Origin of the sequence: Bradyrhizobium sp. HKCCYLRH2015, from assembly GCF_051168215.1 — a bacterium.
Classification (GTDB): Bacteria; Pseudomonadota; Alphaproteobacteria; order Rhizobiales; family Xanthobacteraceae; genus Bradyrhizobium.
The window spans coordinates 226,308-317,567 of sequence record NZ_JBNPUO010000013.1; the positions used below are offsets into that span (position 1 = coordinate 226,308).

The following is a 91,260-nucleotide window of genomic DNA, read 5'->3' on the forward strand; positions in this document are numbered from 1 at the left end:
GCGCCACCCGGCTGGGCAAGCCGATGGAGCGGCGCATCTTCCCCGAAGGCAAGGATGGCATCGGCAAGGGCGGCGGCGTTCCTTACGAGGAGATGCGTTGGTCGCGGCTGAAGAACAAGGATCCGGCGACGATGTTCGACATCGTCTCGGAGCACGTCTTCCCGTTCCTGCGCAAGATGGCCGACGCGGACACCGCGCACGCCACCCACATGAAGGGCGCGCGCTTCACGATTCCGACGCCCGCGCTGCTGGCCAAGGTGGTCGACCTGCTGGCCGACATCCCGATGGAGGACCGCGACACCAAGGGCGACCTCTATGAATACATGCTGGGCAAGATCGCCAGCGCCGGCCAGAACGGCCAGTTCCGCACCCCGCGCCACATCATCGCGCTGATGGTCGAGATGATGGCGCCGACGCGCAAGGACGTGATCTGCGATCCAGCCTGCGGCACCTGCGGCTTCCTGGTCCAGGCCGGCGAGTATCTGCGCGACAACGACCCAAAGCTGTTCCACGACAAGGAGAGCCGCGACCACTTCAACGAGGAGATGTTCCACGGCTTCGATTTCGACGGCACGATGCTGCGCATCGGCTCGATGAACATGACCCTGCATGGCGTCGACGACCCGGACATCCGCTACAAGGATTCGCTGTCGCAGGACCATGCCGGAGATGCCGACCGCTACAGCCTCGTGCTTGCCAATCCGCCGTTCGCCGGCTCGCTCGACTACGAGACCACGGCCAAGGACCTGCTGTCGATCGTCAAGACCAAGAAGACCGAGCTGCTGTTCCTGGCGCTGTTCCTGCGGTTGCTGAAGCCCGGCGGCCGCGCCGCCGTGATCGTGCCGGACGGCGTGCTGTTCGGCTCCTCCACTGCGCACAAGGCGATCCGCAAGATGCTGGTCGAGGACCACAAGCTCGACGGCATCGTCAAGCTGCCGTCCGGCGTCTTCCGGCCGTATGCGGGTGTTTCGACCGCGATCCTACTGTTCACCAAGACCAATTCCGGCGGCACCGATCATGTCTGGTTCTACGACTGCCAGGCTGATGGCAAGTCCCTAGATGATAAACGCAACGATCTGTTGCCCCTCGACAAGCTCGGACCGCGCGCCACCCTCGATGCCGACGAGCGCAACAAGAACAATCTGCCGGATATCGCTTCGCGCTGGAAGCAGCGAAACGGTGCCGAGCGCGAACGCCCGCGCACGGCGCAGAGCTTTTGCGTGCCGAAGGCGGAGATCGAAGCTGCGGGCTACGATCTTTCGCTCAACCGCTACAAAGAGGTAGTGCACGAGACGACCGAGCACCGGCCGCCGAAGGAGATCATTGAGGAACTGAAGGCGCTGGAGCAAGAGATTGCAAACGGGCTCGACGAGTTGGAGGCGATGCTGTGAGCTGGCCAACGGTTGCGCTGAGCGAACTCACCGAGAAGATAGGAAGTGGTTCAACGCCTCGGGGAGGTGGTGAAACTTATAAGACATCGGGCATACCGCTTGTGCGGAGTATGAACGTTTACGACGGCGAGTTTGTCGACGATGGCTTGGCATACTTGGATGAGGTGCAAGCTTCTGCACTAGACCACGTGACGCTGCAATCGGGCGACGTCTTGCTGAATATCACTGGAGCGTCTGTTGCCCGGGTTTGCCGGTTACCGGATCGCCTCGCGGGCGGTCGTGTCAATCAGCACGTCTCGATCATACGACCAAAAAAGGAGTGGCTTGATGCCGACTTTTTGGCGCATCTGCTGCAGGCTCCAGAAGCGAAGTCGCGACTGCTCCGCGTAGCTGGGGCGGGAGCCACGCGAGAGGCGATAACCAAAGCGCAAATCGAAGAATTCAAAATCCCCATTCCTCCGCTCGATGAGCAGCGACGGATCGCGGTAATCTTGGACAAGGCCGATGCGCTGCGACGGAAGCGGAGGCGGGCGATTGAGTTGCTGGATAGCTTCGCGCGGTCGGTTTTTCTAGAAATGTTTGGTGATCCCGACAAGCCGAACAATTACGAAAAGAGAATCCTAGGGGATTTGGTCAGCGGGATCGAGAGCGGATGGAGTCCGACTTGCTTGGACCGAGTAGCGGTTGTTGGCGAGCCTGGTGTATTGAAGCTGAGCGCCGTAACGAATTCCGAGTTCATACAGGAAGAAAACAAGGCATTGCCGGCAGAACTTCGGCCGAAGGCAGGGACCGAAGTCGTGCGAGGCGATATACTCCTGTGTAGAAAGAACACTCGAGAGCTCGTTGGCTCAAGCGTCTACGTTTGGGAAACCAGACCTGATCTCCATATGTCGGATCTGATATTCCGACTGGTCCCTCGGAAAACTGAGATAGACCCGATCTTCCTCCAGGCTCAGCTTAGCCTTCCTTCATTGCGCAAAAAAATAACTGAAATGTCGGGTGGCGCTGCGGGGTCAATGCCTAACGTCTCGAAGGGGAGGTTGCGCGACTTGGAACTGATCGTACCGACAATGAGTACTCAAATCGAGTTCGCTCGAACAGTGCGGGCTAGTCGCGCCCTGAAGATGAAGCAGATTCAATCCAGTGCAGCATCGGAATCGCTGTTCTCTTCGCTGCAACACAGCGCTTTCTCAGGCCAACTCTGAATATTCAGCTCGCGCATCCTTAGCCTCACGCCGCAGAGTTCAGCGGCTTCGCACGCTCGATCCGCTTGCGCTCGCGCGGGGAATGCATCGCCGCCCACAGGTCGCTGCGCCGCTGCACGTTGAGCCAGAACTCCGGGCTGTTGCCGAAGACGCGTGCGAGGATGAGGGCGGTGGCGGCGGTGACGTTGCGCTTGCCGTTGCAGAGCTCGTTGACGTGCTTGCGCTGTACGCCCATGGCGGCCGCCAGCGCGGTCTGCGTCAGCCCGAGCGGCTGCATGAACTCCTCGGCCAGGATTTCGGCCACGGTCGCCGGTTTGCGTTTGGTCATCAGCATGGATGTGCCTCACTCGTAGCTGTGGTCGTCGAGGTAGAGATCGGTCGCCTCACCGCGGCCGCCGTGCCAGCGGAAGACCAATCGCCAGCGCTTGTTGACGCGGATGCAATGGAAGCCGTCCAAATGGCCGCGAAGCTTCTCGAAATGGTTGCTGGGCGGCGACCGCAAATCCCCGTCCGTGGTTGCGTCGTCGATCAGCTGCAGCTTGCGGAACAGCCGGTCCTCCAGGTCCGCCGGGATCTTCTTCGATCTGACGTCGTCGACGAAGAACCGGTGCAGCCAGTCGTATCGGAAGCTCACGATCATGGGCAGTCCCGTTTGAGGCAGTGTACCACTCTATGACACAGCCGGCAATCTGCATGGGTTTCCCGTGTGACACTGCGGAGCGGCTTGACGGACCAGGGCAATGCATCCGATGGTTGAAGGTGATCCGGTATGGCCGGATCGGTCTGGGCAGACGCGGATGATCCGGCAGGATGGCGGTCACGCGAGGGGAACGCCAGAGGAGCTGAATGTCCAACTTCGCCTTTCTCGCCGCTGAATTTCCGGCCGTGCATGAGGCGGCGGTCGAGGCCGAGCGCCAAGCCGCGGTGTCGCCGACGGCGGCCGCGTTCTTTGCCGGCAAGACGGTCGAGGTCGCGGTGAAATGGGCGTTCCGGTCCGATCCCAATCTGAAGCTGCCCTATCAGGACAACATCGCGGCGCTGCTGCACGAGCCGAGCTTCCGCCGCGCCGCGGGCGAGGCGGTCTTCGCCAAGGCCAAATACATCAACACGCTGCGCAACCGTGCCGTCCACGAGGAGCGCCGGATCAGCGCCGGCGATGCCACCGGCGCGGTCAAGGAGCTGTTCCACGTCTGCTTCTGGTTCGCCCGCACCTATGCCAAGGCCAAGCCGGCCGACGGGCTGACGTTCGACCCGGCCGTGCTGTCGCGCCGCGACGAGGTGTTGAAGAAGGCTTTCGTCCAGCTCAAGACCCAGCAGGCCGAGCTCGATGCCAAGGACGGCGAGCTGACGAGGCTGCTGCTCGACAAGGACAACCTCGACGCTGAACTGAAGAAGTTGCGGGCCGAGGTCGCCGCCGCGCGCAAGGCGGCCGAGGCGAAGCCGGACCAGCACGATTACGACGAGGCCGAAACCCGCGACCGCTTCATCGACCTGCTGCTGAATGAGGCCGGCTGGGCGCTGGACAAGCCTGATGATCGCGAGTTTCGCGTCGAGGGCATGCCGAACAATGAGGGCGTGGGCTTTGTCGACTACGTGCTTTGGGGCGCGGACGGCAAGCCGCTCGGCCTGGTCGAGGCCAAGCGTACGCGCAAGGATGCGCGATCCGGCCAGCAGCAGGCCAAGCTCTATGCCGACCGTCTGGAGGCGCGCTACGGCCAGCGGCCGGTGATCTTCTATTCCAACGGCTACGAGCACTGGATCTGGGACGATACGCGCTATCCGCCGCGGCAGATCGGCGGCTTCTACAAGCGCGACGAGCTGGAGCTCTTGATCCAGCGCCGCATCGGGCGGAAGCAGCTCGGCTCGGAGGCGATCAACCGCAAGATCGTCGAGCGGCCCTATCAGCACCGGGCGATCCGCTCGATCGCCAAGCATTTCGAGGAGGACCGCGAGCGCAAGGCGCTGCTGGTGATGGCGACCGGCTCCGGCAAGACCCGCACCGTGATCGCGCTGGTCGACCTTTTGATGCGCGCCGGCTGGGTCAAGCGGGTGCTGTTCCTGGCCGACCGCGTTGCGCTGGTGAACCAGGCGGCGGGTGCGTTCAAGGCGCATCTGCCGGACGCCGCGCCGGTCAATCTGGTGACCGAGCGGACCGCCGACGGGCGCGTCTTCATCTGCACCTATCCGACCATGATGGGGCTGATCGACGGCCGCCAGGAAGGCAAGCTCAAATTCGGCCCCGGCCATTTCGACCTGATCGTGATCGACGAGGCGCACCGCTCGGTCTACCAGCGCTATCGCGCCATCTTCGAGTATTTCGATTCCTTCCTGGTCGGGCTGACGGCGACGCCGAAGGACGAGATCGACCGCAACACCTATTCGCTGTTCGATCTCGAAGACGGCGTGCCGACCGATGCCTATTCGCTGGAGGAGGCGGTGGCCGAGGGGCACCTGGTGCCGCCGAAGACGATCTCGGTGCCGCTGAAAATCGTCCGCTCCGGCCTCCGCTATGACGACCTCTCGGCGGAGGAAAAAGACCAGTGGGACATGCTGGAATGGGGCGAGGACGACGTCCCCGATACGGTCGAAGCGGCGGAGGTCAACAAGCGGCTGTTCAACGAGGAGACGGTCGATCTCGTCATCGCGCATCTGATGCAGAACGGCATCAAGGTCGAAGGCGGCGACCGGCTCGGCAAGACCATCATCTTCGCCAAGAACGAGGACCACGCCAAATATATCGAGACCCGCTTCAACGTGGCCTATCCGGCGCTGGCCGGGCATTTCGCCCGCGTCATCACCCATAAGACCGGCGCCTATGCGCAGACCTTGATCGACGACTTCTCGATCAAGACCAAGGTGCCGCATATCGCCATTTCCGTCGACATGCTCGACACCGGCATCGACGTGCCGGAGGTGGTCAATCTCGTGTTCTTCAAGCCGGTGCGCTCGAAGACCAAGTTCTGGCAGATGATCGGGCGCGGCACGCGGCTGTGTCCGGACCTGTTCGGTCCTGGGCAGGACAAGGAGGAGTTTTGCGTCTTCGACTATTGCCAGAACATCGAGTTCTTCGGCGCCAACCCGGAGTTGAAGGAAGCCTCCGCGGCGAAGTCGCTGTCCGAGCGGCTGTTCGCCGGCCGGCTCGACCTGGTGCGGGCGCTGGACGAGAAGTTCTCGAAGGCGGCAGCCGCAGGCGGCTTCTCGGCCGGCGGACAGGCGCCTTATGAGGGTGACGAAGGCGAGCCACCGAGCGAGCCGGAGATTCGAGCGTCCGCTGCCGCGACCTTGCAGGCGATCGTCGGCGGGCTCAACACCGACAATTTCATCGTCCGGAAGCATCGCCGCGCGGTCGAGAAGTATCGCGAGCCCAAGGAGTGGGACGCGATCGACGAGCACAAGCGCGAGGAGCTGGTCGAGGAGATCGCGCCGCTGCCGTCGAGCCACATGCTCGGCACCGAGGACGCCAAGCGCTTCGACCTCCTGATGTTCCAGCTCGAGCTGGCGCTGCTCAAGGGCTCCAAGCGCTTCGACAATCTCCGCAAGCAGCTCCTGGAGATCGCGTCAGCCCTGGAGGACCAGACCGGCATTCCGGCGATCGCCCGGCATGCCGAGCTGATCGAGGAGATCCAGACCGATCAATGGTGGGAAGGCGTCACCGTGCCCTTGCTGGAGCTGGTGCGCCTGCGGCTGCGCGACCTGATCCAGCACATCGAGAAGGGACGCAAGACCGTCGTCTATTCGAACTTCGCCGACGAGATCGGCGAGGGGGTCGAGCTGCAATTGCCGCAGGTGGGCGAGGCTGACTTCGCCCGCTTCAAAGCCAAGGCGCGACACTTCCTGCGCGCGCATCAGGACAATCTGGCGCTTGCCAAGCTGCGCCAGGGCAAGCCGTTGACGGCCTACGACCTCACCGAGCTGGAGCGGATGCTGCTCGAAGCCGGCATCGGCGAAGCCGGCGACATCGCCCGGGCGAGAGAGGTCAGCCACGGCTTCGGCCGCTTCGTGCGCTCGCTGGTCGGGCTCGACCGCGCCGCGGTCAGCGCGGCCTTCGGCGAGTTCATCGCCGGCGGCACGGCGTCAGCGGCCCAGATCGAGTTCATCGACATGGTGATCGAGCACCTGACCGATCAGGGCGTGATGGACCCGGCGCTGCTCTACGAGCCGCCGTTCACCGGCATCGCGCCGACAGGGCCGGAGCACTTGTTCGACGAGAACAGGGTGGTCAAGCTGTTCGAGACCATCAAGGCGATCAACGAGAGTGCGGTGGCGTAGTGCTCCCTCAGCAATACCCGTACACGCCGCAGGCATAAGGCAGGCGGAACATGTAGTTGGTGTAGCCTTCGCCGCCGTAATACGCGCCCTGGTAGTCGTAGGAGAAGGCGCGGCCGTAATAGCCGGGCAGCTCCTGGCGGCCGAGCAGCAGCGGCGTGGAGGGCCACATCGGGGAGATCAGCGAGTCCTGGTCCTTGACGACGACGATTGTGGGCGGCGCCTTGACGGCGCGGCGGGCCTTGTAGTGGACGAGCTTGTCGTGGACGGCCGGCAGGTCGGCTGCGAGCACGACGCCATTCGCCGCGATGGCCGCCAGCAGCATCATGATCACCAACGTTCGCATTCTGCTCTCCTTGCAGCTCCGGGACGGCCGGCGTGATGCCATGCGACATCGGTGCTGTTGGCTGCACCGGAGCGATTCCATGGCCGGCAGGATGGGCCCTGTATGGTTAACGAAAACCTTCCAGCGCGCGGAACGGGGCTGCAATCACCCGTAGAAGGACGGGCTTTTTCAGCTTTTGTTAAGTTCTGCGGGTGCAAGGTTACGGGTGCCGGCGATTTTGAAGGCCGGCTGGACGCAAACCAGCACTGTCTGCGTCCGGGATGAAAATCTCTGCTGCATTTCCATCAGAGTGTCAGACCAGAAGGGTTCGCGCATGTCGGTCATCGTGATGTCGGCGTCCGCACGTCTCAGGCTGCTGTCCAGGACTGAAGCGTCGCAACCGCATCTTGCCATCGCCGACGAGGTAGCCGCCTGTCGCCAGGCGCTGACGGCGCGCCGGTCGATCGCGACCGCCGCGCTTCCGCTGACGAGCCCCGCGCAGGCGAGCCTGCTGGTGCTGCTGAGCTAGATCCGGAGTTAACGAGGGCGCGGTCCGAGACGCCGGCAACGGCATGACCGTGGGACGAAAGAGAGCGCGCAAGGCCAGGGGAGGCCTGTCGCGCTCTCTTTGTTTTCGAGGCCCGGATCGCCATCTCGGTCTCAGCCGTTCGTCAAGCCCCGGGCATGACGTCGATGGCGATATGCGTGTGCAACTCGCGTCTGAGATCGCCGCACGTTCAGCGCAGCTGCCGACCCGCCTACGCGCTCAGCGCCTGCTCGAGGTCGGCGATCAGGTCTTCCTTGTCCTCGATGCCGACGGAGATGCGGACGATGTCGGGGCCGGCGCCGGCCTTGATCTTGGCGGCATCGTCGAGCTGGCTGTGGGTGGTCGAGGCCGGGTGGATCACCAGCGAGCGGGTGTCGCCGACATTGGCGAGATGCGAGAACAGCTTCAGGTTCGACACCAGCTTGACCCCGGCATCGTAGCCACCCTTGAGCGAGAAGGTGAACACGGCGCCGGCGCCTTTCGGGCAGTATTTGCGGGCGAGCGTGTGATACTTGTCCTCGGGCAGGCCGGCGTAACTCACCGACGCCACGGCGGGATGCCTGCTGAGATATTCGGCGACCGCCTTGGCGTTGTCGCAGTGCTTCTGCATGCGCAGCGGCAGCGTCTCGATGCCCGTCAGGATCATGAAGGCGTTGAACGGCGACAGCGCGGGGCCGAGATCGCGCAGGCCCAGCACGCGGCAGGCGATCGCGAAGGCGAAATTGCCGAACGTCTCGTGCAGGCGGATGCCGTGATATTCGGGACGCGGCTGCGTCAGCATCGGATATTTGTCGCCACCGCCGGCCCAGTCGAAGGTGCCGGCATCGACGATGACGCCGCCGATCGAGTTGCCGTGGCCGCCGAGGAACTTGGTCAGCGAGTGCAGCACGATGTCGGCGCCGTGATCGATCGGGCGGATCAGGTAGGGCGAGGCCAAGGTGTTGTCGACGATCAGCGGCACGCCCGCCTTGCGCGCGACCTGCGCGACCGCCTCGATGTCGGTGATGGTGCCGCCGGGATTGGCGAGCGACTCGATGAAGATCGCCTTGGTGCGCGGCGAGACCGCGGCCTCGAAGCTCGCGACGTCATCGGTGTCGGCCCACACCACGTTCCAGCCGAAACTCTTGAACGCGTGCGTGAACTGGTTGATCGAGCCGCCATAGAGTTTTCGCGCGGCAATGAATTCGTCGCCCGGGGCCAGCAACTGCTGCAGCGCCACGACCTGCGCGGCATGGCCCGAGGCAACGGCCAGCGCGGCGGTGCCGCCCTCGAGCGCGGCGACGCGCTCCTCCAGCACGGCGTTGGTCGGGTTGCCGATGCGGGTGTAGATGTTGCCGAACGCCTGCAGCCCGAACAGCGAGGCGGCGTGGTCGGCATCGTTGAACACGAAGGACGTGGTCTGGTAGATCGGCGTCGCCCGCGCGCCGGTGGTCGGGTCGGGCTGGGCGCCGGCGTGAATGGCGAGGGTGGCAAATCCCGGGGCACGTTCGGTCATGGTGTTTCCTCTTGGCTTGATCCGTTGCGCGCCGGCGCCGGCTGGCGCAGGGATCGATGATGGGAGACGGTGTCGATAGCGCGCATCGTGCGCCTCCGCGTCATCCCGGCGGAGGACATTTGCCAGCGGCCAGGATGGCGTCAAGGCTGCCGGCGCGGATCGCTCCGATTTGAAATGCGCTGCTGTGTCGCGCCGTCGTCGCGACACGTTCCTTTCGCAGATGCGTCAGGTGGGATCGCTTCTGTCCTTCGCGGCGCGGTCGGCCGCGGCCGTCGCGCCGCCGCCGACGCTGGTGCGGTTCAGCGACAGCCGCATGCCCTGGGTCGGGATTGGCGCGCGCTTGGCGCTGATGGTGCGGGAGTTGACGCCCATCCACGAGATCTCCGACGACAGCCGGCCATACTCGATCTTGGGACAGCGGTTCATCACGACCTTCAGCCCGGCGGCCTCGGCCTTCTCGGCCGCGGCGTCATCGCGCGCGCCGAGCTGCATCCAGATCACCTTCGGCAAAGGTGAGAGCTTCAGCGCCTCGTCGACGACGGGCATGATGTACTGCGAGCTCCGGAAGATGTCGACCATGTCGATCGGGCGGCCGATGTCGGCGAGCGAGGCGACGAAGGGGCGGCCCATCAGGCTCTTGCCGACATGGCCGGGATTCACCGGGATCATGTCGTAGCCGCGTTGCACCAGATATTTGAAGGCGAAGAAGCTCGGCCGGATCTCGGACGGCGAGGCGCCGACCATCGCGATCACCTTCACACCGTTGAGAATGCCGCGGATGTAGTCGTCGGGGTAGGTGTCGTGATTCATGGGCTCGCGCTTCTATTAGTTGCCGTCATTCCAGGGCGCCCGGAGGGCGAACCCGGAATCTCGAGCTGAGTTCGACCAATTCGAGATTCCGGGTTCGATGCTTCGCATCGCCCCGGAATGACGAAGTTGCTGAAACCGTCATTGCGAGGAGCGACAGCGACGAAGCAATCCAGGGGCTCGGGTGGGACTCTGGATCGCGGCGCTGCGCTCGCGATGACGGCGGAGAGAGCGTCGGTGCTCACTCATCCCGCCACGTCGGCGTCCGCTTTTCGATGAAGGCGCCGATGCCTTCCTCCGCGTCGCGGGCGAGCATGTTCTGCGTCATCACCTCTGCCGCATAGCGATAGGCGTCGGCAAGGCTCATCTCGGCCTGGCGGTAGAATGCCTCCTTGCCGAGCTTGATCGTATAGGCCGATTTGCGCGCCACTTGTTGTGCCAGCGCAATCGCGGTGTCGCGCTCCGTGCCGGCCGTGACCACGCGGTTGACGAGGCCCAATTCGCGGGCGCGCGGGGCGGGAACCGGCTCGCCGGTCAGCAGCATCTCCATCGCCTGCTTGCGGGGCACGTTGCGCGACAGCGCCACCATCGGCGTCGAGCAGAACAGGCCGATGTCGACGCCGGGCGTAGCGAACGAGGCGCGCTCGGAGGCGACGGCGAGATCGCAGCTCGCGACTAGTTGGCAGCCGGCGGCGGTGGCGATGCCCTGCACGGACGCGACAACGGGCTTCGGCAGATGCACGATCGCCTGCATCATCGCACTGCAGGCATTCATCAGTTTGGCGAAGAAGGCGCGGCCGCGGTCGGCGTCGCCGCGATGCGCGGTGAGTTCCTTGAGGTCATGGCCGGCGCAGAACGCCGGGCCATCTGCTGCGATCACCACGGCGCGCACGGCCTTGTCGGCGCCGATCTCGGCCAGGGCCTGATGCAGCTCTGCGATCAGCGGCTCCGACAGGCTGTTGCGCTGTGCCGGGCGGTTGAGCGTGAGCACGGCGACGGCGCCCGCCATCTCGCGCAACAAAATCGGCGTATCGGCGGCGTCGGCGAGGGCAGGGGCGGACATTGCGATTTCCATATGGGCGCGTCGATGCAGCTAATGTAACAGATGAGCGACGACGAGAGCAGGGGGAGACATGACGGCGAAGATGACCATCGCGGAGCTGGAAGCGTTCCTGCACGCGGAATTTCCCCAGGCGTTCCGCACCGGCGGCGACATTTCGATCGAGAGCGCCGATGGCAAGAGCTGCCGGATGCGCCAGCGCTTCAACGAGCGCATGTTGCGCCCAGGCGGCACCGTCTCCGGGCCGACACTGATGGCGCTGGCCGATTTCGCGATGTACGTGGTGCTCTTGTCGGCGATCGGCCCGGTCGGGCTCGCCGTGACCACGAATCTCAACATCAACTTCCTGCGCAAGGGCGCGGCCGGCGCCGACGTGCTGGCGGAGGCGCGGCTGCTCAAGCTCGGCAAGCGGCTTGCGGTCGGCGAAGTCACGCTGTTGTCAGGGGAATCGCCTGATCCGATCGCCCATGTCACGGCGACCTATTCCATTCCGAATGCGTAGGGTTTTTGAGGGTATTATTGCACCATATTTGTAAGTCGCTGTTTTTATTATATTAATTTCGCGTGGATGGCGTTGACGAATGCAGGCCGCTTCTCTAGAAGCTGCGACCAGTTCGGCGCGTCACCCGCGCCGCATTCTCCCTGTCACGGATATCTCTCATGAAAACCTTTTCGGCAAAGCCGGCCGAGGTCCAGAAGAAGTGGGTCGTCATCGACGCCAAGGGTCTGGTCGTCGGTCGTCTCGCCACGCTGGTCGCGATGCGGCTGCGCGGCAAGCACCTCCCGATCTATACCCCGCACGTCGATTGCGGCGACAACGTCATCATCGTCAATGCCGCGCATGCCGTGCTGACCGGCCGCAAGCGCGAGCAGAAGACGTACTACAAGCACACCGGCTATGTCGGCCACGTCAAGGAGCGCACCGCGCGCCAGATCCTCGAGGGCCGCTTCCCCGAGCGCGTGATCGAGAAGGCCATCGAGCGCATGATCCCGCGCGGCCCGCTCGGCCGCGTGCAGATGGGCAATCTGCGTGTCTATGGCGGACCTGATCATCCGCACGAGGCGCAGAACCCCGAGAAGATCGACATCGCCAAGTTGAACCGCAAGAACACGAGGGCCGCATAAGATGGCCGAAAGCATCCAGTCTCTCGATCAGCTGTCGCAGCTCAAGGGCGCCGTCACGGCCCCGGACGCTCCGAAGTATGAGAAGAAGGTCGACAAGTTCGGCCGCGCCTATGCCACCGGCAAGCGCAAGGACGCGGTCGCCCGCGTCTGGATCAAGCCGGGCTCCGGCAAGGTCACCGTCAACACCCGCGACATCGAGGTCTACTTCGCCCGTCCGGTGCTGCGCATGATGATCGAGCAGCCGATGGTCGTCGCCGCCCGCAAGGGCCAGTACGACGTGATCTGCACGGTCGCCGGCGGCGGTCTGTCCGGCCAGGCCGGCGCGGTGCGTCACGGCCTGTCCAAGGCTCTGACCAATTTCGAGCCGGAGCTGCGCAGCGTCCTCAAGAAGGGCGGCTTCCTGACCCGCGACTCGCGCGTCGTCGAGCGTAAGAAGTACGGCAAGGCCAAGGCCCGCCGCTCCTTCCAGTTCTCGAAGCGCTGATCTCCTGGGTCCGGCTGCGGCCGGATCCGTCAGCACCCAATACCAACGGGCGCCCTCGCGGGCGCCCGTTTTGCTTGGAGGTTGTGTGATCAGGCGCTGGCGCGGCGCGCGGTCAGCCATTGGCTCGGCGCCAGCGGCTTCGACACCACGCGCACCTCTCCGATGCTGCCGATGAAGCCATCGGACGGCGCGCGGTCCCACCAGCCGCAGCCGAGCGCCCAGGGCTGGGACGCTGCGACGCTCGCGATGCCGTTGCCGCCGATCACGCTGCGCACGACCGGCGCGCCCTCGATGTAGAGCACGGTGGAGTTATCGGTGGGGTCGTTGACGATGGCGAGGTGATACCAGGTGTCGAGCATGATCTCGCCGGACCAGTCGGTCTGCGGCTGCCTGGTCGAGCTCGACGGCACGATCTCCCACTGCACCTCGCGGAGGTTGGAGATCGCGAACAGGATCGGCGGCGATTCCGGGTCGCCGCCGGCATAGCCCGGCAGCCAGCCGCGGTTGCCGAAGCGGGTGAGTATGTTGCACCAGGCATGATCGGCCGCCTTCCAGTTCGGATCGATCTTGATGAAGGCCTCGACCGTGTAGCCGGATGCGAAGGTCGCGGCATTGATCGGCGCGTTGGCCGCCGTCGTGAACCAGCTGAAGCGGCCGGCGCCTTGCTTGGTGGTGTTGAGGAACTGAACGCTCCCCGGCGCTGACGACAGGCGGTGCTTGTCGGCGGTGAAGGCCACATCGGCGACCTCCGCGGCACCGGCGAGCGATGCGCGCTGCATTGGGTTGGCGGCGGTGAGGTCCGACAGCGCGGTGCCGGCGGCCACCGCCTTGCCGATCGCCGACGACGCGATCCGCCAATGCGCTGTTGTCTCGGCGATCAGCGGATAGTCCTGTTCGTTCGCGGGCGGCACCACCACCGGCTCCGGCGCCTCGGTGTAGTTGGCATAGAGATCCTGCTTCACCCGCGGCAGGATCGGCGTGCCGGCGAAGGCCGGCAGATGGCAGAAATTGGTGAAGCGTGAAAAACGCCGGCGGAAGTCGATGGCAATCGAGAACTCGTGGTTGTCCTCCGTCAGCCAGGCGCGGTCGAACTGCTTGAGACTGTCCTTCGGCTTCTCGACCACCCAAGGCGAGAACGAGGCGACGTCGATCTTGTTGGCCGTGAAGTCGAACTCGTAGAGCCGCATCAGGCCGTTGCCGCCCTGATAGGCCATCTGATAGTCGACCACCATCTGGTGCACGGGGTTATGGAAGTCGTTGATCTTCGTCAGCAGCGCGCCGCCATGATAGTGGCCGTTGAGCGTCATGAAGATCTGGTCGTTGCTGCGGATCAGCTTCTCCCAGAGGTATTGACCGTAGGCGACCTCGAACGGGCTCGTGCCGTCATTGGCGATGTTGAGCAACTGGTGGTTGGCGAGGATGACCGGCAGCATCGGGTGCCGCGCGATCATGCTGCGCGCCCAGGCGACGGCGTCGTCCGAGGCACGCCACGACAGCGACAGCACCATGAAGCTGACGCCGCAGGCGTGGAACACATGCGCCTCGTGCCAGCCGCTCGGATGCCGCTCCAGGAAGGTCCGCTGCTTCGCCGCGCGGCTGGCCGGAAACCAGGACAGATACGGCTCCGATGAACCGCGCTGCGCATCGGTGCCCGCGCTCTGGCTCGCCGCGCTCTCGAACTCCAGCGCCGACAGCACGTCGTGATTGCCGGCCAGCACCGAATACGGCCGGCCGGCATTCTCCAGCAGCTTCATTGCGGCGTCGGCGACGGCCCATTGCTGCGGATGCCTGGACTGGTCGACGACGTCGCCGAGATGGATCGTGAATGGGATGTGATATTTCGCGGCGTTGTCGACAATGAACTGGGTCTGCGCCGGATAGGGCGTGCTGCCATATTGCCGCTGATAGGCCTGGCCTTCCTCGGAGGTCGCATAGCGCGAGTAGAACTGCGTATCGGGGAGGACGGCGAGCGCGAAGCTGGTGGTGACGTGGTGATGATGGTGGTGCATGCGCCAATGCGCGTGCGCGGCCTGGCCCGGCAACAGGCTGGCACCGAGGCCGAGCGCCGAGACGCCCATGGCATTGCGCAGCAGCGTGCGGCGATCGACGCCCTGGGTTGCTTGCGGATCGCGCGACGGATGATTTGGTGCGGCCTGGCTGTCGTATGAATCGTCGTCGAAAGACATTCTCGTCCCCATCGCATGCGACCGATCGCGCTGCTGTCGCGCCGTGGTAGGGAGAGATGATCTCAAATTTGAGAAGGTTTCTTATCGTTTCCATGAGTGTTCGGTGCGGAGCGGGAAACGATTGATTCCACATGCTCAGTTCCGCAACTCTCAATAATGAGCTGCATTTCGTGCAATCAAGGCGGGCGCGCATGGTGCCTGGCGCGATCGGTTTTGAATCCTGTTTGCAGCATTTTGCGCAGCAATTTGCCGACGAGTTGTGCCGAGCTTTTCGAGAAAACTTGGTATCCCAGGCAAACCTCTTTCGAACAGACCGCTCGCTAGGTTGATCGCGACAAGGCCGCGCTAACCAAAGTCTCCGCGCCGCCGCAGCAACCGAGGTGACGGATGGCACTCGACAGCATGACGCTCGACATCGTAGCGACCATGGTCGCGGCGCTGCTTGGCGCCATGTTGCTGCACTTCGGACGGCAGGAGAACACGCCGGCGCTGCGCTGGTGGGGCGCGGCCTATGTCCTCGGCGCGGTCGCGATCGCGCTGTGGACGTTGATCGGCGAGCTCTATGGCGAGGTGGTGTCGCTGTTCCTGAGCTCGATCGGCCTGATCGCCACCGCCATGGTGTGGAACGCCGCGCGCGTGTTTCATGGCAAGCCGCCGAGCGTGCCCGGACTCGTGCTCGGCGCCATCGTCTGGATCGCCAGCGGCATGCTGCTCGATCCCTCGGCGCAGGCGCTGCGGCTGACGATCGGCGCCGCGATCGTCGTGATCTATGCCATGCTCACCGCGGCCGAGCTGTGGCAGGAGCGGCGGCGGTCTCTGCACAAGCGCTGGCCGGCGCTGATCGTGCCGGTGATGCACGGCTTCGTCCTGATGCTGCCGATCCTGCTCGGCAACATGCTGCGCGAGTCCGACGGCGCCTTCGCCGGGGCCTGGGTCACGATCTTCTCGATCGAGCTCGTGCTCTATGCTGTCGGCACGGTGTTCGTGATCTTCATGCTGGTGTCGGAGCGCATCGTCAGCGCCCACAAGCGCGCGGCGACCACCGACCCGCTGACGGGCCTGCTCAATCGGCGCGGCTTTGCCGAGTCCTGCGCGCAACTGATCGAGCGCGAGGCGCGCGAGCAGCGGCCGGTCAGCGTGCTGATCTTCGACATCGATCATTTCAAGTCGATCAACGACCGCTTCGGCCACGCCGAGGGCGATGAGGTCCTGAAGATCTTCGCAGACGTCGTGGTCAACAATCTGCGCCTCACCGATCTCTCGGGCCGGATCGGCGGCGAGGAGTTCGCAGCCCTTCTGCCCTGTTCCATCGAAGAGGCCATGGTCGCCGCCGAGCGTGTCCGCGAGGCGTTCGCGGCCTCCGGGGTGGTGCGCGAGGACCAGCCGGTGGACACCACCGTCAGCATCGGCGTCGCCGGCGGGCCGGGCGGGACCGAACTCGACGTGCTGCTCGCGGCCGCCGATACCGCGCTCTACAAGGCCAAGCGCTCCGGTCGCAACCGGGTCGAAGCGTCGGAGGAGCTGCCGCTGTCGCTCGACCGCTACCGCCGCCAGCGCGCCGCCGCTTCTGCCAGCCTGCCGCAGTCGGAACAGGCGGTATTGTCGAGCTGAGGCGCGGCTTTCGCTCTCCCGAGGTCTGGGCTAGACAAGCGGTCCAACGCCAGGGGAGGCCGACAGACCATGATCACGGAAATCGCTCAGATCGACGTCAAGCCGGGCACGGAGAAGGATTTCGAGGCCGCCGTCGCGAAGGCGCGCGCTGCCTTCGGCCGCTCCAAGGGCTTTCACGGCTTCGAGCTGCACAAGTCGATCGAGAAGCCGCAACGCTACCGCCTGATGGTGAAGTGGGAGACGCTCGAGAGCCACACGGTCGATTTCCGTGGCTCGGAGAACTTCACCGAATGGCGCGGCCTGGTCGGGCAGTATTTCGCCAGCCCTCCGGATGTCGAGCACACCGAGACGGTGCTGACCTCGGCCGGCTGAGCAGCGCGTAGCCGCTGCTGCCGACGGAACGCCACCATGACGCATGACGATCTGGTCGAAGCCTACTCCGCGGCGGGACGGCACTACCATGATCTTCGCCACATCCAGGACTGCCTGGCCGAGCTCGCTCGCGTTGCCGACCTCAACGTCCGCGACCGCGAGATCCTGACGCTCGCGATCTGGTGGCACGACGTCGTGTATGATCCGACGCGGTCCGACAATGAGGAGCAGAGCGCCGTCCTTGCCGAGCGTCATGTCGCGGCCGATCTGCGCGACGAGGTCGGACGCCTGATCCGGCTGACCCGCACCCACGATGTCGCGCCCGGCGATCGGCTGGGCGCGCTGCTCGTCTCGATCGATCTCGCCATTCTCGGCAGCGACGAGGCCAGCTACGACGCCTATGCCGATGCGATCCGGCGCGAATATGCTGATGTGCCGGACGACGCCTACCGCGCCGGGCGCGCGGCGGTGCTGGAGCGCTTCGCAAGCCGCCCCGTGATCTATCCGGATGCGGGCTTTGCCGCCGCGCTCGACCGGAAGGCGCGGAGCAATCTCGCCCGCGAGCTGCGCGGCCTTCGATCCTAAGCGGATCAGCTCAGGCGTTTTTGAACGGCCGCATCAGCGCGGCAATGCAGCCTGCGCAGCATCGCATGAGCGAATGTGGCTTGTGTTTTGCCGTCGCGCGACATGCAATGAGATGACACGCGCGTCGCCACGGCGTGCTCTCATTTTCCGGAACTCCGTCATGCCGATCATCAACCGCGCCGCCGAGTTCGCCGAAGACGCCAAGATCTGGCGCCGCGACTTCCACCAGCATCCCGAGCTGCTCTACGAGGTGCATCGGACGGCCGCGCGCGTTGCCGAGCTGCTGAGGTCGTTCGGCGTCGATGAGGTCGTCGCCGGTATCGGCAGGACCGGCGTGGTCGGCGTCATCCGCGGGCGCGAGCCGTCGCAGCGTGTCATCGGCCTGCGCGCCGACATGGATGCGCTGCCGCTGCAGGAGGTCGGCGACCTCCCGCACAAGTCCACCATTCCAGGCCGGATGCACGCCTGCGGCCATGACGGCCACACCGCGATGCTGCTGGGCGCGGCGCGCTATCTCGCCGAGACGCGCAACTTCGCCGGCACCGCCATCGTCATCTTTCAGCCGGCCGAGGAGGGCGGGGCCGGTGGCCGTGCGATGGTCGAGGACGGCCTGATGGAGCGCTTCGGCATCGAGGAGGTCTATGGCCTGCACAACGCGCCGGGTCTTCCGCTCGGGACCGTCGCGACGCGCACCGGCGCCGTGATGGCCGCGGCCGACACCTTCGAGGTGCGTCTGAAGGGCCTCGGCGGCCATGCCGCGCGGCCGAACAAATGCGTCGATCCGATCATCGCTGGCGCGCAGATCGTGACCGCGCTGCAGACGATCGTGGCGCGCAACGTCGATCCGGTCGAGAGCGCGGTGCTGTCGATCACGCGCTTCCACGCGGGGACGACCGCCGACAACATCATTCCGCAGACCGCGATCATCGGCGGCACCGTGCGCACGCTCGACGAGGACATCCGCCGTTTGATGGACGAGCGCTTCAAGGGCCTCGTGACGGCGCTCGCGAGCGGCATGGGCGTCGAGGCGGAGATCGACTACGAATGGGGTTATCCGGTCGTCATCAACCATGCGGAGCAGACCGCGTTCGCCGCCGACGTGGCGCGCAGCGTCGTCGGGCCGGATCAGGTCATCACCGACATGCCGCCCCGGCTCGGCGGCGAGGACTTCGCCTACATGCTGCAGGCGCGGCCCGGCGCGTTCGTCTTCATGGGCATCGGCGATGGCGCCGGCGTGCATCACCCCGAATATGATTTCAACGATGACGTGATCCCGCACGGCATCAGCTATTGGGCCAAGCTGGTCGAGACCGCGATGCCGGCGGGCTGAACCGCCGCAACCGATCTCTCAGATCGCGGCGGCGGCGTCCTCGGTGCGGTGGTCGCTCTTGAAATAGTCGATCATGACCTTGGCGATCGCCATCAGCGGCAGCGCCAGGGTCAGGCCCCAGACGCCGAACACGATGCCGAGCAGGATCTGGAACGCGAACAGCGTGGCCGGCGGGATGTCCAGCGCCTGGCGCTGGATCAGCGGCGTCAGCACATAGCTCTCCATCGCGTGCACGCCGAGGAACAGCACGAAGGCGCTGACCGCAGCGACCCAGCCGGAGGCAAGGCTCGCCAGCACCACGATGACGCCGGCGATGATCGCGCCGACGGTTGGAATGAACGCCAGCAGGCCGGCCTGGATGCCCAGGATGAACGAGCTCTGCACGCCGATGATGGCAAGGCCGATCCAGGTGACCAGGAAGACCGCGAACATCGTCGTGATCTGGGCGATCAGCCAGCGCTCCAGCGTGTAGCTGATGCGGTCGACGATCACGGTGGCCTGGTCGCGGTACTTCGCCGGCGCCAGGAACAGCAATCCGCTGCGGTAGACCGCCGGCTGGGCCGCGAAGGCCAATCCTAAGAACAGCACGATGAAGAAGTTGCCGACGGCGCTGACGGTGCCGAGCAGCAGCTTGAAGGTCTGGCTGACGATGGCGCCGCCGGAGGAGGCCAGCGCGCTTGGCGAGGGCAGGCCGCCCGGAAGGCCATGGGACGGCGTCTGGGTCGGTGTGGTCGAGCCGCCATCAGGCGCGGCAGTGGCCGTGTTCGCAGCGTTGAAGTCGAAGAAGCTGGTGTCGATGCCGTTGCGGTCGAGGAAGCCCTTGATGTTGCCGAGCTGCGACTTGATCGTATCGCTCAGCACCTTGGCCTGCTCCGCGATGGTGGTGCCGCCCAGGAAGACGATGCCGACGAGCACGGCCGCGAGCGCCACGCAGACGATGACGAGCCGCGCCGGGTGCGGCCAGGGCAGCACGCGGCCGAGCAGGCTGGTCATCGCGTTGAGCGCGACACCGAGCAGCATGCCGGAGAACAGCAGGAACAGCGCCGCAGCGTAATACCAGCTGAAGGCGAGCGCGGCCATGAACAGGATCACCCCGATGCCGCCCACGGCGATGGCCCAGGCCAGGTCGCTGCGGGCCTGGAGGCGCGGGTCGGCGGGGGCGGTCATGGGGCGTCCTCTGTGCTGATTGGCCCCCCACATTGGCGAAAACGGCTGGCGGATCAAGCGCAGGCTTGGGATCGGGTGCGGCGGGGCGCTTGCGGGGTTGTCCGGAATTGGCATTGGCGACCCGCGCCGCCATATGTTGATCCGGCTTTGCGACACAGGCATGATTTGTCGAGGCATGATCTGTGCCTCCGGGCTCATTGGAGATCGAGCCTGGGCTCCCAGGGAGAGAAACGAGGGCCATGAAGCGTCCGGTCGTCGGCGTGATCGGCAACAGCCATCGCGTCGAGAACAGGTTCACCGTACAGATGGTGGGCGAACGCAACCTGAGCGCCGTGGCCGAGGTCGCAGGCGCGCTGCCGCTGATGTTTGCCGGCGTTCCCGAGATCACCGACATCGCCGCGCTGCTCGATGTCGTCGATGGCGTGGTCCTGACCGGCGCCCGTGCCAACGTGCACCCGACCCGCTTCAACACCGAGCCCAGTCTCAAGCACGAGCCCTACGACATCCATCGCGACGAGGTCGCCCTGCAGTTGACGGAGGCTTGCGTCTCCCGAGGCATCCCGCTGTTCGGCATCTGCCGCGGCCTCCAGGAGATGAACGTCGCCTTCGGCGGCTCGCTGCATCCGGAGATCCGCGAGATTCCCGGCCGCATGAACCATCGCATGCCCCGGCTGGAGAATGGCGAGATCCATCCCGATCCGACCGTCATCTTCGCCGACCGCCACGAGGTGCGGCTGACCCCGGGCGGCGCCTTCGCTGGCATCCTCGGCTGCGAGAGCATCAAGGTGAATTCGCTGCACGGCCAGGGCATCCTCGAGCCGGGCGATCGCGTCGTCATCGAGGGGATCGCCGAGGACGGCACCATCGAGGCGATCCGTATCGCCGACGCGCCGAGCTTCGCATTGGGCGTGCAATGGCACGCCGAATACGATCCGCAGAAGAACCCGATCAACCGCAAGCTGTTCGAGGCGTTCGGGGATGCCGTGAGGAAGCGGCGGCAGTCGTCGTGACGTCGGCCTGAACCCGAGATGCGGCGAAACAGACCTAACGATGCCGGCCGCGTTGTTTCGCAGTCTCACAAGGGTTCATTGATGCGCCATGTCTTGACCACCGTCCTTGCGCTGGCTGTTGCCAGTCCTGCTTCTGCTCAGACCGCGCCGCCGACCGAAGGGCCGATCACCTGCGCGCTGCCCGTGGCCGCGACCGACACGGCGAAGAGCCTGAAGCAGCGCTATGGCAGTGAAGCCGTGATCGAGGATCTGCCGGGGGCGGAGGGGGAGACCTACAAGGGCCTCGTGCTGTTTCCCCGCGCGATGGACCGCCGCATCGAAGTCGCCTTCATCGAAGACAAGACCGCCACGGTGTCCGGGCTGACCCTTCGCGACACCGCCAAGACCAGCCGCTGGACCGTGGCCGGCATTTCCATCGGCGCGAGCCTCGCCGCGGTCCAGAAGGCCAACGGCAAGCCTTTCGTCGTCGCGGGCTTCGGCTGGGACTATGGCGGCTATGTCACCGACTTCAAGAACGGCGCCCTCGGGCGCATGCTGCCGGGCGGCTGCTCGGTGACGGTGCGGTTCGGCACCGAGAAGGATACGCCACGTGCGCTCTCGGGGGACGGCGTGAAGGTGTCGTCCGACAATCCGGCGCTGCTGAAGCTCGCGCCCGTGGTGACCGAGATCGGAGTCAATTTCGCTGCGAAGTAATCGGAGTCATCCCTCGGCGCCGGCTGAGACCGGTGATCGTCACCACCATTGATCGATCACGATGAGTGTCTGCCTCCGCTCGGCGGAAACCCGTACAGCCGCTGGGCGTTATCGGCGAGGACGCGGTTGCGGGCGGCGGCATCGGGCACCCAGTCGGCCAAGAGGTCGAGCAGCTCGCCGACGTTCATCATGTGGCCGCGGTGCGCGACGTGCGGCCAGTCGGAGCCCCAGACGCAGCGGTCGGGGGCGGCCGCGTGGAGGCGGCGGACGAAGGGGACCGTGTCGGCATAGGGCGGTCCGGCGACCGTGTTGCGGTAGGCGCCGGACAGCTTGACCCAGGCGCCGTCGCGCACCAGCGAGACCAGCGTCTGGAAGCCGGGATCGGCGAGGCCCCGTGACACCGGGAAGTGGCCCCAGTGGTCGATGACGATCGGGACCGCGAGCCCCTCCAGCCGCGGCGCCAGGGCCGGCAGGTCGGCGGCGTCGATCAGGAACTGCAGGTGCCAGCCGAGCTCGCGGGCGAGCGCGGCGTAGTCGTGCAGCTGATCGAAGCCGATGCCGCCGCCGTAGAGAACGTTGAGGCGCAAACCGACCACGCCGGCCTGCTGCAACGCCGCCAGCTCGCGGTCCGGCAGGCCGAGCGGGATCACCGCGATGCCGCGCAGCCGCTCGCGGTTGGCGCCCAGCGTCTCGACCATCAGGCTGTTGTCGGTGCCGTGGACGCTGACCTGGACCAGCACGCCATAGGTCATGCCGGTGGCATCGAGCATCGCCAGATAGAATGCCGCGGTGGCCTCCGGCGGCGTGTAGCTGCGCGCGGCCACGAAGGGATGGCGCGGCGGCAGCCCGATGACATGGGCGTGGGTGTCGACCGCGCCTGGCGGCACGATGAAGCGGGAGGCCCTGCGCGGATGCGGATCGGGCCCCGCGCAGGCGGGAGCCCGATCGGCGTCGGGTGCGATCTCACGCATCGGCGTGCAGCACCTTGCCGCGCGTCTCCGGCAGCGCATAGGCGGCGACGAAGAACAGCGCATAGGCGAACAGAGCGAACAGGCAGATCGCGGTGGCGAGCGAGGTCATCTGCGACAGGTAGCCGACCAGGAACGGAAACAGCGCGCCGATGCCGCGGCCGAAATTGTAGCAGAAGCCCTGGCCGGAGCCGCGCAAGCGCGTGGGATAGAGCTCGGTCAGGAACGCGCCCATGCCGGAGAAATAGCCCGAGGCGAAGAAGCCGAGCGGAAAGCCGAGCAGCCACAGCAGCTCGTTCGACAGCGGCAGCTGGGTGTAGGCGGCGACCACGACCATGGCGCCGAGCGAGAACACCAGGAACAGGTTGCGCCGGCCGAAACGATCCGCATACCAGGCGCCGACGAGATAGCCGATGAACGAGCCGATGATGAGCGCGGCGAGATAGCCGGTCGAGCTCACGATCGAGAGCTTGCGCTCGGTGGTGAGGAAGCGCGGCACCCAGAAGGTGATCGCGTAGTAGCCGCCCTGGCAGCCGGTCGCCACCAGCGAGGCGAGAATGGTGGTCTTCAGGATCGGCCCCTGGAAGATCTCCAGGATCGACGGGCGGTCGCCGGCGGCGGCGACCTTGGCGCGTGCGGCGGCCGCGACCTCCGGCTCCTTTACAAAGGCGCGCAGATACAGCACCAGCAGCGCCGGCAGGGCGCCGATCGCGAACATCCACCGCCAGGCTTGATCGGCTGGCAACAGCGAGAACAGAGCGGCTTGCGCCAGCACGGCCATGCCCCAGCCGACGGCCCAGCCGGACTGCACGCTGCCGACGGCGCGGCCGCGATATTCCGCGCGAATGGTCTCGCCCATCAGCACCGCGCCGGCCGCCCATTCACCGCCGAAGCCGAGTCCGAGCAGGGCTCGCAGCACCAGCAATTGCTCGAAGTTCTGCGCGAACGCGCACAGCAGCGAGAACAGCGAGAACCAGATGATGGTGAACTGCAGCGTCCGGACGCGGCCGATGCGGTCGGCGAGATAGCCCGCCGCCCAGCCGCCGAAGGCCGAGGCGAGCAGCGTCACCGTGCCGGCGAGGCCCGCGGTGCCGGCGTCAACCTTCCACAGCGCGATGATCGTGCCGATCACCAGCGGGTAGATCATGAAGTCCATGCCGTCGAGCGCCCAGCCCGTGGCGCAGGCCCAGAAGGTGCGCCGTTCGGCCGTGGTCATGCCATTGTAGAAGCCGGTGAGGCTCGTATCCTCGATCGGCACCACCGTGTCTGCAGCTGTCGACATCCTCGCCTCCCATGCGCCGCTCTTGTTGAACGGTCGATCCGCGGCAGAGTTCGCTGAAAGATCCGGCGGTGTCTGTCAGAAAATCGTCAGGATCGGCGCTGCTGCGTGCAGCCTTGTCAGGAAATCACCGGCCGCCGCGCTGCATGCGGCGATAGCGGGCCGGACTCTCGCCGGTCACCGCCCGGAACGCGGCGCCGAAATGCGATTGCGAGGAGAAGCCGAGCGACAGCGCGATCTCGACGATCGGCAGATCGGAGGTCGAAAGCAGCCGGCGCGCGGCCAGCACGCGCTGCTCGACGACGAACCGATGCGGCGTCGTTCCGGTCGCCTGCTTGAAGCTGCGGAGGAAGGAGGACGGGCTCATCCCCGCCACCTCCGCCATCGCGGCCAGCGTGACCGGCGCACCGGGATCGGCGCGAACGAACTCCGTGACGCGCGCCCGCATCCGGTCGTCCAAGGGCGGCGTCTGCTCCAGTCCGGGTGGGCGCTGCACTGCGTAGCGGTCCGAGACGTGCAGCGCGAGCGTGTAGGCGAACTGTTCGGCGAGCAGCCGGCTTGGCCTTTCGCCGCCGCCGCAGCTCTCGACCAACCGCGTCGCCGCCGCTTCGAGCATCGGATCTTCGGTGTCCCAGGCCTGGTTCGTCAGGGTGACCGGCGCCGCAGAGCCGCGGGAGGCCGCGACCTCCTTCAGCAGGGCATCGCCGAGATACAGCAGCAACAGCTGGCCCGAACGAACCTCAGGCACGGCATCGACCACCACGCTGCAGCCGGGCTGGCCGATCCGGAAACGCCCCGCGCTGACCGGCGCATCGCGCCGGACCGTGCCATCCTCGATCAGGACGTGACGCCGGACGTCGTACAGCGTGATCGCCACCGTCGGGACCGGCAGCTCGCCATACTCGTAGAGGTGCGGCCCGGTGACCTCGCTGACAGCCGCGGCAAACCCGGCCGTCGACCACAGGTCGATCAGCGCCGATTGCCGTCGTCCCGTGACGCGCTCGGCATGGCGAAGGGGATTGAGCTGCATGGGGGCAAGGTGCGTCTGGCTGAATGGCTGCCATAAATTTTAGCATTGTCTTGCCGGGCTGGCGACTTCCGGCAGGCAGGGCGCGGCGTTCTCCAACCTCGCGGGTCGCAACCGCCTTCATGGCCGCGCTGGTCGTTGGCAAATATTATCCGGGTGATATTTACAAGGCATATTTTATCCGGGTATATATCTTCTGGAACCCCGGAGGATCTGAAGCGATGACCAGCACATTCCACCTCGTTTGCGGCGCGACCGGCGCCGGCAAGACCACTTACGCACGCGACCTCGTCAGGCGCTGCAACGGGGTTCATTTCTCCATCGACGAATGGATGGTGGAGCTGTTCGCCAGCGATCAGCCCGAGCCGATGCGCTTCGACTGGATCGCTGAGCGGGTCGGGCGCTGCGAACATCAGATCGGGCGCATGGCTATCAGCTGCGCGCAAGCCGGCGTCGCGCCGGTGCTCGACCTGTCGTTTCTGCGCGCCAGCAGCCGGGCGAGCTTCGCTGCCCTGGCCCGGCAATCCGGGTTCGACGTCACGCTGCATTTCCTCGACGTTCCGGCCGACGAACGATGGCGGCGCGTCAGCTCCCGCAACGAGACGCGGGACGAAACGTTCTCGCTCACCGTCACACGGCCGATGTTCGACTTCATCGAAAGCATCTGGGAGCCGCCGACATCTGCGGAGATGAGCGCTCATCAGGGCGTGTACGCCTTCCCGCGACAAAGCGCGCCTGGTTGACGATCGGGCCTCATGGTTCGAGACGGCGCGCGAATGGCCGTTACTCGCCCTCATGCGCCGATGGGCGCGCGCCTCCTCACCATGAGGGTCGGGCACCGAAGGTGGCGCTGCACATGGACAATGAACACGCCGACCGGCGTGTTCATGGAGAGTAGAGGCTGTGAGGTTCGCAGAGACGCAGACGTTCCGGGTGAAATCTCCACCCTCATCCTGAGGAGCTTGGCGAAGCCAAGCGTCTCGAAGGACGAGGCCCCGCCGGTCTCGGAACGAGGAGGCCTGAGACGAGGCAAAACAAAAAGGCGCCCCGCGAGGGGCGCCTTCGTGATCCGCCGATCTTATCGGGCGATCAGCCCGAGTAGTACATGTCGAACTCGACCGGGTGCGGGGTCATTTCGAAGCGCTCGACCTCCGTCATCTTCAGCGCGATGTAGCTGTCGATGAAGTCGTCGTCGAACACGCCGCCGGCCTTCAGGAAGGCGCGGTCCTTGTCGAGGTTCTCGAGCGCCTCGCGGAGCGAGCCGCAGACGGTCGGGATCTGCTTCAGCTCTTCCTTCGGCAGGTCGTAGAGATCCTTGTCCATCGCCGGGCCCGGATCGAGCTTGTTCTTCACTCCGTCGAGGCCGGCCATCAGCATCGCGGCGAAGCCGAGATAGGGGTTGGCCATCGGATCGGGGAAGCGGACCTCGACGCGCTTGGCCTTCGGCGAGGAGGTGTAGGGGATGCGGCACGAGGCCGAGCGGTTGCGCGCGGAGTAGGCGAGCAGCACCGGCGCCTCATAGCCCGGGACCAGACGCTTGTAGGAGTTGGTCGACGGGTTGGTGAAGGCGTTGATCGCCTTGGCGTGCTTGATGATGCCGGCGATGTAGGACAGGCAGGTCTCCGACAGGTCGGAATACTTGTTGCCTGCGAACACCGGCTTGCCGTCCTTCCAGATCGACTGGTGGACGTGCATGCCCGAGCCGTTGTCACCATAGACCGGCTTCGGCATGAAGGTGGCGGTCTTGCCGTAGATGTGCGCGACCTGGTGGATGCAATACTTGTAGATCTGCATCTGGTCGGCCATCAGGGTCAGCGTGTCGAACTTCATGCCGAGCTCGTGCTGGGCGGAAGCGACCTCGTGATGGTGCTTCTCGACCTTGACGCCCATGCGCGCCATCGCGCCGAGCATCTCCGAGCGCATGTCCTGCACCGAGTCCTGCGGCGGCACCGGGAAGTAGCCGGCCTTGGTGCGGATGCGATGGCCGAGATTGCCGCCCTCATACTCGGTGTCCGAGTTGATCGGCAGCTCGGAGGAGTCGAGGCGGAAGCCGGTGTTGTAGGGCGAGGAGCTGTAGCGGACGTCGTCGAACACGAAGAACTCGGCCTCGGGACCGACGAACACGCTGTCGCCCACGCCCATCGACTTCACCATCGCCTCGGCCTTCTTGGCGATGCCGCGCGGGTCGCGATTGTACGGCTCGCCGGTGGTCGGTTCGAGCACGTCGCAGGTGATGATCATGGTGGTTTCGGCGAAGAACGGATCGATCGTCGCGGTCACCGGGTCGGGCATCAGGCACATGTCGGATTCATTGATCGCCTTCCAGCCGGCGATCGAGGAGCCGTCGAACATGGTGCCTTCGGCAAAAATGTCTTCGTCGATCATGCTGACGTCGAAGGTGACGTGCTGCCACTTGCCCCGCGGGTCGGTGAAGCGGAGGTCGACATATTTGACGTCGTTGTCCTTGATTGCTTTCAAGACGTCCTTGGCGGTCTTCATGAATACCCCTCTTGGCTTATAACGTCACGGCCCGGCGCGGGACGGCGTCCGCGGGTCATGCTCCATTAGCCTCGCGCGGGGACCAAGACAATATCGGAAACGCCAAAACGGCCGCGTGCAAGCGCCTCGCAGAGGACGCCTGAGCTGCCGTGAGGGCTGCTGGCGCAGCAAACGTTCTGTGCAGGGCCCGGAGCGGACGGTCCGTTCCAGGCCCCGGGTCAGGCTAGATCGCGTCCAGACCGGATTCGCCGGTTCGGATGCGGATCGCTTCCTCGATGTTGGACACGAAGATCTTGCCGTCGCCGATGCGGCCGGTCTGGGCGGCGCGGCGGATCGCCTCGATCGCACGCTCGACCAGGTCGTCGCCGATCACGATCTCGATCTTCACCTTGGGCAGGAAATCGACGATGTATTCGGCGCCCCGGTACAGCTCGGCATGACCCTTCTGCCGGCCAAAACCCTTGGCTTCGGTGACGGTGATGCCCTGAAGTCCCACTTCCTGAAGCGCCTCCTTCACCTCGTCGAGCTTGAACGGCTTGATGATGGCTTCGATCTTCTTCACTGAGCGCCTCCCGGGCATTCCGCTATAAACAACAGGTGGGTCATCGTCAGGCTGCGCCCACGCGCAGGTCGTTCGATCATTTCGCTACCGGGCCCGACACTCTCCGGCGGAGGCCGGGTGATTGACTGCCCGACTTGCCCCGTGCCGAAGTGGCTCCACAAAAGCAGGGTCTATGCCAAGTCGTTAACGGGCCCAAATAGGGCCGATAATCAGGCATTTCACGAGCGCCCTGACGATTCCCTCAAGGAACGTCTAGAATACCGGAGCCTTGAGATTAGGCAAACAGATCAAACGTTGTGCAGACATCGACGATCCAGACGCGCGCTGTCCGAAATGCCCAGGGAAAAGGCGACATGCCGGGTTTCGTCGCGTCTTGCCAGACGCGCAGCGCCCTTGGAAGTTGCGGGCCGGCGCGGCAATAGGAAGCGCGGGATTCGCGCGCGCCGGCTCCTCGGGACGGGGCGCCGACGCCCGCTGAGACGCGATGGGGACGATATCACGCAGCCGGCGCTAGACGGCGGCTGGGGACGAGAGCGGCGATGGAAATCTTGACCACGAGCGAAATGGAGCGCGCCGACCGGCTGACGATCGCAGCCGGCACGCCGGGCTTTTCGCTGATGCTGAGCGCCGGCCAGGCAGTGGCCGAGGCGGCCATGGACCTGGTCGAGACCGGGCCGATCGTGGTGGTCTGCGGGCCGGGCAACAATGGCGGCGACGGCTTCGTTGCCGCGGCCGAACTCGCCGCGCAGGGCAGGGACGTCTCGGTCATCCTGATGTGCGAGCGCGACGCGTTGCACGGCGACGCGGCCTCCGCCGCCAAGGGCTGGAAGTTTCCGGTGCTGCCGTTCACGCCGCAGGCGATCGGCAGGCCGGTGCTGATCATCGACGCGCTGTTCGGCGCCGGCCTCAGCCGGCCCGTCACCGGCGAGCCTCATGACGTCATCGCAGCGATCAACGGCAATGGCGCGCCGGTGCTCGCGGTCGACCTGCCGAGCGGCATCAACGGCACCACGGGCGCGGTGATGGGCATCGCAGTCCGCGCCACCGAGACGGTGACCTTCTTCCGCAAGAAGCCGGCGCATCTGCTGCTGCCGGGCCGCCAGCATTGCGGGCGCGTCCGGCTCGCCGACATCGGCATCGCTCCCCAGGTGCTCGCGGAGATCAGGCCGCAGGCCTTCGAGAACGATCCCGAGCTGTGGCAGGGCCATTTTCCGGTGCCACGCATCGACGGCCACAAATACGCCCGCGGGCACGTGCTGGCGATGTCCGGCGACGTCACCGCCACGGGCGCGGCGCGGATGGCCGCGCGGGCCGCGTTGCGGGCCGGCGCCGGCCTCGTCACGCTGGCCTCGCCGCGGGATGCGCTGGCGGTCAATGCCGCGGCGCTGACGGCGGTGATGGTGCGCGCCGCCGACACCGCGATCGCGTTCGGCGAATTGCTCGGCGACAAGCGCTACAACACCTGCATCATCGGGCCCGGCACCGGCGTCAGCGAGCGCACGCGCGACCTCGTCTACACCGCGCTCACGGCGCAGCGTCACCTCGTGCTCGATGCCGACGCGTTGACGAGCTTCGCCGATGCGCCGGAGCGGCTGTTCGAGCAGCTCAGGGCGATGGCCGAGGCGCAGATCGTGCTGACACCGCACGAGGGCGAGTTCCCCCGGCTGTTCTCCGATCTCAGCAACAAGCATCCCGGCCGCTCCAAGCTGGAGCGCGTCCGCGCGGCAGCGGTGCGCTGCGGCGCCGTGGTGCTGTTGAAGGGCGCCGACACGACGGTGGCCGCGCCCGACGGCCGCGCCGCAATCGCCGCCAACGCACCGCCCTGGCTCGCCACCGCCGGCGCCGGCGACGTACTCGCCGGCATCATCGCCGGCATGCTGGCGCAGGGTGTGCCGGCGTTCGAGGCCGCCTGCATCGGCGTCTGGATGCATGGCGAGGCGGGCAACGAGGCGGGGCCGGGGCTGATTGCCGAGGACCTGACGGAGACGCTGCCCGCGGTGTTCCGGCGGCTCTATGACCGGTTCGGGATCGAGTATTGAGCAGGGCGAGCCGTCGCCCGGCAGACACTGTCATGCCCGCCACCGGGTCTCGCCTTTGGCAAGCCCGATGACAGGCTCCAGCGGGCATCCAGTACGCCGCGGCCCATCGAGTCAATCACGGCCGCCTCGGCGTACGGGATCGCTCGGTCAACCCGGGCAATGACAGTTGTGGTTGCGGTGACGTCGGACCGTCTAGCTAACGCTGGTCGGCTCACGTGACCTGATACTTCGCCACCGCGCTCTCGTTCCACGCGAGCCCGAGGCCCGGGCCCTTCGCCGTCACCTTGCCGTCAATCACCTGCAGCGGCTCGGCGAGAATTGCGCCGGCGAAGTCCAGCACCTCCAGCCAGTGTGCCGTCGGCGTTACCGCCAGGACATGCGCGCTCGCCTCGGGCAGGATGTGGCTCGACATCGGGATCGAGGCGGCATCGGCCTGACCTGCGACGTTGAGCCAGCCGGTGATGCCGCCGACCTTCATCAGGTCGGGCATGATGAAGTCGGACGCGCCGGCTGCGATTGCCTCGGCAAAGCCGCGCGGAAACCACCAGTTCTCGCCGGCCTGGATCGGGATCTCCGACCGCTCGCGCACCCGGGCATGGCCGGAGAGATTCTCCTGCGGCACCGGCTCCTCGATCCAGGTCAGGCCGTAGTCCGCAAGGCGCGTGATTCTGCGCGTGGCTTCCGGGGGATCGAGCGACTGGTTGAAGTCGAGCATCAGCGCCATGTCCGGGCCGAGCAGGGCGCGCAGGCCCTTGATCATCGCTTCGTCGGTGGCGACGTCACCATGACCGCCCTTGGTCTTGATGGCGCGGAAGCCGTGCTCGTCGCGCGCGGCGCGCAAGATGCGCTCGTCGTCCTTTGCATCGAGCACGCCATAGCTGTCATAGGCCGGAATCGGCCGCGCCGTGCCGCCGAGCAGCTCGACGACGGGCTTGCCGGCGAGCTGACCGAGCGCGTCCCAGAACGCCATGTCGAGGCCCGAGACGGCCATGCCGACGAGGCCCTGCCAGCCGAGCAGGCGGAATTTGGCGTCCATGAGTTTCATCAGGTCGAACGGGACCAGGGCCTGGCCATTGAGCTCGCGGCCGATCTCCTCGACCAGATGCAGTAGCGGTTTCAACGCGATCCTGGTGTAAGCGAACAGGTAGGAGTGGCCGGTAACCCCCTGATCGGTGGCGACGTCGATCAGCACCAGCGGTCCGGAGTCGATGATGCCGAATGCGTTGCGCAAGGGGCGCTTCATGGGCGTGATCACGGCGCGCGCCGTGACCCCGGTGATGGCAGCGATGGTCATGGGGACTGTTCCCTCAGGTTCGTTTCCTCACCGGATCTCATACCATCGCAGCAGGCGCGGCGCTGCCCAGCTGGTCGCCATGCTCTCGACCAGGAACCGGCCGGACTGCTCGGCAAGGAACGCAATGCGCTGGGTCTGGCCGGCCTCCAGTGCCAGCGTGTCGAGCCAATAGGGCTTCCAGCCGTCGTCGAGCTGGTCGAGCAGCCGGAACGGCTGGCCGTGCAAATGGACCACACGGGAGGCGGCGGTCTTGTTGGTAAGAGCCAGCACGACCACCCGGCCGGCCTTCGCCTGCAAGGCGGGTTCGGCGGTGGCGCTGAACTGGGCGGGTGGTCGCCACTCGGCGCCGTCGAGCGCGAGTTCGGCCCGAACGGCCGTCTTGAGGTCCAGTCTGTCCGGCAAACCGTTCGACGGCAAAGCCTGCGCCGGCGGCAGTGGGGCGGCACGGAGCGGCGGCTCGCTGGACGCCATCAGCCGGGCGAGGGGACGCGGATTGCTGCCGTCGTGCAGCAGCACGGCCAGCGCCGTCTTGGCGGCGGGCATGTCGATGAAGACGTCGGTCCGGCCGCCGGGCGGCAGCACCACCGCGCCGTTTCGCGCCAGGAAAGGCTCGGCCGGCTGGCCGTCGATGGCCATCACGCGGACGGCGTCGAGGTCGGCGATTTTGATCGCGATCACAGCGCGTTGACAGCCATTGATGAACCGCAGCCTGACCCGCGCATGGGTCCGCAGCGCGATCTCGGGCTGGGTCTGCCCATTGACGGTGTAGAGGAGCTCGGCGTCCGTCGCCTCGGTTCCCGGCGCAACCGCGGTGCCGTCGGCCTTGAGCCTGAAGTCCTCGATCAGGAAAACCTCGTCGCGGTCGACAGTTACCGTCGCGGCCTCATCGACGATGACAGGCAGCGGGCGGATCGCCACGACGTCGGCCAGCAGCCGCAGGTCGAGCAGGCCGGTCCCGGCCCGCGACGCCAGGGCTGGAATGGTGGCCCGGCCGCCGGGGCCGATCTCCGCCTGCGCCAGCAGCGGGGCGGGCAAAGCGAGGCCGCGGCTGGACAGCGCGGCGGGGATCGTAAGGCCATTCGAAAGGTCGAGATCCAGGGCCGTGCCGCGGGCAAGCCGGACCACCGGGGCCGGTGCTGCCAGCCGCCAGAGCGGGCTGGCCGCGCGTCCCTGGGCCAGCACGAGAGATTCGCCGCGAGCGTTCAACGAAACCGAGATTCGGCGAGCGGCCCGCGCCGGGCGGGCAAACGAGGCCGCGCCGGCTGCCGCGAGGCCGCCGAGCAGGGCGCGGCGGCTGAGCCCCTCCGACGATTCCGTCATGCGACAAAACATCGTGCAATGAGGGGGATGCGGATCATGCTGTTTTCCCTTATCTGTGCGTTCGACACGGTCGATCGGCCTGCCGGTGGTGCTTTCGACAGCCCATTTTTTTGCTGCGGACGGTTTCGTGCGTGGTATAAGCCGCGCCGCCCGCGGCACCGCGGCCGGGCTATCGATGCAGTTCACGCGGGCGTGGCGGAACTGGTAGACGCGCTGGATTTAGGTTCCAGTGACGAAAGTTGTGGGGGTTCGAGTCCCTCCGCCCGCACCAAGCGCTTCTCCGGCGTTTGCCCCTAGTTTTACCGGCGAACCCGTTCTCTCGCACAGAGAAGCGGGGCCGCCGATCCCACCGACGCAAGGCCCTTTGCCGCGCGTCGTCCACAATTGAGTCAGATGTGTCCGGATCGCAAGGGTTCGGACCGAAGCGGAAGAAGATTGACGCCATGCAGGTCACAGAAACCTTGTCGGAAGGCTTGAAGCACGAGTTCCAGATCAGCGTTCCGGCGGCGGATCTCGACGCCAAGGCGGATGCCAAGCTGGTCGATCTCAAGGACAAGGTCCGCATCAACGGCTTCCGCCCCGGCAAGGTGCCGGTCGCGCATCTGAAGAAGATCTACGGCAAGTCGGTCATGGCCGAGACCATCGACCAGACCATCCGCGACACCAACACGCAGATCTTCACCGAGCGCGGCTTCCGCCTGGCCACCGAGCCCAAGGTGACGATGCCGACCGAGGAAGCCGAGGTCGAGAAGATCCTCGCTGGCGAGTCCGACCTGACCTACACCGTGGCCGTCGAGGTCGTGCCGGCGATCGCGCTCGCCGACTTCAAGACCTTCTCGGTCGAAAAGCCGGTGGCCGACATCACCGACGCCGACGTCGACGAGGCGATCAAGCGCCTGGCCGATGCCAACCGTAGCTACGCCGCCAAGGCCGATGGCGCGAAGGCCGAGAACGGCGACCGCGTGAAGATCAACTTCAAGGGCACGATCGACGGCGTCGCCTTCGAGGGCGGCACCGGCGAGGGCATCGACGTCGTCATCGGCTCCAACACCTTCATCCCCGGTTTCGAGGACCAACTGGTCGGCATCGGCGTCGGCGAGACCCGTACGCTCAAGGTCACGTTCCCGACCAACTACCTGAACAACGAGCTCGCCGGTAAGGCCGCGGAGTTCGAGACCACGGCGACCGCGATCGAGGCGCCGGAAGACAAGGTGGTGGACGACGAGTTCGCCAAGACGCTCGGCCTGGAATCGCTCGACAAGCTGAAGCAGCTGATGCGCGATCGTCTCGCCGGCGAGTTCAGCCAGGCGACCCGCCAGCGCGTCAAGCGCGCGCTGCTCGACCGTCTCGACGAGACCCATAAGTTCGATGCGCCGCCGTCGTTGATCGACGAGGAGTTCAACCTGATGTGGAACTCGGTCAAGGCCGAGATGGATTCCAGCGGCAAGACCTTCGCCGACGAGAACACCACCGAGGACAAGGCGAAGGAGGAGTACCGCACCATCGCCGACCGCCGCGTGCGCCTCGGCCTCGTGCTCTCCGAGATCGGCGAGAAGAACAAGATCACCGTGACCGACGACGAGGTCAGCCGCGCCGTGATCGAGCGTGCGCGCTCGATGCCGGGCCGCGAGAAGGAGGTCTGGGACTTCTATCGCAGCAACCCGCAGGCGCTCGCGCAGCTGCGCGCGCCGATCTACGAGGACAAGGTCGTCGACTTCATCCTCGAGCTCGCCAATGTGACCGAGAAGAAGGTCTCCAAGGACGAGCTGTTCAAGGACGACGACAGCGACAAGGCTGCCTGAAAAGGCCGCCCATCGTAGGGTTCGCGACATAAGCGCGTGATTAAGGTTGACCGGCGAAAGCGCCGGTCAGCCCGGTTCGGGTGCTGGCCGCCGCCGCGGGAATCAGCTTGAACAGAGCAACGACCTCGCTCGCGGCTGGCCAGGGGCCCGGTCTTGTCACCGGCAAATTGGTCCATATCTGTGGGCTCGGTCTTGAAGTTCTGCATCACGGGACACCTGTCCGTCGCTGCTCGTTGAATGAGCCTCACCTGCGGCGGCCGGTCGTCTCAACTGCTGGTCCAACCCTTGGGTGATTCATGCGCGATCCCGTCGAAACCTATATGAACCTTGTGCCCATGGTGGTCGAACAGACCAACCGCGGTGAGCGCGCCTACGACATCTTCTCGCGCCTCCTGAAGGAGCGCATCATCTTCGTGACCGGTCCGGTCGAGGACGGCATGGCGACCCTGATCGTCGCGCAGCTGCTGTTCCTCGAGGCCGAGAACCCGAAGAAGGAAATCGCGATGTACATCAACTCGCCCGGTGGCGTGGTGACGTCGGGCCTCGCGATCTACGACACGATGCAATTCATCCGTCCGGCGGTGTCGACGCTGTGCACCGGCCAGGCGGCCTCGATGGGCTCGTTGCTGCTCTGTGCCGGCCACAAGGACATGCGCTTCTCGCTGCCGAACTCGCGCATCATGGTGCATCAGCCGTCCGGCGGGTTCCAGGGCCAGGCGACCGATATCATGCTGCACGCCCAGGAGATCCTGAACCTGAAGAAGCGGCTCAACGAGATCTACGTCAAGCACACCGGCCAGCCTTACAAGGCGATCGAGGACGCCCTGGAGCGCGACAAATTCCTCACGGCGGAAGCCGCCCAGGAGTTCGGCCTGATCGACAAGGTTCTCGACAAGCGGCCGGAAGATCCGGCGGCTATGGGCAAGTGAGCCCTCCGTAAACGAGGCGGGGTTCGTTTGACCCGCCTCGGAGCGCACAGCATCACCTTTGTCGGCCCGGGCCGGCAAAGGTACTGAGGTGGGGTCCCAAAAGGGTCGCAACCTTGCCGTGCGGCCGGCAAATAGGCGTGGCAAACACGCAACGCTCCGCTGATTTCGCGTGCTCTTACCGTGTCAAGCCCCAAAATCACGGTAATGTCACGGTCTAGGGTCTGTGCTCCGATTAGCGAATTCTTGATAGTCGGATGACAGCATGATTGGCTAGAGTGTCCAGTTATGGATCGTGGGGGATTCGCGTAGGTCGTGGGCGCACGACAGGTGAAGAACAAGGTGTTAATTTTGGTACGAAATTTGCTCTTTCACCAGTCTGGTCCGGCCCGTGCCGGATCGGAACGAACGAGCGGACAAGAGCGAACCGCGGACGGAGACAGGAATGAGTAAGGTCGGCACGAGCGACTCGAAGAACACGCTATATTGCTCGTTCTGCGGCAAGAGCCAGCACGAAGTCCGCAAACTGATCGCAGGTCCAACCGTCTTCATCTGCGACGAGTGCGTCGAACTCTGCATGGACATCATCCGCGAGGAGAACAAGTCCTCGCTGGTCAAGTCGCGCGACGGGATTCCGACCCCGAAGGAGATCTGCAAGGTCCTGGACGATTACGTCATCGGCCAGAACCACGCGAAGAAGGTGCTCTCGGTCGCCGTCCACAACCACTACAAGCGGCTGAATCACCAGACCAAGCACTCCGACGTCGAGCTCGCGAAGTCGAACATCCTGCTGATCGGTCCGACCGGATCGGGCAAGACGCTGCTCGCGCAGACGCTCGCCCGCATCCTGGACGTGCCGTTCACGATGGCGGATGCGACGACCCTGACCGAGGCCGGCTATGTCGGTGAGGACGTCGAGAACATCATCCTGAAGCTCTTGCAGGCGGCCGACTACAATGTCGAGCGCGCGCAGCGTGGCATTGTCTACATCGACGAGATCGACAAGATCAGTCGCAAGTCGGACAATCCCTCGATCACCCGCGACGTGTCGGGCGAGGGAGTCCAGCAGGCGCTGCTGAAGATCATGGAGGGCACGGTTGCGTCGGTTCCGCCGCAGGGCGGCCGCAAGCATCCGCAGCAGGAGTTCCTGCAGGTCGACACCACCAACATCCTGTTCATCTGCGGTGGTGCGTTTTCCGGTCTCGAGAAGATCATCTCGGCGCGCGGCCGGTCGACCTCGATCGGCTTCGCCGCCCAGGTTCTGGCGCCGGAAGACCGCCGCACCGGCGAGATCTTCCGTCACGTCGAGCCTGAGGATCTCCTGAAGTACGGCCTGATCCCCGAGTTCGTCGGCCGTCTGCCGGTCGTTGCGACGCTCGAGGACCTCGACGAGAACTCGCTCAAGAAGATCCTGACCGAGCCCAAGAACGCGCTGGTGAAGCAGTATCAGCGGCTGTTCGAGATGGAGAACATCGAGCTCACCTTCGCCGACGAGGCGCTGGGCGCGGTGGCGCGCAAGGCCATCGAGCGCAAGACCGGCGCGCGTGGTCTGCGGTCGATCCTCGAGAGCATCCTGCTCGAGACGATGTTCGACCTGCCGGGTCTCGAGGGCGTCGAGGAAGTGGTCATCTCGCGCGAAGTGGTCGAGGGCACCGCCCGTCCGCTCTACATCTACGCCGATCGGTCCGATCGCGCGGTGGAAAGCAGCGCCAGCGCGTGAGGCGCGCTGGTACGAGAGACAGAAGACCTCGATTTATTAGATCGGCGATCGCCGCGGACATCATGTCCGCGGCATCGCAGCGTTTCAGAGTCCCGCCGCGTAAAGCCATTTTTGGCGGGTGTTTACCGATACTTGACACCCCCCGGGTCGATAGCCACCTAATGTCGCGTGGCGATACAAATCTCAATCCCGGGATTCGCCTCAACAACGATCCGAAACAAGCGGGCGATATCGACGCGTCAGTGAAGTCCGGATCAGATCGCACCTTGTGGCGGTTGCGCACGATGGCGGACTGCGTGCAAGGGGGCTAAACAAAAGGAACAGGCCATGACGACCCCCAAACCCCGGCCGACCATCGTTTACGGCGAGAGCCACGCCTATCCGGTTCTGCCGCTCCGCGACATCGTCGTCTTCCCGCACAACATCGTTCCGCTGTTCGTCGGCCGCGAGAAATCCATCCGCGCCCTCGAAGAGGTGATGAAGAACGACGCGCTGGTGATGCTGGCGACGCAGAAGAACGCGTCCGACGACGATCCAGCTCCGGATGCGATCTACGAGACCGGGACGCTCGCCAGCGTGCTGCAACTCCTGAAGCTGCCCGACGGCACCGTGAAGGTGCTGGTCGAAGGACTGGAGCGCGCGCGCGTCGAGAAGTACACCGATCGCGCCGACTACTACGAAGCCACTGCCGTTGCGCTCGAGGACACCGACGCCAAGTCGGTCGAGGCCGAAGCGCTGGGCCGCTCCGTCGTGTCGGACTTCGAGAGCTATGTGAAGCTGAACAAGAAGATCTCGGCCGAGGTCGTCGGCGTCGTTCAGTCGATCACCGATTTCGGCAAGCTGGCCGACACCGTCGCCTCGCATCTCGCCGTCAAGATCGCGGATCGCCAGGGCATCCTGGAGACGCTGTCCGTCACCACGCGCCTGGAGAAGGTGCTGGGCCTGATGGAGAGCGAGATCTCGGTGCTGCAGGTCGAGAAGCGCATCCGCTCGCGTGTGAAGCGCCAGATGGAGAAGACCCAGCGCGAGTACTACCTGAATGAGCAGATGAAGGCCATTCAGAAGGAGCTGGGCGACGAGGACGGCCGTGACGAGCTCGCCGATCTGGAAGAGCGCATCAACAAGACCAAGCTCTCCAAGGAAGCGCGCGAGAAGGCCCAGCACGAGCTGAAGAAGCTGCGCCAGATGTCGCCGATGTCCGCGGAAGCGACCGTCGTGCGCAACTACCTGGATTGGCTGCTGTCGATCCCGTGGAACAAGAAGTCCAAGGTGAAGAAGGATCTGGAGGCCGCTCAGGCGGTTCTGGATGCGGATCACTATGGGCTGGAGAAGGTCAAGGACCGCATCGTCGAGTACCTGGCGGTGCAGTCGCGCGCCAACAAGCTGACCGGCCCGATCCTGTGCCTGGTCGGACCTCCCGGCGTCGGCAAGACCTCGCTCGGCAAGTCGATCGCGAAGGCCACGGGGCGCGAGTTCGTTCGCGTGTCGCTGGGCGGCGTGCGCGACGAGGCGGAGATCCGCGGTCATCGCCGGACCTATATCGGCTCGATGCCCGGCAAGATCATCCAGTCGATGCGCAAGGCCAAGACCTCGAATCCGCTCTTCCTGCTGGACGAGATCGACAAGATGGGCTCGGACTTCCGGGGTGATCCCTCGTCGGCGCTGCTGGAGGTCCTGGACCCCGAGCAGAACACGACGTTCAACGATCACTATCTGGAGGTCGACTACGACCTGTCGAACGTGATGTTCATCACGACCGCGAATACGCTGAATATTCCCGGACCGCTGATGGACCGCATGGAGATCATCCGCATCGCGGGCTACACCGAGACCGAAAAGCTCGAGATCGCCCGCAAGCACCTGATCCCCAGCGCGATCTCGAAGCACGGCCTGGACTCGAAGGAGTGGTCGATCGACGATGACGCGTTGCTGCTCGTGATCCGGCGCTACACCCGCGAAGCGGGCGTGCGTAATCTGGAGCGTGAGATTTCCACACTGGCCCGCAAGGCCGTGAAGGAGCTCATGATGTCCAAGAAGAAGTCGGTGAAGATCACCGAGAAGACCGTCGAGGAATTCTTGGGTGTTCCGAAGTACCGCTTCGGCGAGATCGAGAGCGACGATCAGGTCGGCATCGTGACGGGCTTGGCCTGGACCGATGTCGGTGGCGAGCTGCTGACGATCGAAGGCGTCATGATGCCCGGCAAGGGCAAGATGACGGTGACGGGCAATTTGCGCGACGTCATGAAGGAGTCGATCTCGGCGGCGGCCTCGTTCGTCCGCTCGAGGGCGATCAACTACGGCATCGAGCCGCCGCTGTTCGACCGGCGTGACATCCACGTCCACGTGCCGGAGGGAGCAACCCCGAAGGACGGACCGTCGGCGGGCGTCGCGATGGCGACGACCATCATCTCGGTGATGACCGGCATCCCGGTCCGTCACGACGTCGCGATGACCGGCGAGATCACCCTGCGTGGTCGTGTGCTGCCGATCGGCGGTCTGAAGGAGAAGCTGTTGGCTGCGGCCCGCGGCGGCATCAAGACGGTGCTGATCCCCGAGGACAACGCCAAGGATCTCACGGAGATTTCCGATGCGATCAAGGGCGGCATGGAGATCATCCCGGTCGCCCGTCTGGACGACGTCGTCGCCCGGGCCCTGGTCCGCAAGCCGGTGCCGATCGTCTGGGAAGAGGACACCAAGGTGCCCGTGAAGGCCGATGGCGACGAAGCCGCCGGCGGCCTGACCGCCCACTGACGACCGAACAGAACAAGGAAACGGCGCCCGAAGGGGCGCCGTTTTCGTTTGCGGGATCGAGCCACTGACTTCGAGCGTGCGGAGTCTGCCCCACCGTTCCCGCTGCGGCGGTTTCTCGCTGCCGCTGCGTGGTTCCGGCGTTGATTGCGGATCGGGCAGGGGGTAAAGAAGCGCGACGTGAGGGCGGCTAGCTCAGCTGGTTAGAGCATCTCGTTTACACCGAGAGGGTCGGGAGTTCGAATCTCTCGCCGCCTACCACTCGGATCTGCCGGCAGGCACGCTCGAATTGCGGTGGCTATTGCGGCAGGCGCTGTTTTTCCAGGCTGACCGCGATCCTTTCCAGAAGCGTGTTCGTACGTCTGGTTTCATCGATCTGCTGCTCGTAGAGCTGAACCACCTTCGCGCTGGGACCCAATCCGCCGCGACGGCTGAGCAAGAACCAAACCCCGATCAGGAAGATGAAGGGAAGCCAGGAGACGATCAGCTCCACGACCCATTGTTGCATGACGACCCATTCCCCCATTTGAACCTCTGTCAGAGGTAGCAGGATGGCTATACCGCAGCCTCGTGGTGAAGCGTAGGTGCTGCGGGACGTCGCCGTGGGACAGGGTTTAGAATCCTTTTCGGCGGCCACTACGAAGTGTCAGAACGATTTCGCGTGGTGACCAGCTCTTCTTCGGCTAGCTTCGCGCGGGGTGAAACATCGCGGACGAAACGATGACCGACTTCCTGCGTCACTGCACAGGCGGACACGAACGCATCATCGCGGCTGGCTCCGACCTGCTGGAGGAGGGCCACAGCACCGGGCATCTCTACATCCTGCTGGACGGGCGGCTGGAGGTCGTCAAGGCCGGGGCCACGGTGGCCGTCGTCTCCGAGCCGGGTGCGCTGTTCGGCGAGATGTCGCTGCTGCTGGAGCAGCCGCACACGGCGACCGTGCGGGCGCTTGCCGAGTGCCGGATCTATGAGATCCCCAATGCGCCGCGCTTCCTGACCGAGAATCCCGAGGCGACGCTGGCGATCGCGCGCATGCTGGCGCAGCGGCTCAATGTCGCCAATACCTATCTGGCCGACCTCAAGCGGCAATATGCCGGCCATGGCACGCACCTCGCGATGGTCGGCGACGTCCTGCAGAGCATGGTCAACCTGCCGCCGCAGCAGGTCTCGCCAGGAACGGATCTGGAATCCGATCCACGGCTCTGAGCCAGTCGGGCGCCGCTGTCACCGGCTGGGCCGGGCGCTCCAGCCGTCCGGCGAGGTCGATCCATTCGGCCTGCCCCGCCGACAGCCAGAACGCGCGCTGGGCATCGGTGTCGAGCACCATGTAGGTCGGCGGGCGCCCGGGCTGCCGTCCGGTGTTGAAGACCCAGGTCTCACCGACGCGATCGAACCAGGATCCGTTCGTGATGAAGGGCGACTGGTGGACGTGGCCGGAGATCACCATCGTTGGCCGATGGCGCGCGATGAAGCCTTCGAGCTCGGTATCGCCGAAGAAGCGCTTGCCGCCCCAGCTCACCGGCGAGTTGGCCGGCGGCGCATGATGCACCCAGATCCAGCGGGCCGCGTTGCGCGTCGCGGCGGCACCGAGCTGGCGCGCGATGGCGGCCTTGACGAGGGGACCGTCCCACCACGGGCAGATCGAGAACATGATGTCGCCGATCAGGAGGTTATCGCCGTCGGCCGCGATGCCGAGCTCCCGGACCGTTCCGATCCAGGCCGCGATCTTCTCGCCCTCGGGGCTGCGCTCCTCCAGGTCATGATTGCCGGAGCAGATCATGACCCGTGTCTTGGCCGCCAGGAGCGCGAGATAGGTCTTCACGACCACGATCTGGGCGCGGATGTCGACGATCGAGGCGAGATCGAGCGCATCGCCGGCGAAAACCACTGCGTCGAAATGATCGGCAGCCGCCACCAGCCAGTCGAACTGCGGCAGCGTGTAGTGAAGATCGGCAACGATGAGACAGCGCATGGGACTCCTGACGCGCAGGATCGAAGCAAGAGCGAGACCAGAGACAGCGAGACCAGATACAGTCCCGCCATCATATTTCGAGGAACCGGCCGACGTTCTTCGTCGGGCGCATCGCGGCCTCGTGCCTTGACAGGACGGGCGGCTGCATGCGGCGATGCCGGCTCTCGCAATGACCTCGATCAGACAGGGCACATCATGCAATTGCCGGCAGGGGACGACCGCAACGCCGACCAGATCGCCTATTGGAACGGCCCGGGCGGCCAGCGCTGGTCCGATCGCCAGGAGGCGCAGGACGTCCTGCTCGCGCCGGTGTCGCAGATCCTGATCGACCGCATCGCGGCCAAGCCGGGAGATCGTGTGCTCGACATCGGCTGTGGCTGCGGCGGCCTGTCGATCGCGCTGGCCCGACAGGTCGCGCCGGGCGGGCATGTGCTCGGCGTCGACATTTCCGCCCCGATGCTGGCGCGGGCGCGCGCCGTGGCGCCGGCAGGACCTGCTACCGAGTTCGTGCTGGCCGACGCCACCGTGCATCCGTTCGCGCCGGCGAGCTTTGATCTGCTGGTGTCGCGGTTCGGGGTGATGTTCTTTGCCGATCCGGTGGCGTCGTTCGCCAACATCCGCCGCGCGCTGAAGCCGGGCGGCCGGGTCGTGTTCGCCTGCTGGCGCGAGCCGAAGGCCAATCCGTGGATGATCGCGCCGCTGCAGGCGGTCTATCGTCACGTCCCGAAGCTGCCGGAGATGGCGCCGGAGGATCCGGGCCCGTTCGCGTTCGCATCCGAGGCGCGGGTGACGCGGATCCTCGGCGAAGCTGGCTTCACCGACGTCGCGCTGCAGGCGCACGCGCTGTCGTTCGACATCGCGCGCGGGCAGGGGCTGGACGCTGCGGTGCAATCGGCCTTCGAGATCGGTCCCGCCAGCCGCGCGCTGGAGGGGCACCCGGCGGAGACGCGCGATGCGGCGCGGCTCTCGGTGCGCGAGCTGCTCGCTCAGCATCAGGACGGCGGCAGCGTCACGCTGTCGGGCTCGATCTGGCTGGTGACGGCCCGCGCCTGACGCGGCACCGGACGGCACTCAGGATCGCTCTTCCCAGATCATCGCCAGATGGACGATGGTCTGCGCCGCCTTCTCCATGTCCTTGACGCTGACCCATTCGAGACGCGAGTGGAAGGCATGCTCGCCGGCGAAGATGTTGGGGCAGGGCAGGCCCATGAACGACAGCCGCGAACCGTCGGTGCCGCCGCGGATCGATGTCCGGACAGGCGTCAGTCCGGCGCGGCGGATCGCCTCCTCGGCATAGGTCACGATCTCCGGATGCCGGTCGATGACCTCCTTCATGTTGCGGTATTGCTGCCGGACCTCCATCCGATAGGTCGAGCGCGGATAGTCCTTCAGGACATCCCTGACGATGTCCTCGAGCAGCGCTTCCTTCTGCCGCAGGCCCTGCTCGCTGAAATCGCGCACGATGAAGTCGAGCCGCGCCTGTTCGAGCGCGCCGGAGATCCCGACCGGATGCAGGAAGCCTTCCTTGCCCTCCGTCGTCTCCGGCGAGCAGCCATCCTTCGGGAGCCGATCGACGATTGCGGACGCGATCTTGATCGCATGCTCCATCTTGCCCTTGGCAAAGCCGGGATGGGCGCTGACGCCGTTGATGAGGATGGTGGCGCCGTCGGCGGAGAAGGTCTCGTCCTCGATGTTGCCGGCGGTCTCGCCATCCATCGTATAGCCGAAATCGGCGCCCAGCTTCTTCAGGTCGACCCTGTCGACGCCGCGGCCGATCTCCTCGTCCGGCGTGAACAGGATCTTGATGGTGCCGTGCTTGATCTGTGGATTGCTGATCAGGAATTGCGCCGCGTCCATGATCTCGGCGATGCCGGCCTTGTTGTCGGCGCCCAGCAGGGTCGTGCCGTCGGTGGTGACGATGTCGCTGCCGATCTGGTCCTTCAATGCAGGATGCTCTGCCGCGCGGATGATCTGGCTCGGGTCCGCCGGCAGCACGATGTCGCCGCCCTGGTAGTTGCGCACGATCTGCGGCTTCACGTTGGCCCCGGAGCAGTCGGGCGACGTGTCCATATGCGAGCAGAAGCAGATCACCGGCACGGCCTTGTCGGTGGTGGCGGGGATGGTCGCGTAGACGTAGCCGTTGTCGTCCAGATGGGCGTCCGAAAGCCCCATCGCCTGCAGCTCGGCTGCGAGCATCCGGCCAAGATTTTTCTGCTTGAGCGTCGAAGGACAGGTCGGCGACGTCGGGTCCGACTGGGTGTCGATCACGGCGTAGCGGAGCAGGCGCTCGGTGACGGAGTGGGTATAGCTGCGAAGCGGGTCGGACATGGGCACCACGAGAGAGAGAGAGAGAGAGGTTGCCGGAGGTATCAGTATACTAATATATCAGTTATTGCATGCCAGATACCAGGAGCGGCAGGTTATCAATGGTTTCAGCTCTGATCAAAGAACGTCCGCCAGCTCCCGTGCTGCGGAATACGACGTTTCGCGGCCGGCGTTGATCAGCACCGCTTCGCCGACGGCAGGATTGAGCTCCATCTGCAGGATACCGCCTCCGGCGATTCGAAGCTCAGCTTGCTCGCACAGGTGCCGGGCGATTCGTGGGCGGCGTCCGCGAGGAATCTCCTCTCACTCGCTTCCTGGTCAGCCCGTGCGCCTCGACCGGGACGGCGGCCGGAAATTTCAATATGCCCGGTCGAAAGTATGCCTGGTCGGACTTGGCGCCCATTTTGCCATATCCGGCCTGCGACGTCTTCGCGAAGCGACCGCCACGGCCGCGGGGCAGGGGTGCCGAGGTCCGGAGGGAGAGACGTGGGATGGCCCATCATCGTGCAGCGATTGACGTCGGCTGCTCGGCCCAGACAAGGAGACCGGGCGTGCTGCATGGACCCCTCATCAATGACTTCGCACAGCTCTCGGTTCATTGTCCTTGACTTCGAAACATCGCCCCTTTAAGTCGCACTCCTCCGCGGATTTCGCGATCACGCGGGAGTAGCTCAGTTGGTTAGAGCGCCGGCCTGTCACGCCGGAGGTCGCGGGTTCGAGCCCCGTCTCTCGCGCCATGTTTTCAATGGCTTAGCTTTCGATCTGATCCGTCCGCTGGCGCAAGCGGCACTCCCGCGCGATCTCTTCCCGCCTACGACCTGATGCTCCGCCGACTGCAAGTGCTCCGTCGCCAATTTTCCGACCGGGCATGAAAAAGGCCACCCGGCGGGTGGCCTGCGAATGCTGTCAGATGGCAGCGGACAGTGGCCTCAGCGGACCATCGAGTCGCTGGAACTCGTCATGGTCACCGGCTTGCCGGCCTTCACGACGTGCGATGCCGTCTGGCTGTAGTCGACGTTGGCGCGGGTCGCGATGCCGAAAGCGGTCACGGCGATGCCGGCGATCAGGGCAACGGCGACGATCTTCAGATGGGTCGATCGGTCTGCGGAATGCAGTGAGTGGTTCATGTCAGCCTCCCGGCGTCTCAGAGCGCCACTTTGTTGCCCGGACATGTACCCCTGCTTTGTTTCGATCCGGTTTCTTCGTTTCCTCAAAATGGTTTCATCGGTTGCAGCCGCCGCGGCGGCAATCGGGAGTATGCGGCCGGGGCTGACTGCGCGCGGCGGTGCCGGCATCGACGGCGGCCGCGGATGATCTTGATCCGGCGGCCCTTCGTGACCATCTCCCGCGGTAACGGAAGCCTATCGGGCGACGGTCCAGTCGCCTCGTTTGGATCGCCCGATCGAACGCTGATCCGCATCCGTCTCCGACCAGCCCAGCCTGCGCACAACGCCGTGCGTCCTCGCGATTGCTGATCGCCTCAGCATCCTGCGGTGGACCGTGCGGCACCGTAATGCTGCGGGTCTGCAATGCGGCTCCTGCACGCGTCATCCGCGGCGCCGTTGCTCGGTGTGTCCCGGTTTCCGCAATGTGGGGAGGGATGACGACGGCGAGACGGCTCGTCTTGCGCGGCTTGGTGCGCTGCGCTAAGGCTTCGACCAATTCCAATGCAACGAGTCTGCGGTTTGCACCGAAACCGCAGAGGAAAGTGGCGCCGATGACCGGCATCCTTCAGAACTATCTCCCCCTCGTCGTTTTCATAGGTGTCGCAGCCATCATCGGGGTGGTGCTGCTGATCGCGCCGTTCCTGGTCGCCTACCAGCAGCCCGATCCCGAGAAGCTCTCCGCCTACGAGTGCGGCTTCAATGCGTTCGACGACGCCCGTATGAAGTTCGACGTCCGCTTCTATCTGGTTGCCATCCTTTTCATCATCTTCGACCTCGAAGTCGCCTTCCTGTTCCCCTGGGCAGTCGCATTCGGCAAGCTCGGCGCGGCCGGCTTCTGGTCGATGCTGGTGTTCCTGGCCGTGCTGACGGTCGGGTTTGCCTACGAATGGAAGAAAGGCGCGCTTGAATGGGATTGAGCCCGACCACGTCCTCGACCGGGCCGGCGATCGCTCCGGCCCCGAAGGGCATTCTCGATCCCGCGACCGGCAGGCCGATCGGTGCCAACGACCCGTATTTCCTCGAGGTCAGGTCCGAGCTGTCGGACAAGGGATTCTTCGTTGCCACCGCTGACGATCTCATCACCTGGGCCCGCACCGGCTCCCTGATGTGGATGACGTTCGGCCTGGCCTGCTGCGCCGTCGAGATGATGCAGGTCTCGATGCCGCGCTACGATGTCGAGCGCTTCGGCTTCGCGCCGCGTGCCTCGCCGCGCCAGTCCGACGTGATGATCGTCGCCGGCACGCTGACCAACAAGATGGCGCCGGCGCTGCGCAAGGTCTACGACCAGATGCCGGAGCCGCGCTACGTCATCTCGATGGGGTCGTGCGCCAATGGCGGCGGCTACTATCACTATTCCTATTCGGTGGTCCGCGGCTGCGACCGCATCGTTCCCATTGACATCTATGTGCCCGGCTGTCCGCCGACCGCCGAAGCGCTGCTGTACGGTGTGCTGCTGCTGCAGAAGAAGATCCGGCGCACCGGCACCATCGAACGCTGAAGGTTTTTCGTTATGGACGACGGCAGGCTCGACGCCCTTGGGCAGACGATCGTAAGCGCGCTCCCGGGCGCCGCGATCGGCCATACGGTCGCTTTCAATCAGCTCACGGTGAATGTGGAGCCCGCCCGGATCGTCGAGGTCGTGACACATCTGCGCGACGATCCGGCTCTCCGCTTCGTCAACATCACCGACATCACGGCGGTCGACTATCCCGAGCGCGCCAAGCGTTTCGATGTCGTCTACCACTTCCTGTCACCGACGCTGAACGCGCGCATCCGGCTCAAGGCCGAAGCCGACGAGACCACGCAGGTGCCGTCGCTGATCGATGTCTTTCCGGGCGCCGATTGGTTCGAGCGTGAGGCCTACGACCTCTACGGCGTGATCTTCGTCGGCCACCCCGACATGCGCCGCCTGCTGACGGATTACGGCTTCGATGGCCATCCGCTGCGCAAGGACTTCCCGACGACGGGCTTCGTCGAGGTGCGCTACGACGACCAGGAGAAGCGGGTGATCTACGAGCCGGTCAGGCTCAACCAGGAATTCCGCAAGTTCGATTTCCTGTCGCCCTGGGAAGGCGCGGACTATCCGCTGCCGGGCGACGAGAAAGCGAATAAGTGAGTGGGAGCACGAGCATGAACGAGCAGAGCCCGGCCCTCCGCAACTTCACGATCAATTTCGGCCCGCAGCATCCGGCGGCGCACGGTGTGCTGCGCCTGGTGCTGGAGCTGGACGGCGAGGTGGTCGAGCGCGTCGATCCGCATATCGGCCTGCTGCATCGCGGCACCGAGAAGCTGATCGAGACCAAGACCTACATGCAGGCGATGCCCTATTTCGATCGGCTCGACTACGTCGCGCCGATGAATCAGGAGCATGCGTTCTGCCTCGCGGCCGAGCGCCTGCTCGGAATCGAGGTGCCGCGCCGCGGCCAGCTGATCCGCGTGCTCTACTCCGAGATCGGACGGCTGCTGTCGCACCTGCTCAACGTCACCACCCAGGCGATGGACGTCGGCGCGCTGACCCCGCCGCTGTGGGGCTTCGAGGAGCGCGAGAAGCTGATGGTGTTCTATGAGCGCGCCTCCGGCTCGCGCATGCACGCCAACTACTTCCGCATCGGTGGCGTCCACCAGGACCTGCCGCCGAAGCTGATCGACGACATCGACGCATTCTGCGATCCGTTCCTGAAGGTGGTCGACGATCTCGACCGGCTCCTCACCGGAAACCGCATCTTCAAGCAGCGCAACGTCGACATCGGCGTCGTCACCCTGAAGCAGGCCTGGGAGTGGGGCTTCTCGGGCGTGATGGTGCGCGGCTCGGGCGCGGCCTGGGACCTGCGCAAGTCGCAGCCCTATGACGTCTACGCCGAGATGGAGTTCGACGTTCCGATCGGCAAGAACGGCGACTGCTACGACCGCTATCTGATCCGCATGGAAGAGATGCGCCAGTCGGTGCGTATCATGAAGCAGTGCATCCAGAAGCTGCGTGCACCGGACGGGCAGGGCCCGGTGATGATCACCGACAACAAGATCGCGCCGCCGCGCCGTGGCGAGATGAAGCGCTCGATGGAAGCGCTGATCCACCACTTCAAGCTCTATACCGAGGGCGTGCACGTCCCCGCCGGCGAGATCTATGCGGCGGTCGAGGCGCCGAAGGGCGAGTTCGGCGTCTACCTCGTCGCCGACGGCACCAACAAGCCGTACAAGTGCAAGATCCGCGCGCCGGGTTTCGCGCATCTGCAGGCGATGGACTTCATCTGTCGCGGCCATCTGCTCGCCGACGTCTCGGCCATCCTGGGCTCGCTCGACATCGTGTTCGGAGAGGTGGACCGCTGATGGGCCATGCGCCGATCCAGTTCGATCGTGCGTCCGGAGCGCTCGAAGGAGCGAACCTCTGGGAGCGCACGGCTGCATTGGCGCTGTCGACCGGCTCGAAGATCTCGTCGCATTTCTCGCATCGCGGCTACAACCGCTGCGCCAACCTGTTGCGCCTGGCGCTGCCCGAACGCGATATCGCGGTGAAGCTCAACCCGGACGCCGTGTTCGAGTTTCCCTATGGCGACGGCTACTGGAGCAAGCTGCTCAACCGCGACTATCACTACGAGGACGAGCTCGAGATCCTGTTTCTCGGCACTGTCGATGTCGACTACACCTTCATCGATGGCGGGGCCAATTACGGCTACTGGTCGGTGCTGGTCTCGAGCGCGCCCTACGGTGCGCACAAGGCGATCGCGATCGAGCCGTCCTCGGCCAACTTCGCCAAGCTCGCCAACAACGCCCGGATCAATGCCGGCCGCTTCGAGGTGATGAAGTGCGCGATCGGCGCCAGCCGCGGCACGGCCTATTTGACTGGCACCAAGCACGAGGCCTTCAGCATTGCGGGCGGCGCCGCCGACGGCGAGCGGGTGCCGGTGATGGCGCTCGACGATCTGATCGACGACGGCAAGGTCGCCGCGTCCGGCAAGTACCTCATCAAGCTCGACGTCGAGGGCGTCGAGATCGAGGCGATCAAGGGCGGCGCGCGGCTGCTGGCGACCGACAGCATGATCCTGTGCGAGGAGCACGGCCAGGACCGCAACCATACGGTGTCGCGCTACATCCTCGATCAGACGCCGATGCAGCTGATGGTCTACGACCCCGCGAGCGGCCGCTTCGAGATCGTGACGGAGCTGTCGATCCTCGACCGCATCAAGGCTTCCGCCCACGTCGGCTATAACGTGTTCGGAACTGCAAGTGCCTTCTGGCAGAATCGCGTCGCAGCGCTCAATGCAGACGCCGCGCGCCGCATGCAATGAAAGATTGAAGAGCCATGTCCGTCCGCCGTCTTGCCCCGAAGGAAGTTCAGCCCGCGAGCTTTGCGTTCACGGACGAGAACCTTGCCTTCGCCAAAGCGCAGATCGCGAAATATCCGGAAGGCCGCCAGGCCTCGGCGGTGATTGCGATCTTGTGGCGGGCCCAGGAGCAGCACGACGGCTGGGTGTCGGAGGCTGCGATCCGCGTCGTCGCCGACATGCTCGGGATGCCCTATATCCGCGTGCTCGAGGTCGCGACCTTCTACACCATGTTCCAGCTCCAGCCGGTCGGGAAGAAGGCGCATGTGCAGGTGTGCGGCACCACGCCGTGTCGGCTGCGCGGCGCCGAAGAGCTGATCGAGGTCTGCAAGCATCGTATCCATCATGATCCCTTCCACCTGTCGAAGGACGGCGACTTCAGCTGGGAAGAGGTCGAGTGCCTGGGCGCCTGCGTGAATGCGCCGATGGTGCAGATCTGGAAGGACACCTATGAGGACCTGACGCCGGAGAGCTTCGGCAAGGTGCTGGACGGCTTCGCGACCGGCAATCTGCCGACGCCCGGCCCGCAGAACGGCCGCCAGTTCTCGGCGCCGGCAGGTGGGCCGACCACGCTGAAGGAGAAGACATGAGCCGCGATCGCACCCGCGTTGCGGCCCTGACGGAAGAGGGCGCCGCGATGAAGAACTGGCGCTACGTGGCGCTGCATACGCTTGCCGCCGCCGCTTTCATTTTCGTGCTGCAGCGGTTCGCGCTCAACGCGACGCTGGAGTCCAGTCTGCTGTGGGCCTTGGTGTTCGGCGGCTGTGCCGCCTTCATCGCCACCATGCAGTCGAACCGCTGATTTTCGAGGAAGCCGTCTGATGCTCGACGACAAGGACCGCATCTTCACCAACCTCTACGGCCTGCACGATTGGGGCCTCGAAGGCGCTCGCCGGCGTGGCAGCTGGGACGGCACCAAGGGCCTGATCGAAAAGGGCCGCGATTGGATCATCAACGAGATGAAGGCGTCGGGCCTGCGCGGCCGCGGCGGCGCCGGCTTCCCGACCGGCCTGAAATGGTCGTTCATGCCGAAGGAATCGACCGACGGCCGGCCGAGCTATCTCGTGGTCAACGCCGACGAGTCCGAGCCCGGTACCTGCAAGGATCGCGAGATCATGCGGCACGATCCGCATCATCTCGTCGAGGGCTGCCTGCTCGCCAGCTTCGCGATGAACGCGCATGCCTGCTACATCTATGTGCGCGGCGAGTTCATCCGCGAGCGCGAACGGCTGCAGGCGGCGATCGACCAGGCCTATGAGGCCAACCTGATCGGCAAGAACAACATCCACGGGTGGCCGTTCGATCTCTACGTCGCCCACGGCGCCGGCGCCTATATCTGCGGCGAAGAAACGGCGCTGCTCGAGAGCCTGGAGGGCAAGAAGGGCCAGCCGCGGCTGAAGCCGCCATTCCCGGCCAACGTCGGCCTCTACGGCTGCCCCACCACGGTGAACAATGTCGAGTCGATCGCGGTGGCGCCGACCATCCTGCGCCGCGGCGCCGCGTGGTTCGCCGGCATCGGCCGTCCGAACAATGTCGGCACAAAACTGTTCTGCATCTCCGGTCACGTCGAGCGGCCTTGCAACGTCGAAGAGGCGATGGGCATCCCGTTCCGCGAGCTGATCGAGAAGCATTGCGGCGGCATCCGTGGCGGCTGGGACAATCTGAAGGCGGTCATCCCCGGCGGCTCGTCCGTGCGCATGGTGCCGGCCGAGCAGATCATCGATACGCCGATGGATTTCGACAGCCTGTCGAAGCTGCGCTCCGGCCTCGGCACCGCGGCCGTGATCGTGATGGACAAGTCGACCGACCTGATCCGGGCGATCGCGCGCATCTCCTATTTCTACAAGCATGAGAGCTGTGGCCAGTGCACGCCGTGCCGCGAAGGCACCGGCTGGATGTGGCGCGTGCTGACCCGCATGGCCGAGGGCCGGGCGCACAAGCGCGAGATCGACATGCTGCTGGAGGTCACCAAGCAGATCGAGGGACACACGATCTGCGCGCTCGGTGACGCCGCGGCCTGGCCGATCCAGGGCCTGATCACGCATTTCCGTCACGAGATCGAGGCGCGCATCGATCAGTATTCGCACAAGGCCGATGTCGACGACGTCGGCGTGCGCGATCCCGCGCACATGGTGGCGGCGGAGTAGGCGGTGGCGGTCCGGTCCGCCAGCAAGGTTTTCCCCCGCGCTCGCGCCCTCACGGTGCGCAGCGCGGCGGTCCGTGGTTTGAGAGAGATGTGAGGCTATGACCAAGATCATCATCGATGGCAAAGAGATCGATGTGCCGCCGGAGTACACGCTGTTGCAGGCGTGCGAGGCGGCGGGCGCCGAGATCCCGCGCTTCTGCTATCATGAGCGGCTGTCGATCGCCGGTAACTGCCGGATGTGCCTCGTCGAGGTGAAGGGCGGACCGAAGCCGGTCGCGAGCTGCGCCTGGGGCGTGCGCGACTGCCGGCCGGGCCCGAAGGGCGAGCCGCCGGAGATCTCGACGCGGTCGCCGATGGTCAAGAAGGCGCGCGAAGGCGTGATGGAATTCCTTCTGATCAACCATCCGCTGGACTGTCCGATCTGCGACCAGGGCGGCGAGTGCGACCTGCAGGACCAGGCGATGGGCTATGGTGTCGACACCAGCCGCTTCGCCGAGAACAAGCGCGCCGTCGAGGACAAATATCTCGGCGCATTGGTCAAGACCTCGATGAACCGCTGCATCCAGTGCACGCGCTGCGTCCGCTTCTCGGCGGAAGTCTGCGGCGTGCCGGAAATGGGCGCGATCGGCCGCGGCGAGGACATGGAGATCACGACCTATCTCGAGCAGGCGCTGAGCTCGGAGCTGCAGGGCAATCTGGTCGACATCTGCCCGGTGGGCGCGCTGACCTCCAAGCCCTATGCTTTCGCGGCGCGGCCCTGGGAGCTCGGCAAGACGCAGTCGATCGACGTCATGGACGGCGTGGGCTCAGCGATCCGGGTCGACACCCGCGGCCGCGAGGTGATGCGCATCCTGCCGCGCATCAACGATGCCGTGAACGAGGAGTGGATCTCCGACAAGACCCGCCATGTCGTCGACGGCCTGCGCACGCAGCGGCTCGATCGTCCCTACGTTCGCGAGGATGGCAAGCTGCGCGCCGCCTCCTGGCCTGAGGCATTCAAGGCGATTGCCGCCAAGCTGTCGCGCATCGACGGCAAGCGCATCGGCGCGATCGCCGGCGATCTCGCCGCGGTCGAAGAGATGTTCGCGCTCAAGGATCTGCTTGCCAAGCTCGGCTCGACCAACGTCGCCGTGCAGGGCGGTGACAGCTTAGATGCCAAGCTCGGCCGCGCATCCTATCTGTTCAATCCGACCATCGCCGGCATCGAGCAGGCCGACGCGATCCTGATCGTCGGCGCCAATCCGCGCAAGGAAGCGGCCGTGCTCAACGCCCGCATCCGCAAGCGCTGGCGGTCGGGTCAGCTCAAGGTCGGCGTGGTCGGCCCAAAGGCCGATCTCACCTATGCCTATGAGCACATTGGCGCGGGCACGGACTCCCTGAGCGACGTCGCAGCGGGCAAGCACTCGTTTGCGACCACGTTCCGCAACGCCAAGAATCCGATCGTGCTGGTCGGCGCCGGCGCGGTCGCGCGTCACGATGGCGCGGCGATCCTGTCGCTCGCGGCCAAGATCGCGATGGACGTCAACGCCGTGCGCGACGACTGGAATGGTTTTGCCGTGCTGCACGACACCGCGTCGCGGGTCGGCGCGCTCGACATCGGCTTCAACGGCACCGGCCTGACGGCTGCGCAGATGACGACCTTCGGCACCATGGACGTGATGTTCCTGCTGGGCGCCGACGAGGTCGAGGTGCCCGAGGGCGTGTTCACTGTCTACATCGGCACCCATGGCGACCGTGGCGCGCATCGCGCCGACGTCATCCTGCCGGGCGCCGCATACACCGAGAAGTCGGGTCTCTTCGTCAACACCGAGGGCCGGGTGCAGATGACGGGCCGGGCGTCATTCCCGCCGGGCGAGGCACGCGAGGACTGGGCGATCATCCGGGCGCTGTCCGACGTGCTCGGCAGGAAGCTCGGCTACGACTCGCTGGCCGGCTTGCGCGCTGCGATCATCAAGGCCGTGCCGCATCTCGGCCGGATCGACCAGATCGAGGCGGGCAAGATCGCCGACATCAAGACCCTGGCGGGCAAGGGCGGCAGCCTCGAGAAGGCGCCGTTCAAGCCTGTCATCGATGACTTCTATCTCACCAACCCGATCGCGCGTGCCTCGGCAGTCATGGCGGAATGCTCCCGCCTGGCCTCCGGGCAGATGCTGACGGCAGCGGAGTGAGCGTGACCTGATGGCTGATTTCTTTGCGAGCTCATTCTGGACCGGTTTCCTCTGGCCGCTGATCATCATGATCGCGCAGAGCGTGCTGCTGCTCGTCGTCCTCCTGGTCGCGATCGCCTACATCCTGCTGGCCGACCGCAAGATCTGGGCGGCGGTGCAGATCCGCAGGGGTCCGAACGTGGTCGGGCCCTGGGGCCTGTTCCAGTCGTTCGCCGACCTCTTGAAGTTCGTGCTCAAGGAGCCGATCATTCCGGCCGGCGCCAACAAGGGCGTGTTCCTGCTGGCGCCGCTGGTGTCCTGCGTGCTGGCGCTGGCGGCGTGGGCGGTGATCCCGACCAATCTCGGCTGGGCGATCGCCGACATCAATGTCGGCATCCTCTTCATCTTCGCGATCTCGTCGCTGTCGATCTACGGCATCATCATGGCCGGCTGGTCGTCGAACTCGAAGTATCCGTTCCTGGCGGCGCTGCGCTCGGCGGCGCAGATGGTGTCCTACGAGGTCTCGATCGGCTTCGTGATCATCACCGTGCTGCTCTGCGCCGGCACCCTGAATCTGTCGGCGGTGGTCGAGGCGCAGCACGCCCGCGGGCTTGCGAGCCTGATCGGCCTGCCGCAGCTGACGATCCTGAACTGGTACGTCTGGCCGCTGTTCCCGATGTTCGTGGTGTTCTACGTCTCGGCGCTCGCCGAGACCAACCGCCCGCCCTTCGACCTGGTCGAAGCTGAATCCGAGCTCGTCGCCGGCTTCATGGTCGAATACGGCTCGACGCCGTATCTCTTGTTCATGCTCGGCGAGTATGTCGCGATCACCACGATGTGCGCGCTGGCCACGATCCTGTTCTTGGGCGGTTGGCTGCCGCCGATCGATCTGCCGCCGTTCAACTGGGTGCCGGGCGTCATCTGGTTCTCGCTCAAGCTGTTCTTCATGTTCTTCCTGATCGCGATGGCGAAAGCGATCGTGCCGCGCTACCGCTACGACCAGTTGATGCGCCTTGGCTGGAAAGTGTTCCTGCCGCTGTCGCTGGCCATGGTGGTGATCGTCGCGGGCGTGCTGCAATTCGCCGGCATCGCGCCGAAATGAGGCTGTCATGAACATCTCCGCCACCGCACGGTCGCTGCTGCTGCAGGAGTTCGTCTCCGCGTTCTTCCTCGCGATGCGCTACTTCTTCCAGCCGAAGCCGACCCTGAACTATCCGTTCGAGAAGGGCCCGATCTCGCCGCGCTTTCGCGGTGAGCACGCGCTGCGCCGCTATCCCAATGGCGAGGAGCGCTGCATCGCCTGCAAACTGTGCGAGGCCGTGTGCCCGGCGCAGGCGATCACGATCGAGGCCGGCCCGCGCCGCAACGATGGCACCCGCCGCACCGTGCGCTACGACATCGACATGGTGAAGTGCATCTATTGCGGCCTGTGTCAGGAAGCCTGTCCAGTGGACGCCATCGTCGAGGGACCGAACTTCGAGTTCGCGACCGAGACCCGCGAGGAGCTTTACTATGACAAGGCCAAGCTGCTCGCGAACGGCGACCGCTGGGAGCGCGAGATCTCCAAAGCCATCGCGCTCGACGCGCCGTACCGCTGAGGCCGTCCGATGATCCTTCCTGCGCTCTTCTTCTACCTGTTCGCGGCGGTCTGCGTGGCCTCCGCGGTGATGGTGATCGTCTCGAAGAACCCCGTTCATTCGGTGCTCTATTTGATCCTCGCCTTCGTCAATGCTTCAGGCCTGTTCGTGCTGATGGGCGCCGAGTTCCTGGCGATGATCCTGGTCGTCGTCTATGTCGGCGCGGTCGCCGTGCTGTTCCTGTTCGTGATCATGATGCTCGATGTCGACTTCACCGAGCTGCGCGAGGGCTTCCTGCAGTACATGCCGATCGGCCTCGTCATCGGCGGCATCTTCCTGTTCGAGCTCTTGCTGACCGTGTCCTATTGGGTCATCAACCCGACGACGCCGAAGGCGATCACCGCGGCGATCCCGACCAACGTCACCAACACCGAGGCGCTCGGCCTGGTGCTCTATACGAAGTACATCCATTACTTCCAGCTGTCGGGCATGATCCTGCTGGTGGCGATGATCGGCGCGATCGTGCTGACCCTGCGCCACAAGGCCAGCGTGAAGCGCCAGGACATCAACGTCCAGAACGCGCGCACGCCGGAGATGGCGATGGCGGTGCGCAAGGTCGCGGTCGGGCAGGGGTTGCAGGACACGGATGCCGCGGAGTGGGTGAAATGACCATCGGACTGGGACATTACCTCGCCGTGGCGGCGATGCTGTTCACGCTCGGCATCCTGGGCATCTTCCTGAACCGCAAGAACATCATCGTCATCCTGATGTCGGTCGAGCTGATCCTGCTCGCAGTCAACATCAACCTGGTGGCGTTCTCGACCTTCCTCGGCGACATCGTCGGCCAGGTGTTCGCGCTGCTGGTCCTGACCGTTGCGGCGGCGGAAGCCGCGATCGGCCTTGCCGTGCTGGTGGTCTACTTCCGCAACCGCGGCTCGATTGCGGTTGAAGACGTCAATCTGATGAAGGGCTAAGGACGCATGATCCGCACAGATGGGGGCCGGCTTGCCGGCAAGGTCATGCGTAAGGGGATGGGCGAATGATCCAGGCCATTGTCTTTCTGCCGCTGCTCGGCGCGATCCTGGCCGGCCTGATCGCGCTGCTGGGGGCGCATGGACGCCATCCGAGCGGCGATGTGGTCGAGCATCATCACGACGACGGCCATCACCATGGCGCCGCCGACGCGCACGCACATGACGATCACGGTCATGGGCACGACGACCATCATGTCGCAGAGCCGCCCGCGGCCGGCACCTGGGCCGCGCAGGCGATCACCACCGCGCTGCTGTTCGTCTCGGCCGGCCTGTCCTGGGCGATGCTGATCAGCGTCGGCTTCATGCATCACGAGGCCGGGGTGAAGGAGCTCTTGCCCTGGATCAATTCCGGCGAGTTGCAGGTCTCCTGGGCGCTGCGCGTCGATACGCTGACGGCCGTGATGCTGGTCGTGGTCACCAGCGTGTCCTCGCTCGTGCATCTGTATTCGATCGGCTACATGGACGAGGATCCGAATCGTCCGCGCTTCTTCGCTTATCTCTCGCTGTTCACCTTCGCGATGCTGATGCTGGTGACCGCGAACAACCTCGTGCAGCTGTTCTTCGGCTGGGAGGGCGTCGGTCTCGCCAGCTACCTGCTGATCGGCTTCTGGTTCCAGAAGCCGTCGGCCAATGCCGCCGCGATCAAGGCCTTCGTCGTCAACCGCGTCGGTGACTTCGGCTTCGCGCTAGGCATCTTCGCGATCTTCCTGCTGACGAAGTCGACCGACTTCGAGACGATCTTCGCCGCCGCGCCGAGCTTGGCTGGCAAGGCGACGATCAACTTCCTCGGCTGGCACGCCGACGCGCTGACCTTGACCTGCCTGCTGCTGTTCATGGGCGCGATGGGCAAGTCGGCGCAGTTCCTGCTGCACACCTGGCTGCCGGACGCGATGGAAGGTCCGACCCCGGTCTCTGCGCTGATCCACGCCGCGACCATGGTCACCGCCGGCGTGTTCATGGTGGCGCGCCTGTCGCCGCTGTTCGAGCTCGCGCCGAACGCGCAGGCCGTCGTGATGTTCTTCGGCGCGACCACGGCGTTCTTCGCAGCGACCGTCGGCCTCGTGCAGAACGACATCAAGCGCATCGTCGCCTACTCGACCTGCTCGCAGCTCGGCTACATGTTCGTGGCGATGGGAGCAGGGGCCTACTCGGTCGGCATGTTCCATCTGTTCACGCATGCCTTCTTCAAGGCGCTGCTGTTCTTGGGCTCCGGCTCGGTGATCTACGCGATGCACCACGAGCAGGACATCCGCAACATGGGCGGCCTGTGGCGCAAGATCCCGTACACCTTCGCGGTGATGACGGTCGGTACGCTCGCGCTGACGGGCTTCCCCGGCTTCGCCGGCTTCTTCTCCAAGGATGCGATCATCGAGGCTGCATACGCCGCGCACAATCCGTTCGCGACCTACGCGTATTTCCTCACCATTGTCGCCGCCGGCCTGACCTCGTTCTATTCCTGGCGCCTGGTGTTCAAGACTTTCTTCGGCACGCCGCACGATCAGCATCATTATGATGCCGCGCATGAGAGCCCGATCTGGATGCTGATCCCGATCGGCGTGCTCGCGGCCGGCTCGATCCTGGCCGGGCTCCCGTTCAAGGGCGTGTTCACCGATCCTCATGGCGTCGAGCACTTCTTCGGCGAGTCGCTGAAGATGAACCCGCACATTCTCGAAGACATGGAGCACATGCCGGCCTGGCTCGCTCAGCTTCCCTTCGTCATGATGGTGCTGGGATTTGTGGTCTCCTACTTCTTCTACGTCAGACGTCCGGACATCCCGGAGGAGCTCGCCGCGCAGCAACCGTTGCTCTACAGGTTCCTGCTCAACAAGTGGTACTTCGACGAGCTGTATGACGTGATCTTCGTCCGTCCGGCGAAGTGGCTCGGCCGCTTCCTCTGGAAGAAGGGCGACGGCTTCGTCATCGACGGATTCGGTCCGGACGGTGTCTCGGCGCGGGTGCTCGACATCACGCGCAACGTCGTCAAGATCCAGACCGGGTACCTCTATCATTACGCCTTTGCCATGCTGATCGGCGTCGCCGGCCTGATCACCTGGTTCATGTTCATGGGGGGCCAGCAATGACCACCTGGCCAATTCTCTCCGTCGTTACCTTCCTGCCGATCGTCGGCGCGCTGCTGATCTATCTGGTCCGCGGCGACGACGAGGCGGCCCGGCGCAATGCGCGCTGGATCGCGCTGTGGACCACGCTGATCACCTTTGCGGTGTCGGTGATCCTGGTGCTGCGCTTCGATCCCGGACAGACCGACTTCCAGTTCGTGGAGAAGTCGAACTGGCTGGCGGCCGGCATCAGCTATCACATGGGTGTCGACGGCATCTCGCTGCCGTTCGTGATCCTGACCACCGCCTTGATGCCGTTCTGCATCGTGGCGAGCTGGAAGTCGGTCACCAACCGCCTGCGCGAATACATGATGGCGTTCCTGATCCTGGAAACGCTGATGGTCGGCACGTTCTCGGCCCTCGACCTCGTGCTGTTCTACCTGTTCTTCGAGGGCGGCCTGATCCCGATGTTCCTGATCATCGGCGTCTGGGGTGGTCCGCGTCGGGTCTATGCCTCGTTCAAGTTCTTCCTGTACACGCTGCTCGGCTCGGTGCTGATGCTGCTCGCCATCATGGCGCTGTACTGGAACGCAGGGACCACCGACATCCCGACGCTGATGCACACCGCGGTGCCGCGTAACCTGCAGACCTGGGCATGGCTGGCCTTCTTCGCCTCCTTTGCGGTCAAGATGCCGATGTGGCCGGTTCATACCTGGCTGCCGGACGCGCATGTCGAGGCGCCGACGGCGGGCTCCGTGATCCTGGCCGCGATCCTCCTGAAGATGGGCGGCTACGGCTTCCTGCGCTTCTCGCTGCCGATGTTCCCGCTGGCCTCGCACGACTTCGCGCCGCTGGTGTGGACACTCTCGGCCATCGCGATCATCTACACCTCGCTGGTCGCGCTGATGCAGGAGGACATCAAGAAGCTCATTGCCTACTCGTCGGTGGCGCATATGGGCTTCGTGACGATGGGCATCTTCGCCGGCACCATGCAGGGCGTCGCGGGCGGCGTGTTCCAGATGATCTCGCACGGCATTGTCTCCGGCGCGCTGTTCCTCTGCGTCGGCGTCGTCTACGACCGGATGCACACCCGCGAGATCGCGGCCTATGGTGGCCTCGTCAACCGGATGCCGGTCTACGCGCTGGTGTTCATGGTGTTCACGATGGCCAATGTCGGCCTGCCCGGCACCTCCGGCTTCGTCGGCGAGTTCATGACCCTGCTCGGCACCTTCAAGGTGTCGATCCCGACCGCGTTCTTCGCGACCTTCGGTGTCATCCTGTCGGCAGCCTATGCGCTGTGGCTGTACCGCAAGGTGGTGTTCGGTGCGCTGACCAAGCCGTCGCTCGCCAGCATCAAGGACCTCACGCTGCGTGAAGGCGTGATCCTGTTTCCGCTGGTGGCGCTGACCATCCTGTTCGGTGTCTATCCGAAGCCGATCCTCGACATGTCGGCGGCGTCGGTGCAGCAGCTCGTCGCCAACTACAATACCGCCGTGACGGCCGTGAAGGCCGCCGCGCTGCTCCAATGATGAGACCCTTGGGGTCGGGACAGAGACGATGATCGAGAATCTTGGGCCTCAGCTTTGGGTGGTGCTGCCGGAGCTGCTGTTGGCCGTGGGGGCCATGGCGCTGTTGATGCTGGGCGCGTTTCGCGGGCAGGGGACGACGGGGCTCGTCACCTGGCTGGCGGTTGCTCTGCTGATCGTGGTCGGCATCCTCGTCTTCAGGCAGCCGGGCGGCCAGGCCTTCGGCGGCAGCTTCATCGCTGACAGCTACGCGCGCTTCCTGAAGATCCTGGCGATCATCGGCTCGATCGCGACTTTGGTGATGTCGGCGGAATTCTTGTCCAAGCCGGACCGCCGCATCTTCGAATATGCAATCCTGGTGCTGCTCTCGACCTTGGGCATGCTTGTCCTGATCTCGGCCGGCGACCTGATCTCGCTGTATCTGGGTCTCGAGCTGATGTCGCTCGCGCTCTACGTCGTCGCGGCCAGCCATCGTGACAACGTCAAGTCGACCGAGGCCGGCCTGAAGTACTTCGTGCTCGGTGCGCTGTCGTCGGGCATGCTGCTCTATGGTGCCTCGCTGATCTACGGCTTCACCGGCACGGTGAGCTTTGCCGGGATCGCGGCTGCCACCAAGACCGGCAGCGTCGGCATCATTTTCGGCCTCGTCTTCCTGTTCGCCGGCATGTGCTTCAAGGTCTCGGCGGTGCCGTTCCACATGTGGACGCCGGACGTCTATGAGGGCGCGCCCACCCCGGTGACGGCGTTCTTCGCCTCCGCGCCCAAGGTCGCGGCGATCGCCGTGTTCGCGCGCGTCGCGCTGACGGCGTTCCCGGGCATCACCTTCCAATGGCAGCAGATCATCGTGTTCGTCTCGATCGCCTCGATGGCGCTCGGCTCGTTCGCCGCGATCGGACAGACCAACATCAAGCGCCTGATGGCCTATTCGTCGATCGGCCATATGGGCTTCGCGCTGGTCGGCCTCGCCGCAGGCACGGTCGAGGGCGCGCAGGGCGTGCTGACCTACATCGCGATCTATGTCGCGATGACGCTCGGCTCCTTCGCGGTGATCATGGCGATCAAGCGGAACGGCCAGTCGTTCGAGAAGATCAGCGATTTCTCGGGGCTGTCGCGCACCAATCCGCTGCTCGCCTTCTTCTTCGCGATGCTGCTGTTCTCGCTGGCCGGCGTTCCGCCGCTCGCGGGCTTCTTCGCGAAATGGTACGTGTTCGTCGCCGCCATCAAGGGCGGGCTGTTCACGCTGTCGGTGATCGGCGTGCTGACCAGCGTGGTCGGCGCCTATTATTATCTGCTGATCGTCAAGACGATGTATTTCGACGAGCCGCTGCCGACGCTCGATCCGGTCAGGATCGAGCTGCGCACGGTGCTCGCGATCTCCGGCATCTTCAACATCCTGTTCTTCGCCTATCCCGGCCCGCTGGTCAGCGCGGCTGCGGCCGCGGCGAAGTCGCTGTTCTAGATGGCGTTTGCTCTCGGGTCCCGTGCCGCTGCGGCAGGTTACGGGCTCGTCACGTTCGATCAGGCGGGGTCGACCAACGTCGAGGCGCTGAAGTCGGCCAGAGAGGGCGGCAAGGCGCGGTGCTGGTTCGTCACGTCGGAGCAGACGGCCGGGCGCGGCCGTCGCCAGCGTCCGTGGATCGCTCCGCGCGGCAATCTGGCCTCGAGCGTGCTCGAAGTGCTGAACGTGGCTCCCGCCGTGGCCGCCACCCTCGGCTTCGCCGCGGGCCTGGCCATCGAGGCCGCGTTGCGCCAGGTGAGCCTCGAGGCTGCGCTGCGGTCCGGAGGCGGCGTGGCCTTTGCGTTGAAATGGCCCAACGACGTGTTGGCCGACGGCCGCAAGATCGTCGGCATGCTGCTCGAAGCGGAGCAGGTGGCTGGCGGGCTCGCCGTGGTTGCCGGCATCGGAACCAACGTGGTGGCGGCGCCGCCGGATACCCCGACACCGGCGGTCTCGTTGGCGGACCTCGGCATCCAGGTGGCTGCCGCGGATTTGTTCGCGGCCTTGTCTGACGCCTGGGTCGAATATTTCGGCATCTGGAACGAGGGCCGGGGCTTCGGTGATATTCGCCGGCTCTGGCTGGAGCGGGCGGCCGGCCTCGGGCAGCCCGTCGCCATCAGGTCCGGACATGCTATCATCGAGGGGATTTTCGACACGATCGACGAACAGGGTTGTATGCTGGTGCGGACCGCGGAGGGACGATTGGAGCCGATCACGGCAGGCGATGTTCATTTCGGCTCGGTCGCCTCCCAAGGAGCGGTCTAGATGGCACGTCCCGACGAACTGACTTTTGCACCGCTCGGCGGCGTCGGCGAGATCGGCATGAACCTGTCGATCTACGGCCTCGGCAACCGCCACCAGCGGTCCTGGCTCGCGATCGATCTCGGCGTCTCCTTCGGCGACGAGGAGCATCTGCCGGGCATCGACCTGATCATGCCCGACGTCGCTTTCCTGGAGAAAGAGCGCAACAACCTCGTCGGTCTCGTGCTGACCCATGCGCATGAGGACCATTTCGGCGCGATCATCGACCTGTGGCCGCGGCTGAAATGCCCGATCTACGCGACCAAGTTCAGCGCCGCTTTGTTCGAGGCCAAGTGCGAGGCCGAGCGCCTGCCGGCCAAGATTCCGGTCAAGGTGATTCCTTCCGGCGGCCGCGTCGATATCGGTCCGTTCAACGTCGAGTTCATCCCCGTCGCGCATTCGATTCCGGAATCGCATGCGCTGGCGATCCATACCGAGGTCGGTACCGTCCTGCACACCGGCGACTGGAAGATCGATCCGACGCCGGTGCTGGGTGCGCCGACCGATGAGAAGCGGCTGCGCGAGCTCGGCGACGCCGGGCTGCTGGCGCTGATCGGCGACTCCACCAACGCGGTGCGCGAGGGACGCTCGCCGTCCGAGGCCGAAGTCGCCAAGACGATCGCGGCTTTGGTGAAGGAAGCGAAGGGCCGCGTCGCCGTCACCACCTTTGCCTCCAACGTCGCGCGCATCCGCGCTGTCGCCGAGGCAGCGCGTGAGGCGGAGCGCGAGGTCGTCATCGTCGGCCGCGCCATGGAGCGCGTGGTCCAAGTCGCGCGCGAAACGGGCTATCTCGACGGCGTGCAGAACTTCCGCGGCATGGATCTCTACGGCCACTTCCCCGCGGACAAGGTGCTGGCGCTGTGCACCGGCAGCCAGGGCGAGCCGCGCGCCGCGCTGGCGCGCATCGCCAATGACGACCATCCGTTGGTGACGCTGAACAAGGGCGACACCGTCATCTTCTCGTCGCGCACCATTCCCGGCAACGAGAAGGCGGTCGGTGCCGTCATCAACGGGCTGGTGCAGCAGGGCATCGAGATCATCACCGACCGCAACCATCTGGTTCATGTCTCTGGCCATCCGCGCCGCGACGAGCTGCGCGACATGATCGCGTGGACGCGGCCGCAGCTCCTGATCCCCGTGCATGGCGAAGCGTTGCATCTGCATGAGCATGCGAGGCTGGCGCGCGCCTGCGGCGTGCCCAAGGTGATCACCTGCCGCAACGGCGATCTGGTCAAGCTCGGCCCCGGTGATCCCGGGATCATCGACGAGCTGCCGGCGGGACGGCTCTACAAGGACGGCAGCATCGTCGAGGATTCGAAGTCGCGCGCGGTGGTCGAGCGCCGCAAGATGGCCTTCGCCGGCTGCATCTTCGTCGCGCTCGCCATCACCGAGAAGGGCGAGCTGGCCGACGACCCCGAGGTCGACATGGTCGGCATCCCCGAGAAGAATGCGGCAGGCGAGGCGATGGACGACATCGTGTTCGACGCGGTCGTCTCGACCTTCGAAGGACTGCCACGCACGCGGCGTCGTGATCCCGATGCCGCGGCGGAATCCGTGCGGCGGGCGGTGCGCTCGACGGTGAACGAGCAGTGGGGCAAGAAGCCGATCTGCCTCGTCCATGTCTTGGAAGTCTGACGCGGGCCAACAGAACGGCCGTTCAAAAGAAAAAGTGGAGGATGTCATGCTGGGCCGGCTCAACCACGTCGCCATCGCGGTCAAGGACGCCGAAAAGGCTGCCAGGATTTATGGCGCGGCGTTCGGTGCCGAGATCTCCCCCGCGGTGCCGCTGCCGGAGCATGGCGTGATCACCGTGTTTGTGACCCTGCCCAACACCAAGATCGAGTTCATCCAGCCGCTGGGCGAGGCGTCACCGATCGCCAAATTTCTCGAGCGCAATGCGGATGGCGGCATCCATCACGTCTGCTACGAGGTGGCCGACATCATCGCCTCGCGCGACACGCTGATCAAGGAGGGCGCCCGCGTGCTCGGCGACGGCCAGCCGAAGATCGGCGCCCATGGCAAGCCGGTGCTGTTCCTGCATCCGAAGGATTTTTCCGGCGCGCTCGTCGAGATCGAGCAGGCCTGAGCAGCGGGGGCAATCATGGCCTACATCATCTCAACCTGGCTTGCGATCTACTTCGTGCTGTGGTGGGTCATGCTGTTCGTGACCCTGCCGTTCGGCGTGCGTAGCCAGCACGAGACGGGCGGCGGTTCGCCCGGCACCGATCCCGGCGCGCCGACCATCAGCCTGATGGGGCGCCGCTTGATCTGGACCACGCTGTTGTCGGCGGTCGTGTTCGGCCTGGCGCTCCTGGCCTATCAGGCCGGCTATCTCAGCATCGAGCGGCTGTCACGGCTGATGGGAATTCCGTTCTAGCCGCGCTCGCATCGCACAACGTCCTCTCGAAGCCGATGCGCGGACGCGCGTCGGCTTTTTTGCTATAGGAGGTCAAAACAAGACCGACAGGGAGGTTGCGCGTGATGACATCGGCCGAGGCCCGGAACGGGACGCCATCGGGCTATCGCATTCTGAACGAGATTGATCTTCGAAACCATCTCGCGGGGATTCCTTCGGTCGCAGGGCAACTCGGCGGATCGGCTGAGCGCTGGTCGATCACCGAGGTCGGCGATGGCAACCTCAATCTGGTCTTCATCGTCAAGGGATCGTCCGGCGGACTCGCGGTGAAGCAGGCGCTGCCTTACGTGCGGCTGGTCGGCGAGAGTTGGCCGCTGCCGCTGTCACGCGCCCACTATGAGCATCTGGCGCTGACGTATCAGAACCGCCTTGGCCCCGGCCTCGTGCCGGCCATCATTCACCATGATCCGGCGCTGGCGCTGACGGCGATGGAGCTGCTCGAGCCGCACATCATCATGCGCAGGGGACTGGTCGCGGGCACGATCTACCCGGCCTTCGTCGATCACATCACGACCTTCATGGCGCGGACGCTGTTCTTCTCGTCCGACCTCGCGCTGTCTGCCGCCGCGAAGAAGGATGCGATTGCGAGCTTTGCCGGCAATCATGCGCTGTGCAAGATCACCGAGGACCTGATCTTCACCGACCCCTATCGCATCGCCGAGCAGAATCGCTGGACGTCACCGTGGCTCGACGCCACGGCCGCCGAGATCCGTGCCGATCTCGATCTGCACGTCGCGATCTCCCGGCTCAAGCTGAAATTCCTGTCATGCGCCGAGGCGCTGATCCATGGCGATCTGCACACGGGATCGATCATGGTGACGAATACCGAGACCCGGGTGATCGATCCGGAATTCGCCTTCTACGGCCCGATGGGTTTTGACGTCGGTGCCGTGCTGGCCAATTTGCTGATGGCGTATTTCGCCTCCGAAGGACATGAGCAGGAGCGCGGTAGTAGGGACGCCTTCGAAAGCTGGGTGCTTGCGACTGTCGATGAAGTCTGGACCGGGTTTGTCGACAAGTTCCTGGCACTGTGGCGGAGTGAGGCGACCGGTGATGCCTATCCGCCGTCGCTGTTTCCGGGCGAGGCGGGAGCGACACGGCTGGAGACGGAGCGTCAGGCATACATGGCCGGATTGTTCCAGGATGCCGTCGGCTTCACGGCGGCGAAGATCATCCGCCGCATCCTGGGTCTCGCGCACAACATCGACTTCGAGCTGATCGAGGATGCCAAGCAGCGCGCGGTGTGTGAGGCGAGGGCGCTGCGGCTCGCGCGGACGCTGATGCTTGAGACGGCATCGTTTACGTCGATCGACACGGTAACGAAGGCCGCGCGCGAGCTGCGTCATTGGCAGCCGGGGTTCTAGACCTCGACAGAGGCTCCCGTCACCGCGAGAAGCGAAGCGACGAAGCAATCCGGAGGCGCGCGTGACGCCCTGGATTGCTTCCGCCTACGCCTTCGGCGGACATGTCAATTCGCTCGCAATGATGGAAGCAGGTGCGTAGGGTTGGCAAAGGCGCGCCGCGATGCATCAGCTCGGCCTCGTTCTTTCCCGCGCCGCGCCCACCATTTTCGCACCAAGCTTGCTGATGGACGGTGGGCACGCTGCCGCCCTGCGGGCGGCGGCTTTGCCCACCCTACGGCATCCCAGTTAGTCCGCCGCCTTGGCCCGCAGCCGTTGTGCGTAGACGTTGATCACCAGTGCCGCCAGCAGGATCAGGCCGCGGATCAGGATTTTCAGGAAGCTGTCGATGTTGACGTGGTCGAGGCCGTTGTTGAGGACGCCGAGCACGAACAGGCCGACGATGGTGTTGCCGATGCCGCCGCGGCCGCCGAACAGGCTGGTGCCGCCGACCACGACGGCAGCGATCGAGTCCAGCAGGTAGGTGTCGAATTCGTTCTGCTGCGCGCTGCCGAAATGCGCCACGCCGAGCATGCCGCCGATTCCCGAGCACACGGCCGAGATCACCATCACGCTGCCGAGGATCAGCTTGACGTTCAGGCCGGAATATTCCGCCGCCTCGCGGTTGCCGCCGACCATGTAGACGTAGCGGCCGAACCGCGTGTAGGTCAGCACGAGGTGCCCGAGCAGCAGCATCAGCGCCGCCACGATCACGATCCAGGGCACGCCCGCGATCGAGCCCGAGCCAAGCGTCGTGATGATGGGCGGGACCTTGTAGGCGATCTGGCCGCGCACCAGCATGGCCGAGATGCCTGCGGCGATCTGCATCATCGCGAGCGTCATGATGAACGAGGGAATGCCGATCACGGTGAGGCCGAAGGCGTTGACCACGCCGAGCAGCGCGCACAGCGCCAGCGCGAGCAGGATCGCGGCAAAGCCGGGCATCGGCACGTTGGCGATGTTGACGTAGGACTCCTGCAGGGTGAAGTAGGCCACGGCGATGCCGGTGACGTTGGCGATGGCGGCGATCGAGAGGTCGATCTCCGCGCACAGGATGACGAAGGTGAGGCCCACCGCAATGATGCCGGTGACCGATACCTGGGTCAGGATGTTGCCGACATTGTCGAGCGTCGCGAAAGATGGGCTTGCGATCGCGAAGAACGCGGTGAGGAAGATCAGCGTCAGGAACGGCGCGATGTTGCGCATCTGTGAGCGCAGCAGCGCTGCGACCCCGCTGGCGCGTCGCGGCTGCGCCTCCGGCATCGGAACGGTCTCGCCATGCGCCATGACAATCTCCCTACGCCGCCTCGAGCAGACGGTCTTTGCTGATGGTCTCGCCGGCGAATTCGCGCACGACCTCGCCGCGCTTGAGCACGATGACACGGTCGGCCAGCGACAGCACGGTCTCCGGCTCGGTCGAGAGCACGATCACGGCGATGCCCTGGTCGCGCAGCTGCCGCACGATCTGGATGACGTCGCTCTTGGCGCCGACATCCATGCCTCGCGTCGGTTCGCACAACACCAGGAGCCGCGGCGGATGGCTGAGCCATTTGGCGAGCGCCACCTTCTGCTGGTTGCCGCCGGAGAGCAGGCCGAGGTCGATCTCGACATCGGCAGGCCGGATCTGCAACTGCTCGACCTGGCGCTTCGCGAGCGCGCGCTCGTGTGCGGGCTTCAGCAGCACCGCGTTGATGCGGTCGAGGATGCTGATCGAGACGTTCTTGTAGACGGGCTCCTGCAGGAACAGCATGTCGCGGCGGCTCTCCGGCACGAAGGCGATGCCGGCGCGGCGCGCATCCGCCGTGCTCTTGAAGCGGTTGCGCTGGCCGGCGATGCGCAACTCGCCGGCGTCGGGTGCGAGTTTGCCGAACAGGATCCGCGCCAGCTCGAGCTGGCCGCAGCCCATGAAGCCGTAGATGCCGAGCACCTCGCCGGCGCGCACGGCGAACGAGACGCGCTTCAGATTGCGCGCCAGCGACAGGCCGTCGGCTTCGACGACCACGGGCTTGCCGGCCGTGGGCGCGGGCAGGGTGATGTCGTGGGTGTAGCTGTCCTCCAGCGCATCGCGTCCCTTGCCGATCATGGCCTCGATCAGCGCGGCCTTGCTGGTGTCCGCGGCACGCGTCTCCATGATCTTGCGGCCATTGCGGAACACCGTGACCTCGTCGGAGATCAGCAGGATGTCCTCGATAAAGTGCGAGATGAAGATGATCCCCGTGCCTTGCTCGCGTAGCTTGCGCAGCGCCGCGAACAGCCGCTCGACCTCGGGCGGCGACAGCGCCGAGGTCGGCTCGTCCAGGATGATGATGCGGGCGCCGGAGAACAGCACGCGCGCGATCTCGATCAGCTGCTGCACGCCGATCGGGAGATCGCCGAGCCGGCTCATCGGATCGGCGTCGATGCCAAGGCGCTTGAGCTGCTCGGCGGCCTCGCGCGCCATCCGGCGCCACTGCACGATGCCCAGCGCATTGGTCGGCTGGTTGCCGAGAAACACGTTCTCGGCCACCGTGAGATCCGGGGCGACGCTCAGCTCCTGATGGACCATGGCGATGCCGGCTGCACGCGCATCCCGGGCAGAGTTGAAGTGAACCTCGCGGCCGTCGAGCAGGAAGCGGCCGGAGAATCCGGTATGCACGCCGGCGATGATCTTCATCAGCGTGCTCTTGCCGGCGCCGTTCTCCCCGACGAGACCATGGATCTCGCCGGGGCGAAGCGTGAAGTCGACGCCGCGCAACGCGGTGACGCCGCCGAACGACTTGGTGATGTCCTGCAGTTCCAGAAGCGGCGGGCGGCTGTTCGACATGGGAGGGACTTCAGATCAGGAAATGATCCTCCATCCATTGCATGCCCGCGGCATTGGCCTTGGTCACGACCGGACCGTCGGTGATGACATGCTTCGGAATGCCCTTGCCGCTCTTCTCGCCGGCGGTGACCGCCGCGACGCCGGCCACGATCGCGCCGCCGTGGATGCGGCAGGACGGATTGCGCACGGTCGCGAACATGCGGCCGTCGCTGACCGCCTGGATCGCAGGCGGCATGGCGTCGACGCCGCCGATCAGGATGTTGGTGCGGTTGCGCGCCTTCATGATGTTGTAGGCGGCAAGCGCCATGTCGTCATTGTGGAAGAACGCCGCGTCGATCTGCGGATATTTCGTGAGATAGGTCTCCCACAGCCGCGCCGCCTTCGACACGTCCCAGTCGGCCGGCTGCGTGTCCAGCACCTCGATGTTCGGGAACTGCTTGATCACCGAATTGAAGCCCTTGGCGCGGCCCTGTGCGCCGGTATGGCCGAGCGCGCCCTGCGTCATGATGATCTTGCCCTTGCCGCCCATCGCGTTCGCCAACGCCTGGGTGACGGATGCGCCCATGAACTCGTTGTCGGGTGCCAGGAACGAGTGGACATTGATCTGATCGAGCGGGGCGATCAGCGTGTCCATGTCGATGACGGGAATGCCGGCGTCGATCATCTTCTGCACCGGCTGGGTCAGGGTGCCGATGCCGAACGCCTGGATGGCGACGAAATCCCACTTCTGCGACGCCATGTTGTCGATCGCGGCGCGCTGTTTCACCGCATCGAGCTGGCCGTCGAACCAGGTGACCTCGACGTTGAGCAGCTTGCCCCACCATTCCGCGGCCTGCTTGCCCTGGGCGCACCAGGTCGCCTGCAGTCCGGCATTGGAGAACGCCGCCTTGAGCGGCTTTTCGGAACGGCCCATCTCGGCGGCCATCGCCGGATTGATGCCGAAGCCGGCGAGCAGCGCGGCCGCAGAGCCCGCGGCCGTCGCCGCCTGGAGAAGATCGCGCCTGGTCGTTTTCTTGGACGTTTTGTCAGTGCCGGGCATCCCGTGCTCCCTGTCCCATCGTTGTCCGGCGGCGTCATTGATCGCGCCGCCAAGATCTGCAGTGTTTCACAACCCAATTCATCACGCCACAGCCGGATGTTGTGCGTTGCACTGGATGGCTTTCGCGCTGCACGCGCAATGTCAGAAAACCGTGATGCACCCGTGGTACGCGGCAGCGCAGCTTTGGGAGAGAGCCTTTGGCAACGACACGCATCGCCGTGATCGCCGACATCCATCACGGCCGGGATACGCAGACGAAGCGTGGATCTGTGGCGCTGCCATTGCTCGAGCGCTTCGTCACGCAGATGAACGCCGAAAACATCGCTGCGGTCATCGACCTCGGCGACCGGATTTCCGACGAAGATCCCGAGCGCGATCGTCTGCTGCAAAGCGACGTCGCGATGTGTTTCGCAAAGCTTGCGCCGGCGCATCATCATGTCAGCGGCAATCATGATGTCGCATTGCTCAGTCTCGCCGACAATGAAGCGATCATGGATCGTCCGAGCGGGTCGCGGGCTCTGAACATCGGCGATGTCAGATGCGTGTTCTGGCAACCCGACGTGAGTCTGACGCGGAGCCGTGGCTTTCGCCTCTCCGCGGGCGATCTCGGCGCGTTGGTCCAGCTGCTTGCCCAGGATGACCGGCCGACCCTGCTCGTCAGCCACGTGCCGCTGTCAGGACAGGCTCAGACCGGCAACTACTACTTCGAAGCCAATCCGGAACACGCGGCCTATGCCGAGACCGATGCGATCCGCGCGGCGATCGCGGATGCGCCTTGCCCGATCGTCGCGCTCGCCGGGCATGTCCATTGGAATACGATGACGACGGTCGATGGCACACCGCATCTGACGTTGCAGTCGCTGACCGAGACGTTCATCTCGGGCGATCCAGCCGAAGCGGCTGGCCTTCTCGATATCGGCGATGGTTCGTTGCGCTGGAGCGTGACGGGCCGCGAACCGCTGTCGGTGACGTTGCCTTGGCCAAAGGCCAAGGCGCGGTGGCGTGCGCCATTGACACGCTTCGAGACGGCTGCGGTGGCTTGAGGTGGTGGCGTGTTCAGGTGGCGTTCATGCGGCCCGCAATACCGTCATGAAGACGGTGGCTGCCCTGCGAGGATTGCAAAAAAATAGAGCAGGGCAGCGGGCCCTGCTCGGAAATTGTGTCGACCCTTTAGATATCCCGCAAGTTCAGATTTGATCTTGTTAAGCGGGGTGACGCTGCTTGTTGCGCGCCAGGGCTCCTCCCGAGACTTGGACCACCAGACTTCCGCAAGCGTTAGCCTGAGGCCCAAATTCGTAGACGATCTTTTTGCGTTTGTCATCCTTTTCGGCAACGATTGTTCAAATTTCGCGCACTTCCTGAAATGATCGGTAAGTGCTTGCAATTGACGAGTTTTATTTTCGTGTTTTCTCGTGATAGGTGCCAAGTTACCGTATTTGACGGCGGCCCCTGAGGCGCGGCGGGATTGTTCTTAATCAACGACCGCTGGCGAAATGTGCCGACTGTGCCCTGCGCGACCTCGACTCCGGGCGTCCACTCGGGCACAAGAATTCGGTTCATTTGGCAGGCTTTGATGCGGCAGCGGCTGCAGGCGTTTCTCCCGATCATGCTGATCGCACTGATGGTGCAGATCCTGGCGCCGATCGGTGTTGCCTGGGCGGCGGCATCAGCCGCGGCCGATCCCCTGTACGGACTTGAGATCTGCCACGGCCAGCTGGGTTCCCAGCCGATTGACGATGGGGCGCCGGCGAGCCCTGCGCTTCACGGCTGTTCGCTGTGCTGCCTGGCGCAGCCGGTCACACTGGATGGGCCAGAGCTCTCCACCATCGCCGTTCCGCAACGCGATTCGGGCGAGGTCGTGTGGCGCGCCGGTGACCGGGCTGACGGGATCACCAAGGCTTTTTCGAACGCGCAGGCACGGGCTCCGCCCGCAGCGTGACGCGCTGGCCGTCGTGCGGCCCTGACCTCCCAAATCACATCACCATGACCTGCGTTGTCTGCGCGGCGATCGCCGTGCGGACATGTGCCGATCAACCAAGCTGGCGCATCGCCGCCAAGACAAGAAGGATAATCGACATGACCTTCCTCGGACGCTCTCTGCTCGCATTCGCTCTCCTGTTGGGAGGATCTTCCGCCGCCTTGGCCGCGGACGTGAAGGCCGGTGACCTCGTCATCACCCAGCCTTGGAGCCGCGCCACGCCGGGCGGCGCCAAGACGGGCGCCGGCTATCTGACCATCGAGAACAAGGGCAGCGCGCCCGACCGCCTCGTCGCGGTGACCGGCGACGTCGCCGGGCGAGTCGAGATTCACGAGATGGCCGTCACCAACGGCGTCATGACCATGCGTCCCCTCGACAAGGGACTCACGATCGAGCCGGGCAAGACCGTCGCGCTGGCGCCGGGCGGCTATCACCTGATGCTGATGGAGCTGAAGAGCCCGCTGAAGCAGGGCGACAAGCTGCCGGTCACGCTGGAGTTCGAGAAGGCCGGCAAGGTGGCCGTGACGCTCGAGGTGCAGGCGGTCGGCGCCAAGGCACCAGGCGGCGAGGGCGGCGGCATGATGAAGCAGCATGATCATTCCGGCATGAAGATGTAGGCCGGGCGCTCTGCGGCTCCGACGGAGAGGCCGGCCTCGATGACGCAACGGGTGTTGAACGCCGCCATGATAGCCGGCTCGCGCGCGAGCCGGCTGCTGGCGGCCGACCGCACCCGACGTCCTGCCAATGTCCGTCAGAAGTTCGTCCGATATCTGCCGGTCGCGCTGCTAGCAATGCTGTTGCAGATGTTGGCGCCAGTGGCGGCGTCCGCCCTGACGGCAGCGACGATCGTGACGGTCGATCCGTTCGGCGGGACGGCGATCTGCCATGCCGAGACGGATGCGGCGCCCTCTAATGGTGATACCGACCGCGCTGCCTGCGGCCTTGACTGCGTCATGTGCTGCGTGCTGCACGCCGCTGCGGCGCTCGATGCGCCGCCGGCGCCATTCGATGCGGCTCCGCTGCGTCTGACGGCGTCCATCGTCTGGACTGCGCGCGAGCTCCGCCTCGTTCATCTCCTCGCCCGGGCGCAGGCGCAACCAAGAGGACCCCCGTTCCTCTCCTGAGCACAGAACTCGTCGTCGGCGCCGCAGCAGCGCGCCGATCCGTTTTGAACCAGGAAGACCGGCCGTGTAGAGCCGGCATCGGGGAAGTCAAACATGTTCCGTCGTCATGCCCTGGGTGGCGTGAGCGTGGTCGCCTTGCAGCTCATGCTGCTGCAACCGGCCACGATCGCGCGCGCCGAGACCGAGAAGGAATTGCCGTCCGTCACCGTCGACGCGCCGCGTGCAGCACCACAACGGACCGTGCGCAAGCCGGTTGTGCAGGCCGCCTCCGTCCGCCCCCGCGCGCCGAAGCCGGCCGGCGCATCCGTGGCCGGCAGCTCCGGGCCGGGAGGAGCGGTGTCCGACCCAGCCTCGGCTGTCGGCGCCGCCCGCAGCCAGCTCAGCCAGTCGCCGTCCGGCCAGACCGCAACCACCATCGACCGCAGCCGCTACGATGACCGGCCTGCGTTTTCCGTCGGCGACATCCTGCGCGAAAGCCCCGGTGTTTCGCTCAAGCAGGGCAACGGACCGCGCGATCTCGGCATCTCGATCCGAGGCTCCAACGCCCGCAACGGCTTCGGCATCCGCAACATCGCGCTGTTCGAGGATGGCTTTCCCGTCACGCAGCCGGACGGGCTGTCGCGCAGCGACCTGATCGATCCCCACGCCTATGGCGCCGTCGACGTCATCCGCGGCCCGTCCTCGGCGCTCTACGGCAACTATGCGACCGGAGGCGCCATCAACTTCCGCACCCGTCCGGGCGGCAGCATCGACGGCGCGGAGATCGGCAGCGAGGGCGGCAGCTTCGGCTATCTCAGCAACTACATGACCTTCGGCAAGAAGGTCGGCAATTTCGAGGGCTCGTTGTTCACCAGCGACGTCCGCGGCGACGGCTATCTCGGCAACGGCTGGTTCAACACCCAGACGGTCAACTTCCTCGGCACCTACAAGGCGACGCCGGACGACCGCTTCACGGTCAAGATCATCAACAACGACCTGTTCACGCGGCTGCCGATTCGATACACGCTGAGCCAGTACTATCAGAACCCATATCAGCAGGGCTGCACCACGAGAACGTCTATGGCGGCCGGCTGCGCGACCGTCGGGCTCAACAAGAATGGAATCAATACGCTCGGTGGGGTTGATCAGGAGACCGCGTTGCAGGCGGGGCTCGGCCGCAACGATCGACGCACGATCGTCGGCGGCCGCTGGGAGCACGACTTCGACAACGACACGACCTGGCGCAACCAGTTCGTGTTCGACGACCGCAACATCAGCCAGCCGACCGGATCGACCAGCGCGATCGGCGACTATCCGTCCTACAACTACATGAGCGACATCACCAAGAGGGGAGAGATCTTCGGGCTGGAATCGACCGCCTTCTTCGGCGCGTTCTACAACACGCTGACCGCGTCCGGAGATACGCGCTTCGTCGTGCCCGGCGGCAACGCAGCGCTCGGCGGCCTCTCGGCCAACACCTGGAGCGAGACCACCAACTACGGCCTGCGAGCCCGCGAGGAGCTGAAGCTGACGGCGGCGCTGACGGCGGTGGCCGGTCTCGGCTGGGAGCGCACCCATCTGCGCGGCGTGAACACCGCCTACACCTACGGCGCGACGGCAACGACGACCACGATCACGACGGCGGACCGGCAGTTCGACAATCTCGCCCCCGAGCTGGCACTGCTCTACAGGGTGAATAGCGACTGGCTGCTGCGGGCCCGCGTCGCCACCGGGTACGGCACGCCGCAGGTCTCCAACCTGTTCGTGCTGCCGACCGGCGATTTCGGCAACAACACGCAGCTGAAGTCGCAGACCAATCTGGGCTACGACGTGGGGTTCGACTGGACGCCGAACCGGTCTCTGACCCTCAGCGCGACGGGCTTCTACGAGTTCTTCCGCAACGAGATCGTCACCCAGGCCGTCACAGGGACGCAGAACACGTCCTACACCTTCAACGCACCGCGTTCGGAGCATCGCGGCGTCGAATTGGCGGCCGATTGGCGGGTCCTGCCGGGCTGGCGGTTCACCGCTGCCTACACCTACCTCGACCAAGTCTACACCGAGTATTCTGAGAACCTTGTGAACGGCAGCAACCTGTTCGGCTTCAACCGCGCCGGCAACAAGATTCCCGGCATCTCGCCGAACGAGCTGACCGCGCGGCTCGGATACGATCACGACAGCGGGCGGTTCGCGGGACTTGGTGCGTTCGTCGAGGTCCAGTGGAAGGACTCGTTCTATATGGACAATGCGAATTTGCTGAAGGCGCCGGGCTACGAGCTCGTCAATCTGAACGTTCACTACAAGACCGAGCTTGCCTCTGATACGTTCAAGTCGATGAACGTCTTCTTCGAAGTCCGCAATGTGTTCGACCGCACTTACATCGCCTCCGCGAACAACCTGCAGAATACGGTGACGGGCGCCGGCGTGCAGGGACTGGCAGGCACGGGAACGATCTACGCCGGCTCACCGCGCGCCTTCGTGGCGGGTATGAAGGTGGCATTCCGATGAGGACCGAAATGACAAGGATCGCACGGTTTCGGAGCGGGCTCGTCGGGCTGGCGATCGCCATGCTTTGTCCGCTCACCGCCCGAGCCCAGATGGCGCACCAGCACGGGTCGGAGGCCGCATGCGAGGGCACCGAGCTCCGATGCGCCACCAAGGTGACGCCGTTCTTCGCTGAAGACGGCAAGCTCTGGCTCGTCTGGATGGCCGGAGGACGGGTGTCGGTGGCGAGCTCGACCGACGGCGGGAAAACGTATTCCGCCGCCGCGCCGGTCACCGAGCAGCAGCTCAATCTCGACTGGGGGCCCGACGCCCGGCCGAAGCTGGTGGTCGACGGCAAAGGCGCCGTTGCGGTCGCATTCTCGATCTTCCGCGACCAGGCGTTCAACGGGCAGGTGCTGTACTCCAGGTCGGAGGATGGCGGCAAAAGCTTCGCGGCGCCGCGTCCGATCACGTCGAACAACGAAAGCCAGCGCTTCGAGGCGCTGGCGCTGGACCGGGATGGCACCGTCTTCGTGGCGTGGCTGGACAAGCGCAACCGGGTGCCGGCCAAGGCCGCAGGGCGCTCGTACGAGGGCGCGGCTTTGTTCTTCTCCTCGTCGCGCGATGGCGGCGCCACCTATGCCGAAGCGATGCTGGCCCACGACAACACCTGCGAATGTTGCCGGCTCGGCGTTGCCTTCGTGGGGCCGGGACGTCCTGTTGTGGTGTTCCGCAACATCTTCGAAGGCAGCGTGCGCGACCACGCCGTGATCACGTTCAGCGACCTCGGCACCCCCGGCGAGGTCTACCGGGTCAGCACCGATGATTGGCAGATCAAGGCCTGCCCGCATCAGGGTCCGAGCCTGACCGTGGCGCCGACCGGCACCTATCATGTCGCCTGGTTCACCAGCGGCAAGGTTCGCAAGGGGCTGTTCTACGCGCATTCGCGCGACAGCGGCCGGACGTTCTCGGAACCGATGGCGATCGGGCAGGCCGACCGCAATCCGACGCGACCCTATGTGCTCGCGACCCAGGACACCACGACGCTGGTGTGGAAGGAGTTCGATGGCGAGCGCACCACGGTGATGGTGATGCAATCCCGTGACGATGGCGAGACGTGGTCGAAGCCGCGCGCGCTTGCCAGCACGGACAATGCGTCGGATCATCCGCTCCTGGTCGCCCATGGCAAGCAGATCTTCCTGTCCTGGATGACCAAGTCGGACGGCTATCGGTTGCAGCCGATCGGAGATGAATCATGAAACGCGCATTCGCCGCCCTTGCGATCTTTGGCCTCGTCGCATTGACGGCGTCGAGCACCGCAGCTCCACCGTCGTTGAAGCCGTTCGAGCGCGGCACCTGGCGCGAGGTGCTGCGGGCCCATGCGGGTCGTCCGACACTGATCCATTTCTGGGGCGTCACCTGCGGCCCCTGCAAGATCGAGCTGCCGCAGCTCGGCAAGTTCATGTCCGATCATCCCGAGATCGACGTGGTCACCGTCAGCGCCGACCTGGTGCCGAATCTGGACGCTGCGACCCAGGCCATGCTGGACAAGGCCGGTCTCACCACGGCGGAGAACTTCATCTTCAACGACGGTTACGTCGAGCGCCTGCGGTTCGAGATCGATCCGTCCTGGCAGGGCGACATCCCGCGCACGATGCTCGTGACCCGCGAGGGCGTGGTCTCGACCATCGAAGGCAGCGCCGAGATCAGCGATCTCGACAAATGGTCGTCGGAGCAGGGGCGGGGGCAGTAGGACGGCCGGGGCGCGGGGATCTTGCCCGGTCGCCCTGCGCGAGCCCCGTCACGGCGACGTGTGCCGTTCATCCTCCACTTCAGCGGAACCGGTAAATTGATTGGGAATCCGGCGGCTTAGCCGCCTTTTTTCAAACCCAGCCTTGTGTTTTGCCGCCTGATCCGGTTTGACTGCGCCAGCCCGAACCGAATCTTGAAGGCCTCGCCCATGCGTCTGTCGCGGTTTTTCCTGCCCATTCTGAAAGAAAATCCGAAGGAAGCCGAGATCGTCTCGCATCGTCTGATGCTGCGCGCGGGCATGCTGCGGCAGGAGGCGGCCGGCATCTATGCCTGGCTGCCGCTGGGCTTCAAGGTGCTGAAGAAGATCGAGCAGATCGTGCGCGAGGAGCAGAACCGCGCCGGTGCGCTGGAGCTGCTGATGCCGACGCTGCAGCTCGCCGATCTCTGGCGCGAGAGCGGCCGCTACGACGCCTACGGTCCGGAAATGCTGCGCATCAGCGACCGCCACAAGCGTGAGTTGCTGTATGGGCCGACCAACGAGGAAATGATCACGGAGATCTTCCGTGCCTATGTGAAGTCCTACCGCAATTTGCCGCTCAATCTCTATCATATCCAATGGAAATTCCGCGATGAGCAGCGTCCGCGCTTCGGCGTGATGCGCGGCCGCGAGTTCCTGATGAAGGACGCCTATTCGTTCGATCTCGACGAGGCCGGCGCGCGGCGTGCCTACAACAAGATGTTCGTCGCCTACTTGCGCACCTTCGCGCGGATGGGCCTGAAGGGCATCCCGATGCGCGCCGAGACCGGTCCAATCGGCGGCGATCTCAGCCATGAATTCATCGTGCTCGCTGAGACCGGTGAATCCGGCGTCTACTGTGACCGTGACGTGCTCGACCTGCCGATCCCGCCGGCCTCCGTCGACTATGACGGCGACCTGACCCCGATCATCAAGCAATGGACCTCGCTCTATGCGGCGACCGAGGACGTCCATGACGCGACCCGCTTCGAGGCCGAGGTGCCGGCCGAGCGGCGGGTCCATACCCGCGGCATCGAGGTCGGCCAGATCTTCTATTTCGGCACCAAATATTCCGAGCCGATGAAGGCCCTGGTCGCCGGCCCAGAGGGGGCGGAGGTCACCGTCCACGGTGGCTCCTATGGCGTCGGCGTGTCACGGCTGGCTGGTGCGATCATCGAGGCCTGTCACGACGAGGCCGGCATCAAATGGCCGGAGGAGGTCGCCCCGTTCCGCGCCGTCATCCTCAACCTGAAGCAGGGCGGCTCCGACACCGATGCCGCTTGCGAGCAGCTCTATCGCGATCTGCTCGCCAAGGGGGTCGACGTGCTCTACGACGACACCGAGCAGCGCGCCGGCGGCAAGTTCGCCACGGCGGACCTGATCGGCATCCCCTGGCAGATCATGGTCGGACCCAAGAGCCTTGCCGAAGGCAAGGTCGAGGTGAAGACTCGCAGCGACGGCGCCCGCCAGATGATGTCCCCGGCGGACGTCGTGGCACGGCTCGGCGGCGGGACATCGGCTGGCTGAGGCGCTCGTTCGATCATCGGATTATCCACCGGGGCTGCCCGCCCCTTCAGGCCAATCCGGCCACATTCGGCCCGAATCATGGGATGATCGCACAATGGATGACGCCATGACCGAACCGGTGCAGACCACCACTCCCTTCGCTCCCTTCGAGTGGATGCTGTCGGGGCGCTATCTGCGTGCGCGCCGCAGGGAGGGGTTCATCTCCGTGATCGCGGGGTTCTCCTTCCTCGGCATCATGCTGGGCGTCGCAACCCTGATCATCGTGATGGCGGTGATGAACGGCTTCCGCAAGGAGCTGCTCGACAAGATCCTCGGCCTGAACGGGCATCTGCTGGTGCAACCGCTGGAGTCGCCGCTCACCGACTGGAAGGACGTCTCCGACCGGATCGCGCAGGTGCAGGGCATCCGCCTCGCCGCGCCGGTGGTCGACGGACAAGGTCTCGGCTCGTCGCCCTTCAATGCGTCCGGTGTGTTCATCCGCGGCATTCGCGCGCAGGACCTCACGAACCTGACGTCGATTGCCAAGAACATCAAGCAGGGCTCGCTGGAAGGTTTCGACGAAGGCCAGGGCGTCGCGATCGGCCGCCGGCTTGCCGACCAATTGTCGCTGCATGCCGGCGACAGCATCACTCTGGTCGCCCCGAAGGGCGCCGTGACGCCGATGGGCACCACGCCGCGCATCAAGCCCTACAAGATCGCGGCGGTGTTCGAGATCGGGATGTCCGAATACGACGCCAGCTTCGTCTTCATGCCGCTGGCCGAAGCGCAGGCCTATTTCAACCGCAACAACGACGTCACCGCGATCGAGATCTTCACCAGCAATCCCGACAAGGTTGAGGAGTTTCGCAAGACGGTGACGGAGGCGGCCGGCCGCCCGATTTTTCTCGTCGACTGGCGCCAGCGCAACTCGACCTTCTTCAATGCGCTGCAGGTCGAGCGCAACGTGATGTTCCTGATCCTGACCTTGATCGTGCTGGTCGCCGCGCTCAACATCGTTTCGGGACTGATCATGCTGGTCAAGGACAAGGGCCAGGACATCGCCGTGCTGCGCACCATGGGGGCTTCGCAGGGGGCGATCATGCGGATATTCCTGATCACCGGCGCTTCGATCGGGGTGGTCGGCACGCTCACCGGATTTGTCGTCGGCCTCCTGATCTCGATGAACATCGATTCGATCAGGAAGTTTCTGTCCTGGCTGACGAGCACCGATCTGTTTCCCAATGAGCTCTATTTCCTGTCGAAGCTGCCGGCTGAGATCGATGCCGGCGAGACTGCGGCCGTTCTGATCATGGCCTTGACCCTGTCTTTCCTGGCTACGCTTTATCCATCCTGGCGCGCGGCCCGATTAGACCCGGTCGAAGCGCTTCGCTACGAGTGAGGCGCTGATGGAAGAGCAGGGGGCAGAGGATGTGCCGGTCGTTTATCTCCACGAGATCAAGCGGCGGTACATGCAGGGCGAGCAGCAGCTGACCATTCTCGACGGGGCCAAGCTGGCGCTGTGGGCCGGGCAATCCGTGGCACTGGTGGCGCCGTCGGGCTCAGGCAAGTCGACATTGCTGCACATCGCGGGCCTCCTGGAGAGCCCCGACGAGGGCGAGGTCTATGTCGGGGGCGTGCCGACGTCGCAGCTCACCGACATCGAGCGCACCCAGATGCGCAGGACCGACATCGGTTTCGTCTACCAGTCGCACCGGCTGCTGCCGGAGTTTACGGCGCTGGAGAACGTGATGCTGCCGCAGATGATCCGCGGCTTGAAACGGTCCGAGACGGTGAAGCGGGCGACCGAGATCCTGGCCTATCTCGGCCTCGGCGAGCGGATCAAGCACCGCCCGGCCGAACTCTCCGGCGGCGAGCAGCAACGCGTCGCGATCGCGCGTGCGGTCGCCAATGCGCCGCGTGCGCTGCTGGCGGACGAGCCGACCGGCAATCTCGATCCTGCCACCGCCGATCACGTCTTTCACGCGCTGATGCAACTCGTGAAGGCCACGCGGGTCGCGATGCTGATCGCGACCCACAACATGGAGCTGGCCGGCCGCATGGACCGGCGCGTCTCCATCGTCGGCGGCAAGGTCGTCGAGCTGGATTGAGTCAGGTCGCAGTCAGGGCCTGATCACCGTCATCTGGAATGGCTCGCGATGAGCGGCGGCGTGGGCGACCGCGTCGTTGGCATGATCGAGGTCGAAACAGGTGGGCTCGAACTGCGCGAGCTCGAGCAGCCCGGCCCGGATCAGCGCGACCATCCTGACCGCAGCATCCGGCGGATACATCCAGACGCCGTGGATCGTGATGCAGTCGCGCATGATCCATGGATAGGGCAGCTCGAGCCCCGCTCCGCCCAGCATCCCGACGCCGCCCATCAGCACCACGCGCCCATAGGGACGCACGGTCATCACGGCTGATCGCACGACCCCGGCCGAGACCGACGGCGGCATGATGTCGAGCACGCAGTCGATCGGACGCGGCGACGCGCGCTTCATGCGTGCGGTGTCCTCGCTCTCGTCGCCGGAGAGTCTGACCGGGTGGACGCGGGGGCCGAACCGGCGCTTCAGCTCCGCCAGCATGGCCTCGTTGCGGCCGGGGGCGACGACCGCAGCGGCGCCCATGGCGAGCGCCACCGCAACCGCGGCGCTGCCGAACCGGCCGGTGGCGCCGCTGACCAGGACGGTCTCGCCCGCCTGCAGATGGGCGGCAAGAAAGCCGCCATAGGGCACGAGCAGGGTGCCGAGCGCGCACCACCGTGCCGCGTCGTTAGCGTCGATGGCCCCGATCGGCTTGGCGTTCTCCGTCGGCACGCGCATGCGCTCGGCAAACGAGCCGTGCCGGAAATGCTGTTGCAGCTTCAGCCCGCCCGGTCCGCGCGCGCTCAGGCCCTGCAGGGTGATGTCAGGGGCGAGGGCTGTGTCACGCGAGCGCACGGTTGGATCGCAGTACACCCAGTCGCCGATCGCGAGATGCGTCGCATCGGGGCCGAGGGCGCTGATCCGGCCGATGCCCCCGGTCCCCGGGATGACCGGCAGGTCCAGCAGGTACTTCCGCTCGCCGCTGAAAACCTCGTTGGCATAGGACAGCACGCCGGCCGCGGCGACGTCGACGATGACCTCGCCGGTGCCGAGCACGGGGTCTTCGACACGCTCGATCTCGAGCGGCGATCCAAATCGTTTGAGTACGGCGGCCTTCATGGTGCTTCTCCATTTCGCGATGGCGAGGCTGCAGCCTGCCGGTCTATGCTCCGCGCAGGAAGGCCTGGTATTATCCTAGGATTGGGCAAGCCCAGGCTGGCAAGCCGCCTCGAAAGCAAACCATGAGGGATCCAGCGCATGAGTGATCAGCGCCATGCCGAGCTCGGCAACTTCCTGCGCTCGCGGCGCGAGAAGCTGACGCCGCAGGCGGTCGGACTCGCGACCGGGCGGCGGCGACGCACCGCAGGGCTGCGGCGGGAGGAAGTGGCCGAGCTCGCTGGCATCGGCGTCGACTGGTACATCCGAATCGAGCAGGGCCGGGCGGTGAAGCCGTCCTCCTCGACCATCGATGCGCTGGCGCGCGCCCTGCGCCTGAGCCGAACCGAGCATGCTCATCTCAAGGCGCTGGTGCGCGATCCCACGCGCAAGCCGTTCGTGCGCGAGCAGGTGCCGGTCCGGCTGCGCGAGCTCGTGCAGAGTCTGAACCAGCCGGCCTACATCTCCGGACGACGATGGGATGTGCTGGCCTGGAATGCCGCGGCGGACGAGATCTTCGGCTTCTCGCAACTCGCCGACGACGAGCGCAACACGCTGGTGCTGATGCTTTGCAAGCCCGGCGTGCGCCGGCTGTTCGGCGCGCAATGGAAGGAGCTGGCGCAACGCATGGTCGCGCAGTTTCGCGCGACCTATGATCTGTGGGCGGGCGATCCCGCCTTCGTCGATCTGATCGCGCGGCTGCGGCACGGCAGCCGCGAGTTCGACGGTCTGTGGGCGGCGCACGACATCAACCCGCTTGCTGCGGGCGAGAAGCTGCTCGAGCACCCGAAGAAGGGCCGCGTGAGGCTGCGATACGCGACGTTCCAGTCCAACGACGATCCCGCGCTGAAGCTGGCGATCTACTACACGTGATGACGCCGCCGCTGCGGACGAGCGCGCGCGTTCGGCATCGCCCGGCAGGCATCATACAATCGACTGCTTTGCGGATGATCATGCTACGCATTCGCAGGACCCATCGTGCTGCCCCGAAGAATCCACGACTGGGACGCCAGAAGGTTCGTTACGTGACCGGGAGTTTCCCGATCACGATTTTGCCGTCGCTCGTATTGTGGCCATGGATGGACGACGGTCACGACTCCTCCATACATCTTATTAGTTGTTTGTTCATGTTGCGGCCAAAGCCTTGAAAAACAGGCCTTTGCGCCCAATCCCATAAAAGCCGGAAAGAATGGTTCTGATCTGCACATCGGTTTGATGTCGGCGGAGCGAATGCGGGTGGCATAGTCGCTTCGTCGCGCTGCATGTTTTTCGCAGGGAACCAGAGGGCCTGGGGACTTTGGGACAGAAGCTACGGAGTTCGATGATGAAGACGCTTTTCGGCGCAACGGTGGGGCTCGGCGCAATCGCGGCGGCGACGTCTGCATTCGCAGCTGATCTTCCAATGAAGAAGGGACCGTACACCAAGGCGCCGCCCGCCGTCGTGGCGACGGTGTATGACTGGAGCGGCTTCTATGTCGGCTTCAACGCCGGCGGCGGTTCCAGCCGGGATTGCTGGAATCTGGTTTCGAACGCCGGCGTGGCGGTGAACCCGGCCGCCAATCGCGAGGGTTGTTCCGGCGGTGGCGGCGCGGCGGTCGGCGGCCAGGTCGGCTACCGCTACCAGATGGCCAACTGGGTGTTCGGCGTCGAGGCGCAGGGGGATTGGGCCAACTTCAAGGGCACCAATCGCAACCTGATTCTTCCCAATGTCAGCGACCGGTCACGCACCAACGGCTTCGGCCTGTTCACCGGCCAGGTCGGCTATGCCTTCGACAACATTCTCGGCTATATCAAGGGCGGTGCCGCGGTCGTCGGCGATCGCTACGACACCTTCACCACGGGCACCAACGTGATGCTCGATCGGGCCAACACGACGCGTTGGGGCGGCACGGTCGGTGCCGGCATCGAATATGGCTTTGCGCCGAACTGGTCGGTCGGCGTCGAATACGATCACATTTTCCTGGGCAACAAGAATCTGAACTTCGTCGCCGCGGCCGGCGCGCCCGCGATGACTCATCGCATCAAGCAGGATATCGACATCGGGCTCGTGAAGCTGAACTACAAGTTCGGTCCGGGTTTCGGGATGATGCGCTGACGCAACGTCACTCTCGATTGCTCCGGTTCGTCGAAGCCGCGGCTTCGACGAACCTTGATGCTACGGCCTGAGACGGCAACGCGTCGCGTTGAAGGCGGGGACGGGTCAGTCCTCTTCGAACACGAACGGGTTGGGGAACGGCGCGTAGGGATTGGGCGCCGGCGGACGCGGCTTGATCCGCTGCCTGTGCGGATACGGATAGGGCGTCGCGCGCGGGTCATTGCTGACGCCGGCGAAATAGGGATTCGCGATGCAGTTCAGCAGGCGTCCCGACGCCGTCGCCTGGCATTGCGCGTAAGTGTCGAAGGTGCAGTGGCTCAAGCCCGGAAACTCATCACCCTGCAGGCAGAACGCATGTCTGACACCGACGGCGTGAGCCGGGGCATGGGTTGCGACCACGAGGCCGGCTGCAGCCAGGGCCGCGAATAACACCTCACGCATCAACGATCTCCCTTCATCCCTTCGATGACCAGAACGCGGGTGCATCATGGCGAAGCACTGGCGCGACCCCGACGTGTGTAGTCGGTCGGCTCTCGATTGCAAGCTGGAAAGTTCCATCAACACACTGTGATTACAGATTAATTTCCCGACATGTCTCACGGCCTTTCAGCAGCGAGCTGTGACCGAGCGGCTACAGCAATTGTGGCGCAGATCGTTAAGAGGTGCGGCTGGCCTGGGGGCCAAATGAGACGAGACTGGACCTGTGATGAAGAAACTTCTGTTGACGACGACGGCGCTCGTGGTGCTGGCCTCGCCGGCGCTTGCTGCGGATCTCGCCGCGCGTCCCTACACGAAGGCACCGCCGCCGGTGATGGCTGCGATCTATGACTGGAGCGGCTTCTACGTCGGCGTGAACGGTGGCGGCGGCTGGAGCGAGAATACCTGGGATCTGGTCGGCGGCGGCCGCGAAGGCTCGCATGATGCATCCGGCGGCACCGTCGGTGGCCAGGTCGGCTATCGCTGGCAGATGGGCCAGATCGTGTTCGGCGTCGAGGCGCAGGGCAACTGGGCCGACCTCACCGGCGACAATCAGAGCGCGCTGTTCGGAACGCGTAACCGCACCAAGACCGATGCGTTCGGCCTGTTCACCGGCCAGGTCGGCTACGCCATCAACAACGTGCTGCTCTACGCCAAGGGCGGTGCGGCCGTGACCAGCAACAAGTACACGATCACCAATGCGGCGACCGGCGCGTTCCTCGCCTCAAACGACGACACGCGCTGGGGCGGCGTGGTCGGTGCCGGCGTCGAATACGGCTTTGCGCCGAACTGGTCGCTCGGCGTCGAGTACGACCATCTGTTCATGGACCGCCAGACCGTCAGCTTCGGCGCGCTCGGCTCCGACAGCATCAAGCAGGACGTCGATCTGTTCACCGCCCGCCTGAACTACCGTTTCGGTGGCCCGGTCGCGACGCGCTACTGAGTCGATCCCGCCCGATCGGCGGATTGGAGAGCCCCGGCGTTCGCGCCGGGGCTTTTGTTTGAGGGCCGGATTAACCATTTGCGGCGCCGGCGCCGCGACGGGCCGATCAGCGCGCTTGACCTGAGAACAGAAAAGGAACATTGTTCTTCATATGTTCTGACTCAGGGAGGTCCCGATGCTGAAGGTTTTCGTTCAAGAAGCCGCCGCGCTGGCGTCGATCACGCTGTTCGTCGGCATGATCGCGCTCTGGGCGCAAATCATTCCACAGCTTTAGTTTTCCGAGCGCGTTGGCTGGGGACAAGGCAGGCGAGGGCGCCGGACTTACCGATGGGCCTCCGATATGATGCGGGGGCGAGTCGGTCGGAGGATAGGGCATGGCGCGGGGGGCAGGATCCCGAGCGAGCCCCGAAGCCGGCCCGATCCCGTGATCTCGGAAAAGCCCAGGTATCAGCAAGGCGAGCATGTCCAGCGCCGGATTCGTCCATCTCCACGTTCACTCCGCCTATTCGCTGCTGAAGGGCTCGATCAAGATCGCCAAGCTCGGCGAGCTCGCCAAGGCCGATCGCCAGCCGGCGCTGGCGCTGACCGACACCGACAACATGTTCGGTGCGCTCGAATTCTCCGACAAGATGGCGAGCTACGGCATCCAGCCGATCGCCGGCTGCGAGCTCGCCATCGATTTCGGCGACATGGACCCTAACGCCCGCAATGCCGGCGCGGCCGCGCAGCCCTCGCGAATCGTCCTGCTCGCCGCACGCGAGGAGGGCTACCGCCACCTGATGCGGCTGAACTCGCGCGCCTTCCTGGACACGCCGACGCACCAGGCCCCGCACATCAAGTTCGAGTGGCTGAACGAGGGCGTCGATGGTCTGATTGCGCTCACCGGCGGGCCCGATGGGCCGATCTCGCTCGCGATCCAGCACGACATGGCGGCACTTGCGACGCAGCGCTGCGAGCGGCTGGCGAGCCTGTTCGGCGACCGCCTCTACATCGAGCTGCAGCGCCACGGCGTCGACCGCGAGCGCCGCGTCGAAGGCGGCCTGATCGACATCGCCTATGGCAAGGGCCTGCCGCTGGTCGCGACCAACGAGCCGTATTTCGCGACCGCCGACGACTACGAGGCGCATGATGCGCTGCTGTGCATCGCCGGCGGCCACCTGATCGCCGACACCGAGCGCGTGCAGTTGACGCCCGACCACCGTTTCAAGACCCGCGCCGAGATGGCGGTGCTGTTCGCCGACCTGCCGGAGGCGCTGGCCTCGACGGTCGAGATCGCCGAGCGCTGCTCGTACCGGCCGCGCACGCGCAAGCCGATCCTGCCGTTCTTCACGGTCGGCGCCGGCAGCGGCGATGCCGTGGACGCCGCCAGCGCCGAGGCCGCCGAGCTGAAGCGGCAGGCGGAGGAGGGCCTGGAGCGGCGCCTCAAGGTGCACGGCATGGCGCCGGGCATGACTGAGGAGGACTACCAGAAGCGGCTCGCCTTCGAGCTCGACGTCATCATGCGCATGAAGTACGCGGGCTACTTCCTGATCGTGTCGGACTTCATCAAATGGGCCAAGGCGCACGGCATCCCGGTCGGACCGGGGCGCGGCTCCGGTGCCGGCTCGCTGGTTGCCTGGGTGCTGACCATCACCGACCTCGACCCGATGCGGTTCGCGCTGCTGTTCGAGCGCTTCCTCAATCCCGAGCGCGTGTCGATGCCGGACTTCGACATCGACTTCTGCCAGGACCGCCGCGGCGAGGTGATCTCCTATGTGCAGCAGCGCTACGGCCGCGACCAGGTGGCGCAGATCATCACCTTCGGTACCTTGCAGGCGCGCGGCGTGCTGCGCGACGTCGGCCGCGTGCTGCAGATGCCCTATGGCCAGGTCGACAAGCTCACCAAGCTGGTGCCGCAGAATCCGGCTGCTCCCGTCACGCTCGCCGCCGCGATCGAGGGCGAGCCGAAGCTGCAGGCGTTCCGCGACGAGGATCCGGTGGTGGCGCGCGCCTTCGACATCGCGATGCGCCTCGAAGGCCTGACGCGCCACGCCTCGACCCACGCCGCGGGCATCGTGATCGGCGACCGGCCGCTGAGCGAGCTGGTGCCGATGTATCGCGATCCGAAATCGGACATGCCGGTCACCCAGTTCAACATGAAATGGGTGGAGCCGGCCGGCCTCGTCAAGTTCGACTTCCTCGGCCTGAAGACGCTGACCGTGCTCGACGTCGCCGTGAAGCTGCTGAAGCAGCGCGACATCCACGTCGATCTCGCGACCTTGCCGATCGACGATGCGCCGAGCTACCAGATGCTCGCCCGCGGCGACGTGGTCGGCGTGTTCCAGGTTGAAAGTCAGGGCATGCGGCGGGCGCTGATCGACATGCGCCCCGACCGGTTCGAGGACATCATCGCGCTGGTCGCGCTGTATCGCCCGGGCCCGATGGCCAACATCCCGACCTACTGCGCCCGCAAGCACGGCGAGGAGGAGCCGGAATATCTACACCCGATTCTGGAGCCGATCCTGAAGGAGACCTTCGGCGTCATCATCTACCAGGAGCAGGTGATGCAGGTCGCGCAGCAGATGTCCGGCTACTCGCTCGGCGAAGCCGATCTCCTGCGGCGCGCCATGGGCAAGAAGATCCGCGCCGAGATGGACAAGCAGCGCGTCCGCTTCGTCGAAGGTGCCGTCAAGAACGGCGTGCCGAAGGACCAGGCCGACACGATCTTCGACCTCTTGGCCAAATTCGCCGACTACGGCTTCAACAAGTCGCACGCGGCCGCCTACGCGCTGGTGTCCTACCACACCGCCTACATGAAGGCGCATTATCCGGTGGAGTTCATCGCGGCGTCGATGACGCTCGATCTCAACAACACCGACAAGCTCTCGGAATTTCGTACCGAGGCGCAGCGTCTGGGGATCAAGGTCGAGCCACCGTCGATCAACCGCTCCGGTCCGACCTTCGAGGTCAGCGGCAACACCATCTTCTACGCGCTTGCCGCCTTGAAGGGCGTCGGCCCGCAGGCGATCGAGATGATCGTCGAGGCCCGCAACAAGGGGGGGCCGTTCACCTCGCTCGCCGACTTCGCCTCCCGCGTCAGTCCGCGCGCGATCAACAAGCGCATCATCGAGACCCTGGCCGCCGCCGGCGCCTTCGACGGGCTCGACAAGAACCGCGCGCGCGTGTTCGCCGGCGCTGATGCCATCGTTGCCGCCTGCCAGCGCGCCAACGAGGCTGCCACCTCCGGCCAGAACGACATGTTCGGCAACGCCGCCGATGCGCCGGCGATCATCCTGCCGAACATCGAGAACTGGCTGCCGGCCGAACGTCTACGGCGCGAATATGATGCGATCGGCTTCTTCCTGTCGGGTCATCCGCTCGACGACTACGCGGCGGCGCTGAAGCGGCTGCGGGTGCAGAGCTGGGCCGAGTTCTCGCGCGCGGTGAAGACCGGCGCGACCGCGGGAAAGGTCGCCGCCACCGTGGTATCGCGCATGGAGCGGCGCACCAAGACCGGCAACAAGATGGGCATCATGGGTCTGTCGGATCCGACCGGCCATTTCGAGGCCGTGCTGTTCTCGGAGGGGCTTGCACAATATCGCGACGTGCTCGAGCCCGGCGCGGCCGTGCTGCTGCAGCTCGGCGCCGAGCTGCAGGGCGAGGATGTCCGCGCCCGCGTGCTGCATGCCGAACCGCTCGACGATGCCGCCGCCAAGACCCAGCGCGGCCTGCGCATCTTCCTGCGCGACACCAAGCCGCTCGACTCCATCGTCAAGCGCCTGCAGGGGCCGGAAGGCACCGCGGCCAATGGCAATGGAGCGATCGCCAAGGGTGCGGCGCCCCCCTTGGCGCCCCGCACGGCAGCAGGCGAGGGCGAGGTATCGCTGGTGATGATGCTGGACCTCGAAACCGAGGTCGAGATGAAGCTGCCGGGGCGCTTCAAGGTTTCGCCACAAATCGCAGGTGCCATCAAGGCGGTGACCGGCGTGGTCGACGTGCAGCAGCTCTAAAGGCGATCGTTCCGCTGGAGCGGCTGCGTCCGGCGATCTTGCCGGTCGAACGGGGACGAGGAACAAAAAAGCTGCGCGTGGGCTGTACGGACATGCCTCCGTTCAACCGCGGTTCAGCCATTCTCCCGCTGAATCCGCGGCGGGTGCCTCGAAGGGGCTTGAACCATGCGCTTGGCCAAGATCACCGCGAAGATCGTCCTGAGTGTTTCGCTCTGCCTGCTCGCCTGGGCGGCCCTGCCGCGGCCTGCCGCAGCGCAGCAGCCCGGTGCCGAAAAGCGTATCGCCTTGGTGATCGGCAACGGGGCCTATGCCAAGGGCCCGCTGGCGTCGGCGGCCAACGATGCCGGCCTGATCGCGCAGACGCTGCAGGCCGCGGGCTTCGACGTGGTCGGCGCGCGCGATCTCGATGCAGACACGTTGCGCAAGAGCTTTCGTGATTTCATTCACAAGGCCCAGTCAGCCGACAACAACACCGTCGCGATGGTCTATCTCGCCGGCTACGGCATGCAGCTCGCCGGCGAGAACTACTTTCTTCCCGTCGACGCCAACATCGGCAGTGACGTCGACATTCCGACCGAGGGGCTGCGCCTCAGCGACTACATCCGCCAGCTTGCGGCGACGCCGGTGAAGGCCAGCGTCGTGGTGCTCGATGCCGCCCGCCAGCAGCCCTTCATCGCCAGCGGTCCGGCGATCGCCGGCGGCCTGGCGCTGGTCGAGCCCGATGCCAACATGCTGATCGCGTTCAATGCCGCGCCGGGCACGATCGCGCCGAACGAGACCGGCGCCTACGGCGTCTACGCGCGCTCGCTCGCCGAGATGATCCGCACCGGCGGGCTGTCGCTGCCGGAGGTGTTCGACCGGCTGCGGCTGCGCGTCAATGAGGAGACCAAGGGCGCGCAGGTGCCCTGGGACGCGCAGAAGATCCAGGCCGCCTTCACCTTCTTCGAGCGGGCGCCCGACGCCCCCGCCACGTCGGATTCGCCGGAGCAGAGCGCGGCGCTGCGCTCGCGCCCGATCCGCGAGCTGCCGGTGCAGGAGGCCTATGCCGCCGCGCTCGAGCGCGACACGCTGCAGGGCTATGAGGACTTCATCGCCGCCTATCCGAGCGACCCGCTGGCGCGGCGCGTGCGCGCCCTCGTCGCCGCACGCCGCGAGGCGCTGACCTGGCGGCGGACGTTCCGCACCGACAGTCCGGAAGCCTATTGGTCCTACCTGAAGCGCTATCCCTATGGCGCGCATGCCGAGGACGCCCGGCGGCGGCTGGCGATGTTGTCCGCGCCGCCCGCGCCGCCGCCGACCTTCGCGATGATCGACTATGACGTGCCGCCGCCGCCGCTCGACGAGGTGATCTATGTCGAGCGCCCGGTGCTGATGTTCTCGGATCCCGAATTCGATTTCGTGCCGCCGCCCCCGCCGCCGGTCTACATCCTGCCGCCGCCTCCGCCGGATTTCGTGGAGCTGCCGCCGCCATTCGCCCCGGTCGGCCTGTTCATCCTGCCGCGGCCGGTGTTCGTGCCGATCCCGGTCTATGTCCACGGCTGTCCGGTTCAGACAGACTGGACATGGTGCATGGCGTGGATTCTTCTGCGGTCTTGAGCATCGCCAAATG

The 91,260-nt window shown here is 65.3% G+C and carries 80 protein-coding genes, 3 tRNA genes and 1 pseudogene (1 of these 84 cut by a window edge); 60 read left to right on the plus strand and 24 right to left on the minus strand.

What is annotated here, in order from left to right:
* Together ACQR1H_RS30705 and ACQR1H_RS30710 are read left to right on the plus strand one after the other, a co-directional pair.
* Positions 1–1,391: the 3' portion of a type I restriction-modification system subunit M gene (locus ACQR1H_RS30705; protein ID WP_434908648.1), read on the plus strand. It extends 151 nt beyond the left edge of the window; the window shows 1,391 of its 1,542 coding nt (coding positions 152–1,542); its start codon lies off the left edge, out of view; its stop codon occupies positions 1,389–1,391.
* Positions 1,388–2,596, plus strand: coding sequence for a restriction endonuclease subunit S (locus ACQR1H_RS30710; RefSeq protein ID WP_316217840.1), 1,209 nt, complete (start codon positions 1,388–1,390; stop codon positions 2,594–2,596). Before ACQR1H_RS30705 ends, ACQR1H_RS30710 begins: the two co-directional genes overlap by 4 nt.
* Positions 2,597–2,621: 25 nt before the next feature.
* Here the strand turns inward: ACQR1H_RS30710 and ACQR1H_RS30715 are convergent, their stop codons facing one another.
* Together ACQR1H_RS30715 and ACQR1H_RS30720 are read right to left on the minus strand one after the other, a co-directional pair.
* On the minus strand, positions 2,622–2,930 hold the full coding sequence (locus tag ACQR1H_RS30715) for a HigA family addiction module antitoxin (RefSeq protein WP_434908649.1): 309 nt from the start codon (positions 2,928–2,930) through the stop codon (positions 2,622–2,624).
* Between the two features lie 9 nt (positions 2,931–2,939).
* Entirely contained in the window at positions 2,940–3,236 is a 297-nt protein-coding gene (locus ACQR1H_RS30720) for a type II toxin-antitoxin system RelE/ParE family toxin (RefSeq protein WP_434908650.1), read from the minus strand.
* 206 nt (positions 3,237–3,442) lie between these two features.
* Between ACQR1H_RS30720 and ACQR1H_RS30725 the strand changes: the two genes are divergently transcribed.
* Positions 3,443–6,865 (plus strand): DEAD/DEAH box helicase family protein, encoded by a 3,423-nt coding sequence (locus ACQR1H_RS30725; RefSeq protein ID WP_434908651.1) that lies wholly within the window; start codon positions 3,443–3,445, stop codon positions 6,863–6,865.
* A gap of 7 nt (positions 6,866–6,872) precedes the next feature.
* On the opposite strand, the gene ACQR1H_RS30730 is transcribed toward ACQR1H_RS30725, so the two are convergent.
* Positions 6,873–7,208 carry a hypothetical protein gene (locus ACQR1H_RS30730; protein WP_316237415.1) on the minus strand — a complete coding sequence of 112 codons (336 nt, stop codon included), beginning with the start codon at positions 7,206–7,208 and terminating at the stop codon, positions 6,873–6,875.
* A gap of 313 nt (positions 7,209–7,521) precedes the next feature.
* Between ACQR1H_RS30730 and ACQR1H_RS30735 the strand changes: the two genes are divergently transcribed.
* Positions 7,522–7,716, plus strand: a complete 195-nt coding sequence (locus tag ACQR1H_RS30735; RefSeq protein WP_315799668.1) for a hypothetical protein — start codon at positions 7,522–7,524, stop codon at positions 7,714–7,716.
* A gap of 229 nt (positions 7,717–7,945) precedes the next feature.
* On the opposite strand, the gene ACQR1H_RS30740 is transcribed toward ACQR1H_RS30735, so the two are convergent.
* The 3 genes from ACQR1H_RS30740 to ACQR1H_RS30750 all read right to left on the minus strand — a co-directional run bounded on the left by ACQR1H_RS30740 (position 7,946) and on the right by ACQR1H_RS30750 (position 11,099).
* Positions 7,946–9,229 carry an O-acetylhomoserine aminocarboxypropyltransferase gene (locus tag ACQR1H_RS30740; RefSeq protein WP_434899311.1) on the minus strand — a complete coding sequence of 428 codons (1,284 nt, stop codon included), beginning with the start codon at positions 9,227–9,229 and terminating at the stop codon, positions 7,946–7,948.
* A gap of 225 nt (positions 9,230–9,454) precedes the next feature.
* Positions 9,455–10,039 (minus strand): CoA-binding protein, encoded by a 585-nt coding sequence (locus tag ACQR1H_RS30745; RefSeq protein ID WP_434908652.1) that lies wholly within the window; start codon positions 10,037–10,039, stop codon positions 9,455–9,457.
* A gap of 238 nt (positions 10,040–10,277) precedes the next feature.
* Entirely contained in the window at positions 10,278–11,099 is an 822-nt protein-coding gene (locus ACQR1H_RS30750) for an enoyl-CoA hydratase (RefSeq protein WP_434908653.1), read from the minus strand.
* A gap of 70 nt (positions 11,100–11,169) precedes the next feature.
* Between ACQR1H_RS30750 and ACQR1H_RS30755 the strand changes: the two genes are divergently transcribed.
* The 3 genes from ACQR1H_RS30755 (at position 11,170) to rpsI (ending at position 12,705) form a co-directional block, all read left to right on the plus strand.
* Positions 11,170–11,598, plus strand: a complete 429-nt coding sequence (locus ACQR1H_RS30755) for a PaaI family thioesterase (protein WP_315799672.1) — start codon at positions 11,170–11,172, stop codon at positions 11,596–11,598.
* A 158-nt stretch (positions 11,599–11,756) separates the two neighbouring features.
* On the plus strand, positions 11,757–12,221 hold the full coding sequence (gene rplM, locus ACQR1H_RS30760; protein ID WP_315799673.1) for a 50S ribosomal protein L13: 465 nt from the start codon (positions 11,757–11,759) through the stop codon (positions 12,219–12,221).
* 1 nt (position 12,222) lies between these two features.
* The gene (rpsI, locus tag ACQR1H_RS30765; protein WP_006611043.1) at positions 12,223–12,705 is read left to right on the plus strand and encodes a 30S ribosomal protein S9; all 483 of its coding nucleotides are present in this window, start codon (positions 12,223–12,225) and stop codon (positions 12,703–12,705) included.
* 89 nt (positions 12,706–12,794) lie between these two features.
* On the opposite strand, the gene ACQR1H_RS30770 is transcribed toward rpsI, so the two are convergent.
* Positions 12,795–14,891, minus strand: coding sequence for a LamG-like jellyroll fold domain-containing protein (locus ACQR1H_RS30770; RefSeq protein ID WP_434908654.1), 2,097 nt, complete (start codon positions 14,889–14,891; stop codon positions 12,795–12,797).
* A gap of 387 nt (positions 14,892–15,278) precedes the next feature.
* Here ACQR1H_RS30770 and ACQR1H_RS30775 point away from each other — a divergent pair, with 387 nt between their 5' ends.
* From ACQR1H_RS30775 to ACQR1H_RS30790, 4 genes are all read left to right on the plus strand, one after another.
* Positions 15,279–16,502 carry a GGDEF domain-containing protein gene (locus ACQR1H_RS30775; RefSeq protein WP_315799675.1) on the plus strand — a complete coding sequence of 408 codons (1,224 nt, stop codon included), beginning with the start codon at positions 15,279–15,281 and terminating at the stop codon, positions 16,500–16,502.
* A 69-nt stretch (positions 16,503–16,571) separates the two neighbouring features.
* On the plus strand, positions 16,572–16,874 hold the full coding sequence (locus tag ACQR1H_RS30780; RefSeq protein ID WP_315799676.1) for an antibiotic biosynthesis monooxygenase family protein: 303 nt from the start codon (positions 16,572–16,574) through the stop codon (positions 16,872–16,874).
* Positions 16,875–16,910: 36 nt separating this feature from the next.
* Positions 16,911–17,459: an HD domain-containing protein gene (locus ACQR1H_RS30785; RefSeq protein ID WP_315799677.1), complete on the plus strand. Its 549-nt coding sequence runs from the start codon at positions 16,911–16,913 to the stop codon at positions 17,457–17,459.
* A gap of 160 nt (positions 17,460–17,619) precedes the next feature.
* A complete protein-coding gene (locus ACQR1H_RS30790; protein WP_434908655.1) occupies positions 17,620–18,789 on the plus strand; it encodes a M20 aminoacylase family protein in 1,170 nt (389 codons plus the stop codon).
* Positions 18,790–18,807: 18 nt separating this feature from the next.
* Here ACQR1H_RS30790 and ACQR1H_RS30795 read toward each other — a convergent pair whose 3' ends face one another.
* Positions 18,808–19,956, minus strand: a complete 1,149-nt coding sequence (locus ACQR1H_RS30795) for an AI-2E family transporter (protein WP_315799679.1) — start codon at positions 19,954–19,956, stop codon at positions 18,808–18,810.
* Between the two features lie 239 nt (positions 19,957–20,195).
* Here ACQR1H_RS30795 and ACQR1H_RS30800 point away from each other — a divergent pair, with 239 nt between their 5' ends.
* Positions 20,196–20,966 (plus strand): gamma-glutamyl-gamma-aminobutyrate hydrolase family protein, encoded by a 771-nt coding sequence (locus tag ACQR1H_RS30800; RefSeq protein ID WP_315799680.1) that lies wholly within the window; start codon positions 20,196–20,198, stop codon positions 20,964–20,966.
* Positions 20,967–21,047: 81 nt separating this feature from the next.
* Positions 21,048–21,659: a hypothetical protein gene (locus ACQR1H_RS30805; protein WP_434840136.1), complete on the plus strand. Its 612-nt coding sequence runs from the start codon at positions 21,048–21,050 to the stop codon at positions 21,657–21,659.
* Between the two features lie 56 nt (positions 21,660–21,715).
* Here ACQR1H_RS30805 and ACQR1H_RS30810 read toward each other — a convergent pair whose 3' ends face one another.
* The 3 genes from ACQR1H_RS30810 to ACQR1H_RS30820 form a co-directional block, all read right to left on the minus strand.
* Positions 21,716–22,630: an amidohydrolase family protein gene (locus ACQR1H_RS30810; protein ID WP_434908656.1), complete on the minus strand. Its 915-nt coding sequence runs from the start codon at positions 22,628–22,630 to the stop codon at positions 21,716–21,718.
* Positions 22,623–23,909 (minus strand): MFS transporter, encoded by a 1,287-nt coding sequence (locus tag ACQR1H_RS30815; protein ID WP_434884812.1) that lies wholly within the window; start codon positions 23,907–23,909, stop codon positions 22,623–22,625. The genes ACQR1H_RS30810 and ACQR1H_RS30815 overlap by 8 nt, the downstream gene beginning before the upstream one ends.
* Positions 23,910–24,033: 124 nt before the next feature.
* Complete coding sequence (locus ACQR1H_RS30820) at positions 24,034–24,936, minus strand: helix-turn-helix domain-containing protein (protein WP_316181450.1); 903 nt, start codon at positions 24,934–24,936, stop codon at positions 24,034–24,036.
* Between the two features lie 119 nt (positions 24,937–25,055).
* Between ACQR1H_RS30820 and ACQR1H_RS30825 the strand changes: the two genes are divergently transcribed.
* Positions 25,056–25,676 carry an AAA family ATPase gene (locus ACQR1H_RS30825; RefSeq protein ID WP_434908657.1) on the plus strand — a complete coding sequence of 207 codons (621 nt, stop codon included), beginning with the start codon at positions 25,056–25,058 and terminating at the stop codon, positions 25,674–25,676.
* A 346-nt stretch (positions 25,677–26,022) separates the two neighbouring features.
* Here the strand turns inward: ACQR1H_RS30825 and glnA are convergent, their stop codons facing one another.
* Together glnA and ACQR1H_RS30835 are read right to left on the minus strand one after the other, a co-directional pair.
* The gene (gene glnA, locus ACQR1H_RS30830) at positions 26,023–27,432 is read right to left on the minus strand and encodes a type I glutamate--ammonia ligase (RefSeq protein ID WP_315799685.1); all 1,410 of its coding nucleotides are present in this window, start codon (positions 27,430–27,432) and stop codon (positions 26,023–26,025) included.
* A 223-nt stretch (positions 27,433–27,655) separates the two neighbouring features.
* Positions 27,656–27,994, minus strand: coding sequence for a P-II family nitrogen regulator (locus tag ACQR1H_RS30835; protein ID WP_009027873.1), 339 nt, complete (start codon positions 27,992–27,994; stop codon positions 27,656–27,658).
* A 539-nt stretch (positions 27,995–28,533) separates the two neighbouring features.
* Here ACQR1H_RS30835 and ACQR1H_RS30840 point away from each other — a divergent pair.
* Positions 28,534–30,033: an NAD(P)H-hydrate dehydratase gene (locus ACQR1H_RS30840; RefSeq protein ID WP_434908658.1), complete on the plus strand. Its 1,500-nt coding sequence runs from the start codon at positions 28,534–28,536 to the stop codon at positions 30,031–30,033.
* Between the two features lie 211 nt (positions 30,034–30,244).
* On the opposite strand, the gene ACQR1H_RS30845 is transcribed toward ACQR1H_RS30840, so the two are convergent.
* Positions 30,245–31,327 carry an enolase C-terminal domain-like protein gene (locus ACQR1H_RS30845; RefSeq protein WP_434908659.1) on the minus strand — a complete coding sequence of 361 codons (1,083 nt, stop codon included), beginning with the start codon at positions 31,325–31,327 and terminating at the stop codon, positions 30,245–30,247.
* A gap of 27 nt (positions 31,328–31,354) precedes the next feature.
* Entirely contained in the window at positions 31,355–32,659 is a 1,305-nt protein-coding gene (locus tag ACQR1H_RS30850; protein ID WP_316181563.1) for a multicopper oxidase domain-containing protein, read from the minus strand.
* 174 nt (positions 32,660–32,833) lie between these two features.
* Between ACQR1H_RS30850 and ACQR1H_RS30855 the strand changes: the two genes are divergently transcribed.
* The 6 genes from ACQR1H_RS30855 to ACQR1H_RS30880 all read left to right on the plus strand — a co-directional run bounded on the left by ACQR1H_RS30855 (position 32,834) and on the right by ACQR1H_RS30880 (position 40,104).
* Positions 32,834–32,918 (plus strand) — tRNA-Leu (locus ACQR1H_RS30855).
* Positions 32,919–33,090: 172 nt separating this feature from the next.
* Entirely contained in the window at positions 33,091–34,449 is a 1,359-nt protein-coding gene (gene tig / locus ACQR1H_RS30860) for a trigger factor (RefSeq protein WP_315799688.1), read from the plus strand.
* 296 nt (positions 34,450–34,745) lie between these two features.
* Entirely contained in the window at positions 34,746–35,378 is a 633-nt protein-coding gene (locus ACQR1H_RS30865) for an ATP-dependent Clp protease proteolytic subunit (RefSeq protein ID WP_172109612.1), read from the plus strand.
* 442 nt (positions 35,379–35,820) lie between these two features.
* Positions 35,821–37,095: an ATP-dependent Clp protease ATP-binding subunit ClpX gene (clpX, locus tag ACQR1H_RS30870; protein ID WP_012044595.1), complete on the plus strand. Its 1,275-nt coding sequence runs from the start codon at positions 35,821–35,823 to the stop codon at positions 37,093–37,095.
* 327 nt (positions 37,096–37,422) lie between these two features.
* Positions 37,423–39,846: an endopeptidase La gene (gene lon / locus ACQR1H_RS30875; RefSeq protein WP_006611021.1), complete on the plus strand. Its 2,424-nt coding sequence runs from the start codon at positions 37,423–37,425 to the stop codon at positions 39,844–39,846.
* A 181-nt stretch (positions 39,847–40,027) separates the two neighbouring features.
* Positions 40,028–40,104 (plus strand) — tRNA-Val (locus ACQR1H_RS30880).
* 37 nt (positions 40,105–40,141) lie between these two features.
* Here the strand turns inward: ACQR1H_RS30880 and ACQR1H_RS30885 are convergent.
* Positions 40,142–40,369, minus strand: coding sequence for a hypothetical protein (locus ACQR1H_RS30885; RefSeq protein WP_315799689.1), 228 nt, complete (start codon positions 40,367–40,369; stop codon positions 40,142–40,144).
* Between the two features lie 194 nt (positions 40,370–40,563).
* On the opposite strand from ACQR1H_RS30885, the gene ACQR1H_RS30890 reads away from it, so the two are divergent.
* The gene (locus ACQR1H_RS30890) at positions 40,564–41,049 is read left to right on the plus strand and encodes a Crp/Fnr family transcriptional regulator (RefSeq protein WP_316181443.1); all 486 of its coding nucleotides are present in this window, start codon (positions 40,564–40,566) and stop codon (positions 41,047–41,049) included.
* Here ACQR1H_RS30890 and ACQR1H_RS30895 read toward each other — a convergent pair.
* Positions 40,988–41,815 (minus strand): metallophosphoesterase family protein, encoded by an 828-nt coding sequence (locus tag ACQR1H_RS30895; RefSeq protein WP_316181441.1) that lies wholly within the window; start codon positions 41,813–41,815, stop codon positions 40,988–40,990. The genes ACQR1H_RS30890 and ACQR1H_RS30895 overlap by 62 nt on opposite strands.
* Positions 41,816–42,010: 195 nt before the next feature.
* Between ACQR1H_RS30895 and ACQR1H_RS30900 the strand changes: the two genes are divergently transcribed.
* Positions 42,011–42,868 carry a class I SAM-dependent methyltransferase gene (locus ACQR1H_RS30900; RefSeq protein ID WP_316181439.1) on the plus strand — a complete coding sequence of 286 codons (858 nt, stop codon included), beginning with the start codon at positions 42,011–42,013 and terminating at the stop codon, positions 42,866–42,868.
* A gap of 18 nt (positions 42,869–42,886) precedes the next feature.
* Here the strand turns inward: ACQR1H_RS30900 and pepT are convergent, their stop codons facing one another.
* Complete coding sequence (gene pepT / locus ACQR1H_RS30905; RefSeq protein WP_316181436.1) at positions 42,887–44,143, minus strand: peptidase T; 1,257 nt, start codon at positions 44,141–44,143, stop codon at positions 42,887–42,889.
* A 657-nt stretch (positions 44,144–44,800) separates the two neighbouring features.
* Between pepT and ACQR1H_RS30910 the strand changes: the two genes are divergently transcribed.
* Positions 44,801–44,877, plus strand: a tRNA-Asp gene (locus tag ACQR1H_RS30910).
* A 192-nt stretch (positions 44,878–45,069) separates the two neighbouring features.
* Here the strand turns inward: ACQR1H_RS30910 and ACQR1H_RS30915 are convergent.
* On the minus strand, positions 45,070–45,267 hold the full coding sequence (locus ACQR1H_RS30915; RefSeq protein WP_315799693.1) for a hypothetical protein: 198 nt from the start codon (positions 45,265–45,267) through the stop codon (positions 45,070–45,072).
* Positions 45,268–45,857: 590 nt separating this feature from the next.
* On the opposite strand from ACQR1H_RS30915, the gene ACQR1H_RS30920 reads away from it, so the two are divergent.
* The 21 genes from ACQR1H_RS30920 (at position 45,858) to mtnK (ending at position 66,194) form a co-directional block, all read left to right on the plus strand.
* Positions 45,858–46,223, plus strand: coding sequence for an NADH-quinone oxidoreductase subunit A (locus ACQR1H_RS30920; protein WP_008964559.1), 366 nt, complete (start codon positions 45,858–45,860; stop codon positions 46,221–46,223).
* On the plus strand, positions 46,220–46,804 hold the full coding sequence (locus ACQR1H_RS30925) for a NuoB/complex I 20 kDa subunit family protein (RefSeq protein ID WP_315800415.1): 585 nt from the start codon (positions 46,220–46,222) through the stop codon (positions 46,802–46,804). The genes ACQR1H_RS30920 and ACQR1H_RS30925 overlap by 4 nt, the downstream gene beginning before the upstream one ends.
* Before the next feature lie 12 nt (positions 46,805–46,816).
* Positions 46,817–47,422, plus strand: coding sequence for an NADH-quinone oxidoreductase subunit C (locus tag ACQR1H_RS30930; protein ID WP_315799694.1), 606 nt, complete (start codon positions 46,817–46,819; stop codon positions 47,420–47,422).
* Positions 47,423–47,436: 14 nt separating this feature from the next.
* Positions 47,437–48,633: an NADH-quinone oxidoreductase subunit D gene (locus ACQR1H_RS30935; RefSeq protein WP_315711546.1), complete on the plus strand. Its 1,197-nt coding sequence runs from the start codon at positions 47,437–47,439 to the stop codon at positions 48,631–48,633.
* Positions 48,633–49,592 (plus strand): FkbM family methyltransferase, encoded by a 960-nt coding sequence (locus tag ACQR1H_RS30940; RefSeq protein WP_315799695.1) that lies wholly within the window; start codon positions 48,633–48,635, stop codon positions 49,590–49,592. Before ACQR1H_RS30935 ends, ACQR1H_RS30940 begins: the two co-directional genes overlap by 1 nt.
* Before the next feature lie 14 nt (positions 49,593–49,606).
* Positions 49,607–50,218 carry an NADH-quinone oxidoreductase subunit NuoE gene (gene nuoE / locus ACQR1H_RS30945; protein ID WP_315799696.1) on the plus strand — a complete coding sequence of 204 codons (612 nt, stop codon included), beginning with the start codon at positions 49,607–49,609 and terminating at the stop codon, positions 50,216–50,218.
* Positions 50,215–50,430, plus strand: a complete 216-nt coding sequence (locus tag ACQR1H_RS30950) for a hypothetical protein (protein ID WP_315799697.1) — start codon at positions 50,215–50,217, stop codon at positions 50,428–50,430. Before nuoE ends, ACQR1H_RS30950 begins: the two co-directional genes overlap by 4 nt.
* Positions 50,431–50,449: 19 nt before the next feature.
* Entirely contained in the window at positions 50,450–51,775 is a 1,326-nt protein-coding gene (nuoF, locus tag ACQR1H_RS30955; RefSeq protein WP_316181348.1) for an NADH-quinone oxidoreductase subunit NuoF, read from the plus strand.
* A gap of 97 nt (positions 51,776–51,872) precedes the next feature.
* On the plus strand, positions 51,873–53,942 hold the full coding sequence (nuoG, locus tag ACQR1H_RS30960; RefSeq protein WP_434908660.1) for an NADH-quinone oxidoreductase subunit NuoG: 2,070 nt from the start codon (positions 51,873–51,875) through the stop codon (positions 53,940–53,942).
* A 10-nt stretch (positions 53,943–53,952) separates the two neighbouring features.
* A complete protein-coding gene (gene nuoH, locus ACQR1H_RS30965) occupies positions 53,953–55,023 on the plus strand; it encodes an NADH-quinone oxidoreductase subunit NuoH (protein ID WP_315799700.1) in 1,071 nt (356 codons plus the stop codon).
* 7 nt (positions 55,024–55,030) lie between these two features.
* Positions 55,031–55,519, plus strand: a complete 489-nt coding sequence (gene nuoI / locus ACQR1H_RS30970) for an NADH-quinone oxidoreductase subunit NuoI (protein WP_006611003.1) — start codon at positions 55,031–55,033, stop codon at positions 55,517–55,519.
* Between the two features lie 9 nt (positions 55,520–55,528).
* Positions 55,529–56,167 (plus strand): NADH-quinone oxidoreductase subunit J, encoded by a 639-nt coding sequence (locus tag ACQR1H_RS30975; protein ID WP_015666525.1) that lies wholly within the window; start codon positions 55,529–55,531, stop codon positions 56,165–56,167.
* Complete coding sequence (nuoK, locus tag ACQR1H_RS30980) at positions 56,164–56,472, plus strand: NADH-quinone oxidoreductase subunit NuoK (RefSeq protein WP_006611001.1); 309 nt, start codon at positions 56,164–56,166, stop codon at positions 56,470–56,472. Before ACQR1H_RS30975 ends, nuoK begins: the two co-directional genes overlap by 4 nt.
* Positions 56,473–56,537: 65 nt before the next feature.
* On the plus strand, positions 56,538–58,613 hold the full coding sequence (nuoL, locus tag ACQR1H_RS30985; protein WP_315799701.1) for an NADH-quinone oxidoreductase subunit L: 2,076 nt from the start codon (positions 56,538–56,540) through the stop codon (positions 58,611–58,613).
* Positions 58,610–60,118: an NADH-quinone oxidoreductase subunit M gene (locus ACQR1H_RS30990; protein ID WP_434908661.1), complete on the plus strand. Its 1,509-nt coding sequence runs from the start codon at positions 58,610–58,612 to the stop codon at positions 60,116–60,118. Before nuoL ends, ACQR1H_RS30990 begins: the two co-directional genes overlap by 4 nt.
* A gap of 28 nt (positions 60,119–60,146) precedes the next feature.
* Positions 60,147–61,574, plus strand: a complete 1,428-nt coding sequence (gene nuoN, locus ACQR1H_RS30995) for an NADH-quinone oxidoreductase subunit NuoN (RefSeq protein ID WP_316237401.1) — start codon at positions 60,147–60,149, stop codon at positions 61,572–61,574.
* Entirely contained in the window at positions 61,575–62,378 is an 804-nt protein-coding gene (locus tag ACQR1H_RS31000; protein WP_434908662.1) for a biotin--[acetyl-CoA-carboxylase] ligase, read from the plus strand.
* Entirely contained in the window at positions 62,379–64,049 is a 1,671-nt protein-coding gene (locus tag ACQR1H_RS31005; RefSeq protein WP_434908663.1) for a ribonuclease J, read from the plus strand. It abuts the gene before it with no gap.
* A 46-nt stretch (positions 64,050–64,095) separates the two neighbouring features.
* Complete coding sequence (gene mce / locus ACQR1H_RS31010; protein ID WP_316181340.1) at positions 64,096–64,500, plus strand: methylmalonyl-CoA epimerase; 405 nt, start codon at positions 64,096–64,098, stop codon at positions 64,498–64,500.
* A gap of 15 nt (positions 64,501–64,515) precedes the next feature.
* Entirely contained in the window at positions 64,516–64,791 is a 276-nt protein-coding gene (locus ACQR1H_RS31015; protein ID WP_315799707.1) for a DUF1467 family protein, read from the plus strand.
* 101 nt (positions 64,792–64,892) lie between these two features.
* Positions 64,893–66,194 (plus strand): S-methyl-5-thioribose kinase, encoded by a 1,302-nt coding sequence (gene mtnK, locus ACQR1H_RS31020; protein WP_409997855.1) that lies wholly within the window; start codon positions 64,893–64,895, stop codon positions 66,192–66,194.
* A 285-nt stretch (positions 66,195–66,479) separates the two neighbouring features.
* On the opposite strand, the gene ACQR1H_RS31025 is transcribed toward mtnK, so the two are convergent.
* From ACQR1H_RS31025 to ACQR1H_RS31035, 3 genes are read right to left on the minus strand one after another with little or no spacing between them, the layout of a single operon-like run.
* Positions 66,480–67,517 (minus strand): ABC transporter permease, encoded by a 1,038-nt coding sequence (locus ACQR1H_RS31025; protein WP_434908664.1) that lies wholly within the window; start codon positions 67,515–67,517, stop codon positions 66,480–66,482.
* A gap of 10 nt (positions 67,518–67,527) precedes the next feature.
* Positions 67,528–69,033: a sugar ABC transporter ATP-binding protein gene (locus ACQR1H_RS31030; protein ID WP_316181338.1), complete on the minus strand. Its 1,506-nt coding sequence runs from the start codon at positions 69,031–69,033 to the stop codon at positions 67,528–67,530.
* A 10-nt stretch (positions 69,034–69,043) separates the two neighbouring features.
* A complete protein-coding gene (locus ACQR1H_RS31035) occupies positions 69,044–70,072 on the minus strand; it encodes a sugar ABC transporter substrate-binding protein (protein ID WP_434846901.1) in 1,029 nt (342 codons plus the stop codon).
* 197 nt (positions 70,073–70,269) lie between these two features.
* Between ACQR1H_RS31035 and ACQR1H_RS31040 the strand changes: the two genes are divergently transcribed.
* The 10 genes from ACQR1H_RS31040 (at position 70,270) to ACQR1H_RS31085 (ending at position 81,019) form a co-directional block, all read left to right on the plus strand.
* Complete coding sequence (locus tag ACQR1H_RS31040; RefSeq protein ID WP_434908665.1) at positions 70,270–71,115, plus strand: metallophosphoesterase family protein; 846 nt, start codon at positions 70,270–70,272, stop codon at positions 71,113–71,115.
* A 530-nt stretch (positions 71,116–71,645) separates the two neighbouring features.
* Positions 71,646–72,011, plus strand: a complete 366-nt coding sequence (locus ACQR1H_RS31045; protein WP_434885439.1) for a DUF2946 family protein — start codon at positions 71,646–71,648, stop codon at positions 72,009–72,011.
* Between the two features lie 137 nt (positions 72,012–72,148).
* On the plus strand, positions 72,149–72,667 hold the full coding sequence (locus tag ACQR1H_RS31050) for a copper chaperone PCu(A)C (RefSeq protein WP_316217862.1): 519 nt from the start codon (positions 72,149–72,151) through the stop codon (positions 72,665–72,667).
* Positions 72,668–72,706: 39 nt separating this feature from the next.
* Positions 72,707–73,174 (plus strand): DUF2946 family protein, encoded by a 468-nt coding sequence (locus ACQR1H_RS31055; RefSeq protein WP_434908666.1) that lies wholly within the window; start codon positions 72,707–72,709, stop codon positions 73,172–73,174.
* Positions 73,175–73,267: 93 nt separating this feature from the next.
* A complete protein-coding gene (locus ACQR1H_RS31060) occupies positions 73,268–75,661 on the plus strand; it encodes a TonB-dependent receptor domain-containing protein (protein ID WP_434908667.1) in 2,394 nt (797 codons plus the stop codon).
* A gap of 8 nt (positions 75,662–75,669) precedes the next feature.
* Positions 75,670–76,896, plus strand: a complete 1,227-nt coding sequence (locus tag ACQR1H_RS31065) for an exo-alpha-sialidase (RefSeq protein ID WP_434908668.1) — start codon at positions 75,670–75,672, stop codon at positions 76,894–76,896.
* Positions 76,893–77,390: a TlpA family protein disulfide reductase gene (locus ACQR1H_RS31070; RefSeq protein WP_434908669.1), complete on the plus strand. Its 498-nt coding sequence runs from the start codon at positions 76,893–76,895 to the stop codon at positions 77,388–77,390. Before ACQR1H_RS31065 ends, ACQR1H_RS31070 begins: the two co-directional genes overlap by 4 nt.
* A gap of 207 nt (positions 77,391–77,597) precedes the next feature.
* Positions 77,598–78,932 (plus strand): proline--tRNA ligase, encoded by a 1,335-nt coding sequence (proS, locus tag ACQR1H_RS31075; RefSeq protein WP_434908670.1) that lies wholly within the window; start codon positions 77,598–77,600, stop codon positions 78,930–78,932.
* Between the two features lie 94 nt (positions 78,933–79,026).
* Positions 79,027–80,310, plus strand: coding sequence for a lipoprotein-releasing ABC transporter permease subunit (locus ACQR1H_RS31080; RefSeq protein ID WP_316181325.1), 1,284 nt, complete (start codon positions 79,027–79,029; stop codon positions 80,308–80,310).
* 7 nt (positions 80,311–80,317) lie between these two features.
* On the plus strand, positions 80,318–81,019 hold the full coding sequence (locus ACQR1H_RS31085; protein WP_316181324.1) for an ABC transporter ATP-binding protein: 702 nt from the start codon (positions 80,318–80,320) through the stop codon (positions 81,017–81,019).
* Between the two features lie 12 nt (positions 81,020–81,031).
* On the opposite strand, the gene ACQR1H_RS31090 is transcribed toward ACQR1H_RS31085, so the two are convergent.
* On the minus strand, positions 81,032–82,111 hold the full coding sequence (locus ACQR1H_RS31090) for a zinc-binding alcohol dehydrogenase family protein (RefSeq protein WP_316181322.1): 1,080 nt from the start codon (positions 82,109–82,111) through the stop codon (positions 81,032–81,034).
* A gap of 138 nt (positions 82,112–82,249) precedes the next feature.
* Here ACQR1H_RS31090 and ACQR1H_RS31095 point away from each other — a divergent pair, with 138 nt between their 5' ends.
* Complete coding sequence (locus ACQR1H_RS31095) at positions 82,250–83,020, plus strand: helix-turn-helix transcriptional regulator (protein ID WP_434848753.1); 771 nt, start codon at positions 82,250–82,252, stop codon at positions 83,018–83,020.
* A 448-nt stretch (positions 83,021–83,468) separates the two neighbouring features.
* The gene (locus ACQR1H_RS31100; protein ID WP_315799722.1) at positions 83,469–84,242 is read left to right on the plus strand and encodes an outer membrane protein; all 774 of its coding nucleotides are present in this window, start codon (positions 83,469–83,471) and stop codon (positions 84,240–84,242) included.
* Between the two features lie 105 nt (positions 84,243–84,347).
* On the opposite strand, the gene ACQR1H_RS31105 is transcribed toward ACQR1H_RS31100, so the two are convergent.
* Positions 84,348–84,683 carry a DUF3551 domain-containing protein gene (locus ACQR1H_RS31105; RefSeq protein WP_315738242.1) on the minus strand — a complete coding sequence of 112 codons (336 nt, stop codon included), beginning with the start codon at positions 84,681–84,683 and terminating at the stop codon, positions 84,348–84,350.
* 265 nt (positions 84,684–84,948) lie between these two features.
* Between ACQR1H_RS31105 and ACQR1H_RS31110 the strand changes: the two genes are divergently transcribed.
* The 3 genes and pseudogenes from ACQR1H_RS31110 to ACQR1H_RS31120 form a co-directional block, all read left to right on the plus strand.
* On the plus strand, positions 84,949–85,662 hold the full coding sequence (locus tag ACQR1H_RS31110; RefSeq protein WP_434908671.1) for an outer membrane protein: 714 nt from the start codon (positions 84,949–84,951) through the stop codon (positions 85,660–85,662).
* 461 nt (positions 85,663–86,123) lie between these two features.
* Positions 86,124–89,651 carry a DNA polymerase III subunit alpha gene (gene dnaE / locus ACQR1H_RS31115; protein ID WP_316181319.1) on the plus strand — a complete coding sequence of 1,176 codons (3,528 nt, stop codon included), beginning with the start codon at positions 86,124–86,126 and terminating at the stop codon, positions 89,649–89,651.
* A gap of 165 nt (positions 89,652–89,816) precedes the next feature.
* Positions 89,817–91,184 (plus strand): annotated as a pseudogene (locus tag ACQR1H_RS31120) (caspase family protein); the annotation flags it as partial.
* Between the last annotated feature and the right edge of the window lie 76 nt (positions 91,185–91,260).

Bases quoted from the DNA above. Each gene is read 5' to 3' on its own strand.
- ACQR1H_RS30715 (WP_434908649.1), bottom strand. From the start codon at position 2,930: ATGCTGATGACCAAACGCAAACCGGCGACCGTGGCCGAAATCCTGGCC.
- ACQR1H_RS30720 (WP_434908650.1), bottom strand. From the start codon at position 3,236: ATGATCGTGAGCTTCCGATACGACTGGCTGCACCGGTTCTTCGTCGAC.
- ACQR1H_RS30725 (WP_434908651.1), top strand. From the start codon at position 3,443: ATGTCCAACTTCGCCTTTCTCGCCGCTGAATTTCCGGCCGTGCATGAG.
- ACQR1H_RS30730 (WP_316237415.1), bottom strand. From the start codon at position 7,208: ATGCGAACGTTGGTGATCATGATGCTGCTGGCGGCCATCGCGGCGAAT.
- ACQR1H_RS30735 (WP_315799668.1), top strand. From the start codon at position 7,522: ATGTCGGTCATCGTGATGTCGGCGTCCGCACGTCTCAGGCTGCTGTCC.
- ACQR1H_RS30740 (WP_434899311.1), bottom strand. From the start codon at position 9,229: ATGACCGAACGTGCCCCGGGATTTGCCACCCTCGCCATTCACGCCGGC.
- ACQR1H_RS30745 (WP_434908652.1), bottom strand. From the start codon at position 10,039: ATGAATCACGACACCTACCCCGACGACTACATCCGCGGCATTCTCAAC.
- ACQR1H_RS30750 (WP_434908653.1), bottom strand. From the start codon at position 11,099: ATGTCCGCCCCTGCCCTCGCCGACGCCGCCGATACGCCGATTTTGTTG.
- ACQR1H_RS30755 (WP_315799672.1), top strand. From the start codon at position 11,170: ATGACGGCGAAGATGACCATCGCGGAGCTGGAAGCGTTCCTGCACGCG.
- rplM (WP_315799673.1), top strand. From the start codon at position 11,757: ATGAAAACCTTTTCGGCAAAGCCGGCCGAGGTCCAGAAGAAGTGGGTC.
- rpsI (WP_006611043.1), top strand. From the start codon at position 12,223: ATGGCCGAAAGCATCCAGTCTCTCGATCAGCTGTCGCAGCTCAAGGGC.
- ACQR1H_RS30770 (WP_434908654.1), bottom strand. From the start codon at position 14,891: ATGTCTTTCGACGACGATTCATACGACAGCCAGGCCGCACCAAATCAT.
- ACQR1H_RS30775 (WP_315799675.1), top strand. From the start codon at position 15,279: ATGGCACTCGACAGCATGACGCTCGACATCGTAGCGACCATGGTCGCG.
- ACQR1H_RS30780 (WP_315799676.1), top strand. From the start codon at position 16,572: ATGATCACGGAAATCGCTCAGATCGACGTCAAGCCGGGCACGGAGAAG.
- ACQR1H_RS30785 (WP_315799677.1), top strand. From the start codon at position 16,911: ATGACGCATGACGATCTGGTCGAAGCCTACTCCGCGGCGGGACGGCAC.
- ACQR1H_RS30790 (WP_434908655.1), top strand. From the start codon at position 17,620: ATGCCGATCATCAACCGCGCCGCCGAGTTCGCCGAAGACGCCAAGATC.
- ACQR1H_RS30795 (WP_315799679.1), bottom strand. From the start codon at position 19,956: ATGACCGCCCCCGCCGACCCGCGCCTCCAGGCCCGCAGCGACCTGGCC.
- ACQR1H_RS30800 (WP_315799680.1), top strand. From the start codon at position 20,196: ATGAAGCGTCCGGTCGTCGGCGTGATCGGCAACAGCCATCGCGTCGAG.
- ACQR1H_RS30805 (WP_434840136.1), top strand. From the start codon at position 21,048: ATGCGCCATGTCTTGACCACCGTCCTTGCGCTGGCTGTTGCCAGTCCT.
- ACQR1H_RS30810 (WP_434908656.1), bottom strand. From the start codon at position 22,630: ATGCGTGAGATCGCACCCGACGCCGATCGGGCTCCCGCCTGCGCGGGG.
- ACQR1H_RS30815 (WP_434884812.1), bottom strand. From the start codon at position 23,909: ATGTCGACAGCTGCAGACACGGTGGTGCCGATCGAGGATACGAGCCTC.
- ACQR1H_RS30820 (WP_316181450.1), bottom strand. From the start codon at position 24,936: ATGCAGCTCAATCCCCTTCGCCATGCCGAGCGCGTCACGGGACGACGG.
- ACQR1H_RS30825 (WP_434908657.1), top strand. From the start codon at position 25,056: ATGGCCGCGCTGGTCGTTGGCAAATATTATCCGGGTGATATTTACAAG.
- glnA (WP_315799685.1), bottom strand. From the start codon at position 27,432: ATGAAGACCGCCAAGGACGTCTTGAAAGCAATCAAGGACAACGACGTC.
- ACQR1H_RS30840 (WP_434908658.1), top strand. From the start codon at position 28,534: ATGGAAATCTTGACCACGAGCGAAATGGAGCGCGCCGACCGGCTGACG.
- ACQR1H_RS30845 (WP_434908659.1), bottom strand. From the start codon at position 31,327: ATGACCATCGCTGCCATCACCGGGGTCACGGCGCGCGCCGTGATCACG.
- ACQR1H_RS30850 (WP_316181563.1), bottom strand. From the start codon at position 32,659: ATGTTTTGTCGCATGACGGAATCGTCGGAGGGGCTCAGCCGCCGCGCC.
- tig (WP_315799688.1), top strand. From the start codon at position 33,091: ATGCAGGTCACAGAAACCTTGTCGGAAGGCTTGAAGCACGAGTTCCAG.
- ACQR1H_RS30865 (WP_172109612.1), top strand. From the start codon at position 34,746: ATGCGCGATCCCGTCGAAACCTATATGAACCTTGTGCCCATGGTGGTC.
- clpX (WP_012044595.1), top strand. From the start codon at position 35,821: ATGAGTAAGGTCGGCACGAGCGACTCGAAGAACACGCTATATTGCTCG.
- lon (WP_006611021.1), top strand. From the start codon at position 37,423: ATGACGACCCCCAAACCCCGGCCGACCATCGTTTACGGCGAGAGCCAC.
- ACQR1H_RS30885 (WP_315799689.1), bottom strand. From the start codon at position 40,369: ATGGGGGAATGGGTCGTCATGCAACAATGGGTCGTGGAGCTGATCGTC.
- ACQR1H_RS30890 (WP_316181443.1), top strand. From the start codon at position 40,564: ATGACCGACTTCCTGCGTCACTGCACAGGCGGACACGAACGCATCATC.
- ACQR1H_RS30895 (WP_316181441.1), bottom strand. From the start codon at position 41,815: ATGCGCTGTCTCATCGTTGCCGATCTTCACTACACGCTGCCGCAGTTC.
- ACQR1H_RS30900 (WP_316181439.1), top strand. From the start codon at position 42,011: ATGCAATTGCCGGCAGGGGACGACCGCAACGCCGACCAGATCGCCTAT.
- pepT (WP_316181436.1), bottom strand. From the start codon at position 44,143: ATGTCCGACCCGCTTCGCAGCTATACCCACTCCGTCACCGAGCGCCTG.
- ACQR1H_RS30915 (WP_315799693.1), bottom strand. From the start codon at position 45,267: ATGAACCACTCACTGCATTCCGCAGACCGATCGACCCATCTGAAGATC.
- ACQR1H_RS30920 (WP_008964559.1), top strand. From the start codon at position 45,858: ATGACCGGCATCCTTCAGAACTATCTCCCCCTCGTCGTTTTCATAGGT.
- ACQR1H_RS30930 (WP_315799694.1), top strand. From the start codon at position 46,817: ATGGACGACGGCAGGCTCGACGCCCTTGGGCAGACGATCGTAAGCGCG.
- ACQR1H_RS30935 (WP_315711546.1), top strand. From the start codon at position 47,437: ATGAACGAGCAGAGCCCGGCCCTCCGCAACTTCACGATCAATTTCGGC.
- ACQR1H_RS30940 (WP_315799695.1), top strand. From the start codon at position 48,633: ATGGGCCATGCGCCGATCCAGTTCGATCGTGCGTCCGGAGCGCTCGAA.
- nuoE (WP_315799696.1), top strand. From the start codon at position 49,607: ATGTCCGTCCGCCGTCTTGCCCCGAAGGAAGTTCAGCCCGCGAGCTTT.
- ACQR1H_RS30950 (WP_315799697.1), top strand. From the start codon at position 50,215: ATGAGCCGCGATCGCACCCGCGTTGCGGCCCTGACGGAAGAGGGCGCC.
- nuoF (WP_316181348.1), top strand. From the start codon at position 50,450: ATGCTCGACGACAAGGACCGCATCTTCACCAACCTCTACGGCCTGCAC.
- nuoG (WP_434908660.1), top strand. From the start codon at position 51,873: ATGACCAAGATCATCATCGATGGCAAAGAGATCGATGTGCCGCCGGAG.
- nuoH (WP_315799700.1), top strand. From the start codon at position 53,953: ATGGCTGATTTCTTTGCGAGCTCATTCTGGACCGGTTTCCTCTGGCCG.
- nuoI (WP_006611003.1), top strand. From the start codon at position 55,031: ATGAACATCTCCGCCACCGCACGGTCGCTGCTGCTGCAGGAGTTCGTC.
- ACQR1H_RS30975 (WP_015666525.1), top strand. From the start codon at position 55,529: ATGATCCTTCCTGCGCTCTTCTTCTACCTGTTCGCGGCGGTCTGCGTG.
- nuoK (WP_006611001.1), top strand. From the start codon at position 56,164: ATGACCATCGGACTGGGACATTACCTCGCCGTGGCGGCGATGCTGTTC.
- nuoL (WP_315799701.1), top strand. From the start codon at position 56,538: ATGATCCAGGCCATTGTCTTTCTGCCGCTGCTCGGCGCGATCCTGGCC.
- ACQR1H_RS30990 (WP_434908661.1), top strand. From the start codon at position 58,610: ATGACCACCTGGCCAATTCTCTCCGTCGTTACCTTCCTGCCGATCGTC.
- nuoN (WP_316237401.1), top strand. From the start codon at position 60,147: ATGATCGAGAATCTTGGGCCTCAGCTTTGGGTGGTGCTGCCGGAGCTG.
- ACQR1H_RS31000 (WP_434908662.1), top strand. From the start codon at position 61,575: ATGGCGTTTGCTCTCGGGTCCCGTGCCGCTGCGGCAGGTTACGGGCTC.
- ACQR1H_RS31005 (WP_434908663.1), top strand. From the start codon at position 62,379: ATGGCACGTCCCGACGAACTGACTTTTGCACCGCTCGGCGGCGTCGGC.
- mce (WP_316181340.1), top strand. From the start codon at position 64,096: ATGCTGGGCCGGCTCAACCACGTCGCCATCGCGGTCAAGGACGCCGAA.
- ACQR1H_RS31015 (WP_315799707.1), top strand. From the start codon at position 64,516: ATGGCCTACATCATCTCAACCTGGCTTGCGATCTACTTCGTGCTGTGG.
- ACQR1H_RS31025 (WP_434908664.1), bottom strand. From the start codon at position 67,517: ATGGCGCATGGCGAGACCGTTCCGATGCCGGAGGCGCAGCCGCGACGC.
- ACQR1H_RS31030 (WP_316181338.1), bottom strand. From the start codon at position 69,033: ATGTCGAACAGCCGCCCGCCGCTTCTGGAACTGCAGGACATCACCAAG.
- ACQR1H_RS31035 (WP_434846901.1), bottom strand. From the start codon at position 70,072: ATGCCCGGCACTGACAAAACGTCCAAGAAAACGACCAGGCGCGATCTT.
- ACQR1H_RS31045 (WP_434885439.1), top strand. From the start codon at position 71,646: ATGCGGCAGCGGCTGCAGGCGTTTCTCCCGATCATGCTGATCGCACTG.
- ACQR1H_RS31050 (WP_316217862.1), top strand. From the start codon at position 72,149: ATGACCTTCCTCGGACGCTCTCTGCTCGCATTCGCTCTCCTGTTGGGA.
- ACQR1H_RS31055 (WP_434908666.1), top strand. From the start codon at position 72,707: ATGACGCAACGGGTGTTGAACGCCGCCATGATAGCCGGCTCGCGCGCG.
- ACQR1H_RS31060 (WP_434908667.1), top strand. From the start codon at position 73,268: ATGTTCCGTCGTCATGCCCTGGGTGGCGTGAGCGTGGTCGCCTTGCAG.
- ACQR1H_RS31065 (WP_434908668.1), top strand. From the start codon at position 75,670: ATGACAAGGATCGCACGGTTTCGGAGCGGGCTCGTCGGGCTGGCGATC.
- ACQR1H_RS31070 (WP_434908669.1), top strand. From the start codon at position 76,893: ATGAAACGCGCATTCGCCGCCCTTGCGATCTTTGGCCTCGTCGCATTG.
- proS (WP_434908670.1), top strand. From the start codon at position 77,598: ATGCGTCTGTCGCGGTTTTTCCTGCCCATTCTGAAAGAAAATCCGAAG.
- ACQR1H_RS31080 (WP_316181325.1), top strand. From the start codon at position 79,027: ATGGATGACGCCATGACCGAACCGGTGCAGACCACCACTCCCTTCGCT.
- ACQR1H_RS31085 (WP_316181324.1), top strand. From the start codon at position 80,318: ATGGAAGAGCAGGGGGCAGAGGATGTGCCGGTCGTTTATCTCCACGAG.
- ACQR1H_RS31090 (WP_316181322.1), bottom strand. From the start codon at position 82,111: ATGAAGGCCGCCGTACTCAAACGATTTGGATCGCCGCTCGAGATCGAG.
- ACQR1H_RS31095 (WP_434848753.1), top strand. From the start codon at position 82,250: ATGAGTGATCAGCGCCATGCCGAGCTCGGCAACTTCCTGCGCTCGCGG.
- ACQR1H_RS31100 (WP_315799722.1), top strand. From the start codon at position 83,469: ATGATGAAGACGCTTTTCGGCGCAACGGTGGGGCTCGGCGCAATCGCG.
- ACQR1H_RS31105 (WP_315738242.1), bottom strand. From the start codon at position 84,683: ATGCGTGAGGTGTTATTCGCGGCCCTGGCTGCAGCCGGCCTCGTGGTC.
- ACQR1H_RS31110 (WP_434908671.1), top strand. From the start codon at position 84,949: ATGAAGAAACTTCTGTTGACGACGACGGCGCTCGTGGTGCTGGCCTCG.
- dnaE (WP_316181319.1), top strand. From the start codon at position 86,124: ATGTCCAGCGCCGGATTCGTCCATCTCCACGTTCACTCCGCCTATTCG.